The 115,343-nt window shown below is 56.0% G+C and carries 95 protein-coding genes; 90 read left to right on the top strand and 5 right to left on the bottom strand.

The window, feature by feature from the left end; genetic code table 11:
- Positions 1 to 40: 40 nt before the first annotated feature.
- The 49 genes from RB620_RS07185 (at position 41) to pduL (ending at position 55,517) form a co-directional block, all read left to right on the top strand.
- The gene (locus RB620_RS07185; protein WP_308093070.1) at positions 41 to 811 is read left to right on the top strand and encodes an undecaprenyl pyrophosphate synthase; all 771 of its coding nucleotides are present in this window, start codon (positions 41 to 43) and stop codon (positions 809 to 811) included.
- 27 nt (positions 812 to 838) lie between these two features.
- Positions 839 to 1,633, top strand: a complete 795-nt coding sequence (locus RB620_RS07180; protein WP_308093069.1) for a phosphatidate cytidylyltransferase — start codon at positions 839 to 841, stop codon at positions 1,631 to 1,633.
- Positions 1,634 to 1,663: 30 nt separating this feature from the next.
- A complete protein-coding gene (locus tag RB620_RS07175) occupies positions 1,664 to 2,803 on the top strand; it encodes a 1-deoxy-D-xylulose-5-phosphate reductoisomerase (RefSeq protein WP_308093068.1) in 1,140 nt (379 codons plus the stop codon).
- Between the two features lie 90 nt (positions 2,804 to 2,893).
- Entirely contained in the window at positions 2,894 to 4,168 is a 1,275-nt protein-coding gene (gene rseP, locus RB620_RS07170) for an RIP metalloprotease RseP (RefSeq protein ID WP_308093067.1), read from the top strand.
- A gap of 10 nt (positions 4,169 to 4,178) precedes the next feature.
- The gene (gene proS / locus RB620_RS07165; RefSeq protein WP_308093066.1) at positions 4,179 to 5,627 is read left to right on the top strand and encodes a proline--tRNA ligase; all 1,449 of its coding nucleotides are present in this window, start codon (positions 4,179 to 4,181) and stop codon (positions 5,625 to 5,627) included.
- Positions 5,628 to 5,847: 220 nt separating this feature from the next.
- Positions 5,848 to 10,152 (top strand): PolC-type DNA polymerase III, encoded by a 4,305-nt coding sequence (locus RB620_RS07160; protein ID WP_308093064.1) that lies wholly within the window; start codon positions 5,848 to 5,850, stop codon positions 10,150 to 10,152.
- 197 nt (positions 10,153 to 10,349) lie between these two features.
- Positions 10,350 to 10,811, top strand: a complete 462-nt coding sequence (rimP, locus tag RB620_RS07155; RefSeq protein WP_308093063.1) for a ribosome maturation factor RimP — start codon at positions 10,350 to 10,352, stop codon at positions 10,809 to 10,811.
- A 43-nt stretch (positions 10,812 to 10,854) separates the two neighbouring features.
- Positions 10,855 to 11,952, top strand: a complete 1,098-nt coding sequence (nusA, locus tag RB620_RS07150) for a transcription termination factor NusA (RefSeq protein ID WP_308093061.1) — start codon at positions 10,855 to 10,857, stop codon at positions 11,950 to 11,952.
- Positions 11,953 to 11,992: 40 nt separating this feature from the next.
- A complete protein-coding gene (gene rnpM, locus RB620_RS07145) occupies positions 11,993 to 12,310 on the top strand; it encodes an RNase P modulator RnpM (protein WP_308093059.1) in 318 nt (105 codons plus the stop codon).
- Complete coding sequence (locus tag RB620_RS07140; protein ID WP_308093234.1) at positions 12,300 to 12,653, top strand: L7Ae/L30e/S12e/Gadd45 family ribosomal protein; 354 nt, start codon at positions 12,300 to 12,302, stop codon at positions 12,651 to 12,653. Before rnpM ends, RB620_RS07140 begins: the two co-directional genes overlap by 11 nt.
- Positions 12,622 to 15,393: a translation initiation factor IF-2 gene (infB, locus tag RB620_RS07135; protein WP_308093057.1), complete on the top strand. Its 2,772-nt coding sequence runs from the start codon at positions 12,622 to 12,624 to the stop codon at positions 15,391 to 15,393. Before RB620_RS07140 ends, infB begins: the two co-directional genes overlap by 32 nt.
- Positions 15,394 to 15,400: 7 nt before the next feature.
- The gene (gene rbfA, locus RB620_RS07130) at positions 15,401 to 15,757 is read left to right on the top strand and encodes a 30S ribosome-binding factor RbfA (RefSeq protein WP_308093055.1); all 357 of its coding nucleotides are present in this window, start codon (positions 15,401 to 15,403) and stop codon (positions 15,755 to 15,757) included.
- A 26-nt stretch (positions 15,758 to 15,783) separates the two neighbouring features.
- Positions 15,784 to 16,743, top strand: a complete 960-nt coding sequence (locus RB620_RS07125; RefSeq protein ID WP_308093054.1) for a DHH family phosphoesterase — start codon at positions 15,784 to 15,786, stop codon at positions 16,741 to 16,743.
- 2 nt (positions 16,744 to 16,745) lie between these two features.
- The gene (gene truB / locus RB620_RS07120; protein WP_308093053.1) at positions 16,746 to 17,654 is read left to right on the top strand and encodes a tRNA pseudouridine(55) synthase TruB; all 909 of its coding nucleotides are present in this window, start codon (positions 16,746 to 16,748) and stop codon (positions 17,652 to 17,654) included.
- A gap of 39 nt (positions 17,655 to 17,693) precedes the next feature.
- On the top strand, positions 17,694 to 18,644 hold the full coding sequence (locus tag RB620_RS07115; RefSeq protein ID WP_308093052.1) for a bifunctional riboflavin kinase/FAD synthetase: 951 nt from the start codon (positions 17,694 to 17,696) through the stop codon (positions 18,642 to 18,644).
- 182 nt (positions 18,645 to 18,826) lie between these two features.
- Entirely contained in the window at positions 18,827 to 19,096 is a 270-nt protein-coding gene (gene rpsO / locus RB620_RS07110; RefSeq protein ID WP_042160574.1) for a 30S ribosomal protein S15, read from the top strand.
- 108 nt (positions 19,097 to 19,204) lie between these two features.
- Complete coding sequence (gene pnp, locus RB620_RS07105) at positions 19,205 to 21,310, top strand: polyribonucleotide nucleotidyltransferase (RefSeq protein WP_308093050.1); 2,106 nt, start codon at positions 19,205 to 19,207, stop codon at positions 21,308 to 21,310.
- A 170-nt stretch (positions 21,311 to 21,480) separates the two neighbouring features.
- A complete protein-coding gene (locus RB620_RS07100) occupies positions 21,481 to 22,488 on the top strand; it encodes a polysaccharide deacetylase family protein (RefSeq protein ID WP_308093048.1) in 1,008 nt (335 codons plus the stop codon).
- 75 nt (positions 22,489 to 22,563) lie between these two features.
- Positions 22,564 to 23,829: a M16 family metallopeptidase gene (locus RB620_RS07095; RefSeq protein WP_308093046.1), complete on the top strand. Its 1,266-nt coding sequence runs from the start codon at positions 22,564 to 22,566 to the stop codon at positions 23,827 to 23,829.
- Complete coding sequence (dut, locus tag RB620_RS07090; RefSeq protein WP_308093045.1) at positions 23,810 to 24,256, top strand: dUTP diphosphatase; 447 nt, start codon at positions 23,810 to 23,812, stop codon at positions 24,254 to 24,256. The genes RB620_RS07095 and dut overlap by 20 nt, the downstream gene beginning before the upstream one ends.
- A gap of 142 nt (positions 24,257 to 24,398) precedes the next feature.
- Positions 24,399 to 25,298 (top strand): dipicolinate synthase subunit DpsA, encoded by a 900-nt coding sequence (gene dpsA / locus RB620_RS07085; RefSeq protein ID WP_308093044.1) that lies wholly within the window; start codon positions 24,399 to 24,401, stop codon positions 25,296 to 25,298.
- On the top strand, positions 25,295 to 25,885 hold the full coding sequence (locus RB620_RS07080) for a dipicolinate synthase subunit B (RefSeq protein ID WP_308093043.1): 591 nt from the start codon (positions 25,295 to 25,297) through the stop codon (positions 25,883 to 25,885). The genes dpsA and RB620_RS07080 overlap by 4 nt, the downstream gene beginning before the upstream one ends.
- A 30-nt stretch (positions 25,886 to 25,915) precedes the next feature.
- Positions 25,916 to 26,950, top strand: coding sequence for an aspartate-semialdehyde dehydrogenase (locus RB620_RS07075; RefSeq protein ID WP_308093042.1), 1,035 nt, complete (start codon positions 25,916 to 25,918; stop codon positions 26,948 to 26,950).
- Positions 26,951 to 27,015: 65 nt separating this feature from the next.
- Positions 27,016 to 28,230: an aspartate kinase gene (gene dapG, locus RB620_RS07070; RefSeq protein WP_308093040.1), complete on the top strand. Its 1,215-nt coding sequence runs from the start codon at positions 27,016 to 27,018 to the stop codon at positions 28,228 to 28,230.
- Between the two features lie 43 nt (positions 28,231 to 28,273).
- Complete coding sequence (dapA, locus tag RB620_RS07065) at positions 28,274 to 29,149, top strand: 4-hydroxy-tetrahydrodipicolinate synthase (protein WP_308093038.1); 876 nt, start codon at positions 28,274 to 28,276, stop codon at positions 29,147 to 29,149.
- Positions 29,150 to 29,403: 254 nt separating this feature from the next.
- A complete protein-coding gene (locus RB620_RS07060) occupies positions 29,404 to 31,086 on the top strand; it encodes a ribonuclease J (RefSeq protein ID WP_308093037.1) in 1,683 nt (560 codons plus the stop codon).
- Between the two features lie 187 nt (positions 31,087 to 31,273).
- On the top strand, positions 31,274 to 32,095 hold the full coding sequence (locus RB620_RS07055) for a ClpP family protease (RefSeq protein ID WP_308093035.1): 822 nt from the start codon (positions 31,274 to 31,276) through the stop codon (positions 32,093 to 32,095).
- The gene (locus tag RB620_RS07050; RefSeq protein WP_308093033.1) at positions 32,092 to 32,310 is read left to right on the top strand and encodes a YlzJ-like family protein; all 219 of its coding nucleotides are present in this window, start codon (positions 32,092 to 32,094) and stop codon (positions 32,308 to 32,310) included. Before RB620_RS07055 ends, RB620_RS07050 begins: the two co-directional genes overlap by 4 nt.
- A 65-nt stretch (positions 32,311 to 32,375) precedes the next feature.
- Positions 32,376 to 35,123, top strand: a complete 2,748-nt coding sequence (locus tag RB620_RS07045; protein WP_308093032.1) for an FtsK/SpoIIIE family DNA translocase — start codon at positions 32,376 to 32,378, stop codon at positions 35,121 to 35,123.
- 109 nt (positions 35,124 to 35,232) lie between these two features.
- Entirely contained in the window at positions 35,233 to 36,027 is a 795-nt protein-coding gene (gene sleB / locus RB620_RS07040) for a spore cortex-lytic enzyme (protein WP_308093031.1), read from the top strand.
- A 174-nt stretch (positions 36,028 to 36,201) separates the two neighbouring features.
- Positions 36,202 to 37,476 (top strand): EF-P 5-aminopentanol modification-associated protein YfmF, encoded by a 1,275-nt coding sequence (gene yfmF / locus RB620_RS07035; protein ID WP_308093030.1) that lies wholly within the window; start codon positions 36,202 to 36,204, stop codon positions 37,474 to 37,476.
- A 4-nt stretch (positions 37,477 to 37,480) separates the two neighbouring features.
- The gene (gene yfmH, locus RB620_RS07030) at positions 37,481 to 38,767 is read left to right on the top strand and encodes an EF-P 5-aminopentanol modification-associated protein YfmH (RefSeq protein ID WP_308093029.1); all 1,287 of its coding nucleotides are present in this window, start codon (positions 37,481 to 37,483) and stop codon (positions 38,765 to 38,767) included.
- Positions 38,764 to 39,510 (top strand): elongation factor P 5-aminopentanone reductase, encoded by a 747-nt coding sequence (ymfI, locus tag RB620_RS07025; RefSeq protein ID WP_308093028.1) that lies wholly within the window; start codon positions 38,764 to 38,766, stop codon positions 39,508 to 39,510. Before yfmH ends, ymfI begins: the two co-directional genes overlap by 4 nt.
- A gap of 102 nt (positions 39,511 to 39,612) precedes the next feature.
- Positions 39,613 to 39,864 (top strand): DUF3243 domain-containing protein, encoded by a 252-nt coding sequence (locus tag RB620_RS07020; RefSeq protein ID WP_308093026.1) that lies wholly within the window; start codon positions 39,613 to 39,615, stop codon positions 39,862 to 39,864.
- A gap of 217 nt (positions 39,865 to 40,081) precedes the next feature.
- On the top strand, positions 40,082 to 40,849 hold the full coding sequence (locus RB620_RS07015; protein WP_308093233.1) for a DUF3388 domain-containing protein: 768 nt from the start codon (positions 40,082 to 40,084) through the stop codon (positions 40,847 to 40,849).
- Positions 40,850 to 40,921: 72 nt separating this feature from the next.
- Positions 40,922 to 41,857 (top strand): helix-turn-helix domain-containing protein, encoded by a 936-nt coding sequence (locus RB620_RS07010; RefSeq protein ID WP_308093024.1) that lies wholly within the window; start codon positions 40,922 to 40,924, stop codon positions 41,855 to 41,857.
- A gap of 60 nt (positions 41,858 to 41,917) precedes the next feature.
- Positions 41,918 to 42,409, top strand: a complete 492-nt coding sequence (locus tag RB620_RS07005; RefSeq protein WP_308093022.1) for a YajQ family cyclic di-GMP-binding protein — start codon at positions 41,918 to 41,920, stop codon at positions 42,407 to 42,409.
- Between the two features lie 26 nt (positions 42,410 to 42,435).
- Positions 42,436 to 43,761: a 30S ribosomal protein S12 methylthiotransferase RimO gene (gene rimO, locus RB620_RS07000; RefSeq protein ID WP_308093021.1), complete on the top strand. Its 1,326-nt coding sequence runs from the start codon at positions 42,436 to 42,438 to the stop codon at positions 43,759 to 43,761.
- Positions 43,761 to 44,336, top strand: a complete 576-nt coding sequence (gene pgsA, locus RB620_RS06995) for a CDP-diacylglycerol--glycerol-3-phosphate 3-phosphatidyltransferase (RefSeq protein ID WP_308093019.1) — start codon at positions 43,761 to 43,763, stop codon at positions 44,334 to 44,336. The genes rimO and pgsA overlap by 1 nt, the downstream gene beginning before the upstream one ends.
- A gap of 130 nt (positions 44,337 to 44,466) precedes the next feature.
- Positions 44,467 to 45,714, top strand: coding sequence for a competence/damage-inducible protein A (locus RB620_RS06990; protein ID WP_308093231.1), 1,248 nt, complete (start codon positions 44,467 to 44,469; stop codon positions 45,712 to 45,714).
- 290 nt (positions 45,715 to 46,004) lie between these two features.
- Complete coding sequence (gene recA / locus RB620_RS06985) at positions 46,005 to 47,060, top strand: recombinase RecA (RefSeq protein WP_308093018.1); 1,056 nt, start codon at positions 46,005 to 46,007, stop codon at positions 47,058 to 47,060.
- A gap of 87 nt (positions 47,061 to 47,147) precedes the next feature.
- On the top strand, positions 47,148 to 47,843 hold the full coding sequence (locus RB620_RS06980) for a RecX family transcriptional regulator (protein WP_308093016.1): 696 nt from the start codon (positions 47,148 to 47,150) through the stop codon (positions 47,841 to 47,843).
- A 181-nt stretch (positions 47,844 to 48,024) separates the two neighbouring features.
- Positions 48,025 to 49,569 (top strand): ribonuclease Y, encoded by a 1,545-nt coding sequence (gene rny, locus RB620_RS06975; protein ID WP_308093014.1) that lies wholly within the window; start codon positions 48,025 to 48,027, stop codon positions 49,567 to 49,569.
- 257 nt (positions 49,570 to 49,826) lie between these two features.
- Entirely contained in the window at positions 49,827 to 50,621 is a 795-nt protein-coding gene (locus RB620_RS06970) for a TIGR00282 family metallophosphoesterase (protein ID WP_308093013.1), read from the top strand.
- 142 nt (positions 50,622 to 50,763) lie between these two features.
- Positions 50,764 to 51,024: a stage V sporulation protein S gene (locus RB620_RS06965; RefSeq protein WP_006036664.1), complete on the top strand. Its 261-nt coding sequence runs from the start codon at positions 50,764 to 50,766 to the stop codon at positions 51,022 to 51,024.
- A 117-nt stretch (positions 51,025 to 51,141) separates the two neighbouring features.
- The gene (locus tag RB620_RS06960) at positions 51,142 to 52,077 is read left to right on the top strand and encodes a dipeptidase (RefSeq protein ID WP_308093005.1); all 936 of its coding nucleotides are present in this window, start codon (positions 51,142 to 51,144) and stop codon (positions 52,075 to 52,077) included.
- Between the two features lie 186 nt (positions 52,078 to 52,263).
- On the top strand, positions 52,264 to 54,012 hold the full coding sequence (locus RB620_RS06955; protein ID WP_308093003.1) for a 2-oxoacid:acceptor oxidoreductase subunit alpha: 1,749 nt from the start codon (positions 52,264 to 52,266) through the stop codon (positions 54,010 to 54,012).
- Positions 53,999 to 54,865, top strand: coding sequence for a 2-oxoacid:ferredoxin oxidoreductase subunit beta (locus RB620_RS06950; protein ID WP_308093002.1), 867 nt, complete (start codon positions 53,999 to 54,001; stop codon positions 54,863 to 54,865). The genes RB620_RS06955 and RB620_RS06950 overlap by 14 nt, the downstream gene beginning before the upstream one ends.
- Positions 54,866 to 54,944: 79 nt before the next feature.
- Positions 54,945 to 55,517 (top strand): phosphate propanoyltransferase, encoded by a 573-nt coding sequence (gene pduL / locus RB620_RS06945; RefSeq protein ID WP_308093000.1) that lies wholly within the window; start codon positions 54,945 to 54,947, stop codon positions 55,515 to 55,517.
- Positions 55,518 to 55,608: 91 nt separating this feature from the next.
- Here pduL and RB620_RS06940 read toward each other — a convergent pair whose 3' ends face one another.
- On the bottom strand, positions 55,609 to 57,096 hold the full coding sequence (locus tag RB620_RS06940) for an MDR family MFS transporter (protein WP_308092999.1): 1,488 nt from the start codon (positions 57,094 to 57,096) through the stop codon (positions 55,609 to 55,611).
- Between the two features lie 180 nt (positions 57,097 to 57,276).
- Between RB620_RS06940 and RB620_RS06935 the strand changes: the two genes are divergently transcribed.
- From RB620_RS06935 to RB620_RS06925, 3 genes are all read left to right on the top strand, one after another.
- Positions 57,277 to 57,891, top strand: a complete 615-nt coding sequence (locus RB620_RS06935; RefSeq protein WP_308092997.1) for a TetR/AcrR family transcriptional regulator — start codon at positions 57,277 to 57,279, stop codon at positions 57,889 to 57,891.
- A 114-nt stretch (positions 57,892 to 58,005) separates the two neighbouring features.
- On the top strand, positions 58,006 to 59,556 hold the full coding sequence (gene miaB, locus RB620_RS06930; RefSeq protein ID WP_308092995.1) for a tRNA (N6-isopentenyl adenosine(37)-C2)-methylthiotransferase MiaB: 1,551 nt from the start codon (positions 58,006 to 58,008) through the stop codon (positions 59,554 to 59,556).
- A 22-nt stretch (positions 59,557 to 59,578) separates the two neighbouring features.
- Positions 59,579 to 60,082 carry a YlbF/YmcA family competence regulator gene (locus tag RB620_RS06925; protein WP_308092994.1) on the top strand — a complete coding sequence of 168 codons (504 nt, stop codon included), beginning with the start codon at positions 59,579 to 59,581 and terminating at the stop codon, positions 60,080 to 60,082.
- 81 nt (positions 60,083 to 60,163) lie between these two features.
- On the opposite strand, the gene RB620_RS06920 is transcribed toward RB620_RS06925, so the two are convergent.
- A complete protein-coding gene (locus RB620_RS06920) occupies positions 60,164 to 60,787 on the bottom strand; it encodes a biotin transporter BioY (RefSeq protein WP_308092992.1) in 624 nt (207 codons plus the stop codon).
- Between the two features lie 137 nt (positions 60,788 to 60,924).
- On the opposite strand from RB620_RS06920, the gene RB620_RS06915 reads away from it, so the two are divergent.
- A complete protein-coding gene (locus tag RB620_RS06915; RefSeq protein ID WP_308092991.1) occupies positions 60,925 to 61,755 on the top strand; it encodes an ABC transporter ATP-binding protein in 831 nt (276 codons plus the stop codon).
- Positions 61,752 to 63,347, top strand: a complete 1,596-nt coding sequence (locus tag RB620_RS06910) for an ATP-binding cassette domain-containing protein (protein WP_308092990.1) — start codon at positions 61,752 to 61,754, stop codon at positions 63,345 to 63,347. Before RB620_RS06915 ends, RB620_RS06910 begins: the two co-directional genes overlap by 4 nt.
- Positions 63,348 to 63,397: 50 nt before the next feature.
- Here RB620_RS06910 and RB620_RS06905 read toward each other — a convergent pair whose 3' ends face one another.
- A complete protein-coding gene (locus RB620_RS06905; RefSeq protein ID WP_308092989.1) occupies positions 63,398 to 64,063 on the bottom strand; it encodes an HAD family hydrolase in 666 nt (221 codons plus the stop codon).
- Between the two features lie 111 nt (positions 64,064 to 64,174).
- A complete protein-coding gene (locus RB620_RS06900) occupies positions 64,175 to 65,383 on the bottom strand; it encodes an MFS transporter (RefSeq protein ID WP_308092987.1) in 1,209 nt (402 codons plus the stop codon).
- A 111-nt stretch (positions 65,384 to 65,494) separates the two neighbouring features.
- On the opposite strand from RB620_RS06900, the gene RB620_RS06895 reads away from it, so the two are divergent.
- The 21 genes from RB620_RS06895 (at position 65,495) to add (ending at position 96,718) form a co-directional block, all read left to right on the top strand.
- Positions 65,495 to 67,063 carry a response regulator transcription factor gene (locus RB620_RS06895; protein WP_308092986.1) on the top strand — a complete coding sequence of 523 codons (1,569 nt, stop codon included), beginning with the start codon at positions 65,495 to 65,497 and terminating at the stop codon, positions 67,061 to 67,063.
- 20 nt (positions 67,064 to 67,083) lie between these two features.
- Entirely contained in the window at positions 67,084 to 68,892 is a 1,809-nt protein-coding gene (locus RB620_RS06890; protein WP_308092984.1) for a sensor histidine kinase, read from the top strand.
- A 99-nt stretch (positions 68,893 to 68,991) separates the two neighbouring features.
- Positions 68,992 to 70,698: an extracellular solute-binding protein gene (locus RB620_RS06885; protein ID WP_308092982.1), complete on the top strand. Its 1,707-nt coding sequence runs from the start codon at positions 68,992 to 68,994 to the stop codon at positions 70,696 to 70,698.
- A 112-nt stretch (positions 70,699 to 70,810) separates the two neighbouring features.
- Positions 70,811 to 71,779, top strand: a complete 969-nt coding sequence (locus RB620_RS06880; RefSeq protein ID WP_308092981.1) for an ABC transporter permease — start codon at positions 70,811 to 70,813, stop codon at positions 71,777 to 71,779.
- A gap of 63 nt (positions 71,780 to 71,842) precedes the next feature.
- Positions 71,843 to 72,733 (top strand): carbohydrate ABC transporter permease, encoded by an 891-nt coding sequence (locus tag RB620_RS06875; RefSeq protein ID WP_308093229.1) that lies wholly within the window; start codon positions 71,843 to 71,845, stop codon positions 72,731 to 72,733.
- A gap of 57 nt (positions 72,734 to 72,790) precedes the next feature.
- Positions 72,791 to 73,951, top strand: a complete 1,161-nt coding sequence (locus RB620_RS06870; RefSeq protein WP_308092980.1) for a family 8 glycosyl hydrolase — start codon at positions 72,791 to 72,793, stop codon at positions 73,949 to 73,951.
- Positions 73,952 to 74,204: 253 nt separating this feature from the next.
- The gene (locus RB620_RS06865) at positions 74,205 to 75,686 is read left to right on the top strand and encodes a HAMP domain-containing sensor histidine kinase (RefSeq protein ID WP_308092979.1); all 1,482 of its coding nucleotides are present in this window, start codon (positions 74,205 to 74,207) and stop codon (positions 75,684 to 75,686) included.
- Positions 75,683 to 76,372 (top strand): response regulator transcription factor, encoded by a 690-nt coding sequence (locus RB620_RS06860; protein WP_308092978.1) that lies wholly within the window; start codon positions 75,683 to 75,685, stop codon positions 76,370 to 76,372. The genes RB620_RS06865 and RB620_RS06860 overlap by 4 nt, the downstream gene beginning before the upstream one ends.
- Before the next feature lie 24 nt (positions 76,373 to 76,396).
- Complete coding sequence (locus tag RB620_RS06855) at positions 76,397 to 79,432, top strand: efflux RND transporter permease subunit (protein WP_308092976.1); 3,036 nt, start codon at positions 76,397 to 76,399, stop codon at positions 79,430 to 79,432.
- A 157-nt stretch (positions 79,433 to 79,589) separates the two neighbouring features.
- Positions 79,590 to 80,474, top strand: a complete 885-nt coding sequence (locus tag RB620_RS06850; RefSeq protein ID WP_308092975.1) for an NAD(P)-dependent oxidoreductase — start codon at positions 79,590 to 79,592, stop codon at positions 80,472 to 80,474.
- Positions 80,475 to 80,560: 86 nt separating this feature from the next.
- Complete coding sequence (locus tag RB620_RS06845; RefSeq protein WP_308092973.1) at positions 80,561 to 80,908, top strand: DUF3889 domain-containing protein; 348 nt, start codon at positions 80,561 to 80,563, stop codon at positions 80,906 to 80,908.
- Between the two features lie 224 nt (positions 80,909 to 81,132).
- On the top strand, positions 81,133 to 83,532 hold the full coding sequence (locus RB620_RS06840; protein ID WP_308092971.1) for a DUF7408 domain-containing protein: 2,400 nt from the start codon (positions 81,133 to 81,135) through the stop codon (positions 83,530 to 83,532).
- A gap of 80 nt (positions 83,533 to 83,612) precedes the next feature.
- Positions 83,613 to 84,545 carry an ABC transporter ATP-binding protein gene (locus RB620_RS06835; protein ID WP_308093227.1) on the top strand — a complete coding sequence of 311 codons (933 nt, stop codon included), beginning with the start codon at positions 83,613 to 83,615 and terminating at the stop codon, positions 84,543 to 84,545.
- Positions 84,538 to 85,470, top strand: coding sequence for an ABC transporter permease (locus RB620_RS06830; protein WP_308092970.1), 933 nt, complete (start codon positions 84,538 to 84,540; stop codon positions 85,468 to 85,470). Before RB620_RS06835 ends, RB620_RS06830 begins: the two co-directional genes overlap by 8 nt.
- A gap of 30 nt (positions 85,471 to 85,500) precedes the next feature.
- A complete protein-coding gene (locus RB620_RS06825; protein WP_308092968.1) occupies positions 85,501 to 87,276 on the top strand; it encodes a hypothetical protein in 1,776 nt (591 codons plus the stop codon).
- A gap of 25 nt (positions 87,277 to 87,301) precedes the next feature.
- Entirely contained in the window at positions 87,302 to 88,291 is a 990-nt protein-coding gene (locus RB620_RS06820; protein ID WP_308092967.1) for an AAA family ATPase, read from the top strand.
- Positions 88,288 to 89,271, top strand: a complete 984-nt coding sequence (locus RB620_RS06815; protein WP_308092966.1) for a DUF58 domain-containing protein — start codon at positions 88,288 to 88,290, stop codon at positions 89,269 to 89,271. Before RB620_RS06820 ends, RB620_RS06815 begins: the two co-directional genes overlap by 4 nt.
- Positions 89,272 to 89,309: 38 nt before the next feature.
- Positions 89,310 to 91,298 carry a vWA domain-containing protein gene (locus tag RB620_RS06810; RefSeq protein WP_308092964.1) on the top strand — a complete coding sequence of 663 codons (1,989 nt, stop codon included), beginning with the start codon at positions 89,310 to 89,312 and terminating at the stop codon, positions 91,296 to 91,298.
- Complete coding sequence (locus RB620_RS06805) at positions 91,282 to 94,371, top strand: VWA domain-containing protein (RefSeq protein WP_308092963.1); 3,090 nt, start codon at positions 91,282 to 91,284, stop codon at positions 94,369 to 94,371. Before RB620_RS06810 ends, RB620_RS06805 begins: the two co-directional genes overlap by 17 nt.
- Positions 94,372 to 94,522: 151 nt before the next feature.
- Entirely contained in the window at positions 94,523 to 94,834 is a 312-nt protein-coding gene (locus tag RB620_RS06800; protein WP_308092961.1) for a rhodanese-like domain-containing protein, read from the top strand.
- 837 nt (positions 94,835 to 95,671) lie between these two features.
- Positions 95,672 to 96,718 (top strand): adenosine deaminase, encoded by a 1,047-nt coding sequence (add, locus tag RB620_RS06795; RefSeq protein WP_308092959.1) that lies wholly within the window; start codon positions 95,672 to 95,674, stop codon positions 96,716 to 96,718.
- Here the strand turns inward: add and RB620_RS06790 are convergent.
- On the bottom strand, positions 96,711 to 98,357 hold the full coding sequence (locus RB620_RS06790; protein ID WP_308092958.1) for a PucR family transcriptional regulator: 1,647 nt from the start codon (positions 98,355 to 98,357) through the stop codon (positions 96,711 to 96,713). The genes add and RB620_RS06790 overlap by 8 nt on opposite strands.
- A 244-nt stretch (positions 98,358 to 98,601) precedes the next feature.
- On the opposite strand from RB620_RS06790, the gene RB620_RS06785 reads away from it, so the two are divergent.
- From RB620_RS06785 to RB620_RS06715, 15 genes are all read left to right on the top strand, one after another.
- Entirely contained in the window at positions 98,602 to 99,744 is a 1,143-nt protein-coding gene (locus RB620_RS06785) for an aminotransferase class V-fold PLP-dependent enzyme (protein WP_308092956.1), read from the top strand.
- A gap of 23 nt (positions 99,745 to 99,767) precedes the next feature.
- Entirely contained in the window at positions 99,768 to 100,274 is a 507-nt protein-coding gene (gene uraD / locus RB620_RS06780) for a 2-oxo-4-hydroxy-4-carboxy-5-ureidoimidazoline decarboxylase (RefSeq protein ID WP_308092955.1), read from the top strand.
- 108 nt (positions 100,275 to 100,382) lie between these two features.
- Positions 100,383 to 100,757 carry a hydroxyisourate hydrolase gene (uraH, locus tag RB620_RS06775; protein ID WP_308092953.1) on the top strand — a complete coding sequence of 125 codons (375 nt, stop codon included), beginning with the start codon at positions 100,383 to 100,385 and terminating at the stop codon, positions 100,755 to 100,757.
- 29 nt (positions 100,758 to 100,786) lie between these two features.
- Positions 100,787 to 102,112, top strand: coding sequence for a 5'-deoxyadenosine deaminase (locus tag RB620_RS06770; RefSeq protein WP_308092951.1), 1,326 nt, complete (start codon positions 100,787 to 100,789; stop codon positions 102,110 to 102,112).
- 17 nt (positions 102,113 to 102,129) lie between these two features.
- Positions 102,130 to 103,143 carry an XdhC family protein gene (locus RB620_RS06765; protein ID WP_308092950.1) on the top strand — a complete coding sequence of 338 codons (1,014 nt, stop codon included), beginning with the start codon at positions 102,130 to 102,132 and terminating at the stop codon, positions 103,141 to 103,143.
- A complete protein-coding gene (locus RB620_RS06760) occupies positions 103,058 to 103,735 on the top strand; it encodes a nucleotidyltransferase family protein (protein WP_308092949.1) in 678 nt (225 codons plus the stop codon). The genes RB620_RS06765 and RB620_RS06760 overlap by 86 nt, the downstream gene beginning before the upstream one ends.
- Positions 103,732 to 105,264: an ABC transporter ATP-binding protein gene (locus RB620_RS06755; protein ID WP_308092948.1), complete on the top strand. Its 1,533-nt coding sequence runs from the start codon at positions 103,732 to 103,734 to the stop codon at positions 105,262 to 105,264. Before RB620_RS06760 ends, RB620_RS06755 begins: the two co-directional genes overlap by 4 nt.
- A complete protein-coding gene (locus RB620_RS06750) occupies positions 105,261 to 106,424 on the top strand; it encodes an ABC transporter permease (RefSeq protein ID WP_308092946.1) in 1,164 nt (387 codons plus the stop codon). Before RB620_RS06755 ends, RB620_RS06750 begins: the two co-directional genes overlap by 4 nt.
- A gap of 1 nt (position 106,425) precedes the next feature.
- Positions 106,426 to 107,355, top strand: coding sequence for an ABC transporter permease (locus RB620_RS06745; RefSeq protein WP_308092944.1), 930 nt, complete (start codon positions 106,426 to 106,428; stop codon positions 107,353 to 107,355).
- A 27-nt stretch (positions 107,356 to 107,382) separates the two neighbouring features.
- Positions 107,383 to 108,279, top strand: coding sequence for an FAD binding domain-containing protein (locus RB620_RS06740; protein WP_308092943.1), 897 nt, complete (start codon positions 107,383 to 107,385; stop codon positions 108,277 to 108,279).
- A gap of 30 nt (positions 108,280 to 108,309) precedes the next feature.
- On the top strand, positions 108,310 to 110,607 hold the full coding sequence (gene pucD, locus RB620_RS06735; RefSeq protein WP_308092942.1) for a xanthine dehydrogenase subunit D: 2,298 nt from the start codon (positions 108,310 to 108,312) through the stop codon (positions 110,605 to 110,607).
- On the top strand, positions 110,604 to 111,065 hold the full coding sequence (locus RB620_RS06730; RefSeq protein WP_308092940.1) for a (2Fe-2S)-binding protein: 462 nt from the start codon (positions 110,604 to 110,606) through the stop codon (positions 111,063 to 111,065). The genes pucD and RB620_RS06730 overlap by 4 nt, the downstream gene beginning before the upstream one ends.
- A gap of 243 nt (positions 111,066 to 111,308) precedes the next feature.
- The gene (locus RB620_RS06725) at positions 111,309 to 112,475 is read left to right on the top strand and encodes a BMP family ABC transporter substrate-binding protein (RefSeq protein ID WP_308092939.1); all 1,167 of its coding nucleotides are present in this window, start codon (positions 111,309 to 111,311) and stop codon (positions 112,473 to 112,475) included.
- Positions 112,476 to 112,520: 45 nt separating this feature from the next.
- Positions 112,521 to 113,501, top strand: a complete 981-nt coding sequence (locus RB620_RS06720; RefSeq protein WP_308092937.1) for an aromatic ring-hydroxylating dioxygenase subunit alpha — start codon at positions 112,521 to 112,523, stop codon at positions 113,499 to 113,501.
- A 114-nt stretch (positions 113,502 to 113,615) separates the two neighbouring features.
- Positions 113,616 to 114,935 carry a deoxyguanosinetriphosphate triphosphohydrolase family protein gene (locus tag RB620_RS06715; protein WP_308092936.1) on the top strand — a complete coding sequence of 440 codons (1,320 nt, stop codon included), beginning with the start codon at positions 113,616 to 113,618 and terminating at the stop codon, positions 114,933 to 114,935.
- Positions 114,936 to 115,343: the final 408 nt, after the last annotated feature.

Below are 115,343 nucleotides of genomic sequence, written 5' to 3'. Positions count from 1 at the left end.
GTTTCTTCTTGTTTCTCATTTCTGGTTGGGAGGAAGTCAGATGATCAAGCGGCTTTGGGCAAATCGAAGCAAAGCGAAAACGTCCTTACCGCAATCCGAAGGGATTCCGCCCGAAAATGTGCCCCAGCATGTGGCGATCATAATGGACGGGAATGGCCGGTGGGCCAAACGCCGCGGTTTGCCGAGAATGGCGGGCCATCACTCCGGGATGAAAACCGTAAAGCGAATTACGATCGAAGCCAATCGACTCGGCGTCAAATATTTGACGCTCTACGCGTTCTCGACGGAAAACTGGAAGCGGCCGAAAGCGGAAGTTGATTTCTTGATGAAGCTGCCCCAGCAATTTCTCGAGATCGAACTGGACGATCTGATCGCCAATAACGTGCAGGTCAAAATGATGGGGCACCGCGAGGACTTGCCTTCTCATACGCTCAGCGCGGTCGAGGAAGCAATCACGAAGACGGCCGGCAACACGGGGTTGGTCTTAAACTTCGCGCTGAACTACGGCAGCCGCAAGGAAATGCTGGAAGCCGTACAAGGGATTGCGGCTGACATTAAAGACGGCAGGCTCGATCCGGAGGACATCGACGATCAAGAGATGGCTCGGCGGTTATTGTCGAAAGATTTGCCCGATCCGGATTTGTTGATCCGCACGAGCGGAGAGCTGCGGCTCAGCAATTTCATGTTATGGCAGCTTGCTTATAGTGAGCTCTGGTTTACCGATGTATACTGGCCGGAGTTTACGGAAAAGCATTTTAATGAAGCCATTCAAGAGTACGGACGCCGCGCCCGCCGTTACGGCGGCGTGTAGCGACACAAGACGGAGTGTGACCTTCCTTTGAAACAGCGATTGATTACGGGCATACTCGCCGGCGCATTGTTCGTGGCGCTCACGATTGTAGGCGGTGCTTACTACACCGGATTGCTCATACTGCTTGCCCTTATCGGTTTTACTGAATATGTCAGAATGAACGGAATCAAACCGACGCATCCGTCCGCTTTGATCGGATACGCCGGCGTTTTGTTATTCGTGCTGCCTTGGTCCTCTTGGGATATCGAGATCCCTTCCATGATTACGATCATATGGATGCTTTCGTTTTTGCTTTTGGCGGTGACGGTAATAGGGAAAAATCAGTTCACCATAGACGGATCGGCGCTCATGCTGCTTGGCGTGATCTACGTCGGCTATGGCTTTTCGGCCATGATCGACGTACGGGCCATCGAGTCGCACGGCCTGTTCTGGTCGTTCCTTTCTTTCGGCTGCATCTGGGCTTCGGATGTAGGCGCGTACTTCGTCGGGAAAGCGATCGGTAAGCGCAAGCTGTGGCCTACAATTAGCCCGAATAAAACCGTGGAAGGCGCCCTCGGAGGCGTCGCGCTCGCGTTAATCGTCGCCATATGTTTCGCCCTGGCTTCGCCGGAGGTCGTTTTCGTTTCGAAGGCGTTGGTCATCGGCCTCGTCGCCGCCGTCGCCGGTCAATTCGGCGATTTAATCCAATCCGCCTACAAACGAGTCAGATCGATCAAAGACACTGGGAATCTGCTGCCGGGCCACGGCGGCGTGCTCGACCGCTGCGACAGCTGGATCATCGTTTTCCCGCTGCTGCTGCTGACCGAGCTCATTCCCATATAAACGAAGTTCAAAAGGCTGACGGAGGAACGCATGAAAAAAATCGCATTGTTAGGCTCAACGGGGTCCATAGGCACCCAAACGCTCGATATCGTCCGGCATCATCCCGATCGGTTTGCAATAACCGCATTGTCAGCGGGCTCGAACGCCGATTTGGTCATTGCGCAAGCGAAGGAGTTTAGGCCGTCTCTAGTCAGCGTGGCGACCAAAGAGCTTGCTGCTGCGGTAGCTACGCATGTGCCGGAAGGCACTCGAGTCGTATACGGCGACGAAGGATTGATCGAAGCGGCGGCAGGTACGGACGCGGATACGGTCGTCACGGCGATCATGGGCAGCAGAGGCTTGCCCGCGACGTTAGCGGCGATCGAAGAAGGCAAGGCGATCGGCCTTGCGAACAAAGAGACGCTTGTGACGGCGGGGCATATCGTCATGGCTAGGGCAAGGGAGCGTGGCGTGCCGATCATTCCGATCGACAGCGAGCATTCCGCGATTTTCCAATGCTTGAACGGTGAACCGCGCGGAGGCGTCCATGGTATAACGCTGACGGCATCCGGCGGATCGTTCCGCGACCGTACGCGGGCAGAGCTTGAAGGCGTAACGGTGGCCGAGGCGCTCAGCCATCCCAATTGGTCGATGGGCGCGAAGATCACCATCGATTCCGCCACGATGGTCAACAAAGGTCTTGAAGTGATTGAAGCCAGATGGCTGTTCGATCTTACATACGACCAGATTCATGTCCTCATCCATCCCGAAAGCATCATCCATTCCTACGTCGAATTCGTGGACCGAGGCATCGTCGCACAGCTTGGCATGCCGGATATGCGCGTACCGATCCAATACGCGCTAACGTATCCGGAACGTTATCCGACGCCGACCGAGCCGCTTAACTTGGCGGCCATCGGGAAGCTTCATTTTCGCGAGATGGATTTCGAACGTTATCCTTGCCTGCGCATGGCGTTCGAATGCGGCCGGATGGGACAATCGGCGCCTGCCGTCTATAACGCGGCCAACGAAATTGCGGTAGACCGATTCCTGAAGGGCGAGATTAGCTTCCTGGATATCGAACGGGTGCTGGAGACCGTCGTGGAACGGCATGAAGTTTGCGAAATCAACGATCTTCAGAGCATCGCGGAAGTGGACGCATGGGCGCGCCGACTGGCGGCAACGGTCTGACTGTCATCCTAGAAAGTGGTTCTCTTGTTTCGCACGGGAGAATAATGATAATCTATGTACAGGCCGTAACGAACAGGAGGCAAGGCTTCTATGGAAACAATTCAGGTCGTGTTTATGACCGTGCTCGTGTTTTTCGTCATTGTGACAATCCATGAATGGGGCCACTACTTCTTCGCCAAGAGGGCTGGTATACTCGTTAGAGAGTTCGCGATAGGCTTCGGTCCGAAGCTATTCTCCGTGAAACGGGGAGAAACAAGATACACGTTAAGGCTGATCCCGGCGGGCGGATTCGTTCGCATGGCGGGCGAAGACCCCGAAATCGTCGAGGTGCAGCCTGGACAGACGGTTGCGGTGCGCGTCAAAGACGATAAGGTCACGCGCATCTATCTGGATCGGCTCGACGAGCGAAGCGGGACGGTTCGCGGCGAGGTTGAGAATGTTGATCTGGAGCGCCAGCTTGCGATCAGGCTGAATGTGGAAGGCGATACGGAATCGTATGCCGTTCACCCGCAAGCGCTCGTTATTGCCAGGGGCAAGGATACGCAGATCGCGCCGATCGACAGGCATTTCGGCAGCAAGCCGCTGCGTCAACGGGCGATGGCGATTTTCGCCGGCCCGTTAATGAACTTCATCTTGGCGTTTTTCCTCTTCGCGGCTTATATCCAAATGGTTGGAGTACCGGTCGAGAATCCGGAATACATGTCGATTACGAAAATCGAAGATGGAATGCCGGCTTCGGAAGCCGGGTTGATGAAAGGCGATATCGTCAGCTCCATTAACGGCGAGAAGATCGGAACCGATCTCGACAAGATGATCGACATGATCGGCAAGTCGCCGAATACGTCCCTCACGATCGACGTCGTTCGCGACGGTACGCCGATGAGCGTGAAGGTAACGCCGAGGCCCAATGACGACGGTATCGGCAAGGTAGGGATCAGCGCCGCGCCGCCGACCCGTTCGGCTACGTTCGCCGAGACGGTTACGCGATCCGCCACGCTTATGAAGGATATGACCGTTTACATTTTCGAAAGCTTCAAAATGCTCATTACCGGTCAATTCAAGCTCGATGATCTTGGCGGTCCCGTGAGGACGGCGGAAATGACGAGCCAAATCGCCAAACAAGGGATCGTGCAGTTGACGTCGTGGACGGCTCTGCTAAGCCTTTATCTGGGCATTTTCAACTTGCTGCCCGTTCCCGCGCTGGATGGAAGCAGGCTGCTGTTTCTCGGACTCGAAGCCGTCAGAAGACGGCCCCTTGATCCGAACAAAGAAAGCATGGTCCACTTCATCGGTTTCGCGATGCTGATGCTGCTGATGCTGGTTGTGACCTATAACGATATATTACGATTAGTACGAGGGGAGTAGTCTGTCGCTCATGTCGAAGGAAAAAGGATTCGTAACGGAAATTACGCCGCAAAGCGAAGATTTCTCGAGATGGTATATCGATGTCATTAAGAAAGCGGAATTGATGGATTATTCGCCGGTCCGCGGCTGTATCGTGTTCCGTCCGGAAGGGTATGAGCTGTGGGAAAACATGCAGCGCGAGCTGGACGCAAAATTCAAGGAAACGGGTCATCGCAACGCTTATTTCCCGTTGTTCATTCCGGAGAGCTTCTTCCAGAAGGAGAAGGAGCATGTAGAAGGGTTTAATCCCGAGCTGCCGTGGGTAACCGAGGCGGCGGGCGAGAAGCTCGAGGAACGCCTTGCAATCCGACCGACTTCCGAGACGATGATCGGCCACATGTACGCGAAGTGGATTCAGTCGTATCGCGATCTTCCTGTGCTGATCAACCAGTGGGCGAACGTCGTACGCTGGGAGAAGCGGACATTGCCGTTCCTGCGGACTAGCGAATTCCTGTGGCAAGAAGGCCATACCGCTCACGAGAACGAAGAGGAAGCGCGCCAGGAAACGATGCAAATGCTTGACGTGTATACGAACTTCGTCGAGAACTTCCTTGCGATTCCGGTCATCAAAGGCGAGAAGACGCCTTCGGAGCGGTTCGCCGGAGCGGTCGACACGTATTCCATCGAAGCGATGATGAAGGACGGTCGCGCGGTGCAAGCCGGCACTTCCCATTATCTCGGCACGAAGTTCGCCGTTGCGTTCGATATCAAATATTTGGACCGCGAGAATACGCTGCAATTCTGCCATACAACTTCGTGGGGTGTCAGCACGCGTCTGATCGGCGCGCTGATTATGGTCCATGGCGACGACCGTGGGCTGGCTCTGCCTCCTAAAGTAGCTCCGACTCAGGTCATCATGATTCCGATCGGGCCGGCGAAGACCCGCGACCAAGTGGTCGGAAGAGTGGACGAGCTGTATGCAGAGCTGAAGAAAGCCGGCGTTCGCGTTCGCGTCGACGACCGCAGCGACGTCAGCCCGGGCTGGAAGTTTAACGAATACGAGATGCGCGGCGTGCCGCTTCGTCTCGAGCTTGGACCTCGCGACATGGAGAACGGCGTCGTCGTACTCGTATCGCGGATTACCGGCGAGAAGCGGATCGTGCAGCAGGACAACCTGCTCGAGGAAGTGCAGCGCATGCTGGACGAAACGCAGACGGAGATGTACGAGCGGGCGAAGTCGTTCCGCGAGAGCAACTCGCGCACCGTCGAAACGCTAGACGAGATGAAGAGCTTCCTGGAAGAGCAGCGCGGTTTCGTGGAAGCGGGCTGGTGCGGTTCCGAGGCCTGCGAGAAACAAGTAAAAGAAGAGACAGGAGCGACGAGTAGGAACATTCCGTTCGCGCCGTCGGCACAGAAATCCACATGTCTGGTATGCGGCGACGCAGCCAAACATACTGTCGTATTTGCACGCGCTTATTGAGAACTTAAGTGCGTGTTCAAAAAGTCCGCTTTTCAGACCGAGAAGGTTGGATGAAGCTAGAAAATGAGGAGCGGAGCGTAGTGTAAGCTACGTGAGCACCGGAAGTTTCGGCTGAATTCAAGATTCGATGTCGAATATGCTACCTGGTATACATCGTGATCAAAAGTGGACTTTTTGAACTTCCTATCTAAGTTCGAATCGACAGGAGTGAATCGATAAAATGACGAACGACAAGCGTCAGCGCTTCGAGCTGCTTCTGCAGCAAGCGGAGCTGCCGCAGGAGCTTATTCATAATTATTTTCAAGATGGGTATATCGATCAAGTCATCGTCAGCAAGTCCAACCGTGAATGGACGTTTTGCATCCGCAAAACGTCCATGGTTCCTTTACAGGCCTATAACGGCTTATGCCAGGCGGTTCGTTTGAAATTTCACCATATCGCGGACGTGTCGTTCGTGTTCCAATATGAATCCGTCGTCGAGACGGAAAATATCGTCATGCAATATTGGCCGCTGTTCATGGAATGGGCCCAGCGGGAAATCGCGTCGGTTAACGGTTGGCTGCAGAAGGCTTCTCTTGAAGCGCAAGGCGATTCCATAACGTTGACGCTCACGGATTCGACCGGATTGGAGCTTGCCAGGAAGAAGCGGGTTGACGAAGCGGTCGCGTCGTTCTATCAGACGTACTTCGACCGCGTCTGCAAGGTGAAGCTGGCCGTTGGAGAAGCGAGCCAAGAGGTCTACGACCAATTCATGATGAAGATCGAGCAAGAGGAGCGCGAAGCCGTCCAGCAGCTGATGGCGGAGGCGCAGATCGACTCGGGCGACGACGATGGCGAGGAGGCCGTGCGGTTGGCCGTCGGCTACGACATTCGCGAAGAGCCGGTCCCGCTGATGAACATCCAGGACGAGGAGAAAAAAATAACGGTGCAGGGCGCCGTATTCGGTCTCGACGTGAAGGAGCTTCGCAACGGGAGCACGCTGTTCACCTTCAATGTCACCGACTTCTCCGACTCGATCGCGATGAAGATGTTCGCGAAGACCAAGGACGACGTGAAAATTTTGTCCCAGCTCGAGAACGGCAAATGGGTGAAAGCGCGCGGCCGGATCGAATACGACCGGTTCATGCAGGAGCCGGAGCTCGTCATGATGCCGAACGATCTTCATGAGATCGGATCGCCTCCGGAACGCAAGGACCACGCCGAAGAGAAGCGCGTCGAATTCCATCTCCACACGACGATGAGCACGATGGACGCCGTCACTTCGATCGGCGATTACGTGAAAACGGCGGCGAAGTGGGGGCATAAAGTGATCGCGGTGACGGATCACAGCAATGTGCAATGTTATCCCGACGCGGTGAAGGCCGCGAAGAAACACGGCATCCAGGTGCTGTTCGGACTGGAAGCGAACGTTGTGAACGATGCCGTCCCGATGGTGCTGAACTCCCGTCCGGAACCGCTTGCCACGGCGACTTACGTCGTATTCGACATCGAGACGACGGGCCTGTCCGTCGTCAACAACAAAATCATCGAGCTTGCGGGCGTCCGAATGCGGGAAGGGAAGGAAGTCGACCGGTTCTCGACGTTCATTAATCCTCACGAGAAGATTCCTTACCATATCCAGCAGCTCACGAATATCAACGACGAGATGGTGAAGGACGCACCGGAGCTGGAGCCGAAGCTGCGCGAATTCGTCGATTTTATCGGCGACGATATACTGGTCGCGCATAACGCCAGATTCGATATCGGGTTCATTCAGGCGAACTGCAAGTCGCTTGGCATGCCCGAAGTGACAAATCCGGTGCTGGATACGCTCGAGCTGGCGAGATTTCTGCACCCGACGATGAAGAACCATCGGCTGAACACGTTGTCCGACAAATACAAGGTCAGCTTGGACAACCATCACCGGGCCATCGACGACTCCATCGCGCTTGGCGGGGTATTGTTTGGACTGATCGGGGACGCAGCGGAGCGCAACGTGCGCGACTTGCACCAATTGAACGATTACGTCGGTCTGGACTTGTCCAACCAGCGTCCGTTCCATTGCAATATCTATGCGTTGAACGCGGCGGGCAAAAAAAATCTGTTTAAGCTCATTTCGCTTTCGCATACCGAGTATTTCAAGCGCGTGGCCACGATTCCGAAGAGCAAGCTAGTCGAGCTTCGCGAAGGTTTGCTCGTCATTTCCGGCTGCGAGAAAGGCGAATTTTTCGAAACGGTGCTGAACAAGTCGCATGAGGAAGCGATGGACGTTGCCGAATTCTACGACGTGCTCGAGATCCAGCCGATCGACTTCTACATGCATCTCGTGGAGAAAGGGCTCGTTGGAAGCCGCGCCGAAATCGAAGGCGCGATGCGCCGCATCTGCCAAATCGGAGATTCGCTCGGCAAGCCGGTTATCGCAACGGGCAACGTGCATTATTTGAACCCCAGGGACAAGATGTACCGCGACATTACGATTCACGGGATTACCGGCTTCAGCCCTCTGAAGGGAATGCGTAAGCCCAACGCACATCTACGCACGACGGAAGAAATGCTGGAGGAATTCGCGTTCCTCGGCGATGCGCGCGCAAGGGAAGTCGTCGTGACGAATACGAACGCCTTGGCGGACCGGTTCGAAGCTTACGACATGTTCCCGAGGGAGCTATTCACGCCGAATATTGAAGGCGCCGACGAAGAAATTCGGAGCACCTGTTACGACACGGCGAAGTCCATGTACGGCGAGGAGCTGCCGCAGGTCGTCATCGACCGGCTCGAGAAGGAACTTGTTCCGATTATCAAGTACCGGTTCTCCGCCAACTATCTCATCTCCGAGAAGCTGGTGAAAAAGTCCAACCGAGATGGGTACCTGGTCGGTTCAAGGGGTTCCGTCGGATCGTCCGTCGTGGCCACCTTCCTCGGCATTTCCGAGGTAAATCCGTTGCCCGCGCACTACTTGTGCCTGAATCCGGAGTGCAAGCATAGCGAATGGTTCCTCGACGGAAGCGTGCCAAGCGGCTTCGACTTGCCGTCCAAGTCTTGCCCGGATTGCGGCAAGCCGATGAAAGGCGAAGGGCAGGACATTCCGTTCGAAACGTTCCTCGGTTTCAAGGGCGACAAGGTTCCCGATATCGACTTGAACTTCTCGGGCGAATACCAACCGATAGCCCACAACTTTACGAAAGAGATGTTCGGCGAGAAATGCGTATACCGTGCGGGCACGATCGGCACGGTCGCGGAGAAGACGGCCTACGGCTTCGCTAAAAAATACGAGGAAGAACATCAGAAGAAGTGGCGCGGCGCCGAGCTCGCCCGGCTCGCGAGCGGCTGCACGGGCGTGAAACGAAGCACGGGCCAGCATCCGGGCGGAATCGTCGTCGTGCCGGATTACATCGAAGTCGAGGACGTCACGCCGGTTCAATATCCGGCCGACGACGTGAACGCGGAATGGAAGACGACCCACTTCGACTATCACGCTTTCGACGAGAACTTGCTGAAGCTCGATATCCTCGGCCATGACGACCCGACGATGATGCGGATGCTGCAAGACTTGACCGGCGTCGATCCGACGACGATCCCGATGAACGATCCGAAAGTGATGAGCATGTTCAACTCGGCCGCCGCGCTTGGCGTGTCGCCGGAGCAGATCCGCTCCTCCGTCGCGACTTACGGCGTGCCGGAGATGGGAACGAAGTTTGTCCGCCAGATGCTGCAGGAAACGCAGCCTTCGTCGTTCGCGGACTTGCTCCAAATCTCGGGACTTTCCCACGGCACGGGCGTTTGGCTCGGCAACGCGCAGGAGCTGATCAAGAACGGTACCTGCAACATCAAGACGGTGATCGGCTGCCGTGACGATATTATGTTGTATCTGATCTACAAGGCGGGCATGGATGCGGGACTAGCCTTCAAAATTACGGAAAGCGTGCGGAAGGGCAAAGGCCTTACGCCGGAGTGGATCGACGAGATGAAGCGCTGCAAAGTGCCGCAGTGGTACATCGATTCCTGCTTGCGGATCGAGTATATGTTCCCGAAGGCGCATGCGGCGGCATACGTCATCTCCGCGGTTCGCACCGCCTTCTTCAAACTGTATTATCCGATTCATTATTATGCTACCTACTTCACCGTCCGCGCCGACGACTTCGACCTCGAGCTGCTGTGCCAAGGGTACGATGCCATTCTGCGCAAGCTGATCGAGATCGAGGCCAAAGGATTTAACGCCACGCCGAAAGAGAAAAACATGGTGTCGCAGCTGGAGATGTCGCTCGAGATGACGGCAAGGGGTTTCTCCTTCAAGCCGATCGACCTGTACCGCTCGGATGCGATCAAGTTCCAGGTCGACGGGGAATCGCTGATTCCGCCGTTCGCGGCCATCGCCGGCATCGGCGACAACGCGGCGCGCAATATCGCTGCCGCGCGCAATGACGGCGAGTTCCTGTCGATCGAGGACTTCCAGATGAAGTCGAAGGCGACAAAAACGATCATTGAGGTGCTGGGCGGCATGGGCTGCTTCCGGGGACTTCCGGAGTCGAACCAGCTGTCGCTGTTCTAACGGACGGCTCTAGAAATCATTTCTTGTCACCTTTTTGCGATTATGTTATAATTTTTGTGGCAATGATGAGGATAGAATCTTTGATGCAGAAGAGTGGGGAAACCCACTCTTTACGTTTTGTATTCGGGCATTCTCGTTACTCACCTGCGGGCCGATGTCGTCCGCCCCACGCAACCATTACAGGAGGTTTACCCAATTTGAGCACATCCACTATCAAATCCGCGATTGAGGCTATGGTTACGCCCTATCTCAATGAACATGGTTTTGAGCTGGTCGATATCGAATACATCAAAGAAGGCAGCAACTGGTTTCTAAGGATCTTCGTCGACAAGGACGGAGGGATCGACATCGATGAATGCGGACGGATCAGCGAATTCGTCAGCGAGCAATTGGATCAGAACGACCCGATTACCGGCGCATACTTTCTGGAGGTGTCGTCTCCGGGCGCGGAACGCCCGCTGAAGAAGCCCGAAGACGTGGTGAAGGCGATAGGCAAACATGTGTTCATGACTACATATGAGCCTATCGACGGCTCCAAGGAATTCGAAGGTTTGCTCGTTTCGTTCGATGGCGAGCAAGCCGTCGTTCGTGTAGGCAAAAAACAGCATACGCTGCCTTACGGCAAGGTCGCGAGCGCTAGATTGGCAATCGTTTTTTAGAGGCTAAACACGCTGATATTACGAAAGGAGGAACAACGTTCCAATGAGCATGGATTTTATTGAGGCGTTGCAAGAGATTGAAAGAGACAAGGGGATTGCCAAGGATATACTGCTGGAAGCCATCGAGGCTGCGCTTATTTCCAGCTACAAGCGCAATTTCAATACCGCCCAGAACGTGAGGGTCGACATTAACCGCCATACGGGCGTCATCAAGGTTTATGCGCGCAAGACGGTCGTCGACGAGGTGCTTGATCCGCGGCTGGAAATTTCCGTGGAGGCCTCCCGCGAAATTAACCCGCATTACCAGTTGGACGATGTGGCGGAGATCGAAGTGACGCCGCGGGACTTCGGCCGAATCGCGGCCCAGACGGCCAAGCAGGTTGTAACGCAGCGCATTCGCGAGGCAGAGCGCGGATTGATCTATAATGCTTTTATCGATAAAGAAGAAGACATCGTCAATGGCATCGTGCAGCGCCAAGACGTTCGCAACCTGTTTGTGGATCTCGGCAAAGTTGAAGCGGTGCTGCCATTGACCGAGCTGATGCCGACGGATAAATTCAAGCACGGCGATCGCGTGAAGTCGTTCATTACGAAAGTCGAGAATACAACCAAAGGGCCTCAGATCATTTTATCCCGTACGCATCCAGGACTCCTTAAACGACTGTTCGAGCTTGAAGTGCCCGAAATTTACGACGGCGTGGTCGAGATCCGTTCCGTCGCGCGCGAAGCCGGCTTCCGCTCCAAAATCGCGGTTCATTCGCGCAACGACGAGGTGGATCCGGTTGGCTCGTGCGTAGGCCAGAAGGGGATGCGCGTCCAGACGATCGTGAACGAGCTGAAGGGCGAGAAGATCGATATCGTCCGCTGGTCGGAGAACGTGGAAGAGTATGTCGCGAACGCGCTCAGCCCGTCGAAGGTGCTTGAGGTTATCGTGTTCGAGCAGGAGAAAATGGCTCGCGTAATCGTTCCCGATTACCAGCTGTCGCTGGCGATCGGCATCAAGGGGCAGAACGCGCGTCTTGCGGCCAAGCTGACGGGCTGGAAGATCGATATCAAAAGCGAGACGCAGGCGGAGCAGGAATACGGCCGTCCGAAGTCCCCGATGGGTACGATGCACCAGGATTCCGTCTCGATCGACTAGATTGGCAGCGTAAGCAAGCCGTTAAGAAGGAGGGTGTGCGTTGAGACCGAGAAAAGTACCGCTTCGCAAATGCGTCGCCTGCCAGGAAATGATGCCGAAGAAGGAGCTCATTCGGATTGTTCGGACACCGTCCGGCGAAGTCGCGATCGACCTGACCGGCAAGAAGGCCGGGCGCGGCGCGTATCTATGCGGCAAGGTGAGCTGCTTCAAGCTCGCGAAGAAGACGAAAGCGCTGGACCGGGCGCTGAAGCAGCCAGTCGGCGATGATATATATGACGCGCTTGAGAAGGAATTTATCGCGGTGGAAGACCAGTTCATCGCCGCCAAGGAGCTGGAATCCGATGACGATGAAGCCTGACAAGGCGTTGTCCGCGCTTGGCATGGCCATGCGCGCCGGCAAGCTGATAACGGGCGACGAGATCGTGCTGAAGGCGGTCAGAGGGGGCAAGGCCCATCTGGTCATTCTAGCCGGGGACGCATCTCCGAACACCAAAAAAAAATTTCAAGACAAATGCGGCACCTACGGTATACAACTCGCCGAAGCATACGACAGGGAACAGCTAGGAAAGGCGATTGGAAAGGCCGAACGCGTCGTTCTTGCCGTTACCGATATGCAATTCGGAAAAATGATCGGAAATCATCTGAGCCAAAATACGGAGGTGGATCCTATTGAGCAACAAACAGGACAGCAAGGACAATAAAGACAAGCTTCGCGTCTATGAATACGCGAAGTCGCTAAATATGAGCAGCAAAGAAATTATTACGATTCTTAAGCGGCTGAATTTGCCCGTCAACAACCATATGAGCGTCATGGAAAACGAGATGGTTCATAAGGTGGAAGGATTCTTCCGCGACATCAAGGCTAACGCCGCTGCCAAGCGCGCGCAAGAAAGCGGCGGCGCGGCCGTATCGGCGCCGGCGCGACCGCAAGCCGCGCAGCAGCAAGGCAATCGCGGCAACACAACTCAAGACAGACAGGGGACAATGAACTCTATTAATACGAAAACGCAACCTTCAGAGCAACAACAGCAACCAAGAGACCAGCAGCAACGCGAACAAAGACCGCAACAGAACAACCGCCCATCCGGCCAAGGCCAAAGCGGCCAAGGTCAAGGCGGAGGCAACCGTCAAGGCGGTCAGTCCAGCCAAGGCGGAGGTCGGCCTTATAGCGGCGGCCAAGGTCAAGGCCAGGGCCAAAGCGGAGGAAATCGTCCTTCCGGCGGTCAAGGCGGATTCCAACGTCAGGGCGGCCAAGGAGGACAAGGCGGCCAGGGCGGCAATCGTCCTAGCTACGGTCAGGGAGGATCAGGCGGTCAAGGCGGCAATCGTCCTAGCTACGGTCAAGGCGGTTCCGGCGGCCAAGGCGGCAACCGTCCGCAAGGCGCTGGCGGCGGTAACGCTAATCGCAGCGGCGGTTTCGGTGGCGGCCAAGGGGCGAATCGCCCTAGCTCGGCTCCTCAAGGCCAAAGCCGCAGCTTCGATTCGCGTCCTGCTCCGGCGCGTACCGGCGGCGGATCGGACGATCGCTTCAACAAAGGCGGCGGCGACCGCTTCAACAAAGCGGGCGGCGGAAATACGAAGCGCTTCGAGGACGGACGTTCCGGCGGATTCAACAAAGGGAACAACCGCGGCGGCAAAGGTCGCGGAAGAGGGCATCAACAGCAGCCTCCGCGCGAGAAGATCGACAACACGCCGAAGAAAATCATCGTTCGGGGCACGCTCACGGTAGGCGACCTGGCCAAGCTGCTTCATAAGGACGCTTCCGAAGTGATCAAAAAGCTTCTCTTCCTCGGGGTCATGGTAACGATCAACCAAGAGATCGACATGGACGCGATCATGCTGATCGCGGGCGAATACGGCGTTGAAGTCGAAGTGAAAATTCCTGTGGAGGAAGATTCCTTCGAAACGGTCGAGGAAACGGATGAGGAAGAGGATCTGCTCGTTCGTCCGCCTGTCGTCACGATCATGGGTCACGTCGACCACGGCAAAACGACGTTGCTCGACGCCATCCGCAAAACGAACGTAACCGGCGGCGAAGCAGGCGGCATCACGCAGCATATCGGCGCATATCAAGTCGAGATCAACAACAAAAAGATCACGTTCCTGGATACGCCTGGCCACGAAGCGTTCACGCTCATGCGGGCGCGAGGCGCGCAGGTAACCGACATTACGATCATCGTGGTCGCGGCCGACGACGGCATCATGCCGCAAACGGTCGAAGCGATCAACCATGCCAAGGCGGCAGGCGTTCCGATCATCGTCGCGGTCAACAAAATCGATAAACCGGAAGCGAATCCGGATAAAATCAAGCAAGAAATGACGGAATACGAGCTTGTGCCGGAAGAGTGGGGCGGAGATACGATCTTCGTGGAAGTATCCGCGAAGCAGCGCATCGGTCTCGAAGGTTTGCTGGAGATGATTCTGCTTGTTGCGGAAGTCAACGAATTTAAGGCGAATCCGAACAAACGCGCCAGAGCTACCGTAATCGAAGCTGAGCTGGACAAAGGCAAAGGTCCCGTTGCGCGGATCCTCGTGCAACACGGCACGCTTCGCATCGGCGATGCTTTCGTAGCGGGCAACTGCTTCGGACGAGTACGCGCCATGGTGAACGACCGCGGCCGTCGCCTCAAGGAAGCGGGACCTTCCACGCCGATCGAAATTACGGGCTTGACGGAAGTGCCTCTTGCAGGCGATCCGTTCATGGTATTCGAAGACGAGCGCAAAGCGCGCGCGATCGCCGATCGTCGCGCCATCAAACACCGCCAATCCGAGATGGGCGCCAATACGCGCGTTACGCTGGACGATCTGTTCAGCCACATTAAGGACGGCGAGATCAAGGATCTGAACGTCATCATCAAAGCCGACGTTCAAGGTTCGTCCGAGGCGCTTAAGGGCTCGCTCGCGAAGATCGACATCGAGGGCGTTCGCGTCAAAATCATTCATAGCGGCGTAGGCGCCATTACGGAATCCGACGTTATTTTGGCGGCAGCTTCAAATGCCATCGTCATCGGCTTTAACGTTCGTCCGGATCCGCAAGCGGAAGCGACGATCGCGCAAGAAAAAGTCGACGTGCGCATGCACCGCGTTATCTACAACGTAATCGACGAAATCGAGCAAGCGATGAAAGGCATGCTGGATCCGATCTTCAAAGAGGTCGTCATCGGCCATGCCGAAGTCCGCAACGTGTTCAAAGTGACGAAGGTCGGCGCGATTGCCGGCTGCATGATCACGGACGGCAAAGTGACCCGTTCGGCGGAAGCCCGCGTCATCCGCGGCGGCATCGTCGTGTATACAGGCAAGATCGATACCCTCAAGCGTTTCAAGGACGACGCCAAAGAAGTCGCCCAAGGCTACGAGTGCGGTATAACGCTCGAACGCTTTAGCGATATTAAAGAAGGTGACACGATCGAAGCCTTCGTCATGGAGTCGGTAGAGAGGTGATTAACGAATGGCAAAAGTACGAGTTGGCCGCGTAAGCGAGCAAATCAAGAAAGAGCTTAGCCAAATCATTCAAATGGAGCTGAAGGATCCGAGAATCGGGTTCATTACCGTCACGGGCGTAGAGACGACCAGCGACTTGTCGCAGGCGCGGATCTATCTTAGCGTACTCGGCAGCGACGAGCAGAAGGAAGCGACGCTCAAAGCGCTTGCGAGCGCAACCGGATTCCTTCGCTCCGAGCTCGGCAAACGGATGAAGCTTCGCCACACGCCTGAGCTGCTGTTCAAATTCGACAGCAGCATCGAATACGGCAGCCGGATCGAATCGTTGCTGGACGAAATCAACAAAGGGAACAGCACGAAGTGACCCCGGGCGAAAACAAAGTTGCGTCGTTGAAAGAAGCATTGGCCTTCATTGAAGGCCATGTTTCCTTTCTTGTGGTTTCTCATGTTCAGCCGGACGGTGACGCAATCAGTTCCACAGCCGTCGTTGCATGGCTGTTGAACAAACTAGGCAAAACCGCCGTTCTTGCGAATGAAAGTTTGCTGCCTTCACGGCTCTCGTTCCTTCACCGTTTCGACGAAATCCAGTCGCTCAAACAGACGAAGATCGAGGGAACCTATGATGCGGTAATCGCGGTCGACTGCGCGGATTTCCGCAGAATCGGCGAGTTATCGGCGTTATTCGCGCCGAACGCCGCGTTGTTGAACATCGACCATCATCCGACGAACGACGGTTTCGGTACGGTAAACGTCATACAGCCGGAAGCGGCGGCTACCGTCGAGATTTTATACGATTTGATCGAACAGGCCGGTATCGCATTGGATTTGGATTGCGCGACCGCGATTTATACCGGTCTTTTAACGGATACCGGCGGATTCCGTTATTCGAATACAAGTCCGCGCGTCATGGAGATTGCAGCAAGCTTGCTTGCGGTCGGCGTCTCGGGAAGCGAGCTCGCGGATCATTTGCTCGAGAAGATGACGATCGGCAAGCTGAAGCTTTTGCAGACGGCGCTCAGCCGGCTTACGTTCTCGGATAACCTAGAGATCGGGTGGCTGTATATGACGAAGGACGATCTCCGCGAGTGCGGCGCGGTTCCGGAGGATCTGGAAGGCATCGTCAATTACGCCTTGAACGTGGACGGCGTCGAAGTCGGCATTCTGTTCAAGGAGACGGAAGCAGGAGCGGTGAAAGCCAGCCTGCGGTCGGCCGGGAAGGCGGACGTCGCGGCCATCGCCCAATCCTTCGGCGGCGGCGGACATGTACGCGCTTCGGGCTGCACGCTCGAAGGACCGATTTCGTCGGCAACGGCATTGCTGGTCGAAGCAGTCAGAAAGGCGTTGGTATAAGGATGGACGGCATATTAGCGGTATGGAAGCCGGCAGGCTGGACGTCGCATGACGTCGTTGCGAAGGTAAGGCGGATGCTGAAGATGAAGCGGATCGGACATGCGGGCACTCTCGATCCGATGGTTACAGGCGTGCTGCCGCTATGCCTCGGACGTTCGACGCGAGTCGTCGAATACGTGCAGGACCGTCCCAAAGCTTATGAAGCCGTTCTGAAGCTTGGCATCGCGACGGATACCGAAGATATGACGGGCGAAGTTTTGAACTCGGAGACCGTTAGGCGTTTGTCGAAGGAGGAGCTCATGAGCGTCCTGGAGCGATTCTTAGGCGAGATCGAGCAGGTTCCGCCCATGTTTTCTGCGGTGAAGGTCGACGGCAAGCGGCTTTACGAGCTTGCCAGGGAAGGCAAGACGGTGGAGCGAAAGTCTAGGAAGGTTCGCATTTACCGAATCGAGCTGGGATCATGCGAGCTGGAGATGGAACAGCCGGAAATTACGTTTGCCGTCGAGTGCTCCAAGGGAACGTACATCCGTACGCTTTGCGTCGACATAGGCAAGGCGCTTGGCGTGCCGGCCGCGATGAAGAGCCTGACGAGAACGATGTCGGGGGGAATTACCTCCGAGCAATGCCTGACGCTGGAGCAGATCGAAGCCATGCAGGCCAGCGGCGAGCTTGAGGATCGCCTCATAGCGCCGGAACAGGCGATATCGCATATTCCCGCAGCGGTCGTGACCGAGGAAGCCGCGGCGAAGGCGCTTCGCGGACAGAAACTTTCGCTGAAGTCTGCGTCTGTCGATCGTGCTTGGAACCAAGGGGAATTGTTTCGCGTCATGGACGAGAGCGGACAGTTCATCGGCATTTTCGAATGCGATATGGACATATACGGCTTGCGGCCGGTGAAAGTATTCTCGTAAATTAATACTACGTTTAACGGAAATGCAGGTGTAATCGCGGTGGATATCATACCTATCAGTTATCCTTTTACGAATATGGCAGAGCCGTCGCAAGTTAAGCCGGTCTCGATCGCAATCGGACACTTCGACGGCGTACATCGGGGACATCAAAACGTGATCAAACAGGCGGTTGCCGTCGCTCGCGGGCAGGGCATGCTCGCAGCGGTCATGACGTTCTCCCCGCACCCGAAGGAAGTGCTCGGCCACGGGGATCATTACTTTAGCTGCTTAACTCCTCTCCAGAAGAAGAAGGAGTTGTTCGAGCGGCTAGGCGTCGACGTGGTGTACGTCATGCGCTTCGACTTGGCTTTCGCGGCCGTGTCGCCCGGCGAATTCGTCAGCGGCGTCCTTCGTCCGCTCGGCGTGAAACATGCGGTCGTCGGTTTCGACTTCACTTTCGGCAGCAAAGGCGCAGGCAACGCAACGACGTTGATGGAGCTTAGCCGGCCGGATATCGACGTCAGCATCGTGGAGCCGCTATACGAGAACGGCGTGAAGGTAAGCAGCACGTATACGCGCGAATCGCTCGAGGAAGGCAATCTAGCGCTTGTTAGCACGCTGCTCGGCAGGGATTACGAAGTGACTGGAACCGTAGTCCATGGCGACGGAAGAGGCCGAACGATCGGCTTCCCTACGGCCAATCTCGAGCTGAGTGACGCTTACGTCTCGCCGCGCCTCGGCGTCTATGCGATAACCGCCCACATCGGAGGCGAAATCCATAGCGGCGTATTGAATTTCGGCATGAAGCCGACATTTAATACTGGCGAGATCAAACCGGTTATGGAAGCTCATTTGTTCGGTTTCGACCAGGATATTTACGGCATAGAGATTTCAGTGCAATTCCGGGCGTTCATCAGGCCGGAGCAACGGTTCGGTTCCATTCAGGAGTTGATCGCTCAGATCGGCGCGGATTCCCGTAAGGCTCAAGAACTGCTGGAGCGGTTGACTTAGGTTTCCCGCCGAATCATTGCCTCGACAATGACTATCATGTATGCTATACTATTCAAAGTTGTGACTGGACAGGAGCCGAAAGGCTTCCAGCATGAGCTCGCAACCGAACCTTAGCTTGGTTGTCCGCTCTCACCGGCGGCAGCGAGGCTAACGGCGATTATGATAAGAGGAGGTGAACAAGGATGGCAATTACTCAAGAACGTAAACAAGAGCTGATCGAGACTCACAAGACGCACGCAAGCGACACGGGGTCCCCTGAAGTTCAAGTCGCTATCCTTACGGAAAACATCGTGAACTTGACGCAGCACTTGCGGGAGCACAAGAAAGATCATCATTCCCGCCGCGGTCTGCTCAAGATGGTCGGTCAACGCCGTAAGCTGCTGGCTTACCTGAAAAACAAAGACGTTAGACGCTACAGCGCATTGATTGAAAAACTCGGCCTTCGCCGTTAAACATGCGTAACAAAAAGCAACCTGATTGTCCTGCAGCTTAGGGATACGGGTTGCTTTTTGTAAACTCATAAGATTTTTCTAAAGTTAGATAAGAATGGAGGCTCGTGAATGATACATAAAGTTGAAATGACGCTTGGCGGCAGACCGCTGAGCATGGAGACGGGCCGTCTGGCGAAACAGGCGAACGCGGCTGTCACGATTCGTTACGGAGAGACGGTCATTCTTTGTACCGTTACCGCTTCATCGGAGCCGAAGGATCTGGATTTTTTCCCGCTGACGGTGAACTATGAAGAGAGACTATACGCAGTAGGCAAAATTCCCGGCGGCTTCATCAAACGCGAAGGCAGACCGAGCGAAAAAGCGATTCTGTCCAGCCGTTTGACGGACAGGCCGATTCGTCCGTTGTTCCCAGAAGGCTTCCGCAACGACGTCCAAATCGCGAACATCGTCATGAGCGTCGATCAAGACTGCTCGCCTGAGATTGCGGCAATGATCGGCACTTCAGCGGCGTTGTCGATTTCCGACGTCCCGTTTAACGGCCCGATCGGCGGCGTGATCGTCGGCCGCGTCGAAGGAAAGTTCATCGTCAATCCGACGGTGGAGCAAGAGCAAGCTACGGATATTTTCGTCGTCGTCGCGGGTACGAAGGACGCCATCATGATGGTGGAAGCGGAAGCGAACGAAGTGTCCGAAGAAGTGATGCTGGAAGCGATCATGTTCGGTCACGATGCGATCAAAGAAATCGTGGCGAAGATCGAAGAGCTGACGGCTGTCGCGGGCAAGGAAAAAATGGCTGTAAAGCTGCATACGGTTAATGCGGAAGTGAACGCCGCGGTACGCGCATTCGCATCCGAACGGCTTGTCGAGGCGATCAAAATCGCGGAGAAACACGCGCGCCAAGAGGCGATTGATGCCGTAAACGGCGACGCCGTTGCTCATTTCCAAGAAGTTTACGCGGAAACGCCCGAGCTTCTGTCCGATGTGAAGGAAGTGCTGTACGACATCGTGAAGGAAGAGGTTCGCCGCCTGATCACGCATGACAAGGTACGTCCCGACGGACGTTCGCTGGATGAGATTCGTCCGATCGAATGCGACGTTGCGCTGCTGCCGCGCACACACGGCTCCGGATTGTTCACGCGTGGCCAAACGCAGGCGCTTAGCATCTGTACGCTTGGCGCGATGGGCGACGTTCAAATCTTGGACGGCATCTCGCCGGAAGAGACGAAACGGTTCATGCATCATTACAACTTCCCTCCGTTCAGCGTAGGCGAAGCCCGTCCGCTCCGTCCTCCGGGACGCAGGGAGATCGGACACGGCGCACTCGGCGAACGCGCATTGTCGAAGGTCATTCCTTCGGAAGCGGATTTCCCTTACACGATCCGCCTCGTTTCCGAGGTGCTCGAATCGAACGGCTCTACCTCGCAGGCTAGCATTTGCGCAAGCACGCTGGCCATGATGGACGCGGGCGTGCCGATCAAGGCGCCAGTAGCTGGCATCGCGATGGGTCTGATCAAAGACGGCGACCATTTCTCGATTCTGTCCGATATTCAAGGCATGGAAGATCATTTGGGCGATATGGACTTCAAAGTGGCAGGTACGGCAGAAGGCGTAACGGCGATCCAGATGGACATTAAGATCGACGGCATCGATCGTGCGATTTTGCAGCAATCGCTTGAGCAAGCCCGCCAAGGCCGCATGCACATCCTCGGCAAGATGCTGGAAGTGATGAGCGCGCCTCGCACAAGCTTGTCCAAGTACGCGCCGAAAATCTTGACCCTCCGCATCAATCCGGACAAGATCCGCGACGTCATCGGCGCAGGCGGCAAAATCATCAACAAGATTATCGAAGAAACCGGCGTAAAAATCGATATCGAGCAAGACGGCATGGTCTTTATCGCTTCCTCGAACGAAGAGATGAACCAGAAAGCCAAATCGATTATCGAAGGCATCGTCAAGGAAGTCGTCATTGGAGAGATTTACCTCGGCACCGTGAAACGGATCGAAAAATTCGGCGTATTCGTCGAAATTCTTCCGAACAAAGACGGTCTCGTGCATATTTCCCAGCTGTCCACGGAGCGCGTAGCGAAATGCGAGGACGTGGTGAAGATCGGCGATCAAATTACGGTGAAAGTAACGGAGATCGACCAGCAAGGCAGAATCAACTTGTCGCGCAAAGTGCTCCTTACGCCTGAAGTGCCTACGGAATCCAAGTAATCCAACGGACAACCGAATATAAGCTTAAACTTAAGAGTCAGAGTCAATCTGCCTCTTTTTGTTTTTGTACGAGCTGCATAATCTTGTCCGCGCGCTCATAGGATTGTTCATAAACGCATATTGGCGCATAGGGCGCCATTATGGGACTGGATATGCTGGGAGTGGGAGATATGGCGCTGCGCAAAGCGACTGCGATTGCCGCAAGTATATTGATGGTTCTCGTATTTATTCGGCTCAACGGCGATATTCACGCATTCATCCATGCGGTCAAGGCAGGTGAAGACGCCACGTTCGCATTCGGTCCGCCATCCTTGTCGGAGGAGGAGAAGCGCGAGCTATATAACCGAATCGTTGCGGAGGCCGAGACCCGGTACATCGAACCGATCGACGCGCGAATCGACCGGGTATGGCGCGCCATTCCCGGCTATAACGGTCTTGCCGTCGATATTGAACGGACGTACGAAGAGGCGCTGAAGGCGCCAAGGATCGAACCTATTCCGTTCCGGTACAAGGAGATTGAGCCGCAGATCGGGCTTAAGGATTTGGGAGCGCAGCCGATCTACCGGGGCAATCCGAACAAACGGATGGTTTCGTTCATGATCAACGTCGCATGGGGCAACGAGTATTTGGATCCGATTCTGGAAACGCTCGCGCGCGAGAACGTGAAAGCGACCTTTTTCCTAGACGGTTCTTGGCTGAAGAAAAACGTCGACATGGCGAAGAAGATCGTCGATGCGGGACATGAGCTGTCCAACCACGCTTATTCCCATCCGGACATGAAAAACTTGAGCCGAAGCGACCAATATACGCAAATCGCGCGAACGGAGCAGCTGCTGAAGGAACAGCTTGGCATCGAGAATCGTTGGTTTGCACCGCCTTCGGGTTCCTATAACGGAGCTACCGTTCAAATCGCGAAGGAGCAAGGACTGCAGACGGTATTGTGGACGATCGATACGGTCGATTGGATGAAACCTTCGGCGGAGTCCATCGTCCGTAAGATCGATGCGAAGCTGGAGCCGGGCGCGCTTATCCTGATGCATCCAACGGCTTCCTCGCGCGATGCGCTCGCCGGCATGATCGCCAGCGCCAAGGCGAAGGGCTACTTCATCGGAACGGTCAGAGAGACTCTGTCTTCGGAACGCACGCCGGCCGTTGTTGAGGGCGGGGATGGATTCTGATATAGTGATATCATTCATGTTAGACGAATGTTTCGACCACATTTTGTTACATAACAATATTTAGGGGGACGCTTGGTGAACAAATACGAGCTTAGCAACGGTCTGCGCGTTATGGTGGAGAATATATCTACCGTTCGTTCCGTTTCATTCGGCATTTGGGTGAAGACGGGCTCGCGCAACGAGACGAAGGAAAATAACGGGATTTCGCATTTTATCGAACATATGCTGTTCAAGGGAACGGAGAAACGTTCGGCGAAAGATATCGCGGACCTTTTCGACGGAATCGGCGGCAACGTGAACGCATTCACGGCAAAGGAATACACCTGTTATTTCGCGAAAGTGCTGGATGAGCATCTTCCGCTCGCCGTGGACGCGTTATCGGATATGTTCTTCCATTCGCAGTTCGACGAGCAGGAGCTAGCCAAAGAAAAAAACGTGATTCTCGAAGAAATCGCGATGTACGAGGATACGCCTGACGACAAGGTCCACGACGAAGCCTCGCGTGCCGCGTTCGGCGACCATCCGCTTGCGTATTCCATCCTTGGGCTGAAGGATCGGCTGGAAGCGATGGGACCGGATACGCTTCGCGGATATATGAATGAACGCTACACAATCGAGAACACGGTCATCAGCGTTGCCGGAAACGTCGAAGAAGCGAAGCTGCTTGCGATGCTGGAACAATACTTCGGAGCTTTCTCGCGACGTTCGCAGCCCGTCGTCCATACGGCGCCTAGCTTCCATGGAGATTATATTTTCTATAAGAAAAAGACGGAGCAGAATCATCTCTGCATCTCGTTCCCGGGCTGCTCGAACGCCGACCCGCTGCTTTATCCGATGGTGCTGCTTAACAATGCGCTCGGCGGCGGCATGAGCTCCCGCCTGTTCCAGGAAATCAGGGAGAAGCGCGGACTTGCTTATTCGGTTTATTCCTATCATACGGGTTATGCCGATTCCGGCGTATTTACCGTTTATGCGGGAACGGCTCCGAAACAAACGAAGGACGTGCTGGAGCTGACGATGGAGCAGCTGCATGAGCTTTCCGTGAAGGGGCTTGGCGAGGACGAACTTCACCGGGGCAAGGAGCAGCTGAAGGGTTCGCTTATTTTGAGTCTCGAGAGCACGAGCAGCCGAATGAACCGGATTGGCAAGAACGAGCTCATGCTTGGCCGCCATTACACGCTCGACGAGCTGCTTGCGCGCATCGACAACGTGTCGATGGACCATATCCGCGAAGTAACCAAGCGGATGCTTGCGGTTCCTTTCGCGGTGGCGACGGTCGGCACGACGGACAAGGAAATCGCCGGACTGAGGAGGGATCAGCTTGTACCAGGTGCTGTTTAAGAGGCTTGAAGGCAACGAAGACATCGCGATCCCCCGCAAAATGTCCGAATGGGCGGCCGGCTTCGATTTGCAAGCCGCCGTCGGCGAGCCTGTCGTGCTTCAGCCGGGAGAGCGCAAGCTGATCCCGACGGGCTTCGCGATGGCGATGCCGAGCGAGCTCGAAGCGCAGATCCGCCCGCGCAGCGGGCTGGCATACAAACACGGCATCACTTGCCTGAACTCGCCGGGCACGATTGACGCGGACTATCGCGGAGAAGTGAAGGTGCTGCTCGTGAATCTCGGGCAGGAACCGTTCGCCATCACGCGAGGCGAGCGAATCGCGCAGATGGTGTTTCAGGTTGTTCCCCAAGTGGCGATCGAGGAAGCGGCGGAGCTGCCCGATACGGTCCGAGGAGCCGGCGGCTTCGGTCATACCGGCGTTAAGTAATAAGCTGCATACTAATGTAGGGATAAGCAGACCGAGCGGCGAAAGCCGCTCGGTTTTTTTTGTTGCCCGCAACCTTTCACCCCGCTTTGGGCGATGGCATAAGATGGTTTATACCTATTTGCTTAGAAAGGAGTGAAGCCTGATGCTTACAGGCGTTCAAGTGCTTATGCTCGGCGGCGATGCTAGGCAGCTCGAAGTCATACGCAAGCTGAGCGAGCTGGACGCTTCCGTAACGGTATGCGGCTTCGACGGCCTTCATTCGTCATTGGACGGCGCGGTTCACGCGGAGTTTGAAGAGGCGTTGTTCGAGGACGCGGATGCGCTGCTGCTGCCTGCCGTCGGCACCGACGACCATGGCCTGATTCATGCGGTATTCAGCGATCGGGAGATCGTGCTGACCGAACAGCATATGGCAAAACTGCCTCCGCACTGCGCGGTATATACCGGCATGGCGAAACCTTATTTGAAACAATTGTGCCAGCAATTCGGGCTTAAGCTTGTCGAATTGTTCGACCGGGACGACGTTGCGATCTACAACTCCATTCCGACGGCGGAAGGAGCTCTGATGATGGCAATCCAGCATACGGACATTACGATTCACGGCTCCCATTGCATGGTTCTCGGCTTCGGAAGGACCGGCTTTACGATGGCTCGCGCTTTACAGGGATTAGGGGCTAAAGTCAAGGTTGGCGTCAGGCGCTCTGAGCACTTTGCGAGGGCGTCGGAGATGGGTTTCGAGCCGTTCTACACGGGAGCTTTGCTGCAAAACGCGGGCAATATTGACTTGCTTTTTAATACAATTCCGACTATGATAGTCACAGCGCAAATTATCGCAAATCTACCATCGCGAGCGGTCATCATCGACCTCGCATCAAAGCCTGGCGGAACGGATTTCCGCTTCGCGGAGAAGCGCGGAATCAAGGCATTGCTCGCGCCCGGACTCCCCGGAATCGTCGCACCCAAAACAGCTGGACGTATCATAGCGGATTGCTTGGCACAGTTGATCATGGATGATACGAATAAGCGGGGGAATGGGAAATGAACTGGAATGGAATCACGGTAGGGTATGCGTTGTCCGGGTCTCATTGCACGTTTGCTGAAGTGATGCCGGAGATTAAGCGATTTGTCGATGCAGGCGCGAACGTGGTGCCGATCGTGTCGAATACGCTCATAACGACGGACACGAGATTCGGTACGGCCAAAGAATGGCAGGAGCAATTAAGAGGCATCACGGGCAACGAAATCATATCGACGATCGTACAGGCGGAGCCGCTCGGACCATCCAAGCTGCTCGACGTTCTTGCCATTGCACCCTGCACGGGCAACACAACGAGCCGTCTGGCGAACGCGATTACCGATAGCGCAGTGTTGATGGCGGCGAAGGCGCAGATGCGTAACGGAAGGCCGATCGTGCTGGCGATATCGACGAATGACGGTTTAGGGTTGAATGCCGCGAACATAGCGAAGCTATTGGTGGCTAAAAATATTTATTTCGTTCCGTTCGGCCAGGATAATCCTGTTCAGAAGCCCAATTCCTTGGTCGCAAGAATGGACCTGGTCATGGAAGCATGCGAAGCTGCGCTGCAAGGCAAGCAACTTCAGCCTTTGCTCGTAGAACGACATCTATGAATTGACTGAAGCGAAGGGAGTCGACAATACATGTCGAACCAGAAATTGTTTCATGTCGCCGTAGTCGGGGCGACGGGCGCAGTAGGAGAACAAATACTGAACTTACTGGATTCGAGAAACTTCCCTATCCAAGAGCTTAAGCTATTATCATCCGCTCGTTCAGCAGGCACCAAGATAACGTTCAAAGGCCGGGAGCTAACCGTCGAGGAAGCGACTCCGGATAGCTTCAAGGGAATTGATATTGCTTTGTTCAGTGCGGGCGGCGACGTCAGCAAGGCGCTTGCTCCGCATGCCGTCCGGCACGGAGCGGTATGCATCGACAACACAAACGCTTACCGCATGGACGAAAACACGCCGTTGGTCGTCCCGGAAGTGAACATCGGGAAGGTAGCCGAACATAAAGGCATTATCGCGAATCCGAATTGTTCCACGATCCAGATGGTAGCGGCTCTTAAGCCGCTCCAAGAACGATATGGCATTTCCCGCATTATCGTATCGACCTACCAAGCGGTATCGGGCGCGGGCAGCCGCGCGATCGACGAAATGCTTCGCCAGACGAAGGCAGCGCTGAACGGGGAAGTCGTGAATCCGGACATTCTTCCGGTCGGCTCGCTGCCCGTGAAACATCAGATCGCGTTTAACGCCATTCCGCAGATCGATAAGTTTCAAGAAAACGGATATACGCTCGAAGAGATGAAGATGGTCCGCGAGACCAAAAAAATATTGGGCGACGATTCCATCCAGGTTACGGCGACTTGCGTTCGCATTCCCGTCGTATACGGCCATTCGGAATCGTTGTATGTGGAACTGAAAAACGACTACGAGCTGGATGATGTCAAGCAGCTGCTGAAGGATGCTCCGGGCGTGACGCTCGTGGACGATCCGGCCAATCAGCAATACCCGCTTGCGACGGAGGCGGCAGGCAAGCCTGACGTTTTCGTTGGCCGCTTAAGACGCGATCTCGGACACGAGCGCGGTCTGAATATGTGGATTGTCTCCGACAACCTGCTCAAAGGCGCAGCATGGAACGCCGTACAAATCGCAGAACACATCGCAAAGGGTTAAGGACTTCATAAGCAACGGGTAACGCGCTGCTTCTCTTCATCGGCTGACGATAGGAGGCTAACGGCTTGCGAATCCTCGTACAGAAATTCGGAGGAACCTCGGTATCCAGCCAAGAAGCTAGAGAACGTGTTATTCAACATATTAAGAGAGAACGCGAGAACGGATATGCGATCGTTGTCGTGGTGTCCGCCATGGGTCGCAAAGGAGATCCTTACGCGACCGATACTTTGCTCGGGCTTGTCCGGGCAGGCGGCGATTATTTGCCCGCCAGAGAAAGAGATATGCTGCTTGGCTGCGGAGAGATTATATCCGCAGCCGTATTGTGCGGTATGCTGATTGCCAGCGGCATACCCTCTGTCGCGTTAACGGGAGGAAGCGCCGGAATCTTAACCGATGAAGGCTTCGGGGCCGCGCGGATTAAGCGTGTCCAGCCGGAGCAGCTGCTTCGCCACTTGGAGAGCGGCTCCGTAGCGGTCGTCGCTGGTTTCCAAGGCATATCTTCGCAGGGAGACTTGACGACGCTCGGACGCGGCGGAAGCGATACGACTGCCACCGCGCTAGGCGCGGCTCTGCGCGCGGAGATGGTCGATATCTATACCGATGTTAACGGCATTCTGACGGCGGATCCCAGATTCGTATCCGAAGCGAAGCCGCTTCCGGTCGTTAGCTACGCGGAGATATGCAATATGGCACGGCAAGGGGCGAAGGTCATCCATCCTCGCGCGGTCGAGATTGCGATGCAAGCGAAAGTCCCGTTAAGGGTCCGTTCCACCTTTTCGGAGGAGACGGGGACGCTTGTTACGGACGATCTATCGGCGGCGAATGCCCATTATGTCCGAGACAGGCATGTGACGGGAATCGCTCATGTATCCGGCATAACGCAAATCTCGGTTAAAGCGATCGAAGGCAGGAACGACATGCAGCTGCAAGTGTTCCAGACGATGGCGAGACATCATATCAGCGTTGATTTTATAAACGTTACGCCTAGCGGCGCATTATACACGGTATACGATCATGACGCCGAAATCGCGGAGATGCTGCTAAAGGAAGCAGGTTTTAGCCCGCAATTGAAACATGGCTGCGCCAAGATTTCCGTCATCGGAGGCGGCATGAACGGACAGCCGGGCGTGATGGCGCGAATTGTGGAGGCGCTCACCGAGCAAGGGATTTCGATCATGCAGTCGGCGGATTCCAATACCACGATTTGGGTGCTGGTTCGCGATTTCGATATGGCGGTCGCCCTGCGGGCGCTGCACGCGAAGTTCGATTTGCATTTATGACACAATAGACGGAATAATTGAATTATTTCTAGGAGGAGTCTCTATGGATTTCGGAAGATTGATTACCGCGATGGTGACCCCCTTCGACGCAGAAGGGCAAATCGATTGGCAAACTGCCGGTACACTAATCGACTATTTAATTGACGAACAAGGCAGCGACAGCTTGGTTGTTTCCGGCACGACAGGCGAGTCGCCTACCTTGACGGAAGAAGAGAAGCTGAAGCTGTTCGCATTCGCCGTCGAACGCGCGGCAGGGCGCTGCAAGATCATCGCCGGTACGGGCAGCAACGATACGGCCCATACCATCCATCTAACCAAATCCGCCGAGCAATGCGGCGTGGACGGCATTCTGCTGGTTGCGCCATACTATAACAAACCTTCGCAGGAAGGCTTGTACCGGCATTTCAAGGCGGTTGCCGAAACGACGACGCTGCCAATCATTTTGTACAACGTGGAAGGCCGTACGGGAGTGAACATTTCGGTCGATACGACGCTTCGCCTTGCCCAGCTCGACAACGTAGTCGCAACGAAGGATTGCGCTTCTTTGGAGCAGCTGATTCAAATTGTTAGCGCCGCTCCTGAGGGCTTCAACGTATACAGCGGGGATGACGGGATGACGCTTCCGGCGCTGGCCGTTGGCGCATACGGAATCGTTAGCGTAGCCAGCCATATCGTCGGACTCGGCATGAAAGATCTGATCAACGCTTACGTTGCGGGGAACGTAGAGGAAGCAGCGAGGCTGAACGGGAAGCTTTTCCCTGTATTCAAAGGGCTATTCCATTGCCCGCATCCGGTACCGAACCCCGTTGCTGTGAAGTACGCGCTCTCCTTGAAAGGTTTGCCGGTAGGCGGTGTGAGGCTGCCGCTAGTCGAAGCGAACGAAGCCGAACAGGCTTTCCTGCGCAATTTGATCCAATAACCGCATATTCCGACAAGCAAAGGGCCGATGCGTTCAGCATCGGTTTTTTATTTTGGGAAATCCTAATCCGTACACGAATAATGGGTTGCACTTGTATTCCAGCTTTTTCTTCATGTATAATGATCACAAGTGATTGGGTGCGGCAAATAGAATCATTTCAGTTCTTACCGTCAGAGCGGCATCTGGCGTTAACTGTAATACGAATAAACGGATAGATCATGAAGAATTACACTTTGTAGGAGGTATAGATACACTTGTCAAAGAAAAACAACAACCAAGATAAGCTGCTTATTTTTGCGCTAGGCGGAGTAGGCGAGATCGGTAAAAATATGTACGTTATCCAATACAACAACGATATCGTTGTGGTGGATTCGGGATTGAAGTTCCCGGAAGAGGACATGCTCGGCATTGATATTGTCATTCCGGATATTTCCTATCTGACGGAGAATCGCGACAAGGTTCGCGCCATTCTCATCACGCACGGACACGAAGACCATATCGGCGGTTTGCCATATGTGCTGAGGCATCTGAACGTTCCGGTGTACGGAACGAAGCTGACGCTCGGATTAATCGAAGGCAAACTGAAGGAAGCCGGCTTGCTGGGCGAGACGAAGCGCATTCTGATCAACGCGGATTCGGAAATCCAGCTGGGTTCGATCCGCGCGACATTCTTCAAAACAAATCACAGCATCCCGGATTCCGTCGGTGTCTGCCTGGACACCCCGGAAGGCATCGTCGTTCATACGGGCGACTTCAAATTCGACCATACGCCGGTGAACGATCAGTTCGCCGACTTGCAGCGGATTGCCGAAATCGGCAGCCGAGGCGTACTGGCGCTTCTGTCCGATAGCACGAACGCCGAACGTCCCGGATATACGCCGTCGGAGAGCAAGGTAGGGGACGAGCTGGAAGACATCTTCCGCAAATCCACGCAGCGCGTTGTCGTTGCGACCTTCGCTTCCAACGTACACCGGATTCAACAGATTATCAACGCTTCGATTGCAACTCGCCGCAAGATTGCAGTCGTAGGCCGCAGCATGGTGAACGTCGTAGGCATCGCATCCGAGCTCGGATATTTGAATATTCCGGAAGGCATGATCATCGAACCGGAAGAAGTAAATAAGCTGGCTGCCGATCGCGTCGTCATCCTGTGCACGGGCAGCCAAGGCGAGCCGATGTCGGCGCTTACGCGCATGGCGCGCTCAACGCACCGTAAGGTTGACATTCTTCCTGGCGACACGGTTATTATTGCCGCTACGCCGATTCCGGGCAACGAACGTTACGTAGGCCGCACAGTGGACGAGCTGTTCAGACTTGGCGCCAACGTCATCTACGGTCCGGGTTCCGTCTCGGGCGTCCACGTATCGGGTCATGGCAGCCAAGAAGAACTAAAACTGATGCTTAATCTGATCAAGCCCAAATACTTCATTCCGATCCACGGCGAATACCGCATGTTGCGCCTGCATGGCAGGCTTGGCGAAGCGATCGGCATGGAGAAGGAAAACATTTTTATCGTCGATAACGGCGATACGGTCGAATTCCAAGGCGGCGTAGCGCGCAAGGGATCCAAGGTTCAGGCGGGTAACGTCCTGATCGACGGGCTTGGCGTAGGCGACGTAGGCAATATCGTATTGCGCGACCGCAAGCTGCTGTCACAAGACGGCATCCTTGTCGTCGTCGTAACGCTTAGCAAGCAAGACGGCACGATTCTGTCCGGCCCGGACATCATTTCGCGCGGTTTCGTCTATGTACGCGAATCGGAAGGGCTTTTGGACGAAGCGAACCGCATCGTTACATCGACCTTGAACAAACTGATGAACGACAAAGTAAACGAGTGGGCATCGCTCAAGACGAACGTGAAAGACGCGCTTGGACGTTTCCTCTACGAACAAACACGCCGCCGCCCTATGATATTGCCGATCATCATGGAGGTATAGTCGGATATAACCCATCACGATTCGAGCATCGCTTCCCTTACCGGATTACCGGACGGGAAGCGATTTTTTTTTGCGTTGAAACGTTAGCTTTGGCCTCCGAAGGACGCGGCACCGTTTGCGTTTGAATATTTTCCTGTAGGCACTCCATACTATGACAAGCTGTAGAACTTATTAGGGGGACTAACAGATGCCATACGAGCTATATGAGAACAAAGGAAACCAATCCGATCCGCAGGAGACGCAGCCTGATGAGAAGAAAAAATCGGCGGCAATCGAAAGCATTCAGCAGCTCGGCACCGTTGCTCCGCCCGTGCCGGCGGAATCGAATATATTTTGCATGACGATTATCGGGCAAGTGGAAGGACATCTCATTCTTCCGCCGCAAAACAAAACTACAAAATACGAGCATATCATCCCCCAGCTGGTCGCGGCGGAACAAAATCCAAAGATCGAAGGCGTGTTGATCGTGCTGAATACCGTAGGCGGAGATGTGGAAGCCGGCCTGGCCATCGCCGAGATGATCGCTTCCTTGTCGAAGCCGGCGGTTACATTGGTGCTGGGTGGCGGCCATTCCATCGGGGTGCCGATCGCGGTATCCGGCGATCGCTCCTTCATCGCGGAGACGGCGACAATGACGATTCATCCTATACGTCTCAACGGTCTCGTCATTGGCGTACCTCAGACGTTCGAATATTTGGACAAAATGCAGGAGCGCGTCGTCCGGTTTGTCACATCCCATTCGAATATTACGGAAGCAACCTTCAAAGAGCTTATGTTCAAAACAGGGGAGCTGACTCGGGATATCGGAACGACCGTTATCGGCGCGGACGCCGTGAAACATGGATTGATCGACGAAATCGGCGGCCTTGGGGAAGCGCTTAAGGAGCTGAATCGTCTGATCGACGGAAAACGTTCAATGGCTTCGGCAATGCCTGTGTCAGCGGCTGTTGCCGCGGGCACGATGTCGGCGACGGAATCGGCCGGTTTGGAAGCAGGTGCCCCGCAATGACGCTCCATACGATTATGCCGTTAGAACTTGTCCTGCAGGGATATGACGAAGAGATGGAACCGACGCTCGACGTATGGACCAGAGGCGTAAAAATGCAGGTCGCGCCTGTTGCCCCGGGCTATGGCAGGATTGTACGACTGCTCGAGTGTACGCTCTACGATTATTTGAATCCCGCGCTCGCTCCAGGAAGCTTGATCCGATTCGACTTCGAATAGACGTTCGCAAGACAAATAGTCCGTCACCCGGAACTGTGCTATAATGGAAATCCGAGGTGACGGAATTGGCAAAGAAAAAGGGACGAAAAAAATCAATTGGTGCGCAATTAAAATATGAAGTATACGGCATCCTTATCATTACGGTATCGATAATCGCTCTGTCGGGCGAGGCGACCGTCGGCCGTGCTTTATCGAAGCTGTTCGGTTTGTTTTTGGGCAAGTTTTATTTCGTGCTGGCGCTAGTCGGCATCTACATAGGTCTTACAGTCATGGTCAAGCGGGCCTGGCCGCGAGGTTGGACGAATCGCAGGACAGGCTTGCTTATTCTTGTTCTCGCTTTTACTCTGAGCAGCTCCATCTCCGATATAAACGCAAGATTCCAAGGCGTTGAGCGGGAGACCTTGTCCGGCGGGGTCATTTTGGGCACGCTCAGCCAAGGCTTGCAGGATCAGCTGCTGTCATCTTCGTCGGAAGGCGTCGACGAGGTTTCGATTCAGGATAAGCCGATAAGCGGCGGTTACGTTGGGGCGTTGCTGTTCGCAATGTTGTTCTCATTGTTTGGCTACTATGGCGCGATTATTATCGATTTTGTCATGTTTGCGATTTCGCTTATGCTCATCACCGGCAAATCGTACGTCGAGCTTATGCGCTTGGCGCGCGCGAGGTTCGTTCGTATGGTGAAGCTGCTGAACGCGAAACGAAGCAGTCGCAAAGCGAAGCGGGAAGCGGCCGCGGGCGCGGCCGCAGCTGCGGTTCAGCCGGGCGGATTCGATGACGATGGAACGATCGAGGACGACGATCAGTATGCGAAGGTACAGCCGAAGAAACGGAAATCGCTCTTTTTCTCTTGGCGTCATGACGATGACGAAACGAAGGATGGCGACCAAGACGAGGACGAATGGGAATTGTCACGGAGGGAAGAGGAACGATCGAGCCAGCCGCAAAATTCGGCGTGGGAGAGCGGAATGGACCATCAGCCTTGGGAGAAGACGGGAGAAGCCTACACGCAAACGATCGGCAATTCCCCAACCGACAGCGATGACGATTTGCCGCCATGGGCGCAGCATGACGATCGCAACGACGATGCAATAGACGCAAACATGCAGGGGCAACGATCGTCGATGGAAAACAGCGAACTGCCAGAGCAAGGATGGGGAGACCCGGATTGGGTTGCCCCGCATGGCAACGACATCCATGATGATCGATCGGTAAGCGAACTGCCGATGGATCTGGACCCGACGGCAGGCGGCGAGGACGAATTCGAGGACGAATCCCGCCTCGCTTCCCTCAGGCCCGAAGATGGATCTTCGGATCAATCCGAAGCGCAAGCAGCGCCGCGCAGGCCGATCGGGGAAGATTCGGCGGCAAGCGGAGCAGTTCCGGCTCCAAAGCCATACCGGTTGCCGCCGTTTACGCTGCTTCAGAAGCCGGTTGGCCTCAGCAGAGGTTCAGACGCGACGGATATGTACGATTCTCGGCGTAAGTTGGAAGCGACGCTGGAGAGCTTCGGCGTACGGGCCAAGGTACTGGATGTCGTGAGAGGACCGGCCGTAACGCGTTACGAAGTGCAGCCGGCAACGGGAGTTAAAGTAAGCCGTATCGTAGGCTTGACCGACGATATCGCGCTGGCGCTCGCGGCCAAAGACGTTCGGATGGAAGCTCCAATTCCAGGCAAATCGGCGATCGGCATCGAGGTGCCGAACATGGAGGTATCCGTCGTCACCATGCGCGAAGTCATGGAGACGCCGGCGTTCCAGAGCTCGGCCTCTAAGCTGTCCATTGCGTTCGGGCGCGATATTTCCGGGCAGACGATCGTGGGCAATTTGGCCAGAATGCCCCACTTGCTTGTAGCCGGCGCTACCGGTTCGGGCAAATCCGTCTGCATCAACGGGATCATAACAAGCATCCTGTACAAAGCCAAGCCCGATGAAGTGAAGTTTCTGATGATCGACCCGAAGATGGTCGAGCTGAACGTCTACAACGGCATTCCGCATTTGCTCGCGCCGGTCGTGACCGATCCACGCAGGGCATCGCTGGCATTGAAGAAGATCGTCGTGGAGATGGAGAAGCGATACGAGCTGTTCTCCAAGTCGTCCACGCGCAACATTGAAGGCTACAACACGCTTATGGCCGACAACCTGGCTGCCGTATTGCCTTACATCGTCGTCATCGTAGACGAGCTTGCGGATCTCATGATGGTCGCGGCGAACGACGTCGAGGATTCCATTGCAAGGCTGGCGCAGATGGCGCGGGCGGCGGGCATCCATCTGATCATCGCGACGCAGCGCCCTTCCGTGGATGTCATTACGGGTGTCATCAAAGCGAATATTCCTTCTCGGATCGCGTTCGGCGTGTCGTCGCAAGTCGATTCGAGGACGATCCTCGATATGGCCGGCGCGGAGAAGCTGCTCGGACGGGGAGACATGTTGTTCTTGCCGGTCGGCATGTCCAAGCCGATTCGCGTGCAGGGCGCGTTCTTGTCCGACCAGGAAGTCGAGGCTTTGGTTGGTTATGCGCGTGATCAGGGCGTAGCGGAATACAAGGAAGATTTGGTGCCAGAGATCGATACGGAAGCCGAAGGCGAAGACATGATGCTGGACGAGCTGTTCGATCAAGCCGTGCAGATCGTCGTGGAAGCAAAGCAGGCATCCGTTTCCCTGCTGCAGCGCAGAATGCGCGTCGGCTATACGCGCGCGGCTAGGCTGATCGATCAAATGGAAGCGCGTTCGATCGTAGGTCCTTACGAAGGCAGTAAACCGCGCGAGGTGCTCATGTCACTCGAACAGTTCCAGGCGAGCCGGATTAGCTCGTAAGCCGTCTCATTTGCGAATAATTGCATAGAAGGGAATCATCTTTCTCATACTAGTTGCAGGTAACGCTATCCGTAGCGAACTAACTTGCAAGAGAAAGGCAGATCCCTACATGAGAATTCGTTTGATAGTGGTGACTTCGATTATCGTGCTGCTGGTATTCGGTTCCTTCTCCGCGCTGAAGGGTCCGTTCGGCCGTTCGGCGGAGACGTTCAGCAATGCGACGCTGAAAGTTGGTTCAAGCGGCTCGGACGTGCAAGAGCTGCAAGGAAGGCTGACCGCGCTCGGCTATTATAACGGCAAAATCGATGGGGTATTTGGCTCCAAGACCAAAGGAGCCGTCACTTGGTTCCAGTGGAAATTCGGGTTGAAATCCGACGGTGTAGTCGGTGCCGAGACGAAGCTTAAGCTGTACAACGCAACAAAGAACTGGAAACCGGGCTCGACGCCGTCCGGCGGCACTAATGCGGGCGCCGGCACGGCAGCGGGAGGCGGAGGCGGCGGCTCAGGAAATACGGGCAGCAATCTAGCCCAGTCGAATCGGCTAGGTTTGTCGGAGAATGACCTCAAAATCATGGCCAACGCAGTATATGGCGAAGCCAGAGGCGAGCCCTACGAAGGACAAGTGGCGGTTGCCGCGGTCATTCTGAATCGGGTGCGGTCCGAGAGCTTCCCGAATACGGTTTACGGCGTCATCTTCCAGCCGAGAGCGTTCACCGCTGTCGCTGACGGCCAAATCTATTTGACCCCGAACAAGAAAGCCAGGGATGCAGTAGAGGATGCATTGAACGGCTGGGATCCAACCGGCGGCTGTCTGTATTACTTTAATCCGGACACGGCCACGTCGGCGTGGATCTGGACAAGAACGCAAATCAAGACGATCGGCAAACATATTTTCTGCATGTAGCCGGTTTAGCCATAAGCCGGATTAGCCTTGAAGCAGCCGCTTCTGCACGCAAGCAGCAGTGGTTGCTTCTTCCATTTCTGATCGGTTAAAATGGTAAAAACGGCATCGCCAAAAGGTGCATGTTCAAAAAGTTCGCTTGACTTTTTGAACAACCTCTGAAAGGAGCAAAATCGCGTGACATCATTCCAACGAGGGCAGCTGGAGCGCATTCGGCTGCATGTGCTGCCAACCAATCGGTTCAAAACGTTTGCGATTTCGTTGTTCGCCGGCCTACCTCTCCAAGAGGATACGGTTACGCCGGTTGCTCTAATCCCGTTCGTGCTCCGCAGAGGGACGGCGTCCACGCCGGAGACGATCAAGTTCCGCGAGAAGCTCGACGATATGTACGGCGCAGGTTTCGGTTTTGACGTGTACAAAAGGGGAGATGCCCAGATCGTGCAGTTCCGGATGGACGTCATCAACGACAGGTTCGTTTCCTCCGAACAATCGCTTCTGGCTTCCTCGCTTCGATTCCTGGGCGATGTCGTCACGAATCCGCTAATCGAAAATAACGGTTTCCGTGCCAAATACGTGGAAGCCGAGAAAGAGACGCTGCGCAAACGTCTCGAGGCGATCGTTAACGATAAAATCCGCTACGCGGCGGAACGCTGCATCGAGGAGATGTGCGCCGATGACCCTTACCGCCTTCACCCGCTGGGCCAAATAAGTGAGATCCAATCCATTACGCCTGAATCGTTGCGCAGTCAATACGAACGTTGGCTGAACGACGCTGCCCTCGATTTGTACGTCGTCGGGGATACGACCCTGGAAGAAGTGACCAGCTTAGTTGGCGACGCCTTCCGCTTGAGGAGCGGGACGCCTTCGGCTTATGAACGCCCAGTCACCAAACATGACGTGAAGGAAGTGAAACACGTCGTCGACAGAATGGAAGTCAGTCAAGGCAAGCTCAACATGGGGCTTCGGACGGGCGTCGGCTACGACGATGCCCTCTATCCGGCGGCGCTGATGTATAACGGCATCCTTGGCGGTTATCCGCATTCCAAGCTATTCCTGAACGTGCGGGAGAAGGAAAGCCTCGCCTATTATGCGGCAAGCCGGCTTGACGGCCACAAAGGCATTTGCACGATTCAATCCGGCATTGAATTCGCGAACTACGAGAAAGCGGTAGCGATTATCAAGGAGCAGCTGGAGAGTATGAGGCAAGGAAATTTGTCCGATCTGGAGATGAATCAGACGAAAGCGATGATTTCGAATCATTTGCGCGAAATGCAGGATTCGGCTTACGAGATGTTGTCCTACGACTTCAACAGCGTGCTTACGGGCAAGCAACGCACGGCCGAAGAGTTGTTGAAGCAAGTACAGGACGTGACGGCGGAAGATATCGTGTCGGTTGCGAAGCAAGTTCAGCTGGATACGGTCTATTTCCTGCGCGACCGGAAGGAGGCTTGAGCGGATGCAAACTTTAAATTATCCGCATGTCCAGGAAACCTTGTATCGGGAAGTTCTAGATAATGGTCTCGAAGTTATCGTGCTCCCCAAGGAAGGGTTTCATAAGACGTACGCGACTTTCGCCACCAAGTACGGATCGGTCGATAATCGATTCTCCGTAGGCGATCAGGAGCCGATCAAAGTGCCCGACGGCATCGCGCATTTCCTCGAGCACAAAATGTTCGAAGAGCCCGAAGGCGACATCTTCGCCGTATTCGCGGCGCAAGGCGCATCGGCTAATGCCTTCACGACGTTTGATCGCACCGTCTACTTGTTCTCGGCAACGGAACAAATTCATGAAAATTTAACGACGTTAATTAATTTCGTGCAAAATCCTTACTTTACCGACGCGAACGTCGAGAAAGAAAAGGGCATTATCGAGCAAGAGATCAACATGTACCGCGATAATGCGGACTGGCGTGTTTATTTCGGTCTCATTGACGCGCTGTACCATACCCATCCCGTCCATATCGACATCGCGGGGACGGTTGAATCCATTCGCCAGATCGACAAGGAAACGTTATACCGCTGCTACGAAACGTTTTACCATCCGTCCAATATGCTGTTATTCGTCGTTGGCGGTGTCGACGCGGAGGAGGTGTTCCGTCTTGTTCGCGACAACCAATCGGCTAAGACGTTCAAGCCGCAAGGCGAGATTAAGAGGTTCTTCGACCAAGAACCGACGGAAGTGAAAATTCCTCGCAAAGTATCGAAGCTGCCTGTATCCTTGCCGAAATGCATGCTTGGCTTCAAGGAGAAGTCGGTTGGCCTTGTTGGCGATGCCTTGCTCAAGCGGGAGGTAACGACGAAGCTGATGCTTGAAGCGCTGATCGGCCCGAGCTCGCCGCTGTTTCAGTCGCTGTACGAACAAAATTTGATTTCCGATTCGTTCGGACACGAATACAACTCCAGCACCGATTATGCTTTTTCCGTCATCGGCGGCGATACGCCCAATCCGAACGCGCTGATCGAAGGCATCAAGTCAGCCGTAACGGAAGCCGTTGGCGGCGGCCTTAACCAGGAGGCATTCGAACGAGCGAAACGCAAAAAAATCGGCGGTTATTTGCGAATGCTCAATTCCCCCGAGTCCATCGCCGGCGAATTTACCCGTTACCGGTTCCGGGACAGCGACATGTTCGATGTCATTTCCTTCTACGAGCAGTGTACGCTGGATGAAGCGAATGCGCGGCTTCGCGAGCATTTCGACTTCGGCCAGCTTGCCGTATCCATCGTGGAACAACCTTCCGAATGAAGATGCTGCAGGAAACGACGGTATTGATCACCGGGGGAAGCCGCGGCATCGGCGCTGCCATCGCGCAGCGCTTTGCCGCGGAGGGCATCAATATCGTCATCCACTACTTAGAGTCACACGAAAGCGCGAACGAAACTGCAAGAAGATGCATGGCGCTCGGCGCGAACGTCATGACCATCTCGGCCGATCTCAGATCCAGGGATCAGCTGGCCCGCATGCGCGACAAACTGTTCAGCCACGGGATCCGTCCCGATATACTGGTCAACAATGGCGGAATCGCGCATTACGGCATGCTGGCTGACGTAACCGAGGACGAATGGGACGACGTCATGTCCGTTAACTTGAAAGGGATGTTCCTCAGCACGCAATTGTTTATGCCCCATATGATTGGTCAGCGATACGGGCGAATCATTAATGTTTCCTCTGTCTGGGGAATGTCCGGGGCATCCTGCGAAGTGTTGTATTCCACGACCAAAGGCGGCGTCAATGCCTTCACGAAGGCGCTGGCCAAAGAGCTCGCCCCGTCCGGCGTAACGGTCAATGCCGTTGCTCCGGGCGTTGTGGATACGTATATGATGGAAGGGTTCAACCCGGAGGAAAAAGCCGCCCTTCAGCAAGAAATACCCGCTGGACGGTTCGGTTCCGCGGAAGAAATCGCTTCGCTCGTTTATTTTTTGTCGCTTCCGGAATCATCGTATATTACCGGCCAAATCATTAGCCCTAACGGCGGCTGGCATACATAGCTATTGACTACTTTCTCCTCGCTCGGTATAAGAAAAGCTCGAAAGGCACACAATAATGACTGTTGATGATTCTTTTCCAAACCAATGAGGAGGCGAAGAGCCATGTCAACTGTCCTTTCGAATTTCGATACCTGGAAGCATTTCTTGTCCGACCGCGTTACCCAAGCGAAAAAGATGGGGCTCACGGAGGACACCATCGCCAATCTGGCGTACGAGATCGGCTCCTTCCTGGACGAGAAGGTCGATCCGAAGAACGACGAGGAAAGTGTTCTGAAGCAGCTATGGGATGTGGGCGACGAATCGGAGCGGAAGGCCATTGCAAGCTGCATGGTCAAGATGGTCGAGAAATCGTAGCACTCATACAGTATGCAGAAAGCCTCCAAAACGGAGGCTTTTCTGCAATGTTTTATTTTTATTTGCAGGAATGTGACGAAATTTGTAGAATAGAGAATTAGGGTTGCAACTTATATTTTTACGAGAAACAAGGGTGACCTTGGACAAGAACGACGAGTCGTTTCTTCTTGGCCCTTATTACATATCATTTTACGCTTCCAGGGACGGTGAGGACGAATTGGAAACAAAGCAGTGGTACATGGAGTACAAGATACATAAGAACAGGCCTGGCCTGCTCGGCGATATCGCATCCCTGCTCGGCATGCTTGAGGTCAATATCATGACCATCAACGGCGTCGAGGATCGTACGAGAGGCATGCTGCTTCAAACGAACGACGACGAGAAAATTGAACTGCTTGGCAAGATGCTTCAAAAGGTCGACAACATTACGGTTAACAAACTTCGAACGCCGACGATCGTCGACATCTTGGCCGTACGCCACGGGCGGTATATCGAGCGCGACTCCGACGACCGCAAGACGTTCCGTTTCGTGCGGGACGAACTTGGCATTCTTGTCGATTTCCTCGGCGAAGTATTCAAGCGCGACGGCAATCATGTCATCGGCTTGCGCGGCATGCCTCGCGTCGGCAAGACCGAATCGATTATCGCGGGCAGCGTATGCTCCAACAAGCGATGGACGTTCGTTTCCTCGACGCTTCTTCGCCAGACGGTACGCAGCCAGCTGTCCGAGGAAGAGATGCAGCCGAACAATATCTTTATTATTGACGGCATCGTCAGCACGATTCGCTCCAACGAGAAGCATTACGCGCTGCTGCAGGAGATCATGGCGATGCCGTCGACCAAAGTCATCGAGCATCCGGACATTTTCGTCAAAGAATCCCACTACGATTACAGCCACTTCGATATCATTATCGAATTGCGCAATACGCCGGACGAAGAGATTACATACGAATCCTTCACCGCGAACTATACCGACGAGTTCTGAGACTGATTCGAACGAGGCGTAGCCCTGTAATAAGATTGGAAGGATTGATGGATTTGAAAGGAGGATGTCCACATGTCAGAGCTCGGAGCGTTGCTTCGGAGGGCAAGAGAGGAACGCGGCTTATCGCTGGATGACATTCAAGAATTGACGAAGATCCGGAAACGTTACCTGGAGGCGATCGAATCGGGGGATTACAGCGTTCTCCCGGGCACATTCTACGTGCGCGCTTTCGTTAAAAACTATTCCGAAGCGGTAGGCTTGGAGCCCGACGAAGTTTTGCGACTATACCAACACGAGATTCCCGCCTCGCCAGTCGAGCAAACCGTAGAGCCGATCCCTGCCAGAAAACCGCGACGCGTCAAATCGCAAACTTCGGAACGGTTTGGCAAGATCGGCTTCAATCTGGTAATGTGGTGCTTCCTCATTTTAATCGTGGTTGTGGTATGGTATTATGCGTTTAACAAGGATTCCGGAGGGGCGGATTCGGTTGACGAGTCGCCGATTACGGAAAATTCGGAACCGCCTAAGGAAACGTCCGCCGGTTCGGCGACGGAGTCGCCGGTCGCATCGCCCACACCTCCGCCTCCGACGCAAGCGCCTACGACGGTCACGTTCAACAGCAAGGTCGGCAGAGCGGATCAATACGATATCGGGCCTGCCGGCGTTCCGCATAAAGTGGAAATTAAGATTAGCGGCGGACGCAACTGGATCGAGGTGCGCGAGGGCGGCGCGACAGGGAAGAAGCTATTTTATGCCAATGCAGAGGACGGAGCCGTTCAGAATTATGAATTAACGGGCACCCTCTATATCACGGTCGGCCGTTCCGACCTGGCGGAAATCAAAGTCGACGGCGTTCTTGTGCCTGACAGCGACCGCGCCAATGCAAAGCGGCTTCTTCTGAAACCGTTGGCCGAAGGAGCAAGGGGCGAATCAAACACGTCGAATGTAGGCGAAGGCGCTGGTACAGGTACGAATACGACCGGCGAAGATTCGATGACGAGCGAATAAGGATCGATCGTCAGGCGCCAGCCGTTGCTGGCGCCTATACATACGGAGAGGAGAAAACGCATGAGTTCAGAAAGTTCGTTCGATATTGTATCTAAGGTAGACTTGCAAGAACTGGCGAACGCGATTACGCAAGCGGAGCGCGAGATCGAGACGAGGTTCGATTTCAAAGGAAGCAAAAGCAGCATCGCGCTGGAGAAGGAAGAGCTCGTTGTCGGCTCCGACGACGATTATAAGCTGAAGAGCGTTATCGATATTTTGCAATCCAAGATGGTCAAGCGCGGCGTGCCGATCAAGAACATGGATTTCGGCAAGATCGAAGGCGCTTCCGGCGGCACGGTGAAGCAGCGGATCAAGCTAAGACAAGGTATCGAGCAAGATATTTCCAAAAAAATCAACATCTTGATTCGAGACTCCAAGCTGAAAGTGAAAAGCCAGATTCAAGGCGACCAGATTCGCGTCACCGGCAAGAGCAGGGATGATCTTCAAGCGGTCATGGCCCTTCTGCGCGGCGCCGATCTGCCTATTGAGCTTCAATTTACAAACTATCGTTAAGATAGAAGGGATTTGAACGCTTACCCATGACTGAACGAGTGAAGGTTGTAACGTTGGGCTGCGAAAAAAACTTGGTCGATTCCGAGATTATGTCGGGTCTCATTCACGAACGAGGCTACCGCTTGGTCGATCAGGCGGATGAAGCGACGGTCATCATCGTGAACACTTGCGGATTCATCGACGCGGCGAAGGAAGAGTCGGTAAATACGATACTGGAGATGGCGGATTACAAGGAAACGGGACGTTTGAAAGCGTTAATCGTATCCGGTTGCCTGACACAGCGATATAAGCAGCAGCTGATGGAGGAAATGCCGGAAATCGACGGAATCGTCGGCACCGGCGACTTTCATCATATTAACGACATCGTGGACGAAGCGCTGCGCGGGAAGAAGCCGATGAAGGTCGGCAATCCAATTTTCAACTATGAGCAGCCCATGCCTCGTTTGGTCACCACTCCCCGCTATACGGCTTACGTAAAAATCGCGGAGGGCTGCGACAATGCGTGTACGTTCTGCAGCATCCCGATGATGCGGGGGGCGTTCCGATCCCGTTCGGTAGAGTCGATTCTGGCTGAGGTGCGCGGTCTGGCCGCGCAAGGCGTGAAGGAGATTAGCTTGATCGCGCAGGATTCCACCAATTACGGCACCGATCTATATGACCGGTTTATGCTGCCCGAGCTGCTGAACCGAGTCAGCGAGGTGCCCGGCATCGCGTGGGTACGGCTTCATTACGCGTATCCGGGTTTTTTCTCCGACGAGCTGATCGCTGCGATAGCCGGCAACACGAAGATATGCAAATATATCGATATGCCGCTCCAGCACAGCGAAGACACGATTCTGAAGCGGATGCGCAGACCGGGCCGCCAGCGCGACACCCGCGAGCTCGTGGCGAAGATTCGCGCCGCCATCCCGGATGTGGCTCTTCGCACGAGCTTGATTGTGGGCTTCCCCGGAGAGACGGAGGAAGACTTCGAGCGGCTATGCGAGTTCGTGAAAGAAATGAAATTCGATCGTCTAGGCGTATTCGCGTATTCAAGCGAAGAGGATACGCCTGCTGTCCGGCTGCCTAACCATGTGCCGGACGAGGTCAAGGAATGGCGCGTAAACACGTTGATGGAGATCCAGAGGATCGTGTCGCGCGACAATAGCAGCAAATATATCGGCAAGGAAATTGATGTATTGGTCGAACGTTATGACGGTAGAAGCGATATTTATGTCGGTCGTTCCATGTATGACGCCCCCGAGATCGACGGTGAGGTGTTCATCTCGAATTGCAGCGCGGAGATTGGTTCCATCCAGAAGGTTCGCGTAACGCATGCCTATGAGTTTGACCTCTCTGGGGAGGGAATTTAGTGAATTTAGCCAACAAGATTACGCTGGCACGCATTTTCCTAGTGCCGGTCATTATGTTTTTCCTACTAATAAAAGTGAATTTGGGTTCGGTCAGCGTCTCCGATTTTACAATTTCGTACAATCAAATCGTGGCCGCGCTGATCTTTATCGTGGCAGCGAGCACGGACGGGCTCGACGGCTACATCGCCCGCAAAAACAAAATCGTGACGAATCTGGGCAAGCTGCTCGACCCGCTTGCTGATAAGTTGCTGGTTGCGGCCGTGCTCATCTCCCTGGTCGAGATGGACAAGCTTAACGCGCTGATCGCCATTATTATCATAAGCCGCGAATTCGCGGTGACGGGGCTTCGTCAGATCGCGCTTCTCGAAGGTTCCGTCATGGCGGCAAGCACATGGGGCAAGTGGAAAACCGCGATACAAATTACGATGATTATCGCGCTCTTGATCAATAATTTTCCGTTCGCGCTCATTCACTTCCCGTTCGACGTCATCGCGAGCTGGATTGCCGCAGCGATAACGGTATATTCCGGCATCGATTATTTCGTGAAGAACAAACATTTAATACCGGTCGAGTAAGAACGAGAGCACTTCCCGTAAGAGGGAAGTGCTCTTGTCTTCCAATCGCGTATCCGAAAGCCTGTCGCCGGTCCGCCAAGCAAGAGGTATTGGCAAACCGAACCATGAACAGCCGAAGGGAGCATACAGGATGAAAGCGGAAATCATTGCAGTCGGCACGGAATTGTTGCTAGGCCAAATCGTCAATACGAACGCGCAGGCGATTTCGCAGAAGCTTGCGGAGCTGGGCATCGACGTCTATTTTCAAACGGTAGTGGGGGACAACGCAGCTCGCTTGCGGGAGGCGATCGAGATCGGACGAGGCCGAGCAGATTTACTCGTATTCTCGGGAGGGCTCGGACCGACGCAGGATGACCTGACGAAGGATGTGCTCGCCGATTATTTGAATCGTCAGCTCGTTATCCACGAACCGGCGATGAAGGCGATCGAGGAGCTTTTCTCCTCGCGCGGGATGCATATGGTGGAAAGCAACAAGCGCCAAGCGCATTTGATCGAAGGCAGCGATCCGCTCGAGAACGCGACGGGTCTCGCCGTCGGCAACGGCGTGGAGGCTGACGGCACGCTCTATTTGCTGCTGCCGGGTCCGCCCAAAGAAATGAAACCGATGCTGGACGGGCCGGGTAAGGCTTGGCTTCGGAATAAGCTAGGCGAGGAGCGTCCGCTATATTCCAGACTGCTCAAATTCGTTGGCATAGGGGAATCCAATCTTGAAGCGGCGTTGATCGACTTGATCGATAGCCAGATCGATCCGACGATCGCCCCGTACGCGAAGGAAGGCGAAGTGGCGCTGCGGGTGTCGACCAAAGCGCGTTCACAAGCGGAAGCGGACGGCAAAATAAACGCTTCGGTTGCCGCCATCGCTCAGCGCGTCGGAGAGCATCTCTACGCGGACGAAGATATCCCCATCGAAGAAGTAATCGTCCGTATGCTTAGGACGGCTAATAAACGGCTTGCAAGCGCCGAGAGCTTAAGCGGAGGCCTGCTCGCGGAGCTGGTGACGAGCGTGCCGGGCAGCAGCGGGGAATTCGTCGGAGGCGTCGTGACGTACACGAACCTGATGAAGCATAAGCTGCTCGGCATCCCGATGGCCCAGCTCGAGGGCGAAGGAGCGCCCGGCGCGATCAGCGAATCGACCGCCAGGCTGATGGCGGAGAACGTGATGAACCTGTCGGGAGCGGATTTCGGCGTGTCGCTCACCGGCGTTGCGGGTCCCGCGGAATCCGAGGGCAAGCCAGTAGGTCTGGTTTATTTTGCGATTGCAGAGAAGGGGAAGGAGACGACCGTGTATACGTCCCACTTCAAGGGCGGCCGCGAAATGATCCGGCTCCGCGCGGTGAAGTCGGCCTTGTACCGGTTATGGCAGGCGCTTAAGAACTAAGCCGGTTCGCTGGTGCAAAAATCTTCAAATTCGATTGCCATCTGTCGAATCGTGCGCTATAATGAGGACTAGTTACCGGAAGAACCGTGGCGAAGATTACTTTGCTGCGGTTTTTTATTTTTCCGACAAGAACGGCGCAGCAGAGGGAAGAGGAGGGGAATTCGAGCTTTCATCATCAGGGAAGAGGACGGCTCTAACGTAAAATTACGAATGTGTGTTCGAAAAAACTATTGGCAACCCGTCCGAAATAAGGTATTATACAATTATTAATCATGAAGGATGTGAGTGAGTTGGCGGATCGTCGCGCAGCTTTGGATAACGCTCTTCGTCAGATCGAGAAGCAATTTGGCAAAGGCTCCATTATGAAATTAGGGGAATCGACTCATATGCAAGTAGAGACCGTGCCTAGCGGCTCGCTTGCTTTAGATATCGCGCTCGGAATCGGCGGTTTGCCGCGCGGCCGGGTCATCGAAGTATACGGACCTGAATCGTCCGGTAAGACGACGGTAGCGCTTCATGCGATCGCCGAAGTGCAGCGCATCGGCGGACAAGCCGCGTTCATCGACGCGGAGCACGCGTTGGATCCGCTTTATGCAAGCAAGCTTGGCGTTAACATCGACGAGTTGCTGCTCTCGCAGCCGGATACAGGCGAGCAGGCTCTCGAAATCGCGGAAGCGCTCGTACGAAGCGGCGCCGTCGACATCATCGTCGTGGACTCCGTTGCCGCGCTCGTGCCGAAGGCCGAGATCGAAGGAGACATGGGCGACTCCCACGTTGGTTTGCAGGCTCGTTTGATGTCGCAGGCTCTTCGCAAGCTGTCCGGGGCCATCTCGAAGTCGAAGACGATCGCCATCTTCATTAACCAACTTCGCGAGAAGGTCGGCGTTATGTTCGGCAACCCGGAGACAACGCCGGGCGGACGCGCGCTCAAGTTCTATTCCAGCGTTAGGCTGGACGTGCGCCGCATCGAGACGCTGAAGCAAGGCAACGACATGGTCGGTAACCGTACGCGCATCAAGGTAGTGAAGAACAAAGTAGCCCCTCCGTTCAAACAAGCGGAAATCGACATCATGTACGGCGAAGGCATCTCCAAGGAAGGCAGCCTTATCGACATCGGCGTCGAGATGGACATCGTTCAGAAGAGCGGCGCCTGGTTCTCCTACAGCGGCGAACGTCTTGGCCAAGGACGCGAGAACGCAAAACAATTCCTGAAGGAAAAAACCGAGCTCGCGAATGAGATCGAGAAGCAGATTCGCGCGGCAAGCAACTTGTCGGCAACGGCTTCTCCGGCTAACTTCTCTGGGGACGATGAAGACGAGGACGAGTTCGACGATCTGGACGCATAGACGACTAATAGCTTCGCCGCTCTCTCGTGGGAGCGGCGAATGTTGTTTTATGGCCTTTAAGGGCGAGAAAAAGCAGGATGGTGAATCATGGACGTCGGAGATGTTGAAGTATACCGGATAGACGCCGTGCGGCGGGATAAGAAAGAGAAAAGGCGTTACCACTTGCACGCTGGCAGCGAAGAGCCCTTCTTGTCCGTACACGAGGATATACTGATTCGGTACAGACTGATGAAAGACGGCGAAGTGACTCGCGACATGGCTCGGCACATTCAAGATGAAGATCATCGTTACCGTGCCTATGTGCTCGCCGTTGCGTATTTGGGCGCGAAGCCGAGGACAAGCAAACAAATTCATCAATATTTGACAAGGAAGGAGCTTGAAGATTCGCATATCGATTACGCGATCGAACGTTTAGAATCGGAGAAGCTTGTAGATGATGAACAGTATGCGCGACAATTCGCGGAAGGCAGACTTCGGACCGGCCACAAAGGGAGACTTATGATCCGGCAGGAGCTGCAGCAGCGAGGCGTTTCCAAGCAGGCGGCGTCGGAGGCGCTTTCGGCACTTGACCGAGACAGCGAGCTTGCTTTCGCGACGGCGCTCGCGCAGAAGAAAGCGAAGTCGTTAACCGGCGAACCGGCAAAACGCCGCTCGAAGCTGATGGGTTTTTTATTGCGGCGAGGATTCCCCGGCGATATCGTCAGAGAAGCGATGAGGTCGGTCGACTTATCATCCGGCGACGGATGGGAAGAGGAAGATGATGGCGTTTTGCTTGACAACTGAAATTGCGAACAGATAAAATGAGTGTGTATTCCTTCACATTTGAATCGATTTTTCTTCCAAAAGTTGATTCAAATCGCTTATTTTCGTCAAAATGGTACATGATGAAACGGTATGGAAACCGGTTAAAACCTAATAACATCCCAAGCAGTGCCTTGGTGTATGCAGCAAGGAGGTGAACAAGATGGGAGATGTCATCATCTGGATCTTGGTTTCTATCCTTGTTGGCGCAATTTTCTTTGGGATTGGTTATTTTTATCGCAAGTCGATCGCCGAAGCCAAAATTTCGAGCGCTGAGCAGGCCGCTGCCCAAATCATAGAGAATGCGAAGAAGGACGCGGAGGCGCAAAAGAAAGAAACGGTGTTGGAGGCGAAAGACGAAGTCCACAGACTACGTGCAGAAGCTGAAAGAGACATCCGCGAGCGGCGCAATGAGGTGCAACGTCTGGAAAGACGGCTGCTCCAGAAGGAAGAGTCGCTGGATAAGAAGTTAGAAGCGCTAGAACGCAAAGAAGAGACCGTAGCCAACAAGGAGAAAAGAATCGAAGAAACGCAAGAGCAGATCGACTCCATTTACAAGCAGCAGCTTAGCGAGCTAGAACGTATATCCAGCTTGACGATGGAAGACGCCAAGTCGATAATCCTGACGAATGTCGAGCAGGAAGTACGTCACGAAACGGCTCAAATGATCAAAGAGATCGAGCAGCAAGCGAAGGAAGAGGCCGACAAGAAAGCGCGTGACATTATTTCGCTGGCAATTCAACGTTGCGCAGCCGATCATGTGGCAGAGACGACGGTATCCGTTGTAACCTTGCCGAATGAAGAGATGAAAGGCCGCATTATCGGACGTGAAGGCCGCAATATCCGTGCTTTGGAAACATTGACCGGTATCGATCTCATAATCGACGATACGCCGGAAGCGGTCATTTTGTCGGGCTTTGATCCAATCAGACGCGAAATTGCCCGTACTTCTCTTGAGAAGTTGGTTGCGGACGGCCGTATCCATCCGGCCCGCATCGAAGAAATGGTCGAGAAATCCCGCAAGGAAATCGACGAGCGCGTTCGCGAATACGGCGAACAAGCTACGTTCGAGGTTGGCGTGCACGGATTGCATCCGGATCTGATCAAAATTCTTGGAAGGCTCAAGTACCGGACAAGCTATGGTCAGAACGTGCTGAAGCATTCGATGGAGGTTGCCTATCTGACAGGTCTCATGGCCGCGGAGCTCGGCGAAGATATTACGCTGGCGAAGCGAGCAGGCCTGTTGCATGATATCGGCAAGGCGCTTGACCACGAGGTGGAAGGCTCACATGTCGAGATCGGTGTAGAGCTTGCGAAAAAGTACAAGGAGCACCCGGTTGTCATCAACAGTATCGCATCCCATCACGGGGATACGGAAGCGACTTCCGTTATCGCGATGTTGGTCGGTGCCGCGGATGCCTTGTCTGCCGCCCGTCCTGGCGCTCGCCGCGAGACGCTCGAGACGTATATCAAGCGTCTGGAGAAACTCGAGGCGATTACGGAATCGTTCGACGGCGTTGAGAAGTCGTACGCGATCCAAGCCGGACGCGAGGTTCGCGTTATGGTTCAGCCAGAGAAGATCGATGATACGGAAGCGTTCCGTCTTGCTCGCGACATTACGAAGAAGATCGAGAGCGAACTCGATTATCCGGGACATATTAAAGTTACGGTCATTCGTGAAACACGAGCAGTGGAATACGCCAAATAAGCAAAATGGGGAAAAGTGGCTGCTTGTCAGCCACTTTTCTGCATGAAATACGAGTTCAAAAAGACCAGTTTTCAGCACCGAGAAGGTTGGATGAAGCTAGGAACTGAGGAGCGGAGCGTAGTGGAAGCTACGTGAGCACCGGAAGTTCCGGCTGAATTCAAGATTCGATGTCGAATAGGCTCAATAAGATGCTTCGTGATCAAAATTGGGCTTTTTGAACAACCTCTTGAATGGCTACATAAAGGAAGGTATGGATTATGAAAGTATTATTTATCGGGGATATCGTCGGCAATGTCGGGAGAAGCGCGCTCAAGCAAGTGCTGCCTGCGCTTAGGACAAAACATAATCCCCATCTCATCGTCGTGAACGGAGAGAACGCCGCCGCGGGCAGAGGCATTACGAAAGCGATCGCCAAGGAGTTTTTTGACTCCGGCGTCAACGGCATCACAATGGGCAACCATACATGGGATAACAAGGACATCTTCGAGTGGATCGACGATGAGCCGCGTATCGTGCGTCCCGCGAACTTCTCTCCGGAAGCGCCGGGTCAAGGCATGGCGATCATCCAGTCCGGAAGCAAGAAGCTCGCCATCATCAATTTGCAGGGACGCGCATTCCTCCCGCCGAATGATTGTCCGTTCCGCAAGGCAGACGAGCTGATCGAAGAGGCGAGCAAGCATACAAATGCCATTTTGGTCGATTTCCATGCGGAGGCCACTTCGGAGAAAATCGCGATGGGCTGGTATTTGGACGGAAGGGCATCGATCGTCCTGGGCACGCATACGCATGTGCAAACAAATGACGATTGCGTTTTACCAGGCGGCACGGGGTATTTAACGGATGTTGGAATGGTAGGCTCCAAGGAAGGCGTGCTCGGAATGGAACGAGATGCCGTTCTTCATCGCTTCCTGACGGGACTCCCGGCAAGATTCGTCGTGGACGAAGGCAAGTGGCATTTGCACGGGCTTGTCATCACGATCGACGAAACAAACGGCCACGCAACGAAGCTGGAAAAAATTCGAATGACGGAAGAAGATTGGCTTCTCATGTAGAGAAGTCTTTTTTTGTGGTCAATAGTCCGACAATTCAGAATCGTTTGTGAAGTTAGTCCATGAAAAGCAGGAATCTTTCGCCGTCTCTCGAATACTATTTTAGAAGTGGAATCCATCCAACATTCTAGGGGAGGTACTATTCATGGACGTATTAAAGGTATCAGCCAAGTCCAATCCAAATTCCGTCGCAGGCGCTTTGGCGGGTGTTCTACGCGAACGGGGTGGCGCTGAGCTTCAAGCCATTGGTGCCGGCGCGCTTAATCAAGCGATCAAAGCGGTTGCGATTGCCCGTGGATTTGTTGCCCCGAGCGGGGTGGATCTCATCTGCATACCGGCATTCACGGATATTGTCATCGATGGGGAAGACAGAACGGCCATTAAGCTGATCGTAGAGCCGCGATAACCAGAGGCTCGCGCCATTGTTGTCGCCGAATTCGCCTGTTTACGTCGTAGACAGGTTTTTTGCTTTGCGCTTCGATTGGGTGCGATTACGAAAGATGTATGGGAGGTTAGTCATGCCATGATCGATTTTCATTGCGATGTGCTCTGCAAGCTGTTGCTGGACAAGAAGATCCGATTCCGTAACGGAAAAACCGGGGATTTAGATGTCACTTACGAACGGCTAAGGGAATCGGGCACTTTGCTGCAGACGTTCGCCGTGTACCTTCCGCCAGACAAGGCAGGAACCATCGATCCAATCTTGGAGAGTGTCGATCTGTTCTACGAGCAAATCTTAACCTGCGAAGGAATGATGCTCGTGACAAGCGTTGCCGATTTGGAAGCGTGCCTGATGAGCGGGCAGACCGGCGCACTTCTCTCATTGGAGGGCGTGAGCGGGCTGCAGGGCCGATTATCCATGCTCCGATTGTTGTACCGGCTTGGCGTCAGAGCGGCGGGTCTCACATGGAACCATGCGAATTGGGCGGCCGACGGCGTCATGGAGCCGCGCGGTGCCGGCCTTACATCGGAAGGACAAGCGTTCGTGTCGGCTTGCAACGAGCTCGGAATCATCGTCGATGTGTCCCACTTGTCGGAGAAGGCGTTCTGGGATGTTGCCGCGTTGTCGACGAGGCCAATCATCGCCTCGCATTCCAACGCGCGCGCGGAATGCGATCATCCGCGCAACCTCGACGATCGGCAGGTGAAAGCATTAATTCAAGGCAACGGACGGATTGGGTTGACTTACGTGCCTTGGTTCGTGACGACAAGGCCGCAGGCGGCGATTTCCGATCTGCTGATGCATGTCGATCATGTGTGCGCCTTAGGCGGCGAGAAACATATTATGCTGGGATCGGACTTTGACGGCATCGACCGCTATATGACGGATCTGACACATCCAGGCGAAGTCATCCATCTGAAGGAAGCACTTCTGAAACGGTATTCGGCAACGCAGGTCGCTGGTTTTCTGCAAGACAACGCACTCGCGTTCCTAAGGGACAATCTTCCCGTTACATGACGAATCGTGCCATCTCGGAACGGTATCGTTTTGATCGAAACATGTTATGTTTTTATTAAACGTTTACATATTGCAATTTGGCATTTTCCAACATAAAATTGTTGTGACGATATGCCTTCTATTATATAATGGCTCCAGTTATCGAAAATCATGGGCCTTTTTTACGAAGCAGAGGAGATGGACATTTTGATTAGTCAATTGTCTTGGAAGATCGGGGGACAGCAGGGGGAAGGGGTAGAAAGTACCGACCGTATCTTCTCCACGGCGCTCAATCGATTGGGATATTACTTATATGGTTACCGTCATTTCTCGTCTCGAATCAAGGGCGGTCATACGAATAATAAAATCAGGATCAGCACGAATCCGATTCGTGCCATTTCCGACGATCTTGACATTCTGGTCGCGTTCGACCAGGAGAGCATCGATCTGAACGCGCATGAGCTTCGTCCCGGCGGGGTCGTTGTAGCGGATGCGAAGTTCGATCCGACCATTCCGGATGGCGTGGACGCCAAATTGTTTGCCGTTCCGATTACGAAAATCGCGGAGGAGCTAGGCACTTCGCTGATGAAAAACATGGTCGCGTCCGGGGCTTCTTGGGCGCTTCTTGGTCTGCCGTTAGAGGTGTTCAATAAAGCGGTAGAGGAAGAATTCGGCCGCAAAGGCGCGGCAATCGTAGCGAAAAACATCGAAGCGGTCAAAAACGGCGCGGAATTCGTGCTGGAGCAAGCCGGCGGTCCGCTCGACGAGTTCAAGCTCGAAGAAGCCGACGGCAAACAGAAGCTGTTCATGATCGGCAACGAAGCGATCGGTCTCGGTTCGGTGGCGGCGGGCTGCCGGCTCATGTCGGCTTATCCGATTACGCCGGCGTCCGAGATCATGGAGTACCTGATCAAGAAGCTGCCGAAGTTCGGCGGCACGGTCGTTCAGACGGAGGACGAAATCGCAGCGGTTACGATGGCGATCGGCGCGAACTACGCCGGCGTCCGCACGATGACGGCATCGGCAGGCCCCGGCTTGTCGCTGATGATGGAGGCGATCGGCTTGTCCGGCATGACCGAGACGCCGCTAGTCATCGTGAACACGCAGCGCGGCGGTCCGTCTACGGGGTTGCCGACGAAGCAAGAGCAATCCGACTTGAACGCGATGATATACGGAACGCACGGGGAAATTCCGAAGATCGTCATCGCACCGGCATCGATCGAAGATTGTTTCTACGACATGGTCGAAGCGTTCAACCTATCCGAGCATTATCAAGTGCCGGTCATCGTCATGACCGATCTTCAGCTGTCGCTGGGCAAACAATCCTGCGAACCGCTCGACTTCTCCAAAGTGGAGATCAAACGCGGCAAGCTGGTCATCGAAACGCCGCCGCTCGAAGGGCATGACCTGTTCAAGCGGTACGAGCTGACGGAAGACGGCATTTCGCCTCGCGTGCTGCCGGGCGTCAAAGGCGGCCTCCACCATGTGACGGGCGTCGAGCACGACGAAGTCGGCCGTCCGTCGGAGAACGCGGTGAACCGCCGCAACATGATGGATAAACGACTGGGCAAGCTGAATGGACTTCATGTTCGCGACGCGATTCGCGTGGACGCGCCGAACGCGAACCCGGACCTGCTCGTGATCGGCATGGGCTCTACGGGCGGAACAATCGACGCGGCTCGGGCGCGGCTGGAAGAAGACGGTATAACGACGAATCATATCACGATTCGCCAGATCCATCCGTTCCCGACGGAAGCGCTAATGCCTTATCTGAAGGCTGCGAAACAAGTTGTCGTCATCGAGAACAACGCCACGGCTCAGCTCGCGGCTCAAATTAAAATGAACGCCGGCTTCGGCGACAAAATCAAAAGTTTGTTGAAATACGACGGTAATCCGTTCCTGCCGCTCGAAGTCTATCAAGCTTGTAAGGAGATGAGCGAAGATGGCAACATTTAAGGAGTTTCGTAACAACGTCAAGCCGAACTGGTGTCCCGGCTGCGGCGACTTCTCCATCCAGGCTGCGATCCAGCGCGCTGCCGCTAACGTCGGCCTCGAGCCGGAGGAGCTGGCGGTCATCTCGGGTATCGGCTGCTCGGGCAGGATTTCCGGTTATATCAACGCGTACGGCTTGCATGGCATTCATGGACGCGCGCTGCCAATCGCGCAAGGCGTGAAGCTGGCTAACCGCGATCTAACTGTTATCGCGTCCGGCGGCGACGGGGACGGTTTCGCGATCGGCATGGGACATACGGTTCATGCGATCCGCCGTAACTTGAACATTACTTATATCGTCATGGATAACCAGATCTACGGTTTGACCAAAGGCCAGACGTCGCCTCGAAGCGCGGAAGGTTTCAAGACGAAGTCGACGCCGGAAGGCTCCATCGAATCGACGTTATCGCCGCTTGAAATCGCGATGTCCGCGGGCGCGACGTTCGTGGCGCAGTCGTTCTCGAGCGATTTGAAAGGTTTGACCAGCTTGATCGAGCAGGGCATCAAACATGAAGGATTCTCGCTTATCAACGTGTTCAGCCCTTGCGTCACCTTCAATAAAATCAATACGTACGATTGGTTCAAGGAAAACATCGTCAGCCTGGAGCAGTTTCCGGAATACGACCCGACGAACCGGGTGGCGGCCATGAACAAAATCATGGAGACGAACGGCATGTTAACGGGTTTGATCTATCAGAACACGTCCCGCAAGTCGTACGAGGACATGATTGCAGGCTTCAAGCCGGAAGGCCTGGCGAAGCAGGATCTTCACATCACGGAAGAGCAATTCAACCAGCTTGTCTCGGAATTTAAATAAGTGGTATGATGGGCATACGGCCTTTACGGCCGTATGCTTTATTTTTTCAATAGTCATCAAAAGTAACGGAGTGTGCAGCATGAAAAAAGAAGTACCTGTAGGCGTATCGGCAAGACATATCCATCTCTCGCAGGAGCATGTGGAAATATTATTTGGCGCGGGATATGCCCTGACGGAGATGAAGCCTTTGTCCCAGCCCGGACAATACGCGGCGAACGAAACGGTAGCGGTCATCGGGCCCAAAGGTTCGTTCCCGAAAGTTCGTATTCTCGGCCCTGCCCGCAAGGCGACGCAGCTCGAGGTATCCCGTACGGATGCGTTCGCGCTTGGCGTAAAGCCGCCGGTACGCGAATCAGGCAACATCGCTGGCTCCGCGGGCATTACGATACAAGGCCCTGCAGGAGAAGTGACAATTGACGAAGGCGTTATTGTGGCAGCGCGCCACATTCATTTCCATACGAGCGATGCGGAGCGGTTCGGTATCGCGGACAAAGCCAAGCTCCGCGTGCGCGTCGGAGGCGACAGAGGCGTCGTGTTCGAGCACGTGGTGGCCCGCGTATCGCCTGACTTCGCGCTCGACATGCATATCGACACGGACGAAGCGAACGCGGCAGGCGTCAACAACGGCGATTTGGCCGAAATTATCGATTAAATGAACGCAAAGCAGAAGAGGCTGCGCGCCAGGAATTTTTGAATTCCGGCGCGCAGCCTCTTTGTGTAGGTCCGCATTTATGCTTTCGTGATTAATGCCCCATCATCATCGTGACTTCCGGAGCGTCGCCTTCGGCGGCTGTGTTATCCTGCGTTGCGGGTTTGCGAAGCAGAAGGGCAACGAGCAATCCGAAAACCCCGATGCAAGCAAGCAGGAAGAATGCATCGCCAAAGGACAAGTATGGGATCTCCGGACCCGGATTCGCAGCCGCGTAATGTTTGGTCCGATCGGCCAAATACGTGGATAAACCTGCGATCGCGAAAGAACTCATTACTTGCTGGGCGGCGGCCGTCAGCGAAGTGACGCGCCCAACTAAATGTTTTGGCGCTGATAAGATAATATGCGTATTCAGCGGCATCATGGAGAAGCCCATACCGGCGCCGAGCAAGACGAGCGGCACCATGATCTCAGGGATCGTCGTGGATGCAGAGATGCCGGACAAGAGGAACGACCCGATCGAGATGAGCAGGAGCCCGAACAATACGACCGGACGCGCGCCGAGCTTATCGAACAGCTTGCCGCCGATTGGCATGAAGACTGCCGCGGCCAATGCTTGCGGGAGCAAAATCAAACCTGTCTCAAAAGCGGTATATCCTTTCGCTTGGATCAAGAACACCGGGAACAGGAACAGCGTTCCGAACAAAGCGATCTGCACGATCCACTGAAGGACGATGCCGCGCGTGAAGTCGCTGGAACGGAAGACGCGCAGCTCCAGCAGCGGCTGAGCGCGGCGCAGTTCCACGAAAATGAAGGCAATCAGCGCAACACCGCCGACGATCAGACCGATAAGCGTCTCGGGAGCGGTCCAACCGTTGCCGCCGCCATGCTCGCCGCCCGCGGAGCTAATCCCGTAAGCGAGAGCCGCGAATGCCAAGGGCGCGAAGATCATGCCTAAAAGATCGAGAGCCGGGACGTTCTGCCGCTCCAAGTTCGGCAGCGTGCGAAGGCCGACGATAACGGCGATAATGCCAATCGGCAAGTTAATAAGGAAGATCCAGTGCCAAGTTACGTAATCGACGAGCCAACCGGCCACGACGGGTCCCAGCGCAGGCGCGAGGAGCATCGGGATGCCGATCATGCCCATGACGGCGCCTTGTTTGCCCGGAGGGCTAAGCCGGTAAGTAAAGGCCATGGCGATCGGAGCGACCATGCCGCCGCCCAAGCCTTGAATGATTCGGTATGCAATCAGTTGCTCTACGGTTCCGGCAAGGGCGCATAGAGCGGAGCCGAGCGTGAAGAGAACGATGGATAACAGAAATATGCGTTTGGCGCCGAAACGGTCCGATAACCAGCCCGCGAGCGGGATGACGGCCGCTTGAGCCAGGGCGTAACCGGTAACGGTCCATTGCACGAGCGAGAAGCTGCTTCCGAAGTCCTCCATGAATTCGTTAAGCGCGACGTTCATCGCCGTGCCATCCAGGATGACCATAAACATCCCGACGATAATGGCGAGCAGCGGCAGCATGATTCCGCGGATCGACAGCTCGTTCTGCGATGGGCTTGCTTTTGTTGCTGACATCTTGATTCCTCCTATCCCGTCCCCGGGTATTTGTCTCTGTCTAGCATTGACCTGACATGCTGACACGGCTACAATAAATAGTGAGCCGCATGCAGCGGACAATTGTCCGAACTCTAGAATCATAATGATGGGCACGGCAAAAGTCAATGCATTTTTTGCGAAAGCGCAAGGAGTAATGATATGGCTGCAACGGACAATAACCGATCGAAGGAAGAGCTTAGTCAGGCGATCCTGCATACGGCATCGCGTTTGTTCACCGAACATGGAATAGAAGCGGTCAGCATGCACCAGATCGCCAAATGCGCGGGGATCGGACAAGGCACCTTGTACCGGAGATACGCGAACAAGGCGGACTTGTGCATGGAGATGATGCATGATCATTTCGAGCATTTCCGTACCGATATCGAAAGTTATTTAAGCGACTTCAAGCACGAGAACCCCAAGGTCAAAATAAGGTCAGTCGTATCGTTCATCATCCGGTTCCTGGAATTGAAATCGAAGTGGCTGCAAGTGATCCAGTCCCAGCAGTTGAACGAAGGAATGAAGAACGGAGAAGAGTTTTTCCACTCGCTGCCTTATCAATTTCTCCATGGCGTATTTACGAGGCTGCTGAAGGAAGGGGCGCCTGCGACGGCCATCCGCTCGAAGAACGCGGAATTTATTGCCCATTCGTACATTTCCATCTTGTCGCCCTATACGTGCATGCATCTAGCGAACGCCAAAGGGTATACATCCGGCCAAGTGGAAGAAGAGTTCGGCGATTCGTTCGTGGATCCGCTATTCGTCCATGAATAGGCAGGGTTCGTAGATTACGATGGGCGATTATGGTATAATCATGTATTGATGTTTGAGCCCGATCTGATTTGATCGTTTACGGAGACATTCGCGAATGGGGATGTGTGATAGATAGTGACGACAAAAGATTACTCCAAATACTTTGATTTCTCCGACGTTAAGATCATAGGGGAAGAAGACGGCAAGACGACCATACGGGTCAAAGGCCGCAACATTCAGCTGAGTGCCGCGCCTTCGCACAAGGACGAGAAGCAGCGAGGCAAGGAAGACGTTCAAGTCCACTACGACTTCTCCATTCCTGAGGAGCTGCGTACGCTTGGAGCCGGCAAACATTACATCATCCAAACGTACGGCTGCCAGATGAACGAACACGATACCGAGGTCATGCGGGGCATGTTCGAAGCGATGGGATACGCGCCCACGGACGACCGATTGCTGGCCGACGTCATTCTGCTTAATACATGCGCGATCCGCGAAAACGCGGAGGACAAGGTGTTCGGAGAGCTCGGCCACTTGAAGCTTCTGAAGAAAGAAAAACCGGGGCTGGTCCTTGGCGTCTGCGGATGTATGGCGCAGGAGGAATCGGTCGTCGGCCGGCTGCTTCAGAAACATTCGTTCGTCGACCTGATCTTCGGCACGCACAACATCCACCGGCTGCCGCATCTGCTTCAGTCCGCGTACTACAGCAAGGAACTCGTCGTCGAAGTATGGTCCAAGGAAGGCGACATCATCGAGAACATGCCGAAGAAGCGGGAAGGACTTCGGGCATGGGTCAATATCATGTACGGATGCGATAAGTTCTGCACGTATTGCATCGTGCCTTACACGCGCGGGAAGGAACGAAGCCGCAGGCCGGAGGACGTCATCGCCGAGGTTCGCGACCTTGCCCGACAGGGCTACAAGGAGATTACGCTTCTCGGGCAGAACGTCAACGCCTACGGCAAGGATTTCGAGGATATCGATTACCGGTTCGGGCACTTGCTCGACGAGATCAGGCAAATCGACATTCCGCGCATCCGGTTCATGACAAGCCATCCTCGCGACTTCGACGATCATCTCGTCGAGGTGCTCGCGAAGCGGGGCAATCTGGTCGAGCATATCCATTTGCCCGTCCAGTCCGGAAGCACGGACATCTTGAAACGGATGAGCCGCAAATATACGCGGGAGCGGTTCCTCGAGCTCGTCGCCAAAATCAAACGGGCCATTCCGGACGCCGTTCTGACCTCCGATATTATCGTCGGATTCCCGGGCGAGACGGAGGAGCAATTCGAAGAAACGATGTCGCTCGTACGTCAGGTCGGGTTCGAATCGGCTTATACGTTCATCTATTCGCCGCGCGAAGGAACGCCTGCGGCGGAGATGGAAGACAACGTGCCGATGGAGGACAAGAAACGCCGGCTGCAGCGCTTGAACGCATTGATCGCAGAGATCGGCCGCGAGAAACACGAAGCGCTTCGAGGCGAGACGATCGAGGTGCTCGTCGAAGGCGAAAGCAAAAACAACCCGAACGTCCTGTCCGGCCGGACAAGAACGAACAAGCTCGTCCATTTGGAAGGCCCTAAGTCGTGGATCGGCACGTTCGTGCAAGCGCGCGTCGTCGATGCGCAAACCTGGTATATTAAAGCAGAGCCGATCGATGCGGCTTCGGAAGAAGCCGTCAGTTAACGGAACCGAGGAGAGATTATTAATGGCAGAGCAGTCTAGCGCAGCACACGGACATACGCACGAACACGGAGTGGCATGCAGCCACGTTGGCGGCACGACGGACATCCCGTCCTTCCATACACGCGACCTGATCGTGAAAGATGATATCATGGCGAAGACGAAGGAGCTCGCGGAAGTGATTTTTAATTCCGCGGAGGTGCAGCAATACCGTAAGGCGGAGCAGCAAATTAACGACAACGAACGCGTGAAGGCGCTCATTAACCAAATCAAGAAGAAACAAAAAGAAGTCGTCGCCTTCGAAAAAACGTTCAAAAATCCCGAAATGGTCAAAAAAATCGAGGCGGAAATGGAAACGCTGCAAGACGAGCTGGACGGCATTCCGATCGTCTCGCAATTCCAGCAGAGCCAATCCGATATCAACTACTTGCTTCAGCTTGTCGTGACGGTCATCCGCGATACGGTATCCGATCGCATCAACATGGAAGACGCTACTCCGGCTGAGGATCCGGAAACTTGCATCGACTAACGGAATAGATCGAAGCGAGTTCGCCTGAACGCAACAATGCCCATAGGAAGGTCCTATGGGCATTTGTTTTGGGCATTTGGCTTATCGGATAATCATTGCTTCCTGATTCGTCTCGTACGTTGAACGGGCCTTCCCGCGGATGCGAAGTATTTGCGGCGCCAGGCCTAACGCAATCGCGACCCCGATCGCCGACTTGGCGGCATCGCCCGGAATAAACGGGTAGAACCCGGCGGCTAACGCTTTGTCCGTCGGCATCTCCAGCACATACATCATCCATGGGATTCCCGGAATGTAGGCCAGAAGCGAACTCAACAATTCAAATACGATGAACAAGACGATCGCAGACAACGCCTTGTTCCGCATCAGGTTTTCGTTTGCGAAGATCCGCCCTACCGCCATGCTTATGAACATCGCGCAGAAAGGGAAGGCGAAGATGAAACCGCCGGTATAGCCGGTTAGAAGAGATAACCCGCCTTTGCCTCCGATTAGCGGCAACCCGGTAGCGGTTAGTGCGATTACGGCGAATATGCTGGCGAACGCGTGTTTGGGCTTCAGGAACAACCCCGCAAGAATGACGGCGAGCGTCTGCAGCGTGATCGGCACGGGCGTAACCGTAATCTTGAGCTGTTGCAAGCTTAAGACGATAAAGAGAGCTGCGAATAAGGCAATGAAAACTAAAGATCGGATCGAGTTGGATTTCTGCATGGATACGTCTCCTTTATGTAGTTGCAATGTGATTGTTAACCTATTATCATGAAATGTGGTTAACGATATGAATTCTAACATAGCGGTTTCTTCATGGGAAGAGGTTGGGGTGAATTTTTTTGAATCGGGAGACGCTTGTGCATACAACGAATTTGGCCGTATCGGCGTTAGCGGCTAACGGGAGAGACCGGGAGACGGTTCTTCATCCCGTACGATTGTCGATCCATCGCGGAGAGTGGGTCTCGCTCCTTGGCGCCAACGGCAGCGGGAAGAGCACGCTGGCAAAAGCGATTGCCGGGATGCCTCTCGACGGTGTGTCCGGTATCGTTGAAAGACGGCTATCGGCAGAGCGTACAGCCGGAGGAGCGACGCCGATCGTGCTTCAAAATCCGGATGCCGGATTGGTCGGGTCTTCGCCTTGGGAGGACGTCGTGCTTATGCTGGAACAATGGGGGAACGCCAATGAAAGCCGAATCGCGTCCGTCGCTGAAGATGCGCTGCATTCGTTACGGCTGGGAGAAAGAATGCATCAGCCGATCGAAACGCTCTCGGGCGGGCAGAAACAATTGACGGCGATAGCCGGCTGCCTCGCCGCCTCGCCGGAATTGCTTATTCTGGACGAGGTGACAGCCATGCTGGATCCGGATATGTCCGATTACGTGTTGCGGGAGGTCCGGCGGCTGCATGCAGCCGGCACAACCGTCGTATGGATCACGCAAAAAATGAACGAGCTGGAAGGCGATGATTCCGTTTGGGTCATGTCAGGCGGAGAGCTGGTTTATGAAGGCGACGGGTACGGGTTTTTCCGCCGAAGCGTTCCAGGCGCGGTTGACAGTCCGGCGGAATCGTATGGCTTCGAAGCGCCGTACGCGGTCCAAGTCGGATGGGAGCTGGAGGCGCAAGGGATCCGGCTGCCGAAAATTCCGCTTCGCGTGGAACAGCTTGCCGAGGCGGTGAACCAATTATGACCGCCAGCTGGACGTTAGAGAACGTGTCCGTTCCGGCGGAGGATCGCTCAAAGCTGTTGCTGCGAAACGTAAACGCCGAATTCCGAACGGGGCAAATCACGTTAATCATCGGGGCGAACGGTGCGGGAAAATCGACGCTGCTTGAGACGATAGCCGGCCTGCGCAGGTTGGAAAGCGGCGGCATTTGGTTAGGCGAGGATTCGCTTTGGCTGCCGAAACGGACAAAAAGGTTAAACTGCGGCGTTCTGTTGCGGTTTGGCATTGCGATGCAGCAATCGGAGGCGCAATGGTTTGCATCCAGCGCTCGCGAGGAGCTGCAGTATTCGCTCCGGCCTTATGAGCTAAGCGAATCGGAGCGGGAGCGGCGGATTGCCTCGGCGATTGAACAGGCTGGGCTCCAATTGACCGTGCTGGAGCGGGACCCGTGGACGCTAAGCGGCGGTCAGCAGCGGCGGCTGGCACTCGCGTGTCTGCTCGCTTGCGAACCGGAGTGGCTGCTGCTCGACGAACCGACGGCCGGTCTAGACGCCGGCGGCAAGGCCGCTCTATGCGCGATGCTGGAAACGTATAGAGCTTCGGGACGCGGAGCGATAGTTGTGACGCATGATCTGGACGCGCTGCTGCCGCTTGCGGACGCCGTTATGGCGGTAGACAACGGCAACGTTCGCCAGGCGAAGCCGGAGGAAATACGTCGCAGGGAAGAACCCCGCAAGTTAGCCCTTAGGCTGGCTCGGCAATTGAAGGAGCGCCGTCATACAAGCCACGAAAAGCTTCTTTCCTTTGACGACGGAATCGTTCGATCCGCAGAGGAGCGGAGCGAGGAACGGCAAACCGCAGAGTCGCCGCGCAACGCATGGCTTCAGCCGCGAACATTCGACCCTCGCGCGGTGGTGTTGTCCTATTTGCTGCTTTCAACCTGCATACTGGTACAGAACGGCATGCTGAAGCTGGCGTTGTCTTCCGCTTTCGTTACCGCTGCCGTCGCGCCGTTCTGGCCGCTGTTCCGGAGCTGGATGCCGGTCATTCGAGGTTATACCCTTATTGCCGTTATTCTTGTTGCGATCGGAGGCTTATCGCTGCAGCCTCTGTCCGTCGAGTGGGATCAGATGGAGGCGCCTGCGATCCGACTCGGTCAGCTTCTGCTCGTCATGGTGCTTGGTATGCCGATCTTGGGGCTGATGACGCCGCTGCGGCTGCAGAGAGCGCTTGATCAGACCTTCGGATGGCTGGCGAAGCTGTCGGTTCCGGTACAATCCTTTACGCTGCTGGTAACGCTTATTTTCCGGTTTATTCCGCTGCTTATGCGGGAGTGGGGGAGATTTGCGAAGTTGGCTCGCGCAAGAGGGAAAGAGACGGCGCCGAACGGAGCTTTTCCCGCCAAACAAATTAAATTTATGCTCATCCCCTATATGCGCGCCATTCTCCGGTTGGCCGAAGAGATGGCGGACGCGCTGGAAGCGAGAGGATTCGGCGTCCAGCGCCAAGTCCCGGTCTACGGGTTCCGCCTGAAGCCGGGCTGCGCGGACGCTTGGCTGCTCGGCGCGGCGCTGGCAGGCTGCGCCGTCCCTCTGCTAATCGACTGGATCTTCTAAAACGCTTCTCGCCGAACGGAGCCGGATCGCGTCTGAGCGGAAATGACGGTTTAACCGCCGCCAAGGGCGAGCCAGCGGTCAACCGCTTCCGTCCAGCGTCCTTCACCATCGGCCTGCATTACGCTCCAGCCGAGCGTCTCGGCTTGCCGCAGATTTCCCGGCTGATCGTCCACGAACAAGACGGCCGCTTCCGCAGGGAGCAGCGCGGCGGCGCAAGCGAACATTTCCGGTTGCGGTTTACGCCAGCCTGCTTCGCTCGAAACGATGATCTGCTTTAAGAAAGGTTTAAATGGCCTCAGAACAGGCTCGACCCATTCGACAAGATGATTGCTCAAGATATGAATGTCCGCGTAACCGCTCCATTCTGGCAGTCTGTTCAGCGCCGGAAGCGGCAGCAAGCTCTCGGCGAGAAACGATTGTCCTTCTCGGATGCCGACTCCAGGCGCCTGCCTGAGCAGCCACTCCCAAAACTCCGCTTCGGTCACCACGCCGCTCCACAGCTTCTCGCTAATTTCCCGTTTGTACATCCCATAAAGCGACCCGCGGTCGACTCCTGCGGCTTCCGCCGTCAGTTCCCAGAACAGCGGCGTCAGGTTCGTTGCGAGGACGCCCCCGATATCCAGCACGAGCTGCGGGCGAGCCCCGCTCTTCGATCCGCCCGGCGAGGAACGAATCCCACGTTCCGACGCGAACCCATTAGCAGCTTGGTTCTCCATATGACTATACCTCCAATGGCTTTGTGAAAGTGGGGTCTATCGAAACGGGCAAAATAATTGTCGAAAAAAGGAATGGAATCGCTTTGCCTGCTGTTGTATAATCATCCCAGCCTAATCCTTCGGCCGGGAAGGCGCTGACCGAGGACGTTCGCGCCTCCGGTCGCGCGCCGCCCAGCGCCAGACGAGAAGGGAAGCGGCGGCGGCCAGCATGGCCCCGAACAGAAAGCCGCTGTCGAGTCCCCAGCTTTCGTTCAGCCAGCCTGCCAGGAACGGTCCCGAGAACATGCCGATCGCGTACAGCGCCTGATACATGCCCATCGCGGTTGCCCTGGAAGAGCCGTCGACATCGCGAATCGCAAGGCCGAGCAGCAGAGGCAAATGAAGGCCTTGTGCGAGGCCGTTAACCGCTTGCGTGACATAAAGCCATTCCAGCGATGGAGCGGCGGCCATCAGTCCCGTGCAAATGCCGCTAACGACAAAACCGGCGGCAATCGTGGGCCAATAGCCGAACCGCGGCACGAGCCACGCCGCGCTGCCGAACGACGCGATTGCGTGCGGCAGCATGAAAGAAAAAACGAGCAGCGTCAGCTGCGTGCCGTTCGCGCCGAGCTCCGCCGCTTTGAGCGGCGTAAAGCCGAACATCGTAATGAACAAGACGCCGTGAGCAAGAATCGACAGCAGCGAAACGCGCAGCAACGTAGCGTCGCGAACGACGGAGGCGATCTTGGCTACCGACATGCCGGATTGTCCGTTTCGCTCGGAAGGCGTCTCGCGGAGCAAGAGTGCGAGCAGAAGGCCGGCGATGGCCACGGCGGCTCCGAGCAGGAAAGGGGCGTCCGGACTGAACCTGTCCGTCAGCCAGCCGCTCAGCAGCATGCCCAGCATTTGGCCCGATACGGTCATCAGACTAATGTTGCCCATGGCGCGGCCCGTGCCGCCGCTTCCGAAGAAGCCGGCATACATGACGGTAAACGCGACCCAGGTCGAAGCGCACACCCCCGCGATGACGCGCCCCGCAAGCGGCCATATCCAGGAGCCGGGAATAACAAACAGCAGACAGCTCGCAGCGGCTGTCAACATGCCGAGCAATATAAACGGCTTGCGCTTGCCCCATCGGTCGGAGAAGAGGCCAAGCGGGAAGCGGACAAGCATTTGTACGAAACCGTAGCTGCCGAGCACGATGCCGATGAACTGCAGCGAATAGCCGCTGTCCTTCAAGTAAGGAGACAACGTCGGCACATAAATATACATCGAGGTCCAATACAGAATCGTTACGATCGTAAACAAGCCGCGCTGCGCGGCGCTAATGTTTGTCGGCATTTCGGCAGGCTCCTCTCTCTGTTACCAATGTAGCGGAAGGGAGGTGTCGTGTCACGTATTTTTCGGAATTTATTCGATTAAAAGCTGTTATATACCAAGGAGGATGAATCTATGTTTCGTGTACTGCTCGTTGACGACGAGGCTTTCTTCAGACAAGGCTTAAGGGAGCTGATCGGATGGGAAAAATGCGGGTTCGTCGTGTCGGGCGAATCCGATAACGGCGAGGATGCGCTCGAGATGATACTCGTCGATACCCCCGACGTAGTCATAACGGACATCCGGATGCCTGTCCTGGATGGACTGGGTCTGATCCGCAGAGCGGTGCTGGAGCATCATTTGCAAACCAAGTTCATTATTGTAAGCGGTTACGACGAATTCAAATACGCCCAGCAGGCGCTCAAATACGGCGTGTGCGACTTTCTGCTGAAGCCGATCGACGAAACCGTCATGGAAGCAACGCTGCTGGAGCTGAAGGGAAAGCTGGAGAACGAGGCGGCTGAAGCGATGCGTCAGCAGAGCCGTTTGGGAAGCGAAGTGATCGCCGCGCTGATCAAAGGTGAATTCACGAGCGAGCAGGCCGAAGAATGGCAGACCATGATGGAGCTTCCTTCGCGCGGCGATTATTATTATTTGTTCATCGAGCCGAACGAAAACGATCCGCAGCTTATGGAAGCCAGAACGGACGCGCTCCAAGATATGCGGCAGCTCACGCTCGCCGCGATGGAGGCTATCGCGCCTACCATGCGGACTCTCCATACGCACGAGCATAGAGGGAGGCTCGGCGTTCTTGTGGCGGAAGCGGCGCTTCCCGAGCATTGGAGCCTGGAGCGGCTGGCCAAGTCGCTGCAGGGCAAGCTGCAGGCGGCGGCGGGAAGGCCGATCTGCGTTTATGCCGGCGGCGCGGTGAGCCGCCTCGCCGATTTGAAGCTGGCATACGAAAGCGCCAAAGAGGCGATGCAATACAAATACATGGACGAAAGCCGGTCCGTGTTCCTTTATAACGAGCTGCGCGCCATACAGCCGCATTACATGATTATGGACAATTCGTTTTTCCATCGCCTGAACGAATGTATGGAAGAAAACGACGAGCCGGCCATCGCGGAAGCGGTAGACCAAATATTCCTTCAGTTCCGCACCCGCTGCTTCGTGCCCGAAGCTGTACGGACGAGCTTGCACCGATGCGTGTCCGAAGCGCTTGCCACGCTGCACAGGATGGACATCGACACGGAGGCGATGGTCTACAAGAAGCCGATGCTCTCGTGGTACGACCGCAATGTGACGGGGACGGCGCTGAAGGAGCTGTTCGCCCGCTTCGTCATGGAATGCTCGAAGCACGCGGCGCGGCAGCGTAAGGATTTGGCCAAGGGAGGCGTGCAGAAGGTGAAGAGCTACATCGACGCCAACTACGCTTCGAACATTAACTTGAAATCGATAGCTGCACGGTTCTTTATGAATCCCGTTTATTTGGGGCAGCTTTTCAAAAAAACATACGGCACCTATTTCAACGATTATGTGCTGCAGCTGCGCGTGAACGAAGCGAAGCGGCTCCTGCGCCAGACCGATCACCGCATTTACGAGATCGCCGACCGAATCGGCTTTAACAATGTTGAATATTTTGTGTCGCAATTCGAGAAGCTGGAAAACATGACGCCGACCGAGTACCGCAATAGCCTACGCTAAAATAAGGGGGAAAGCCTGCCATGCTACGCAAGATGCTGTCCGGCCGCAAGCTCGGCTTGAACCATATCCGGTTGCGCGACAAAATGATGATCGTTTATTTACTTTGCGTTCTGCTGCCGATCCTGTTGACCAACATTATTTTTTATCAGGTCACGAGCGACAACGTTAAACGCAAAAATATGGAAGATACCACGAGAGCGCTGGAGCAGGTCAAAAATCAGCTGTGGACGGAGCTGGAAGGCGCGATCAACGTTTCCAACGGCTTCTTCACCGACAACAAGCTTTACGAGCTTCTGGAGACCGAATACACGAGACCGGCCGATTATATTGAAGCATACGATTCGTATTTCCGCCGAATTCTGAACAGCTATACCCCGGTCTACGCATCGGTGCAAAACATAAAAATTTATTTGGACAATCCGACCCTGCTCCATTCCGGCGGCATCGGCTTCCTGTCCAGCGACGTCAAACAATCGGAGTGGTACAAGACGCTTGGCGGACCATCGTCGAACGCGACCGTTTTCGTACGTTCGCCGAGAGAGGATTTGCTGGTTTCGAACGCGGCAGGCGGAGCGTCGGAAACTTTCAGCATCGTCAGGCGAATGAATTATTTCGATTCGATGAACAAATGGGAAAAGGTTTTGAAAATCGAGCTGAAAATGTCTACGCTGCACGCGATCGTCTCCAACTTGAACGTGAAGGGCGCGATTTATTTGGTGAACGATCGCGGAGAAGTGGAATATTCGAACCGCTCGGACTTCGAATGGCTTGGCGCCCGTCAGCCGTTCGACGACATCAAGCACCCCTCGAATTCCATACAGTTCCGGACAAGCTACCCTGCGGACAGCATGCTGGACAAGTGGCAGATGATCGCCGTCGTGTCGGAGAAAGAAATTTTCACCGAACTTTATCAGTCGCGGAAATTCGTTTATTGGATTGCGGCCATCAACCTGATCGTGCCGACGTTGATCATAACGTGGATCGCAAGATCGATCACGGCAAGGCTAGGCAATATTCTGAAATACATGAAACGTGTCAAGAACCAGCATTTCGATACGATTCACCAAGAAGAAACGCGGGACGAAATCGGCCAGCTGACCGGCGAATTCAACCGGATGACACTCCAAATCCGCAGCTTGATCAACGACGTGTACGTCGCCGACATCCGGCAGAAGAGCCTGGAGCTGGAGCGCCGCAAGGCGCAGCTCAACGCGCTGCAAAGCCAGATCAATCCCCACTTCCTGTTCAACGCCTTGGAGACGATCCGAATGCGCAGCGTCATCAAAAAAGAAACGGAAACGGCGAAAATCATTCACAATATGGCCAAGCTGTTCCGCAGCTCGCTGACCTGGAAACGCGACATGGTCACGGTGAGGGAAGAGATGGAATTTATTTTGTGTTTCCTCGAAATTCAGCAATACCGATTCGGAGACAGGCTGACTTACGATTTGGCCGTCGATCCCGAGGCGGAGAGCTGCCTGATTCCCAAGTTCGTCTATTTGCCGTTCGTCGAGAACGCTTGTATCCACGGCGTCGAGCAGGTGAAAAAGGGAGGACATATCGACCTGCGCATCGAGGTTCATCCGCAAATGATTTATTTTTCCATACGCGACAACGGAGGCGGCATGGGACAAGAGCAACTGGAGAACATCAGGCTGTACTTGGCGGAGGATGCCGAGCTTGGCGAACGGATCGGCGTTCAGAACGTCATTTACCGGCTGAAGCTTTTATATGGGGAAGGGTTTATTTTCGCGATCGATAGCGAGCCCGGCCAAGGCACGATCGTCAAAATCGGGATCCCGATCGAAGGATCGGCATTAATATCTTAAATTTTTGTAGTAGGGACTAAATTTAGGGGGGTCTGCATCGGTTTGCTCTGCAGTTACAATGAAAGTGCTTTCAAATATTCGTACACAGGGGGCAATTCGATGAAGAAACATTGGTCAATTACGACGGCAAGCGTTCTTCTTGTGTTCTCGCTCGCCGCATCGGCGTGCACGGGCGGCGGCAACAAGGAAGAACCGACGAAAGCGCCGGACAGCAACGCGGGCGGCCAGCAGGCCGAGGAAACCGAGAAGCCGCTCGACAAGGTGACGTTTACGTATTTTAACGGAGCGGGAGCCGCCAAAGACGTCAACACGAACGAAACGACGATCGGCAAATTGCTGGAGGATCAAACGGGCGTCAACTTCAAGATCGAAAATCTGGTCGGCGACTTGAATACCAAAATCGGCACGATGATCGCGTCGAACAAATATCCGGACGTTCTGATTCCGGATGCGGCGATCGACGAAGTATTGGGCGCAGGCGCCTTTATCGACTTGACCGATTTGATCGAAGAACACGGTCCGAACATTAAGCGCGTCTATGGCCCTTATTTCAACCAAATGAAGGCGGAGGACGGCAAAATTTATTTCCTGCCATTCTCGAACGTCGTAGGCGAATACATCCCGGATCCGAACATTAACCAAGGCGCGTTCTGGGTGCAGCGCCGCGTACTTAAGGAAGCGGGTTATCCGCAAATCAAGACGCTGGACGAATACTTTAATCTGGTCCGCGATTATGCGGCCAAACATAAAGAAGAGGATCTGACCGGCTTCGTTTCGCTGACGCACGACTGGAGATTCTTCGCAACGTCGAATCCGCCGATGCATCTGCAAGGTTATCCGAACGACGGCGAAGTGATCGTCGACATGAATACGTTCGAAGCCAAAACGTATTCCTCGTCCGATGCGACGAAAAAATGGCTTTCCGAGCTGAACAAACTGAATGCCGAAGGCCTGTTCGACAAGTCATCCTTCGTGGATAACTACGATCAGTATTTGGCGAAATTATCTTCGGGCAAGGTGCTTGGATTCTTCGACTACGGCTGGCAGATCGGCAACGCGCAAAATGTGCTGAAGGATGCGGCCAAGGCCGATCCAGCCAAGGATGACTTCGTTTACTTCCCGCTGCCGGTCACGTTCGACGGTCAGAAGGATCAATATCTGGATCCTCCGGGCTTCGTCAAGAACCGCGGCATGGGCATTACGGTAAGCGCCAAAGATCCGGTTCGCATCATTCAATACATCGACAACCTGTTGAAAGAAGAAAACCAGATTCTCAAAAGCTGGGGCGTTCAAGGCGAAACGTACGAAGTGGACGCGAACGGCCGCTTCTACCGCACGGCGGAGCAAATCAAAAAAATCGACGAACCTTTCCGCGAGAAATTCGGGTTCAAATATTATGATTGGAACTGGCCGCAATACGGCACGAACTCCACGCTTTCGAACGGCAACGCCTTTGCGCCTGGCCTGCAGCCGGAAGTGTTCCAGATGAGTCTGACCGATGCGGACAAAGAGATTTTGGGCAAATACGGCGTCCAAACGTATGCAGCCATGTTCGCCGCGCCGGATAAGCGTCCTTGGTACCCGGCATGGGGCATTCCGAAGGAGCAAGGCTCGGAGCCGCAAATCTACGAAACGAAAAAGACGGAGCTCGTCAAAAAGTATTTCCCTAAACTCGTGCTTGCGAAGACGGATGAGTTCGAAAGCATCTGGAACGAATATTTGGGCGAATTCGGCAAGCTGGATACGGCCGCTTACGAGCAGTTCGTAACCGCCGAAGTGAAAAAGCTGATCGAAGCGGCCCAATAAGGTTTGACGCATTCATAACGGCGATGCAAGGAGAGGCCGACCCTGACGCCTGCCGCGCAGGCTCGGCCTTTCGCTCGTCCGAATATAAAGCAAGCCGGAAGGAGAGAAACAGATGGAGAATCGTACAGCGGACCTGGCATCCGGCATCAAACCAGGCAAGCCGCGGTCTGGCATCGCCGCTTTTTTCAAAACGCTCGGCCGGCAGCATGCGCTTGTTATTATGTCCGTTCCGTTTCTGATCTGGTTGTTTATTTTTAAATACGTTCCGCTGTGGGGCTGGACCATCGCATTTCAGAAATTCAAGCCCGCGCTCGGATTCAGTGACCAGGAATGGGTCGGCTTCGAGCATTTTCGTTTCTTGTTCGAGGATGAACGGTTCTTGCGGGTGCTGCGCAACACGGTTGCGATGAGCGGCATCAATCTGGTGCTTGGCTTCGTCACCGCCATTACGCTGGCGCTGCTGCTGAACGAGCTGAGGCAGGTCGTTTTCAAACGAATCGTGCAAACGGTCAGCTATTTGCCGCATTTTATATCGTGGGTGGTCGCCGCCGGCATCATTCAGACGACATTGTCGACGGACGGCATTATAAACGAATTGCTAATGAAGGCTGGACTTATTAAAGAAGAAATATTGTTCCTCGGCATCCCTGAACAGTTTTGGACCATTTTCGGAGCGAGTACGGTATGGAAAGATGTCGGCTGGAATACGATCGTTTATTTGGCCGCAATGACGATGATCGACCCCGCCCAATACGAGGCGGCAGAGATCGACGGCGCCGGTCGATTCAAGCGGATGTGGCACATCACGCTGCCCGGCATTAAGCCGGTCATTATCGTGTTGCTCATTATGAATATCGGTTATCTGATGGAATCCGGGTTCGAGCCCCAATACTTGCTCGGCAACCCAATGAACGTTGACTATTCGGAAAATCTTGACATATTCGTTTTGAAATACGGGATTGCGCAGAGTAACTTCTCGCTGTCGACCGCGGCGGGCATGTTCAAGACGATCGTCAGCTTTATGCTTCTGTTCGCGGCCAACCACATCGCCAAACGATTAGGCGAATCCAGATTGTATTAAAAGGAGGAGAGCAGAGTGGCGGGACTCGCGATCAAGAGAAAATCGAAGAGGAGCAGGCGGCCGATGTCCATGGGCGACCGGTTGTTCGAATACGGCAACTTTCTGTTCCTCACGCTGCTAATGGTGGTTACGCTGTATCCGTTTCTCAATACGCTTGCCGTTTCGTTCAACAACGCAAGCGACTCCATACGCGGAGGCATCTACTTGATGCCTCGCATATGGACGCTGGAGAACTACAAATACGTGCTGGCGGAGGCGACGATCTTCCACGCAACGATGATTTCGGTGCTGCGCACCGTCATCGGCACCGCGGTCACCGTATTTTGTTCGGCGATGGTGGCGTATACGATCAGCAGGGAAGAATATGTATTGCGGAAATTCGTTACGATTGCGTTTATATTGACGATGTACATCAACGGCGGACTTATTCCGAACTTTTTGCTCATACGCGACCTGGGCTTGATCGACAGCTTCTGGGTGTACATCTTCCCGGGGCTGATCGGCGTATTCAATCTGATTATCATTCGTTCCTTTATCGAAGGGCTGCCGGAGAGCATTCTGGAGTCGGCGCGCATGGACGGAGCGGGAGAGTACCGCAATTTCTTCAGCATCGTGCTGCCGCTCAGCACGCCGGTGCTTGCCACCGTCGCGCTCTTCAGCGGCGTCTATCAATGGAATCAATGGTTTGACGTATTCCTCTACAATTCGTCGAATGTCGATCTCAGCACGCTGCAATACGAATTGCAGAAAATATTGCAAAACTCGAACGCTTCGATGACGTCGAAATCGGCAAGCGACGCATTCGCCAACGCGGGGCAACAGGGATCGGGCGTTACGCCGTTCGCCATTCGTGCGACGATGACGATCGTGGCATCACTTCCCATTATTATGGTATACCCGTTCTTGCAAAAGTACTTCGTGAAAGGCATGATGGTCGGCGGCGTAAAAGGCTGATTCCCGAATGATGGGAAACTTCCAAGAGTCGATATGCGAATTCGGAGGGAAAAGGCTATGAGAGAGAGACAGGGAGCATTTGTAACGGGTAAATACCGGAATATGTTCGCGGAATGCGGATACGATCCGGTTGCGATCGAAACAAGGTTGAACGAAACATGGGAAGCGCTGTTCGGGGATAATGAAACGACGCGCATCTATTATCCCATGGGCGACGACAAAGGTTATTTGCTCGATACCGGCAATCTCGACGTCCGTTCGGAGGGCATGTCGTACGGCATGATGATGGCGGTTCAATTCGGCCGGAAGGATCTGTTCGATCGAATATGGAATTGGGCTTATACCTATATGTACATGACGGAAGGCAAACACAAGGGGTACTTTGCTTGGTCCTGTCTGCCTGACGGAACAAGAAATTCGAACGGTCCCGCGCCGGATGGCGAGGAATATTTCGCAATGGCGCTCTTGTTCGCCTCGCACCGGTGGGGAGACGGCAAATACCCTTACGATTACGGCAAGCAGGCGCGGGATCTATTGCGCACCTGCCTCCATCAAGGCGAAGACGGAAACGGATATCCGATGTGGAATCCGGATAATAAGTTGATCAAGTTCGTTCCCGAAGTTGAATATTCCGATCCGTCCTATCATTTGCCGCATTTTTACGAGTTGTTCGCGTTATGGGCTTATCCGGAGGATCGCCGGTTCTGGGAGGAGGCAGCAGCCGCAAGCCGCGATTATATCGTGTCGTCCTGCCATCCGGAGACGGGGCTCTCGCCGGAATATGCCTTCTACGACGGCAAGCCGAACGACGAAAGGGGTTACGGCCATTTCTTCAGCGATGCGTATCGCGTGGCCGCCAACATCGGTCTCGATTACGAATGGTTCGGCAAGGACGGACGCCAACGGTCCGTGGCCGATCGCATTCTAGCTTTCTTCGCCGACAAGTCGCCGCGGGATTACCGTCGTTATCGAATCGACGGGGAGCCGTTCGAGGAGGCGTCTCTGCATCCCGTCGGGCTGCTCGCAACGAACGCCGCCGCTTCGCTGGCCGCGGACGGCCCGAATGCGAGGTCGTCCGTCCAACTGCTGTGGGATACGCCCGTCCGAACGGGCAACCGAAGGTATTACGACAACTGTTTGTACATGTTCGCCTTTATGGCGCTTAGCGGACGTTTTCGGATTTGGATGCCGGACGGTTCGCTTGTTGATTGCGAATAAAATAGAAATTCACCTGGGCAAGCCGGAATGCGCTATTTGCGTGTTCCGGCTTGCCTATTCGCATTGCTGGGGCATGCTTCGCCAGCATCTAGGAAACTTTCACCAATTGTGCCCGTATAACTTTTAGGCCCAAGGAAGCAACCCTTAGGCGATAACGTAATAATTTTGTAAGAATTGATTACCTATTCGTTTAGAATTACCTCTTATGATAAACGATAGATGAAACAAAATCTGACGGAACGGGGCGTGATGCATGTCCATTCGCTTAAAACTTTATATGTCCTACTTGGCGATGGCAATCGTCCCTTTCATCCTGTTAATCCTCTTCATCATGCTGATCGTCCTGGGAAGCGGGGAACAGGATATCCGCGAGCTCACCAAAGCAAAGCAGAACGAGAACTTTAACCAGGCGCTCGTCTACGGCGAGCTGACCTACGTGCTGAGGGAAGACGCAGGTCAGATGCAAAATCCGGCTTTCTTGTCCGACCTTCAAGAACGGTTAAGCAAGCAGTGGGCGGGACTGATCATCTCCAAAGACGGAACCGTATCGGAAGTGTCGCCATTCCTGAGTTCGCTTGCGCCGGACGAGAATTGGCAGCTGCTGACGGAGTTTCCGAGGGAAAAGCTGTATTTCCAATCCTACCGGTTCACGACGCATCAGCTCCGCTTCCAATATCCGGACGGCGGCGAAGGCACGGTCCTTTTGCTGTACCGAACGGAGCAGATTCCGTTCTTCTGGCATCCGCTCACGATGATCTTAAGTTTGCTGTCGATTCTGCTGACGAGCTTGCTGCTCACGTACTTCGTTTCCCGCAGCATCATTAAGCCGCTTCAATCGCTACGGACGGCCGCCTTGCAGATCAAGGAGGGCGATCTTAGCCAGCCGATGGCGCTTCAGAAGAAGTACTGCAAGCCGAAGCTTGGACGTTCGAATGAAGTCGTTCAGCTCGGCGCCGCCTTCGAGGAAATGCGGGTGAGGCTGAAGCATTCCATCGATCAGAGCCTTCAGTACGAAGAGAACCGCAAGCTGCTGCTGTCGCATATTTCGCATGACCTGAAGACGCCGATCTCGGCGATCAAAGGTTATGTGGAAGGCATTATGGACGGCATCGCCAATACGGACGAGAAACGCGACCGTTACATGGGCACGATCTACCGGAAGGCTTCGGAAATGGATCACTTGATCGACGAGCTGTTCCTGTTCTCCAAGCTGGACTTGCAGAAGGTCGCTTACGACTTCAAGGTCGTCGATATCGTGCGATACGTAGACGATTATATGGAGGAGCAGCGGTTCGATCTGGAGAAATCAGGCATTAAGCTAGTGGTGAAGAATGAAGAGGAAGCTGCGGGCATCCAAGTCGCGGCCGATCCGGACAAGCTGAACCGGGTATTCGCGAACATTCTGTCGAATGGGATTAAATACATGAATCAGGAGCCCGAACAAAGCGACAACCGGATTACCGTCACGGTATCCGGGGTGGGCGGCGACGCGATCATCTGCTTCGAGGATACGGGTCCCGGCATTGACGAAGCCGATCTGCCCCATATTTTCGACGGGTTCTACCGGGCGGAGCAATCCCGCAATTCCGAGACCGGCGGCAGCGGGCTCGGCCTCGCCATCGTGAAGCAGATCGTCGAAGGACACGGTGGCTCCGTGTGGGCGGAGAACGCGCAAGAAGGCGGAGCGAGATTTTGCCTGAGGCTGCAAGCAATCAAGGCGGTGAACGAAACATGAAGAACATCCTGATTATCGAAGACGAGAAGTCCATTGCCGAGCTTGAGAGAGATTATTTGGAAAGCCATGGCTACACGGTTCAGATCGAAAGCCGCGGCGATGTCGGATTGCAGAAGGCGATGGAAGGCGTACATGATCTTGTTATTCTCGACGTCATGCTGCCGAAGATCGACGGGTTCGAAATCTGTCGGCAAATAAGGAGCAAACATAATATGCCGATTCTCATGGTGACTTCCAAGAAAGAAGATATCGATAAGATCAGGGGACTTGGCCTCGGAGCGGACGACTACATCACGAAGCCGTTCAGTCCGAGCGAGCTGGTCGCCCGTGTCAAAGCGCATCTCGCCAGGTTCGAGAGGCTTACGGCAGATAAGCCGGGTCTGCAGAACATCATTCAGATTAGGGGGCTGATCATCGACAAAACGGCTCGCAGGGTGACGATCCACGAGAAGGAAGCCATGCTTACTTCGAAGGAATATGAGCTGCTCTTGCTGCTGGCTTCTTATCCGAACCGCGTGTTCGAAAAGGAGGAGCTGTTCGAGCGGATCTGGGGCCTCGATTCCAACGGTGATGCAGCCACGGTGACCGTCCATATCCGAAGGCTTCGCGAGAAGATCGAACATGATCCTTCCAACCCCCAATATATCGAAACGATATGGGGCGTAGGATATAGATTCAAAATTTGACCATAGATAGAGGAGTGGGAGACGTTGAAAAGCATTATCCAATTTTCGTTGAACAACAAATTCGCTTTATGGATCATCACGCTCATCGTGCTGGTCGCCGGCTTGCAAGCGGGCACCAGCATGAAGATGGAGACGATTCCGGACATTACAATTCCGATCGTCAGCGTAACGACGGTCTATCCCGGAGCCGCTCCAGAAGAAGTGATGGAGAAGGTGACGAAGCCGATCGAGCAGCGCACGCGTAATCTGGTCGGCGTGAACAGCGTATCGTCGACGTCGTTCGAGAACGCGTCGTCCGTCGTCATCGAATATGATTACGAGACGAACATGGACGAGGCGGAGCAAGAGGTCAAGACCCTGCTGAACGAACTCGGTTTCCCGGAAGGCGTGCAGGAGCCCGACGTATCCAGGATCAGCCTAAACGCCTTCCCGGTTCTGTCGCTCAGCATCTCCAACGAATCGCTCAACCTCGAGCAGCTGACCAAGCTAGTGAACGAAAACGTGCTTCCGAAGCTGGAGGGACTTGACGGCGTTGCCGATGTCCAAATTTCCGGGCAGAACGTGCTGGAAGGACAGCTGGCATTTAAGCCAGGTGCGCTGGAAGAAATCGGCATGACCGAAGAAATGGTGAAAGGCATTATTCAAGCTTCCGCCATGTCGGTGCCGCTCGGTATATTCGAATTCGGCTCATCGGAGAAATCCGTACTGGTCGACGGCAACATCGTAACGGAAGAGGATTTGCGCAATCTCGTTCTTGTGCCTGGCGTCAAGCTTAGCGACGTGGCGGATGTGACGATCGAAGGCAAAGCGGAATCCGTTTCCCGAACGAACGGCAAGGACTCGATCGGCGTGAACATCGTCAAATCGGCAGACGCGAATACAGTGGACGTCGTTAATTTGGCGAAGGAAAAAATAGAAGAGATTAAGGCTGACCAAGAAGGCGTGACGGTCGAACTGACGCTCGACCAAGGCGAGCCGATTGAAGAGTCCGTGAACACGATGCTTAGCAAGGCGGTCATCGGTGCGCTCGCAGCAGTCGTCATTATATTGCTCTTCCTGCGCAACATCCGTTCCACGATCATCTCCGTCGTTTCGATTCCGCTTTCGATTCTGATGGCGGTGCTCGTCCTGAAGCAGATGGACATTACGCTCAACATTATGACGCTTGGCGCAATAACGGTCGCGATCGGACGCGTGATCGACGATTCCATCGTCGTTATCGAAAATATTTACCGGCGCATGTCGCTCACCGGCGAGAAGCTAAGCGGCAAAGAACTGATCGTCTCCGCGACTCGCGAAATGTTCGTGCCGATCATGGCATCGACAATCGTAACCGTTGCCGTGTTCCTGCCGCTCGGCTTCGTCTCCGGCATGGTCGGCGAAGTGTTCATGCCGTTCGCGCTGACGGTCGTGTTCGCCTTAGCAGCATCGCTCATCGTGGCGATTACGGTCGTGCCGATGATGGCGCACATGATGTTCCGCAAGGGGCTCAAAGCCGGTCACACGCATGAAGATAAGCCGGGACGATTGGCGTTATGGTATAAGAAAGTGCTGAACTGGACGCTGAACCACAAGCTGGTTACATTCGGACTTGCGGTCCTGCTGCTGCTCGGCAGCTTTACCCTCGTGCCGGTCATCGGGGTCAGCTTCTTGCCCGCGGACGAACAGAAGTCGATAATCGTCACGTACAACCCGGCACCGGGCGAAACGAGAGAGCAAGTCGAAGAAATGGCTTTGGGCGCAGAGAAAATATTGATGGAACACGAAGGGCTGACGATCGTGCAATACGCGGTTGGCGGACAAAATCCGATGAGCCCCGGCGCTTCCAAGCAAGCGTTGTTTAACCTCAGCTACGAGAAGGAGTTCAAAGACTTCGCGGCGGAGAAAGAAAAAATCGTACCGCTTCTGCAAGAACTTGGCGGAGCGGGCGAGTGGAAGGAACAGAACTTCGGAGGTGGCGGCGGCCTAGGCGGCTCCACGGTAACGATGCAGGTATTCGGACCGGACATGAAGGCGCTGCAGCCGGTCGTCGACGAGCTGGTCGGGAAGCTGAAAGAAAACGGCGATCTGGAGAAGGTCGATTCCAGCTTGGCCGAGACGTACGAGCAATACCGTTTGGTCGCGGACCGCGACAAGCTCAGCCAATATGGACTGACGGCAGGCCAGGTCGCGATGGCGCTTAGCCCCGTTCGCAGCAATCCTGTTCTGACGACCATCGAGAAGGATGGCGAAGATGTGAACGTGTACGTAAAAGTGGAAGAGAAAACGTACAATGACTTGTCCGATCTCGAGAATGTGTCGATCATGACGCCGATGGGCACTGCCGTTGCGTTGAAGGATGTCGTCACGATCGAGGAAGGCGAGTCGCCGAACACGATCACGAGACTGAATGATCGCGTGTATACGGAAGTATCGGCCGACGTGAAGTCTTCCGACGTAGGCGCCGTGTCGTCGGACATCCAGAATACAATCGACGAGATGGAGCTTCCGGACAACATCGAGATCAAAATGGGCGGCGTAACGGAGCAAATCAACGAAACGTTCACCCAGCTGGGCCTTGCGATGCTGGCGGCGGTAGCCGTTGTTTATCTGGTGCTCGTGCTGACGTTCGGAGGCGGTTTGACTCCACTGACGATACTGTTCTCCCTGCCGTTCACGATTATCGGCGGCTTGGTCGGCTTGCTGATCGCAGGCGAAACCTTAAGCGCAACGGCAATGATCGGCGCGCTCATGCTGATCGGCATCGTCGTCACGAACGCCATCGTCCTGATCGACCGCGTCATCCACAAGGAGAAGGAAGGGCTGTCCGTCCGCGAAGCGTTGCTTGAAGCGGGCGTCACTCGCCTTCGTCCGATCCTGATGACCGCGATTGCGACAGTCGGCGCGCTGCTTCCGCTCGCATTCGGCTTCGAATCCGGCGGTTTGATCTCGAAAGGGATGGCGGTAACGGTCATCGGCGGCTTAACGAGCTCGACGCTGCTGACACTCATTATCGTGCCGATCGTGTACGAGTTCCTGAACCGCAAAAAAGCGAAAAAAGGAACGGCGATCGCAGAATAAGCAAGTTCGGTCAGACGCTTTACCTGCAGTCCCGCGGATCCGTTCCGCGGGACTGTTTTGCTGCCAGGGTCTCGTTAACGGCTCAAGGACATGGCTTTGGCCCGGGTTTTTGCCTATAATCAAAACAATGAATCGAACGAGAGGGAGCGTGAACGGCTTGACACAGCAAGCAAAACCGACGATAGGATTTATCGGCACCGGCGTAATGGGCTCGAGCATGGCCCGCCATTTGAAAAACGCAGGGTACGAAGTCCATATTTACACGCGCACGAGGTCGAAGGCGCAAAGCTTGATCGATGAAGGGCTAGTCTGGCACGACACGCCTGCGGAGCTCGCGCGCGAGTGCGCAGTCATCCTGACGATCGTCGGATATCCGAAGGATGTCGAGGAGATTTATCTAGGCGAAGGCGGCCTCGTGGCAACGGCGAAATCAGGCACTTATTTGATCGATATGACGACTTCGAGCCCGGAGCTAGCGCGCCGAATTCATGCGGCGGCGACGGAGAGAGGACAATATGCCTTGGACGCCCCCGTTTCGGGAGGAGACGTAGGCGCCCGCAATGCTGCTTTATCGATCATGGTTGGCGGGGAGAAGGATGCATTCGACGAAATGCTTCCGATCTTCGGCTGCATGGGCAAAGGCATCGTATGGCAAGGAGGCCCCGGAGCCGGCCAGCATACAAAGATGGCGAATCAGATCGCGATCGCGTCCAACATGATCGGCGTCTGCGAAGCGCTTATCTATGCGAAGAACGCCGGTCTGGACCCGGAAGCCGTCCTGAAGAGCATCGGCTCCGGCGCCGCAGGCAGCTGGTCGCTGTCTAACCTCGCGCCGCGCATGATCGCGGGCGATTTCGAGCCCGGCTTTTACGTGAAACATTTTATTAAAGATATGGGAATCGCGCTTCAAGCCGCGGAGGAAATGAACCTAAAGCTGCCGGGCTTGACGCTGGCCAAGGAGCTGTACGAGAAGGTGGCGGCTGCCGGACTCGCGGACAAAGGGACGCATGCGCTTTATCTGGCATGGGCGGACGGCGAATAAGAGGGCTGGCGCGGAATAAATCGACAGCTTGCTGGGCATGCTAACCATCGTCCGTAAGCTTCGGGCAGAATGCGAGGTGGTTCGGTGTGCTAGGGAACGTGGTGGTGAAAGCCATCATCCTCCTGATGAGTTTGACCCATGGCGAGGCCGCCGCCGCCGCAGCGAACGATATTGCCATCGTGCAGACCGCAGTCCCCGGTTACGCGAAGTGGGGAAGGCTTGCGATGGAGGAGACGGCCAAGGCTTATAGTGGAGCCTCAATCATTGACTATAAATACGAAGGCAGAAGCGAGCGCGGGCAAGGCATGGCGGAAGAGAAATTCAGGCTATGGCTTAGGGAAAGCGACAGGGAGTTCGGCGTACGCGTGACGATTACGGTGGAGATTGCGACGGATACGTCGCGCGGCGTGAGGTTCGAGGAGCTGACCCATTAAGTTGAGCCAATGTGGATATGGAAATGACAGGAATTGACGAAACAGCGGAAACCTCCTAAGGATAGGATCTGAACGATCGCGATCCGAGGACGGGATTCGCTGTTTTTTGGCGTTATTTACATGAAAGATTGGAAGAAAAAGCAACTTTTCGGCCGCATTTGCCGTTACAATAGAAGGATGAATCATAGAATCGTCTTGGATGGATGCGGAAAAGGGGTAGAAGCGTGAAAGAAGAACGTACATATCGGCAGTACAAATTCGTAAAAGTCGTCATCGCATTAATAGGAATTATGATGGCTTGGCCGGCTCTCGCGGCGCAAGCAGAGCCGGAGAAAGCCGTCATCGACCTGCAATCGGCGGTTGGTTTCCAGGGCAATCACAAGGAAGGGCGCTGGTATCCGGCCAGAGTGACCCTGACGAACGAATCGGACGAGGCCCTTAAAGGGGAATTGGTCTTATCCTACATCAACGGGGATAACGGCACGACGGATGCGGTTGTCCCGCTGGAGCTCCCGCCGGGTTCGCCTGTGCAGGTTACGCTTGGCATTCCGGGCGTCGTCCTGAACAAGGACACGAATCGGGTCGCATTCTATGAAGGTACCTACCAATCTCGCAATAGCGAATCGGTGAAGGTCAGCGGCAGAGGATACTTGGATTCACGGAGTTCGTTAAGCTATATGATCGGAGTCGTCTCCCGAGATCCGGATACGTTTAACTTCATGCCGACCTTGAATCAGAAAGGGTATGACATCGCGGTGTATCCGATGCAGCCGGACGATCTTCCGGAAGAAAGCCATTTGCTGGATTCCCTCGACGTTATCGTCATTAACGATACGGCAACGGGCGATTGGAGCGAGGGTCGGATTCGCGCGATCAAGGAATGGGTGACAAGAGGAGGCACGCTTGTTCTGTCTGGCGGGGCGGGATACGCCAAAACGTCGGAAGCGTTCGCGGAGCTGTCCCCGATCGAGGCAACGGGTACGGCGCAGGTAGAGAGCTCGGCAGCGCTGGCGGCAGCGGGCGGCGAGGCGCTTTCTTTGCCGCTTGGCTTGACCGTCTCGACGGGCAAGCCCGTTCGCGGTACGGCGACGATCGTCGAAGGAGACGTGCCTCTCGCCGTGACGGCGGAGCATGGCTTCGGGCATGTCGTTTATGCCGCCTTCGATCCTTCGCTTGAGCCGCTTTCCTCTTGGGCGGGAAGCGCGATGCTGTGGGCGAAGCTGCTGAGCCCGTCCATGGCGCCGCTTCAGCAAATCAACGGCGGCAACGTATTCGGCGGTTACATGAACGAATATTGGCAGATGAAAAACGTCATCGACCAGTTCCCGTCTATCAAACAACCGGAGCTATTTCTTCTGATCGCGATGCTCGGCCTTTATATTTTGGTCATCGCGCCGCTGCTGTATATCGTACTGGCAAAGGTCGATCGCAGGGAGTGGGCGTGGTGGTTAATCCCCGTATTGTCCGTTGCGATGGGCGTAACGGTGTTCCTGATCGGATCGGGAGACAAACGCAACATCACGACCCATACGGTCGAAATCATCGAGCTGTCGAACGACGGGCATGCGGTCGTGTCCGGCGGAACCGGCATCTTCACGCCCGCCGGCGGAACGATCTCGGCCAAATTCGACGAGCGCCTTCCGCTCCGGATGTACGGCGACAGCGGAATGATGGGCGGACTGAACGCAAACGGGCAATACCAGCTGCAGTCCGGCGGCTCGGATGAAACTTTGACGGTGTGGCGTTCGGTTCCCTATTGGTCCACACGCAAGCTATGGATGGACCGCAGAGCGGCAGATGCGGCCGAGATCGGCGCGCTCGGCATCGCCTACAATCAAGAGAACGGCACGACCCGGATAACCGTCACGAACGATACGCCGGACGATCTGACCGACGTTTATCTCCTCATGAACGGCGCCGCGCTCAAGATAGGCGATTTGAAGCAAGGAGAGAGCGGTTCGGTAGCGAAGCCCGCTTCGGCCGTTTCCACTCAAACGTATTACAACTATGGGGGAACGGTCTTCCCGTATCCGGCAAACGGCATGCGCGCCGACGAAGACCGAAGAGAACGGGAGCTGCTAGACTTGTATTTCAACAAGTACAACGGAACGATGTTTCCTTTGAAACCTTTAATCGTCGGATTCAGCACGGATCAGGAAAGCAAGTATCTTGTGAACGGCGGCAAAGTCAAATCCGACAATTTGAAAATGTGGCTGAAAGAGCTTGATCCCCTGGAGCATACCGGCAGCCGGATGACCGTGCCGGCAGGCTCGATCTCTCCGATCGTCCTGACCAATACGCTCCAAAAGTACGAGCTTTATGGTGATGGGAACATTCATGTAGGCGCAGGCGAGCTGGAGCTCGAATACATCGTGCCGAACAGCTATGGCGTCGCTTATGACAAGCTGGAAGTCCATTTCCCGAACGGGGGCAAAAATGCGAGCATGACCTGGAGCATTTGGAATGAGAAGAAGGGACAATGGACGGAACTGACCGATCCGCTCGAACCTCCGCCCAGCTACCTGACGGCGGCCCAGTCGATTCGAATCAAGATGACAAGCGCGGTCGAAGGCAATATTACGTTGCCGCAAGTGGCGTTGGAAGGAGAGGTGCTGCAGCCATGAACGAAGAAACGGTGACGTTTGTATTCGAACAAGACAATGAGCCCTCCCCCGGCGGCTCGCTTGCTGAGGGGCAGACGCCGATGATTGAAATTCGCGGACTCGCCAAGTCGTTCGGCAGTTTCCATGCGCTGAAGGGAATCGACTTGACAATCCAAAGAGGTACGGTATTCGGCTTCGTAGGGCCGAACGGCGCCGGCAAATCGACGACGATGTCGATTCTCGCTACGCTGCTCGCGCCAAGCGCGGGCGTCGCAAAGGTGGACGGCTTCGACGTGACGAAACATCCGCACGAAGTGCGCAAGCGGATCGGCTACATGCCGGATTTCTTCGGCGTATACGACCAGTTCAAGGCCGTCGAATATTTGCATTTTTACGGCGCGAGCTATGGCATTCCGAAGGCGGAACGCGAGGCGCTCATCCCTCAGCTGCTGGAGCTCGTGAACCTGACCGACAAGCGGGACGCTTACGTAGACAGCTTGTCGCGAGGCATGAAACAGCGATTATGTCTTGCGAGATGCCTCGTGCATGATCCGGATCTGCTGATCCTGGACGAACCGGCCTCCGGTCTCGATCCGCGCGCGCGAATCGAGATGCGCGAAATTTTGAAAGAGCTGAAGTCGATGGGCAAGACGATCATCATTTCATCGCATATCCTGCCTGAGCTTGCAGAGATGGTCGACGAGATCGGGGTCATTGAACACGGCCAGATGGTAGCCGTAGGCAACGTAGCGGATATTCAAAACCGGCTGCGGGTCAAGCGGTTTCTCCATATTCGGCTGCTCGACCGCCTGGAAGAGGCGGAAGCGTATTTGGGCGACCAGCCGTTCGTGAACCGTCTCTTGCGCGACGATCGGGGCATTCAAGTGCATTACGGCGGCGACGACGCGGAGCAGGCAAAGCTTCTTGAAGGTATGATGGCAGCAGGATTCCGAGTCGTCTCCTTCAGCGAAGCGCAGACGAACTTGGAAGATGTGTTCCTCGAAATTACGAAAGGAGGCCCTGCCGATGAATGAGCAAGCTGCGGCTAGAACCGGTAAGGCCGCTTGGCGCAATCGCCTGATTAACCCGGTGCTCGATAAGGAATTCCGACTGCGGATGCGGACTCCCAGGTCGATGTGGACGTTGTTTTTCTACTTGTTCGCGCTTGGCCTGATGTCGCTCAGCGCCATTTATTTGACGCAAGGCATGTCGGGCAGGGGCGCGGCGTTTAATCCCGAGCAAAGCAAAATATTGTTTTATTTCCTCAGCATGGCGCAGCTAGGCTTGATCGCGTTTATGGCGCCGGGGCTGACGGCGGGAGTCATTAGCGGCGAGAGGGAGAAACAAACGCTGAATTTGCTGCTGACGACGCAACAAAGCTCGGCTACGATTATTTTGAGCAAGCTGGTTTCGTCGCTCAGTTTCATGATTCTGATCGTATTCAGCACCGTTCCCGTCTACAGCATGATGTTCCTGTTCGGCGGAGTGTCTCCGAAGCAGCTTGTGCTGGTGTTCGCGTTCTACCTGTTCATCATGTTCGTGCTCGGATCGTTCGGCGTGTTGTTCTCGACGCTGCTCAAGCGGACGATGATCTCGGTTATCGTGACCTACGGCGTGACGTTGTTTATATTCGCGGGCACCGCGATTCTGTTTTTCGTCATGCAGGGCATTGTCGAACAGGCCCGCATGAACGGGACGATCGCCGTAACGAGCGGCTTCACGTGGGTCGGCCATATTATCGCGCTTAATCCGGTAGGCGCGCTGTACAGCATTTTGGATCCCCAAATTTCCGACCAAGCGTTTTCCTTGAATTACTTTAGCGGCGGCGGTCAGTCGAAAGGCGCGCCGATGGCGCTTTGGCAGGAATTTATGATCGTCTACGGCGTTATCGCGATTTTCGCGAACTGGCTGTCGATTCGGAAGCTGCGTCCGCGCCTCGGCGTTCGGAACCGACGTTAACAAAGGATTGCGAGGGAGGGGGCGATACGGATGAATAAGGAGCCTTTGCTGGTGTATTTGGGGAAAGTCCGAATCCGTTTGTCCGTATTCGGGCTTTTACGAACTACGTTGTTCGGATTGTTAGGCGGAAGCTTTGCGGGCGCGCTTATCCTGGCGGCGAGCCGGTTATGGCCGCTGCTCCATTCCCGATTGTTGTTCGTTGCGTTCGTGATCGTCGGTCTCGCCGCGGGCATCGGCATCGGCTTATGGAGAAGGGCGAGTATGAAGGACGCGGCAAGGCAAATGGACCGCGGCGAGCCTCAGGATGCGATCATGACGGCGCTGGACGGCCTCCTTCGCGAAACCACGGCTGACGAAGGGGCTGCGAGGCCGGTCATCGTGCGTCTGCAGCGACAGGAAGCCGTGGAAGCCGCAATACGGTATACGTCGGATTTGAGCCGCTCCTTGCCATGGCCGTCATGGCATCGGTGGCGTTCGCTTGTGTATGGTACTACCGCAGTTTGGGTTCTGATCGTTGTCCTGCTGCTTGTGCCTAACCCGCTTGATGAACGCGCGGCGGCGCTTGCGGAGTCGAAGGAGGCAATTGAGCAGCTCGAGCAGGAGCGGGACGCTCTGGAAGAGAAGCTGGAGGCGATGAAGCTCCCGGAAGCGGAGAAGCAAGAGCTGCTGACGCCGCTGGACGAGCTGCGCGAAGCGCTGGAAGCGCCGAGCGTCGATTCGGCGAAAGCGCTGAACGAGCTCGAAGCCGCGATGAAGCAGCTTGAGCTCGCCGCGGAGGAAGCGCAAGCGGCTGCGGAACGGCTCGAGGCGGCGGCGGATGCGATGACGGAGCAGCCGGAGCTGAAGCCGCTCGGCGAAGCGGTGCAAGCCCGCGACGCCGAAGCGCTCGAAGGCTCCATCGACGAGCTCCGCTCGCGCCTTCGGGAGTTGACGCCAGCGGAGCGCGAAGCGCTGGCGCAAGCGCTTGAGCGGCTGGCGGAGCAGCAGCCGCAGGATGGAGCCGCCGGCGAGCTATCGGCGGCGTTGGAGCAGGCGGCGCAGCAGGCGCGCGCCGCCGGTGACCCGGCGGCCGAGTCCGGCGCCGCCGAAGTCGGCAGCGACGGCGATGGCCTCGCCGCGCTGGAGGAAGCGCTCGCCCGCGGGCTGACGCAGGGCGAGCTGGAGGCGCTGGCCCGGTCGGCGGCGGGCCAGCTCGGAGCGAGCGGCCGGCAGCTGGCGGAGCAGCTGGCCGCGCAAGGCGGAGCGGTGCCGCCGGCGTGGGCGGCCGGCGGCGGCAGCGAAGCCGGCCAAGGCAGCGGCAGCGGAGCCGGCCAGGGCAGCGGCAGCGAAGCCGGCCAGGGCAGCGGCGGCGAAGCCGGCCAGGGCAGCGGCGGCGAAGCTGGCCAGGGCGGCGGCGGCGAAGCTGGCCAGGGCGGCGGCGGCGGAGCCGGCCAAGGCAGCGGCAGCGGAGCCGGCCAAGGCAGCGGCAGCGGAGCCGGCCAGGGCAGCGGCAGCGGAGCCGGCCAGGGCAGCGGGAGCGGTGCCGGCGGATCGGGTGCGGGAACCGGCGCTGGCGGTCGCCATTTGGTGACGACACCGAGGAGCATGCAGGGGACCGGTCCGGTCGAGAACGACGGCGGTCCGTCGACCGGCGGCAAGACGCAAACCGGCGGACAATCGCCGATGATCGACGGAACGACTCGGCCGTACGAGGAAGTATACAGCGAATACGCGGCGGAGGCGAAGAAGTCGTTAGGCCGGTCGCAGCTGCCTGCCAGCATGCAGGAGAAGGTAAAACAATATTTTGACCAGATACAGCCGGATTAACGTTGGAAGAGAGGAGAACCGAACCATGATCGAGTCGAAAGAACAGCTAGAGGCGGCGGCAAGCCGCATCGCGGCATTGAGAGAAGAAGTAGGGCGGGTCATCGTGGGGCAAAAAACGGTCGTCGACCAGCTTTTATGGTGCTTGATCGCGGGCGGACACGCGCTGCTGGAGGGCATTCCGGGCCTCGGCAAAACGATGCTGGTCCGAACCGTGGCGGATGCGGTCGCGCTCCGCTTTTCCCGTATTCAATTCACGCCGGACCTGATGCCGTCGGATATAACGGGCACCTCCCTGATCGACTTCGGCGCTCAAGGAGCTGCCGCCCAGCGATTCCAAGCGGGGCCGATCTTCGGCAACCTCGTTCTCGCGGATGAAATTAACCGCGCGACGCCCAAGACGCAGAGTGCCTTGCTCGAAGCGATGCAGGAAGGGACGGTGACTGCGGGCGGCGAGACACATCCGTTGCCGCGTCCCTTTTTCGTCCTTGCGACGCAGAACCCGATCGAGCAGGAAGGCACGTACCCGCTTCCCGAAGCGCAATTGGACCGTTTCCTGCTTAAGATCGGCGTCGATTATCCGACGAGAGATGAGCTGAAAGAAATCGTGAAGCGCACGACAACGCTTGCGCAGCCGCGTGCCCAATACGTCATCGACGGCAAAGAATTGCTGGAGCTCCAGTCGGCGGCCAAGGAGCTGCTTATCGCCGAGGACGTGCTCGACGTTGCCGTCAAACTTGTCATGATGACGCATCCCGCCGAGCCGGACGCTCCGGACGAGATCAAGCGGTACGTTAGATTCGGCGCCGGCCCGCGCGCGCTTCAGGCGCTGGTGTCGGTAGCCAAGGTCAGGGCGCTGTCCAGCAGAAGGCTGCACGTCTCCTGGCAGGATATCCGAGAAGTCGCATTGCCCGTGCTAAGACATCGGATCGTGCTCAGCTACGAAGCGCAGGCGCTCGGCATGGACTCGGACGTCATGACGCATTCGATTCTCAGGAGTATCGAGGCTAGCCGATGACAACCTTCCAAAAGCCGGGATACGGCAGCGGGAATGGCGACGCGTCCTTTACGTTTTTATTTCCCGACCCCGGTCTACTCGCGAAGTTGGAGCGGATGAGCGTGGCGGGCGGAAGCCGCATCACGGGGACGCTGGCCGGCAAACGCCGATCGACATCGCTTGGCGGCTCGCAGGAGTTCGCGGACTACCGGCCGTATGCGCCGGGCGATGACGTCAGACGAATCGACTGGAACGTATACGGCCGTACGGGGAAACCTTTCCTCCGCCAATTTTGGGACGAGCAGGAACTTCATGTGCATCTTTATATCGATGCTTCCGAATCGATGTCCGGCTTCGGCGGCGAACGGTTCAATAAGCTGACCTACGCGCTAAGGCTGGCCGCTTCGGTCGGTTACGCGGCGCTTTGCGGCGGCGATCGGTTATCGGTAAAACGGTTTACCGCGGATTGGATGGATGACGGGCTCCGAATGGCGACCGGACGGGCATCGGCCTTGCAGCTTTTTCGATATCTGGCCAAAGATCGCGTCGCTTCGGGCGCAGCGGAATCAACAAGCATTAGCGGCAATGATTTCTCCGATCTATCGAAACCGTTCCGCGGGTCCGGGAGTTTGCCGAGACGCGCGGGCGCCAGCTGGCTCATCACGGATGCGTGGTACGAGAGAGGTATCGAGGAGACGCTGCTCGCGCTGAAGTCCGCGGGCCAGCATGTCGTGCTCGTCCAAGTGTTGTCGCCGGAGGAACTGGATCCGAAGCTGGACGGCGAGCTTCGCCTCATTGACGCGGAGCTTGGCACGAGCAAGGAAGTCGCATTATCTGCGGGCAGCCTCCGGAATTACCGGGATGCGCTAAGGGCGTATCAGGAGGAATTGAGGCGGATCTGCGCGAACAAAGGTATCCCTTTTGTATCCGTCGATACGTCACAGCCGCTTTCGGATACGATAGCCAGACTCGCGACCATCCCGAATACGTTAAAGTTATAACCCGCATCCACGATCGTCTTGAGGGAAGGAGGGATTAGATGCAGTTCCTGTCGGCGGCATCCGTTTGGTTCGCGGCTGCCCTGCCCGTTATTTTGCTAATGTACATTTTGAAAAAAAAATACAAAGATACGGCCGTACCCAGCCATCTGCTCTGGAACCGGCTGCTGCGGGAGCAGGAAGCGAACAGGCCATGGCAGAAGCTGCGAGGAAGATGGCTGCTTTTCCTGCAGCTACTCGCCGCCCTCCTCTTGGTGATTGCGCTGATGGACCCCGTCAGGACGGGGGGCGCCGGTCCGGAAGGACATGCCGTGCTGCTCATCGATCGATCCGGCAGCATGAGCACGGAGGCTTCTGCTCAAGGACAACCGGCGACAACCCGTCTGCGGCAATCGATCGACCGCGCGGTCGAATGGCTTGAGGGGCAGCAGGGCAGCCGACCGGTGTCGATCGTCGTTACAGGCGCCGAACCGGAAGTTCTGGTTACACGGGAACGTGATCGTCGGGCGTTGCGAGAGAAGCTGAACGAGATCGTCCCGTTCTACGGAAGATCCGATAACGCGGCTGCATTGTCATTCGCGGATTCCCTCCATGGCGGCGAGAAGGATGGCGAGACGCTGATCTTCACCGACGGCGAATGGGCGGATTCGGATGAAGCGGCATCCTTGAAGCTTTCTGTTCCGGCCACACAACGGAGCGCGAATCCGGACGTCGCGGATAGCGTCCCATTCGAGAACGGTTCCATTCTCAGCTTCGGCCTGCGCGAGGAGCCTCGTTCGCCCGGCCATCAGTTCGCAACCGTGACGGTGCGCAACGACAGCGAACGGGCGCGAACGTACAAGATTGATTTGTACGCGTTCAAGCCGAACGGCGAGCAATCGCATCGCGCGGACATGACCGTCAAGGTGGAGGCGGGCGCATGGCAAAGCGTGGATTCGAAGCTGCTGCCTCCGGCCGATTATTACAAAGCCGTTTTGCATGGCGAGGCGGATCGAATCGCCGTGGACAACGCGGCGTTTCAATTTCCGGAAGGTGCCAGAACGGGCAGAGCGCTGCTCGTCACGGACGGCAATCTGTTTCTGGAGAAAGCGCTGGCGCTGGCCGGCGTACAGACCGTGAAGGTCAGTTCGGAGCAGCCCGTGCCGGAAGGCGAGCTCGCCCGCGAGCTGGATTGGATCGTCCTTGACGGCGCATTCGACCGGCTGAAGGCTGAGCCCGGCTGGTCGGAATGGCTGCAGACCAAGCCGCTTTGGGTCATCGACCATCCCGAAGAGGGGGATCCGGGTTCACGAATTCCGAAGAGCACGGAGGTTGTCAGGGAGGAACATGCCGTAGCATCTTACATCACCTTGGAGGATACGCATATCGGTCGGCTTTACGTACCGGACGCGGACGAAATCGCATGGGGAGAGCCGATTCTGAGCTACGGCTCCATTCCCGCCATCTATGCGGGAACTTCTCAAGGCCGGCCGCAGCTGCGGTTTACGTTTAATCTTCAAGATACAGATCTTCCGCTGCGGCCGGAATTTCCAATCTTGATCGTTCAAGCGGCGGAGTGGATGAACGGCAGCGCGTTGCCGCATCTCGGATCGGCCGTCGCGAGCTCGCGGACGCCGGTCGCGCTTCAAGCGGACACCGAACGGGCGGAGTGGATCGCAGTCGATTCGTCGGATCTGCCCGCTCGCGAACGCGAGATCATGGAAGCTTCCCGCCTGCTTGATCTGCAAGAAGATTCGGCGGAAGCGCCCGCGATCCCGGGCCTTTACAAGCTCGAAGAGCGTAACGGGGCGGGAGATTTGACCGCGTCGCGCTTGTTGGCCGTTACGCCGGACATGGCGGAATTGGAAGCCCGAAAAGGCGACCAGGAACGTCTTAGGCTAGGCGGAGGCCAAGAAACGGAGCAGCTTGGCGAAGGCGGCCAATCGGACGCCGGTATCATCGAACATTCGATGATCGCGTGGGCGGCGGCGCTTCTGCTCGCGCTCTTGGCGGCGGAATGGGAGGTGTACCGGCGTGGGCATATCGGTTGAGCATGCTTTTGCGCTATTGCTTCTGCTGCCTTGGGCAGCTTTCACGTTTTGGATGATCCGCACCGCCGCTAGATTGACCGGCGCCCGGAGAACGGCAGCAATCGCGATTCGATCCGTCATTCTGTTGATCGTCGTTCTCATTCTGGCGCAAATTCAGCCGTATCGAACGATCGAGCAGCGCAATGTCGTCTTTTTGGCCGACCGATCGGCCAGCATGAAGGACGATGAACGAGTCGGACAATGGATCGCGGAAGCTTGGAGAACCAAGGCAGAGGATGATTCCGGCGGCATCGTATCGTTCGGACAGCATGCCGTCGTCGATCGCGGCTTGTCGAAAGCGCTTTTGCCTGAGGGGGAAACGTTCCGTTTCCGTACCGGATTAAAGGATGGATATACCGATTTGGCCAAAGGGCTGCAGCTTGGAGCGGCGATGCTGCGCGATCATGGGGGCGGTCGAATCGTTTTGCTCTCCGACGGCTCGCAAAATAGCGGAGACGCCCTTCGCGCGGCCCGCATGCTGAAGGATAGCGGTATCCGCGTCGATGTCGTGAATTTGGCTTTGGAGCTGGCGCGCGATGCCGCACTTGACGAGTTGAAGGTGCCTGCCGCGCTTAAGCAAGGCGAGACCTTCAGCTTCGAGATCGCGATCCAGAGCACCTTTGCGGGCGCAGCCGAGCTTCGAATCTACCAGAACGATCAGCAGCTCAGTGCGAGCGATGTACGGCTTGAGCACGGCGAGAACCGTTTTGTTCTGCAAAGCACGGCGCTCGAGCCCGGTTTTCACCGGTTCCGTGCCGAGGTGTACGCGGGAGAAGACGGCAGGCCGGCGAACAATAGCGCTTACGCGTTCAGCCGCGTCAGCGGACCGCCTAACGTGTTGATCGTGGAGGGCGTACCCGGTTCTTCGGCCAACCTCGAATCCGCGCTCGCGTCCTCCGTGATCGGATTCGACACGATCGGTCCCGAACAGCTCTCGATGGAGCTTGCGGAATACGCGGCTTACGACAGCATTATTTTGAATAACGTACCCGCCACCCGAATTGCTGAGAAACCAATGGAATGGCTTGGCAAATCGGTATCCGATTATGGCGTCGGCCTCATGATGATGGGCGGCGAGGAGGCGTTCGGGCTTGGCGGCTACTTCCAAACGCCGGTCGAGGACGCGCTACCGGTCTACATGGACTTGAAAGGAAGGAAAAAGCTGCCGTCGCTCGGGCTCGTGCTCGTTATCGACCGGTCCGGAAGCATGATGGACGGCAAGCTTGAATTGGCGAAGGAAGCGGCGATGCGCACCGTAGAGCTGATGAGGGAGGAAGACACCGTCGGCGTCGTCGCGTTCGATTCGTTGCCATGGTGGGTCGTGGAGCCGACGAAGCTGTCGGATCGGGAAGCAGTCCTGGAGAAGATCCAAGGCATCCAGGCCGAAGGCGGCACGGAAATCTATTCGGCGCTGGACGAAGGTTACCGCGGTCTGCTGGAGATTGAAGCCGAACGCAAACATATGATTTTGCTAACGGACGGCCAATCTTCCACTTCAAACAATTATGCCGTCATTACGGATGCCATGAACGAACGCATGATGACCTTATCGACGGTCGCCGTCGGAGAAGGCTCGGATCAAGCGCTTCTCAAGCGACTCGCGGACAACGCGAAAGGCAGGTATTATTTCACGAAGGATCAGAGCACGCTTCCCGCGATCTTCAGCCGCGAGACCGTCCTGATGTCGAGAACCTACGTCGTGGACGGCGAGTTCGTGCCAGCGATCGGAGATGCAGGAGACTGGTCGTCGTTATGGAAAGACGGAGTACCTCCGCTTCAAGCGTATATCGCGACTACCCAAAAGGAATTGGCGGAAGTCGCGCTTTGGTCGCCGGAGGGAGATCCGATTCTGGCCAGGTGGAATTACGGCTCCGGTCGTACGGTCGCCTGGACGAGCGACGCAAACGGCAAGTGGTCTTCCGATTGGGTGAAATGGCCATCGTTCCCGAAAGTATTTACCGAATGGGTGAAGTGGACGTTTCCCGGATTCGACGGTTCGCCTTATCGCGTGGAGGCTTCCATGGCAGGCGGTGAAGGCATGCTGACGGTCGAGACGGACGGGGAGTCCGTCGCTGGCGGCAAGCATGGGCTAGGGGCGAAGCTCGAGCAGCAGAGCGCGGAGTATGGATCCGAGCCGATTCGGCTTATGCCCGTCGCGCCAGGCAGATACGAAGCGGCGATCGGGGAGCTTGAGCCCGGCGCATACCTAGCGCGCATCGGCGAGCTGGCGGATGCGGAAGGAACGGGGCTTACAGGCGGCCAGGCGGCGGGATTCGTCATCCCTTATTCGCCGGAATATCGTATCGGGGGCGGCGAAGGGGCGCAGACGCTTGCGAAAATCGCGGCCATTACCGGCGGGCGGGAGCTAAGGCCGGAGGATGCGCTGCTCAGCTTCCGCGGCGAGAAAACCATACTGCGCGAACCCTATGATTGGACGCGGGAGATGCTCATTCTCGCCTTGCTGTTATGGCTGCTCGACATTGCCGTGCGCCGATTGTCCATTCCTTGGCGCGCGCTATCGGATAGGATTTTGGGTCGCATCAGATCAAACCGCTTGAGTGGCGCAGTCGGTTCTCCCGCACCGGAAACGGCTTCCGTCCTTGCTCAGTTGAAGAAAAGAGCGAATGCCAGCAAACGGTTTTACGGAGGAGACGACGCAGGAAGAGCGCATAACGTTCCGCCGAATGCAAAGTCCGAAGCGCAGGATGCAGGGGGCTATTCCGGCCGGCACACAGCGGCTTCGTCTCCGATCGCCGGAGAATCCACTCGATCAACGATGGTTCCGAACGGAGTGCCGAGTAAACCCGGTCCAATCCCGCCTTCATCGCATGGCGCAGCCGACGCGGCCGGTCCCTCAACAGTGGTCTCGCGAGGTTCGGGCGGTAACGTCAAACCGAAATCCGCCAAACCTCCCGTCTCGCCGCAAGTCGATTCCTCGAAAGCTTCGCCGCCCAGCGCGCCTGGTTCAGTAGGCGGCGAAGGGACGATGAATCGCCTCCTTGCGGCCAAAAACCGCTCGAACAAAAGGGGTTAACCGGATTTGGAAAACGGATACGGGCATTCGAAGGACATGTCGGCCGTAGGCCTCGAAGTACTTCGATAGTAGTTTTTTAATTGGACATCAATCGCTTGGAGCGTTACAATGCATTCGAACGGTTATTACTTAAGCGAAAGGTGATGGGCAGATGTACCGCGAAATAACGGCCGGAGAGCTGCATGAACGGCTCAGCCAAGGCGTAACTTTAAATTTGATCGACGTACGCGAACCGGATGAATGGGAAGAAGGACATATTAAAGAAGCGCGCAGCATTCCTCTATCCCAATTCCAATCGCGCGCGCATGAAGTGCATGACGTGGAAGGTGAAGTCGTCTTCATCTGCCGCAGCGGCGGGAGAAGCGGGAGGGTTTGCGAATTCCTTACGCTGCAAGGGTTCGACGTCGTTAACGTAGCGGGCGGCATGCTGGCTTGGCCGGGCGAGGTCATCGAAGGCGAATAAACCTGGCTGGCCCTGACTGGCTCTGACTAGTAAAGAACTAAACTAAAGGTGAAATCGCGGCAATCATGCCGCAAAAACCGATCATGACTGCCCCGCGAACTGTTTTTTCGTTCGTTCGGGGCAGTTTTTTTGCAACTGGCCATTGACCATTCGCGTGCCGACTGCCATCAAATTGCGGCTGTTTGATTCGTTTGATTCGATGGCACGCCCATCAATCGTCGGGCCTTCTCGAATGAAATAGATATGTCTCGCGAACCTAAATCCGTCGAATGGGTTCTCCGGAGAGAATAGGAACGCCTCGCGAACCCAAATCCGCCGAGTGGGCGCTCCACGCCTCGCGAACCAAATATGCCCACGGTTAGTTAAAGGACAGTCGTGATAGGAGAGGCAGAATTTCGAAGTAATGAAGCTTTTCCCTCATAGTAGAATGGCTCTGTGGCATGACTCGAAAGTTGTAATTCGTACAGCAATTAATGTATGGTTTCTCCGTGATTAACTGATTCCTGCATTTGATGCATGATTTCGGATGGCGTCATGATTCATGGTCGGAAAAGTACGGGGAATTGCTGTAGTGAATACAGGATTTTAGGAATATTAAGCCTTTTCGATTGGAAAAAGCTGCACCAAATACAGGAACCTTAGCTCGTCCGCCTACGAAGCGACCTAGAGTGGTACTGGATGGGGTTATCGCAACCGATTCATAGTATGATCTAAACAACCGGCTTCGTTAGCAGCGTACGAACGATGCACGGAAACCGCATTTACAATGGGGGCATCGTAGTATATAGTATTGTCTAATTCAATGAGCACGAGCATATAACGAAAGGGGAGTCAGGGATGAATAAGCCGCAAAACAGATTAAAGAAGCTGCCCAAAGTCGATCTGCATCTGCACTTGGACGGCAGCGTGCTTCCGGAAACGCTGATCGAGCTGGCGAAGCACAGCGGTTCCGAGCTGCCGGCCTGGGAGCCGGAGAAGCTGCTGCCATATATGCGGGTGGAGGGGGATTGCGACAGTCTTGCGCAATATCTGGAGAAGTTCGATTTCGTCTGCGCCTTCCTGCAGTCCGCCCATGCGCTCGAACGTGTCGCCTACGAACTGGTGAAGCAATGCGCGGAACAAAATTGCCGATATATTGAGGTGCGCTACGCGCCCCAATTGCATCGGGAGCAAGGTTTAACCGTCGAGCAAACGATCGAAAGCGTCCTTCGCGGCCTCGCGGCGGGCGAAAGCGAGTTCGGCACGGTCGCGCGATGCATTGCCATCTGCTTACGAGGACATTCACGCGAGCAGAACTTAGAGGTCATTCATGGCGCTTCGGCCTATTTAGGCCGCGGTATTGTAGCCGTCGACCTTGCCGGAGCCGAAGCCGCTTACCCGCCCGAGCTGTACACGGCAGAATTCGCTTTGGCCGGAAAGTTGGGACTGCCGGTGACGATTCATGCGGGGGAAGCAGCCGGAGCCGAGAGCGTCGAGACGGCCGTCCTAAAGCTTGGCGCGTCGAGAATCGGCCATGGCGTCCGCATGAAAGGCGACGCGGAAGTAACGGAACTCATCCGGAGTCGCGGCATCCCGCTGGAAATGTGTCCGATCAGCAACCTTCAGACGAAAGCGTCTCCCGATTGGGACAGCTATCCGCTTCGTGGTTACTTCGACGCCGGCATACGCGTGACCGTCAATACCGACAACCTTACGGTGTCGGGCACGACGATCACAAAGGAATACGAGGCGCTTCGCGACCATCTTGCATTCACGGACGCTGAGCTGTGCGCCATCGTCATGAACGGGGCGGAGGCGGCTTTCCTCTTCGGCGAGGAGAAGCGTTCCTTGTGCGCGAAGCTGGCCGAAGAGCTGAACGATTGGCTGACGGAAACCGTCAGCTGATCAGTTCTTTGATCATGAGCGCCATGCGGATCCGGAGGCTGTCAGCGGAATTTCTCACATGGGCTCCGGTCAGCTGCTCGATCCGATTGAGGCGGTACAGGACGGTGTTGCGGTGGATGTAAAGCTGCTTCGCCGTCTCGCCGATATGGCAATGCGTATCGTAAAATACTTTCAGCGTCCGGTGCCATTCCCGCTGCTCGCCTTCATCGATTCCGCTCCATGCCTCGAACGTATCCGCTACGAATTCCTTTAAATCATCCGACGGAATCAGCTTGAGCAGGTCCATGAGCTCTTTCGTATGGTAATACTGCACGAATTTTTGTTTGTTATGGCTTCTTCCGAGCCGGTACGCGTCCAGCGCCTGCTTGTAAGCGGATGGGATATCCGCAAGCTTCGTGATCGGGCTGCTGATCCCGAAAGATAAAGTATGCTCCTGCGATGCTGTCAGCTTGTCGGCGATCGCGAGAAGCTGCTGGCCCAGCTTCAGCTTCCCTTCCGCGGCGGATCCGAACAGCTCCTTCGACGGGATCAATGCGATAAATTTATCCTTCAGCGTAAACAGAACCGATTCCGGACTAAGCTTGGCGTAATGTTTGGCCAGCCCGTGATACAGGTTGTCGATCTCCCTGGCTTTGCGCTCGACCGCGCCATGGTCCTTGGCCGGTTCTTGCTCCGTCTCGTCCGAATCTCTCCCGCATATGACGCAGATCATCTGATCCGCCGGGTACAATCCATGCTGCTTGCCGCGGTGGATGATCTCTTGTTCGGTCGCGATCTCTCCTTGCACCAGCTCCGTGAAAAACTCGATTTTGAACCTTCTCGCGCGATCCTTGACCGCTTGCGACTTCAGCAGTTCAAACCCCATCACATTCGCCGCTTGTTCCAGCGCTAGCGAATACAGCTTGTTCTCTTCTTTCTCTTTGACGAACGCAATAATGTAGCCTTGCCTTTGATAAGTCGGGATCGGCTGGATCATCGCGTATTGCGTGCCGCCAGCTGCCGTTCCGATCGGATATACGCCGGCTTCGACCGGCTGTGCGAACGATTGCCATTGCGCGATGAATTGATTCAGCAACGGAATAGGAGGCTTCTGGGCGGACGATAGGCTAATCAGCTCCGCCCTCGAACTTAGAATGACGACCGGGGAAGCGATAAGCTCCGCCAATTTGTCAACGATTTCCGAGATGCCCTCTCCGTTCAGGATCAGGTTAAAAAACGTATGATGCGTATCCAGCGCATAACTGAGCTCGCCGGTACGGTTCTCCAGAATGCGGCTTAACGTGCCGTTCAGCACTTCCCCCAGCGAATAGTCCAGTGAGAGCTCCAGGATGGGGAACTCCAGGCGGTTCGCTTCTTCGATGACGGATTCCGGAATCTCTTCGAGAAAACGTTTGGTTTTGATGGCGAGTCCTGCGCAGCCGGATTCGGCCATATGTGCGACCAGCTTATCCAGCGACTCCGGCTGATCCTTCATCGCGTAGGCGGTCGTAAGCAGAAGTTCGTCCGGCTTCAAATAGTGAATGATATCGGGTGCATCCATCATGTTCACGGTGCTTACTCTGCGGTTAAGGCCTTCTTGGCCGGCCGCAACCCGGGCGTTTTTTAACGAGGGAATATGAAGCAAATCTTTCAGCAGCATCGGCAATCGCTCCCTACTATGTGAGGTTATATAACATAATCATACTGCAACTTTCCCCTTCGCGGAAGAGGGTTAGGAAATTTTGTTAGCTATCATGCATCAGAAAGTCAATTAAATCTATATATTATGTACAATGACAAAACAAACGTCGCATCATATGATAGTTTCAATTCCATTAAAATTGTTAGATTATCTTACATCGAAATAGAGATACACGCTGATCGATTGGGAAGGAGGAGTGCGGATGAGCGTACAGGATCTTACGCCTAGAGGCCAAATCGTTCGATCGCCTTATCCTGACGAAGCGGCTTCAACAATGAATAGGTCGCCCCGGGGAACGGGAGGAAGACGGCAAGCCCGGCCGGATATGACGGAGGAAGAAACATCGGATGCGCTGCGGCGCCTATGGCGTACCGAACATGCCGTCGTTTATCCCGATCTCGATCCGGGAATCGATGCCGTCCAGTGGGTGCTGGAGCGGCTGCTGCGCCATAGCGAGTCGGTATTCGTCCCGATCTATGGAGAAGCCGGAGAGAAACTCGCCGAAATCTGCGAAAGGCTGGGCTCGGATGTAATAACCGCCGAGCAAGAACGCGGGGCGGTATTCGAGCAAGAAGATCTGATCGCTGAGCTGCGCAGGCGAAAGCCTTCCATGCTCATCGTCGCCCACGGCGATCCGTCGACCGGTCAGCTGCAGCCGCTGGACGAACTCGGACGTGTTTGCCGGGAGCTTGATATTTTGTTCCTGGTCGACGTGAGCGCGACGGCAGGAGACGTTCCGATCCGCGCCGACGCTTGGCATATCGACGCCATTCTTACCGGCCATGGCCATCGCCTGCATCTTCCGCTAGACCTGCAGCCGATCGCGTATAACGAGCAGATCGAGGTTAGACTTCGCGGGAGAAGGCTGGATGTGGAGAGCGGATCGGGCAAACTGCGGCAGAGACCGAACGGATTCCCTGCGAAAGAGGCAAACGGAATTCATGGATCTAGTGTCGCGGCGGATGTTGAGATCGCAAACCGAATCGAAGGAAGGAGTCGACATGCCGAGGCGCTGCTCAGCGGCTTGGTAGCCCTGGGACTTCGCCTCTTCGGCAGCTCTGCCAGCCGCCTTCCGACCATGGTTTGCGTCGTGGTTCCGGAAGGAATTGACGGCGAATCGGTGCGCAGCCGCTTATCTGCTGAGCATGGCATCGAGATCGGCGGTAAACCGCCGTCGCTCGGGACCGATATTTGGCGATTGGAAGTTTTGGACGGCATTGCGAATCGGGAGGCTGTCGCGCGGATGCTGCAATCGTTCGAGGCGGCTTTGGCGGCGGAAGGTTTCCTTTGCGCCTTCGGCTCAGGCGCCCTTGCCGCTTCACGCTATTACGAACAGCTTGCATGAATCGACATAGAGGAGGAATAACGATGGATCCATTGATCGAAACATCCAATCAAGACGAAAGAGCGGCGTTCGCGGCCAAATTCGGATCGATATTCGAACATTCGCCGTGGATCGCCGAGGAGGCTTGGGCTTATCGACCGTTCGGGTCGAGGGAGGATCTGCTCGAGCGAATGTCGGGCATCGTCATGGACGCGGATGACGACAGACAGCTCGCCTTGCTGCGGGCGCATCCGGAGCTTGGCGCGAAGATCAGGATGACGGAGGAATCCGTCCTCGAGCAGCGCGGTGCCGGGCTTGATCGGCTAGAGCGGGACGAAGCGTATATTTTCGGGCAGCTGAACGCGAAGTACCGGGAACGGTTCGGCTTCCCTTTTATCATCGCCGTTCGGGGGCTGACGCCGGATATGATTGCCGACTCGATGCAGAAGCGGATGATGAATTCGGCAACGGAAGAGAAGTACCGGGCACTGCAGGAAGTGTGCAAGATCGCGGCCTTCCGTCTGGAGCACATGGAACTGGACGCGGGTTGACCGCACGGAGACTCGGATCAATAGATCGTAAACAGATAGATAGAGAAAAGCGATATGGATAAGGGCTTGGGAGCGGAAACGGATGTATGGCAACAAGGAGGAGTCAGCATGGCGGAAGCAGGCAAAAAAACGGGTCGCATCACGACTCACGTATTGGATACGACGTTAGGCGAACCCGCGCGGGGCATGGGACTTGCGCTGTACCGCGTATGCGGGGAAGCGGCCGAGCTCGTCACACTCTCGGTCACGAACGCCGACGGACGGGTCGATTCGCCGCTGCTGGAGGGCGACGCGCTTACGGCGGGCGTGTACGAAATCCGGTTCAAGGCCGGGGAATACATGGTTCGCCAAGGCCGGTACAGCGCGACGCAGACGATCTGGGATCTGATTCCGATCCGGTTTAAGGTGGTCGATCCGAACAAGCATTATCATGTGCCGCTTCTCTTGTCTCCGGGCGGTTACAGCACGTACAGGGGCAGCTGAGAACGAGCAAGCGGAAGGTAGGGGAACGCATGGAGACGACACTCATTAAAGGCGCGCAAATCATAGCCATGGATGAAAAGGGGACGGTGCTCGTCGGCGACGTGCTCGTGTCGGGCAGCCGAATCGTCCGCATCGCGGAACGAATCGACGATCCGGCCGACACAATCATCGAAGCGCGGGGCAAGGTGCTGCTGCCGGGCTTCGTACAGACGCACATCCATCTATGCCAGACGTTGTTCCGCGGCAGGGCGGATGATCTCGAGCTGCTCGATTGGCTGAAGGAGCGGGTATGGCCGCTCGAAGCCGCGCATGACGAGGAGTCGGTCTATTATTCCGCGATGCTCGGCATCGGCGAGTTGATCCGAAGCGGGACGACGACGATTCTGGACATGGAGACGGTGCATCACACCGAATCCGCGTTCCGCGCCATCGAGGCGAGCGGCATTCGCGCGTTATCGGGCAAGGTGATGATGGATCACGGCAGCGAGGTGCCATTGGCGCTGCAAGAGAAGACCGAACGTTCGCTGCAAGACAGCGTGGACCTGCTGGAGAAGTGGCACGGCAAGGCGGATGGCCGGATCGGATACGCCTTCTGCCCGCGATTCGTCGTCTCCTGCACGGAGGAATTACTAGTTGGGGTAAGGGACTTGTCCCGCCAGTACGGGGTGAAGGTGCATACGCACGCTTCCGAGAACCGTGGGGAGATCGCGCTTGTCGAATGGGAGCGGGGCATGCGCAACGTCGTTTATTTGGATCATATCGGCCTCGCGTCTCCCGATCTGATCCTGGCACATTGCGTCTGGTTGGACGAGGAGGAGAAGAGGATCATCCGGGATCGGGGCGTAAAGGTGACCCATTGCCCGGGCTCCAACCTGAAGTTGTCGTCGGGCATCGCCGAAGTGCCGGATCTACTTGGCCGGCATATCCATGTCGGCATCGGCTCCGACGGGGCGCCGTGCAACAATACGCTCGATATGTTCTCCGAAATGCGGATGACCGCGCTCATCCAGAAGACGCAGCACGGACCGACCGCCATGGACGCGAAGTCGGTGCTGCGCATGGCGACGATGGGTGGAGCGGAGGTGCTGGGCCTCGAACGCGAGATCGGCAGCATCGAGCCGGGGAAACGGGCCGACCTGATCCTCCTCGAGCTGGACGAATTCCACGCTTATCCGTCCTTCGACGTCGATCCGTACTCCCGAATCGTCTATTCGGCCGGTTATAGTGATGTCGATACGGTGTTCATCGACGGGAAAATGGTCATGAAGAACAAAACGTTGCTTACGGTCGACAAGGGCATCGTGCTGAAGGAAGCGGACCGCTCGATCGAACGGCTGCTAAAGCGGCTCGGCTAATCCGAAGGAGGGATCGCATGGAAGCGGCGGATTTGATCAAGAAGGCGTTAAGCCTGGCAGGGAAAGCCGTTCTGACGACGATCGTGCGCGTCGAGGGCCATGCTTACCGCAAAGCCGGCGCTTCCATGCTCCTTGAAGCCGGAGGCGGTACCAGCGGCTCGGTCAGCCCGGGATGTCTCGAGGCGGATTTGAAGCATTACGCCGATCCCGTTCTTAAAGCGGGAACGCCGCAGTGGATCGAATACGACATGCGAGCGGAAGACGATCTGTCCTGGGGTGAAGGAATCGGCTGCGGCGGTCTCGTCCGGATCTTGTTGGAGCCGGTCGCGGGAGGTCTGTTGATCGCCCTGGCCGAAGCGGATCGGCTGCTGGATCGCGGCATAACCGTCCGGCTCGTTCGGGAATACGGCGATTCCATGCTGCCCTCCGCTTATTCCGTTCAGGCCGCGCCTAACGGGCTCGAAGAGCCGCAAGAAGCTGGCGGACGATTCGTCCAGCGGCTGGAGCCGAAACCGAGAGTCGTGTTGTTCGGCGGCGGAGACGACGCCGTCCCGGTCGCCAGGCTTGTTCAGTTGGCGGGATTCCGCCTCGCGGTCGCCGACTTCCGCGAGGCGGTCTGCAAGCCGGAGCGGTTCCCGGGGGCCGAGCTCCACTTCGGATTCCCTTCGGAAATCATGGCTTCGCTTGCGCTTTCGAAAGGCGACTACGTGCTGATCATGAGCCATCAATTCCAGCGCGACAACGAGTTTTTGAAGCTGGCGCTGAACTTCGGGCCGCATTACATCGGCGTGATGGGTTCGACCTCGCGGACGCGCCGGATGTTTCCTTCGGAGGACATTCCGCCGTCGGTTCATTATCCCGTAGGCCTTCCGATTGGCGCCGACGGGCCGGAGGAGATCGCCATCAGCATCGTCGCCGAGCTTGTCGGCATAAGGAGGAAAGGGCATGCCGCAGAAGGCGCCGCGTATCGCGGGGGTCTATTTGGCAGCCGGCTCGAGCCTGCGAATGGGCAAGCCGAAGCTGTCGATTAGGACGGGGATAGGGGAGCGGCCTCTCGGAACGATCGCGCTGCAAGCGGCCGTCCGATCGAGGCTTGACGACTTGACGATCGTGACGAGAGAGCGGCATTCGACTATATGGGCGGCGCTCGACGAGCATGTTCGGGGCGAAAGCGGCCGCATTCGGTTCGCGGACGTGGATGCCGGGGAAGCGGCGAAGGGGTTGTCCCGTTCGATCCAAGCGGGGCTTGCAGCGGCGACTTCGCGGAAGACGGCCGATGCGGTCGTCATCCTCTTGGCGGACCAGCCGCTCGTGACGGCCGGCATGATCGACAAGCTGATCGAAGCGTTCGCTTCGGATCCGTCGCTCCAATACGCCGCTTACTTTAACGGCGAGGCGCTATCGCCCCCTTTGCTAATCTCCTCACGACTCTTCGGTTCTTTGCTAGGGCTGGAAGGGGATAAAGGTGCGCGCGAGCTGCTTCGGCAGCCGGGACTTCGAGGAATCGCTATACTTCCGGAGAAGCCGGAGCTGCTGCTCGACATCGATACGGAACAAGATTTGCGCAAGCTGGACGATTATTGGATCAATCACGGCAAGGAAGGAGAGGACGAAGCAACATGACGAAATTGGCGGTTCAAATGACCGGCATCGTAAAAAAATTCGGAGAGGTCGTCGCGAACGACCATGTCGACTTCGCCGTCCGCGCGGGCGAAATTCACGCGCTGCTTGGCGAGAACGGAGCGGGCAAGAGCACGGTCATGAGCCTGCTGTCGGGCTTGTACCGGGCTGACGCAGGAGGGATCGCCGTCCATGGGACGTCGTCATCGATCGCTTCTCCGAAGGATGCGATGAAGCTCGGAATCGGCATGGTGCACCAGAACTTCCGCCTCGTGCCCACCTTGACGGCGCTCGAAAACATCATACTCGGCGAACGGGGAGAGCCTTGGAGAGGAAACGCTTGGAAGAAACGTAAGCTGGCGCAGGTCGATGGCATATGCGAGAGGTACGGCCTCCGGATCCCGCTGGGGCAGCCGGTATGGGCGTTATCCGTCGGCGAGCAGCAGCGCGTTGAGATCGTAAAGACGCTGTACCGCGGAGCGGACATCATTTTGCTGGACGAACCGACTTCGGTCCTCACTCCCGGCGAAGCGGAAGCGCTGTTCCAGACGATGCGCGAGCTGAAGGATACCGGGAAAACGATGATCATCACGACCCATAAGCTCAAGGAAGTGATGGCCGTCGCGGACCGAATCTCCGTCATGCGCAAAGGACGGATGATCGCGTCAATGGATGCAGGAGAGACGGACGCGCGTAATTTGGCGGAGCTGATGGTCGGAAGGGAAATTCGGGAGCGCGAGGCGGCGGAGTCCGGCCACGCCGGCGAAACCATTCTTGAAGTGTCCGGGATGACGGTTCGTTCCGATCACGGGCACGACGCGCTCGCGAATGTCGCCTTTCGCATCCGCGAAGGCGAGATCGTCGGCGTGGCGGGCGTTGCCGGCAACGGGCAGAAGGAGCTCGCGGAAGCGTTAACCGGTCTTCGCGGATGGACGAAAGGCAGCATGCTGCTGCAAGGCGAGCGCATGGAGAACGCGGGCGTCAGGCGACTCATCGACCGCGGCGTCGCGCATATTCCGGAAGATCGGATGAAGAGCGGCCTCGCAGGAAGCTTGGGCGTTGTGGACAACCTGATGCTGAAGACGTACCGGACCGGCAAACACTTTCGTTTCGGCCTGCTACGAAACCGCGCGAACGTCGCTTGGGGGAAGGGGCTCGCCGAACGGTTCGACGTCCGGTACGCGGAGCTGGGCAGCCCCGCTCGGCAGATGTCGGGCGGCAACCAGCAGAAGCTGCTGCTCGCCAGGGAGATCGACCAGCAGCCGAAGCTGATGGTCGCGGTTCATCCTACGCAAGGGCTCGACGTGGGGGCGGCGGAATCGGTGCATCAGATGCTGCTCGGGCTTCGCGACGCGTCGGCGGGCGTGCTGCTAATCTCGGAGGATCTCGACGAGGTGCTGCTCTTGTCCGACCGCGTCTTCGTCTTGTACGGCGGCCGAATTATCGGCGAGCTGCCAAAGGCGGAGGCGGATAAGGAGAGGATCGGCCGCATGATGGCGGGTCTCGAGGATGCGGAGGTGGCCGCTCAATGAATCAAGAATCGGTTGCGGAAGGGATAAGCGGCAGCAGCGCGGCCAAATCCGCGCGGGACCGATGGGCGGCGCCCCGCTTGCCTTTCGCGCTTCAATACGATCCGCTGAAGAAAGGCGGCGCCTGGTGGGTGCCGATCGCTTCCGTCGCGGCCGCACTGCTCCTGTGCGCGCTGTTCATCTGGATGAATGGCATGAACCCTTGGACCGTGTATGCGAAGATGGCGCAAGGCGCGTTCGGCTCATCGTTCGGGTTAAGCGAGACGTTCGTCAAGGCGATTCCGCTCCTGCTTTGCGGACTTGGGGTTGCCGTCGCTTACCGGATATCGGTCTGGAATATCGGCGCCGAAGGGCAGCTCGTTGTCGGCGCGATCGCCGCGACAGCCGTCACGATTTATTTGCCGGGGTTGCCGGGCGCGCTGTACATTCCGGTCATGGTGGCTGCCGGCATGGCGGCCGGAGCGATCTGGGGATTGCTGACCGCGGTGCCGCGCACGTACTTCGGCGTGAACGAACTCATCACCTCGCTCATGCTGAACTACGTGGCGCTGCTCTTGCTCGATTATCTCGTGTTCGGACCTTGGCGGGATCCGGAGGGCTTTAACTTCCCCGGCACGCGCGTGTTTTCTTTGGAGCAACAATTGATGACGTTCCAAGGCTCCCGCCTCCATTACGGCTTGTTATTCGCGCTTGTAGCGGTCGTTCTGTTCGCGTTCGTGTTCAACAAGACGAGATGGGGCTACGAAATGAAGGTGCTCGGAGCGAACCCTCATGTCGCGAAGTACGGCGGCATTCGGATCAATACCCATATCCTGCTCGTCATGATGATAAGCGGCGGCCTAGCCGGACTTGCCGGGATGAGCGAAGTGTCAGGCGTCTCGCATAGGCTCATGTACGGCATTTCGCCGGGCTACGGCTATACGGCGATCATCGTCGCGTGGCTGGCGAAGCTGAATCCGTGGGGCATGCTCGTCACGTCGGTATTCGTCGGCGGACTGATCGTCGGCGGCTTCAGCGTCCAGACGATCGGACTTCCTTCATCCATGTCGATGATGCTGCAGGGCGCGATTCTGATCTGCCTCATCGGCGGGGAGATGCTGAGCCGATATCGGCTGGTGCGCAAGGCTCCGCGGCGGAGCGGTTCGAAGGGAGAGAGAAGCTGACATGGAGTTTTATACGAATCTGATCATCGCGGCCATCTCGTCGGGCACGCCTCTGTTGTTCGCGGTGTTAGGCGGCATCCTGAGCGAGCGCTCGGGTGTCATCTTCCTTGGCACGGAAGGGACGATGCTGATTGGCGCCGTCGTGTCCTGCTTGACCTTCCTGCAGACGGGAAGCATGGCCGCGGCTGTCTTGGCCTCTCTCGCCGCGGCAGGCGGCATCGGTCTCCTGCACGCGTTCCTCACCGTCACGCTGAAAGCGAATCAGATCGTGTGCGGACTGGCTCTGACGCTGTTTGGAACGGGGCTCAGCGCCTATCTGGGCAAGTCGGCCGCGGGAGCCGCACTCCCCGTCACGGTACCGAGATGGGATCTCGGTTTCCTGGAAGCCGTGCCGTTCGTCGGCCGGATCTTCTCCAATCTGGACGCTTTCGTCTGGTTCAGCTTTGCGCTCGCGGCGGCGATGTACCTTTACATGTACAAAACGTCCTGGGGGCTGCACCTGCGCGCGGTCGGCGACAACCCGGCCACTTCCGACGCGATGGGCTTGTCGGTGACGGCATCCCGTTACGGACATGTGATCGCCGGATCCATGCTCATGGGTCTGGCCGGCTGTTACCTGATCATGGTGTATTCGCCGAACTGGATCGAGGGCATGACGGCCGGCAGAGGCTGGATCGCCGTCGCGCTGATCATCCTAGCCGGATGGAATCCGCTCCTTGCGCTCGCCGGTGCTTATTTGTTCGGCGGGCTCGACGCCCTCGGATTCCGGATGCAGCTGATGGGCATCGGCATCCCTTCCTACTTCCTGAAGATGACGCCGTACGTCGTGACGATTCTCGTATTAATGGCGGCAGGCTGGCGGAATCGCCATAAGCCGTCGGCAGAGCCGAAGGCGCTTGGCATCCCGTACGTGCGTGAGCAGCGATTCTAACATTCGACGAATCGGAGGTGTTCGCTAATGGCAATGGAGCAAAGGCAATACGGCGCGCAGCCCGAAGTGTGGGAGCCACTTGCGCCGGAAGAAGCCTGGGGCTTAAAAAGAAAGTTCGGGGAAACGGCGATTTACGTGTCGGGAGGCACGCTCTTGAGGACGCAATGGGAAAACGAGACGCGGCCGCTGCCGGACCATATGATCAGCTTGGCCGACATCGCGGAGATGAAAGGGATCGTGGTAACGGACGGATTCGCTAGCATCGGCGCCGTCGAAACGTTAAATGATTGCCGCGGCAGCGATGTTCTACGCAGCCGTTGTCCACTCCTGGCGAAAGCGATCGGCTATATCGCTGCTCCCGCGGTGCGCCATCTCGCCACGCTCGGCGGCAATATCGGCAGCCTGATCGGGGATGCCGTGCCGGCGCTCTTGGCTCTCGACGCGCAGCTGCTGCTGTACCAGGACCACGCTCGCCGGCGAATGTCGCTTCGGCAGTGGCTGGAAGGGGCCGGCGGCGCGAGGCAGCCAGACGATCTGCTGCTCCGGGTACTGATTCCGATCCATGAGCAAGACGGCGGCGACGTAGCGGACGGCGGTTTCGCATTCTACGAGAAGGTCGGACGCAGGGAGAGCTTTACGCCTTCGCTTGCGACGGTTGCCGGAACGGGCCATGTCGATGATAGCGGCTTGTTGTTCGATGTGCGGCTGACGGCTGGCGGAGGGACGGCGATTCCCCACCGGCTGACCGAGGCGGAAGCGGCTCTGAACGGAACGGCGCTTAGCGAAGGGACGTTGTCCATCGTACATGAGATTATCAAGCGGCAATACGCGGCGGCCGGCGGTTTGTTCGCCGGCTCCGACTATCGGAAGGAAGCGTCGGCGAATCTCATTACCGCGCAATTCTGGAAGCTGCTGAAGAAATAGCGGCGCACACGAGGAAAGGAGGCGCGAAACTTGCTGATGAACAGATTATCGGCCGGCGGCCGCTGGCGGCTCAGGCCCGACGGTCCGGACAAAGTATCGGGGAAGCTGCGTTACCTGACGGATCTCGCGCTTCCGGGCATGTTGTACGGAAAGGTGCTTCGCAGCCGGGAGCCTCATGCTTTCATTCTCGATATCCGCACGGAACGGGCGCTGCTGGTACCCGGCGTCAAAGCGGTCGTCACCCACAAGGACGTTCCCGGGCTCAACGCGTTCGGTATCGTGAATCCGGATCAGCCTGTCTTTTGCGGCGACCGGGTGCGGTACGTCGGCGACGCGATCGCCGCGGTCGCCGCCGAGTCGAAGGATGCCGCGGAACGGGCGCTGTCGCTCATCGAGGTCGACTACGAGCCGATCCCTGTCGTGGATGACCCCGAGAAGGCGATGCTGCCGGGGGCGCCGCTGCTGCATCCCGGCGGGAACGTGCTTCATCGGACCGCATACAGGAGAGGCGACCCGGACGAGGCATTCGCCGGCTGCGCCCACATAGTCGAGGAGACGTATTACACGCCTCGGCAGATGCACGCGTACATGGAAACGGAAGGCGGGTTGTTCATCCCGGAGGCGGACGGGCGATTATCCGTGTTCGTTGCTACCCAACACGGCTTCAAGGACCGGATGCAGCTCTCCCGCATCTTGGCCATGCCAGAGTCCGCGATCCGCATCGTGTCGAGCCCGATCGGCGGTTCGTTCGGTGGGAAGGACGAACTCAACGTCCAGCCTTACGGCGCACTACTCGCGCTCAAAACGGGGAGACCCGTCAAGCTGCATAATTCGAGGCGCGAGTCGATCCGGGCCGGGCTGAAGCGGCATCCCATGAAGTTGACGATGAAAACGGGGATCGACCAGAACGGCAAGCTGCTCGCGCATCAGGTGCGGATCGTGGCCGACACGGGGGCGTACAGCACGCTCGGCGCGCCGGTGCTGAATTTCGCGACCGAACATGCGATGGGTCCCTACCGGATACCGAACATCGCGGTCGAAGGCGTATCCGCGTTCACGAACAACGGCGTATCCGGCGAGTTCCGCGGGTTCGGCGGGAACCAGACGATCTTCGCGGTCGAGAGCCAGATGGACCGCCTCGCGGAGGCGGCGGGCATGGACCCGTGGTTGTTCCGGCGCCTTAATCTGAGGGAGCCGGACGATCCCGGCCCGTTCGGGCATCGCATTCTGCCAACGGAGGGCGTCGGCCGCGTCTGGCAATCCGTAGCTTCCTCCGAGCTATGGAGGCGCAGGGGGACGATATCCCGGTCCGAAGCCGAGCCTTGGCTTCGCCGTGGCATCGGAAGCGCGATCGCGATGCATGGCTCCGGCCTCGGGTACGGCATTCCGGATCCTGGCGGGGGACGGCTTGGATTAAGCGCCGATGGCAAGCTGGAGGCGGCGTTCAGCTTCGAGGAGTTCGGCCAAGGCATCACGGCGACGCTCGATATCCTGCTAACGGAGCATATTGGCTGCGCGAGCGACGATCTGCGCATCGTGATCGGCGACACGGACAGAACGCCTCATACCGGCTCCAGTACGGCGTCGCGTTCCACCACGATCGCGTATATGGCGCTCCGGAAGCTGGTTCCCATGCTGATGGAGAAGCTGCTGCCGCTCGCGGAAGCCGCGACGGGATTGCCTCGGTCGGCGCTGGCCGCCGGTCCGGGAGGCATGTGGACGACCGGAGAGGAAGGGAACGGTCCGAAACGGCTCGCGGCGACTTACCTCGCATTGGCCGAGCAGGCGGGCAATGAGATCCGCTGCGAGACGTCCTTCGACTTCCCGACGACGCCCGACGAAGTGGTCGGCGGGCATTATCTGTACACGGGAGTAGCGGTTGCCGTCGAGGTGGAAGTGAACGTCCTGACGGGGGCCGTGCGCATCGTCGATCAATACCACGCGATCGCGGCGGGTCCGGCCGTCAACCCGATGGGCTATATCGGCCAGATCGAGGGTGGCAGCGTCATGGCGCAAGGCTTCACTTTGTTCGAGGATGCGATCATGGCCGAAGGGCTGTACAAGACGGAGAACCTCGATACGTACATCATCCCGACGATCCGGGATGCCGCGGGCGGCTTCGCGGTGCATGCCATCGAGGAGCTGCCGCCGGATGACCCTTACGGTCCCCGCGGCATCGGCGAAGTAGGAACTGTTGTCCTCGCACCAGCCGTTACGGCGGCCGTGCATCATGCCATAGGTAAAAGAATACAAGCTTTGCCGATTCGCAGGGAAGAGCTGATCGCCGGCTTCGACGGCTTATTCGCGGAGGGAGTGAAGACATCATGAGCGGCTACGCGTGGGAAGTCGTTGTGAACGGAATCGAGGCCAAGGTGATCACCCATCCTACGGCAAGACTGCTCCACCTGCTGCGGGACGATCTTGGGCTGACTGGCACGAAGGTGTCCTGCGAGCTGGGGCGGTGCGGGGCATGCATCGTCTTAATGGACGGGAAAGCGGTGAATTCCTGTCTTGTGATGGCTTACCAGTGCAACGGGAAAACCATCACGACCATCGAAGGGCTGGCGGAGAATGAGCAGCATCCGATTCAGAAGGCGTTTCAAGAAGAAGGGGGGTTCCAATGCGGCTACTGCACGCCGGGAATGATCATGTCCGTCAAAGCTTTGCTGGACGAAACGCCTAATCCGACAACCGAACAGATAACAGAAGGGCTGTCGGGCAATTTGTGCCGATGCACGGGATACGGAGGTATACTGCGCGCGGTCCAAAAATGCTGCAAGACATAAAAATGTGTGTTCAAAAAGCCCGGTTTTCAGCACCGAGAATATTGAAAGAAGCTAGGAAATGAGGAGCGGAACGTAGTGATAGCTACGTGAGCACCTGCAATGTTTCCCGGAGGAAACATACTTCGAAAGCATTCGCTTAGTTCCGGCTGAATTCAAGATTCGATGTCGATTAAGCTTCCTGGAATACTTCGTGATCAAAAGTGGGCTTTTTGAACGACATCTAAAAATGGGAGGAGAAACCATATGACCTTTTCACGTTCCAGGAAAATGATTGCCGCTGCACTCGTACTACTGTTAGCATTCGTAACCGCCTGTTCCCAAGCTTCTTCCACCAAAGAAAGCCCCTCTCCCTCGCCGTCCGCAAGTCCATCTCCCGAGGCGTCCGCGGCAGCGGAAGAAAGCCCGGCGGCAACCGGGGAGCTGCCGAAGGTCGCATTCGTCTACATCGGCGTGCCGGGAGACGGCGGCTGGACGTTCGAGCATGACAAGGGCCGCCAGATGGTCGAAAAGAAATTCGGCATCAAGGCGACGGTTGTCGAGAACGTGCCGGAAGGCCCCGACGCGGAGCGCGTGTTCGAGGAGCTTGCGCAGGATCATGACATCATCTTCGGAACCAGCTTCGGATACATGGATCCGATGTTCAATGTGGCGGCCAAATATCCGGACGTGAAATTCATGCACGCGACAGGCTACAAAACGGCGCCGAACCTGGCGACCTACCAGGGCAAAGGCTACCAGCCGGGTTACCTGGCCGGCATCGCGGCCGGCAAGCTGACGAAAAACAACAAGATCGGCTACGTCGGCGCGTTCCCGATTCCGGAGGTCATCTACACGATCAACGCCTTCACCCTCGGCGCCCAAAGCGTGAATCCGGACATCGAAGTATCCGTCGTCTGGAGCAACACCTGGTTCGACCCGGCGACTGAACGCCAAGCGGCGATCAGCTTGCTCGACCAAGGCGTGGACGTGCTGGCGAATTACCAGGACTCCCCTGCGGGCATTCAAGCGGCGCAAGAGAAAGGCGTATGGGGCATGGGCAACGATTCCGATATGAACCGCTACGCGCCGGAAACATACGTCACGAACCCCGTCCTGAACTGGGGACCGTATTACGTCGACGTCGTGCAGAGCTTAATCGACGGCACTTGGGAAACGCATCAATACTACGGCGGCCTGAAGGAGCAGATGGTGGACCTGGCTCCGTTCGGCAAGAACGTGCCGCAAGACGTACAAGATCTCGTAAACGCCAAGAAAACGGAAATCCACGACGAGACGTTCGAGGTATTCACCGGTCCGATCTTCGATCAATCCGGCGCCCAGAAGCTGGCGGAAGGCGAGAAGCTGAAGCTGGAGGATATTCTTGTCATGAACTATTTCGTCAAAGGTGTCAAAGGCACGATTCCGCAATAAGATTCGATTGAAGATTGATTGCTCCTTAGAAAGGATGATCCGAAAATGCCGGTACTGGATCCCGTATTAGTAAACGAATGGCACCCCGTGATGTTCTCGTCCCGCTTGGAGGATCGTCCGCTGCAGGTCGAGCTGCTCGGCGAACGGGTTGTCGTCTTCCGTACATCGCGTGGCGTGCACGCCCTAAAAGATCTATGCATTCATAGGGGCGTGCCCCTGTCGCTCGGCAAGGTAAGAGGAGACGAGATCGTATGCGCCTATCATGGCTGGACCTACGACGCGTGCGGCACGTGCACGCTGATCCCTTCCTTGCCGAGAGGGACGGCCATCCCTTCGAAGGCGAAAACTTCATCCTATCGCTGCCAAGAAGCCCATGGACTGGTGTGGGTTAGCTTGGGCGAGCCCGACAAAGACGTGCCGGCCATCGGCACGCGCGGCCTGCTCGCCGACTACGCCCAAGTGTTCATGGGACCTTACGAGGTTGCCGCCGCGGGACCGCGCGTGGTCGAAAACTTCCTCGACGTGTCCCATCTCATGTACGTGCATGAAGGGATGCTTGGCGACAGCGAGTTTTCGGAGATCAACGACTACCGCGTCCACGAGACGGACGGGGCGCTGCGAACCGACGAGATCGAGGTGTATCAGCCCGATCCCGACGGGCGAGGCGTAGGCGTCAATACCTTTTATACGTACGAGATTTATCATCCGATGAGCGTCTCCTTGACGAAGCGGATCGAAGGGTCGGACGATGTATTCCATCTGTACCTGTTCGTCACGCCCCAGAACGAGGAAAAAAGCATCGCGTTTATGATCATGGAACGCAACTACGCGTTCGACGAGCCGGATGAAACGTTTGTCTCGTTCCAGGATATCTTGCTGGAGCAGGATCGGCTCATCGTCGAGAACCAGAAGCCGGAGCTGCTGCCGCTTGACCTGCAAGCGGAGCTCCACTTGAAGTGCGACAGGCTCAGCATCGCCTATCGCAAGCTGTTGTCCCGCGCCGGCGTATCGTTCGGCACGGCTTAACGGGGAGGGAAAGCGTCGTGAGGCCTGGGAGTGGAGGCTCGCGGCGCTTTTTTTTGCCAAAGAGGGGGAAGTTATGCCAAAATCATCATAGACAATCGGAAAAGGTGATGACAGATGAATATCCGCAAGCTGAGGCTGCATGACATAGGCAATACGCTATCGAGCGAGGATCGCGACGAATACGAGAAGGATTACGCGCGGCTCATCCAATCCCCGGCGTTCCGCCGGCTGCAAGGCAAGTCGCAGGTGTTCGGGGCGGGCTCCGGCGACTATTACCGCACGAGGCTTACGCATTCGCTCGAAGTGTCCCAAATCGCGCGGGAGGTGGCGCGCAGGCTGGGCAAGACGTATCCGTTCCTCGCAAAAGACGAACATCCCGGCCTCATGCTGCTACCCGAAGTGGTTGAGTGCGCGGCGCTCGCGCACGATCTCGGCCATCCGCCGTTCGGTCATAAGGGAGAGGAAGTGCTGAACACTATCCTTAGAGCGCGTTACGGCATTCCGTATGAAGGCAATGCGCAAAACTTCCGCATTCTCATGTTCCTGGAGAAGCGCGCGGGCAGCGAACGCGGGTCGGACTTGACGGCCGCCGTCCTGCTCGCAATCAACAAATATCCGTTCTGCCTCGACGATCCGTCGCGGATGAAAGGCGTCTATCCGATGGAATGGGCGGGCATCGATTATTTGCGCGGGCTGTGGGGCATGCCGGCCGGAGTCAGCACGCTCGAGGCGCAGCTCATGGATCTGTGCGACGACATCGCTTATTCCACGCACGACATCGAAGACGGCATTCGCGCGGGCAAGATCCTGTTGTCGGAAGATTTTTTCGAGGATGACCGCCTTGTGAAACGCGTCGTGCAGGAAGTAATGGACGATCCCGCCAGCATGGAAGCGGTGCAGTGGGAGAAGGCGGATCTGAAGGACATGGTGAAGCGCGTGCTGGACAGCTACTACCGGCAATGGAAGGAAGTGTACGTCCAATACGGCCGTGAAGCTTCCCGGACGAGGCGCGAGATGAAGGCGCGCTGGGTGAGTAAATTCGCGAACAGCGTCGGCATCATCGACGATCCGAAGACGGGCTGGAAACGGATCACGTTCGTGAAGGACGGCGCGGAGGATCTGGAGCTGCTGCGGACGATGGAAATTTTGAAAAAGCTTGCTTGGGTGACGCTCATCAAAGATTTCCGCGTGCAGCGCCTGCAGAAGCGCAGCGAGAACATGCTGAAGCGGCTGTGGGACAGCTTGGAGGATTACGATACCGGCCGGCTCATCCTGCCCCCGGATTGGGTCGAGAGCTACGATCGCCAGAAGGGCGCCTGGCCGTGGGAGCGGCTCGTCGCCGACTATATCGCGGGCATGACGGACGCCTACGCCGAGAAGGTGTACACGGAGCTGTTCGCGAGCAGATCCGGCTCGATTTACGAGCGGGATTAGGTTTTAGAATAAACCGGTTGACTTCTGATGAGGTTGACTGGTTTTTTTGCTGATTACATAACTTTTATTATGTCACGTGTTAGTGTTACCGCCGCAGTAGTGGTTCTTGGACGCTAACGGAAGTGGCCGACGTTATTCGCCTCATTTTGTTCGATTTGCATAGCTAACGGAAGCACGCGACCTTATTTACGTTTCCCAGCTTGAAAAAACACCATTTTCAATCGAATAAGAGCACCAGGTTCCTTTAGAAATCCAAATGGGCTCATATTCGCATCATAAGTGCGCTTGGTTCCGTTGCTATGAACGTTTTAGTCAAGCCCTTGCATTTTGCACCACCAAAACACTAGGCGCGGGAGCAAATAAGCGAGCGACGGTCGGCACGCTGCTATCCGTGGGTTGGTTACCACA

This window comes from Paenibacillus sp. LHD-117, assembly GCF_030929555.1.
Lineage (GTDB): Bacteria > Bacillota > Bacilli > Paenibacillales > Paenibacillaceae > Pristimantibacillus.
This window is presented reverse-complemented; position numbering and strand designations above follow the sequence as displayed.

What these genes read in the sequence shown, in the direction of transcription:
- RB620_RS06980 (WP_308093016.1), top strand. Translation starts at nt 47,148, where the DNA reads ATGGACGTCGGAGATGTTGAAGTATACCGGATAGACGCCGTGCGGCGG.
- RB620_RS06765 (WP_308092950.1), top strand. Translation starts at nt 102,130, where the DNA reads ATGGAAGCGGCGGATTTGATCAAGAAGGCGTTAAGCCTGGCAGGGAAA.
- RB620_RS06935 (WP_308092997.1), top strand. Translation starts at nt 57,277, where the DNA reads ATGGCTGCAACGGACAATAACCGATCGAAGGAAGAGCTTAGTCAGGCG.
- RB620_RS07050 (WP_308093033.1), top strand. Translation starts at nt 32,092, where the DNA reads ATGACGCTCCATACGATTATGCCGTTAGAACTTGTCCTGCAGGGATAT.
- RB620_RS06835 (WP_308093227.1), top strand. Translation starts at nt 83,613, where the DNA reads ATGATTGAAATTCGCGGACTCGCCAAGTCGTTCGGCAGTTTCCATGCG.
- RB620_RS06760 (WP_308092949.1), top strand. Translation starts at nt 103,058, where the DNA reads ATGCCGCAGAAGGCGCCGCGTATCGCGGGGGTCTATTTGGCAGCCGGC.
- RB620_RS06720 (WP_308092937.1), top strand. Translation starts at nt 112,521, where the DNA reads ATGCCGGTACTGGATCCCGTATTAGTAAACGAATGGCACCCCGTGATG.
- RB620_RS06810 (WP_308092964.1), top strand. Translation starts at nt 89,310, where the DNA reads ATGCAGTTCCTGTCGGCGGCATCCGTTTGGTTCGCGGCTGCCCTGCCC.
- RB620_RS06900 (WP_308092987.1), bottom strand. Translation starts at nt 65,383, where the DNA reads ATGCCGACAAACATTAGCGCCGCGCAGCGCGGCTTGTTTACGATCGTA.
- proS (WP_308093066.1), top strand. Translation starts at nt 4,179, where the DNA reads ATGTCGAAGGAAAAAGGATTCGTAACGGAAATTACGCCGCAAAGCGAA.
- RB620_RS06860 (WP_308092978.1), top strand. Translation starts at nt 75,683, where the DNA reads ATGAAGAACATCCTGATTATCGAAGACGAGAAGTCCATTGCCGAGCTT.
- rbfA (WP_308093055.1), top strand. Translation starts at nt 15,401, where the DNA reads ATGGCAAAAGTACGAGTTGGCCGCGTAAGCGAGCAAATCAAGAAAGAG.
- RB620_RS06770 (WP_308092951.1), top strand. Translation starts at nt 100,787, where the DNA reads ATGGAGACGACACTCATTAAAGGCGCGCAAATCATAGCCATGGATGAA.
- RB620_RS06940 (WP_308092999.1), bottom strand. Translation starts at nt 57,096, where the DNA reads ATGTCAGCAACAAAAGCAAGCCCATCGCAGAACGAGCTGTCGATCCGC.
- RB620_RS07160 (WP_308093064.1), top strand. Translation starts at nt 5,848, where the DNA reads ATGACGAACGACAAGCGTCAGCGCTTCGAGCTGCTTCTGCAGCAAGCG.
- RB620_RS07010 (WP_308093024.1), top strand. Translation starts at nt 40,922, where the DNA reads ATGTCAGAGCTCGGAGCGTTGCTTCGGAGGGCAAGAGAGGAACGCGGC.
- RB620_RS06970 (WP_308093013.1), top strand. Translation starts at nt 49,827, where the DNA reads ATGAAAGTATTATTTATCGGGGATATCGTCGGCAATGTCGGGAGAAGC.
- nusA (WP_308093061.1), top strand. Translation starts at nt 10,855, where the DNA reads ATGAGCATGGATTTTATTGAGGCGTTGCAAGAGATTGAAAGAGACAAG.
- pnp (WP_308093050.1), top strand. Translation starts at nt 19,205, where the DNA reads ATGATACATAAAGTTGAAATGACGCTTGGCGGCAGACCGCTGAGCATG.
- RB620_RS06875 (WP_308093229.1), top strand. Translation starts at nt 71,843, where the DNA reads ATGTCCATGGGCGACCGGTTGTTCGAATACGGCAACTTTCTGTTCCTC.
- RB620_RS07140 (WP_308093234.1), top strand. Translation starts at nt 12,300, where the DNA reads ATGAAGCCTGACAAGGCGTTGTCCGCGCTTGGCATGGCCATGCGCGCC.
- ymfI (WP_308093028.1), top strand. Translation starts at nt 38,764, where the DNA reads ATGAAGATGCTGCAGGAAACGACGGTATTGATCACCGGGGGAAGCCGC.
- sleB (WP_308093031.1), top strand. Translation starts at nt 35,233, where the DNA reads ATGAGAATTCGTTTGATAGTGGTGACTTCGATTATCGTGCTGCTGGTA.
- RB620_RS06965 (WP_006036664.1), top strand. Translation starts at nt 50,764, where the DNA reads ATGGACGTATTAAAGGTATCAGCCAAGTCCAATCCAAATTCCGTCGCA.
- dapA (WP_308093038.1), top strand. Translation starts at nt 28,274, where the DNA reads ATGGATTTCGGAAGATTGATTACCGCGATGGTGACCCCCTTCGACGCA.
- RB620_RS06750 (WP_308092946.1), top strand. Translation starts at nt 105,261, where the DNA reads ATGAATCAAGAATCGGTTGCGGAAGGGATAAGCGGCAGCAGCGCGGCC.
- RB620_RS06890 (WP_308092984.1), top strand. Translation starts at nt 67,084, where the DNA reads ATGCTACGCAAGATGCTGTCCGGCCGCAAGCTCGGCTTGAACCATATC.
- RB620_RS06790 (WP_308092958.1), bottom strand. Translation starts at nt 98,357, where the DNA reads ATGCTGCTGAAAGATTTGCTTCATATTCCCTCGTTAAAAAACGCCCGG.
- RB620_RS06910 (WP_308092990.1), top strand. Translation starts at nt 61,752, where the DNA reads ATGACCGCCAGCTGGACGTTAGAGAACGTGTCCGTTCCGGCGGAGGAT.
- RB620_RS07185 (WP_308093070.1), top strand. Translation starts at nt 41, where the DNA reads ATGATCAAGCGGCTTTGGGCAAATCGAAGCAAAGCGAAAACGTCCTTA.
- RB620_RS07080 (WP_308093043.1), top strand. Translation starts at nt 25,295, where the DNA reads ATGAACTGGAATGGAATCACGGTAGGGTATGCGTTGTCCGGGTCTCAT.
- RB620_RS06830 (WP_308092970.1), top strand. Translation starts at nt 84,538, where the DNA reads ATGAATGAGCAAGCTGCGGCTAGAACCGGTAAGGCCGCTTGGCGCAAT.
- RB620_RS06715 (WP_308092936.1), top strand. Translation starts at nt 113,616, where the DNA reads ATGAATATCCGCAAGCTGAGGCTGCATGACATAGGCAATACGCTATCG.
- RB620_RS06950 (WP_308093002.1), top strand. Translation starts at nt 53,999, where the DNA reads ATGGCAACATTTAAGGAGTTTCGTAACAACGTCAAGCCGAACTGGTGT.
- rimO (WP_308093021.1), top strand. Translation starts at nt 42,436, where the DNA reads ATGACTGAACGAGTGAAGGTTGTAACGTTGGGCTGCGAAAAAAACTTG.
- RB620_RS06785 (WP_308092956.1), top strand. Translation starts at nt 98,602, where the DNA reads ATGAGCGTACAGGATCTTACGCCTAGAGGCCAAATCGTTCGATCGCCT.
- RB620_RS06895 (WP_308092986.1), top strand. Translation starts at nt 65,495, where the DNA reads ATGTTTCGTGTACTGCTCGTTGACGACGAGGCTTTCTTCAGACAAGGC.
- pduL (WP_308093000.1), top strand. Translation starts at nt 54,945, where the DNA reads ATGAAAAAAGAAGTACCTGTAGGCGTATCGGCAAGACATATCCATCTC.
- RB620_RS06730 (WP_308092940.1), top strand. Translation starts at nt 110,604, where the DNA reads ATGAGCGGCTACGCGTGGGAAGTCGTTGTGAACGGAATCGAGGCCAAG.
- rny (WP_308093014.1), top strand. Translation starts at nt 48,025, where the DNA reads ATGGGAGATGTCATCATCTGGATCTTGGTTTCTATCCTTGTTGGCGCA.
- truB (WP_308093053.1), top strand. Translation starts at nt 16,746, where the DNA reads ATGGACGGCATATTAGCGGTATGGAAGCCGGCAGGCTGGACGTCGCAT.
- add (WP_308092959.1), top strand. Translation starts at nt 95,672, where the DNA reads ATGAATAAGCCGCAAAACAGATTAAAGAAGCTGCCCAAAGTCGATCTG.
- RB620_RS07005 (WP_308093022.1), top strand. Translation starts at nt 41,918, where the DNA reads ATGAGTTCAGAAAGTTCGTTCGATATTGTATCTAAGGTAGACTTGCAA.
- RB620_RS06885 (WP_308092982.1), top strand. Translation starts at nt 68,992, where the DNA reads ATGAAGAAACATTGGTCAATTACGACGGCAAGCGTTCTTCTTGTGTTC.
- RB620_RS06880 (WP_308092981.1), top strand. Translation starts at nt 70,811, where the DNA reads ATGGAGAATCGTACAGCGGACCTGGCATCCGGCATCAAACCAGGCAAG.
- RB620_RS06920 (WP_308092992.1), bottom strand. Translation starts at nt 60,787, where the DNA reads ATGCAGAAATCCAACTCGATCCGATCTTTAGTTTTCATTGCCTTATTC.
- RB620_RS06865 (WP_308092979.1), top strand. Translation starts at nt 74,205, where the DNA reads ATGTCCATTCGCTTAAAACTTTATATGTCCTACTTGGCGATGGCAATC.
- RB620_RS06800 (WP_308092961.1), top strand. Translation starts at nt 94,523, where the DNA reads ATGTACCGCGAAATAACGGCCGGAGAGCTGCATGAACGGCTCAGCCAA.
- dpsA (WP_308093044.1), top strand. Translation starts at nt 24,399, where the DNA reads ATGCTTACAGGCGTTCAAGTGCTTATGCTCGGCGGCGATGCTAGGCAG.
- RB620_RS06755 (WP_308092948.1), top strand. Translation starts at nt 103,732, where the DNA reads ATGACGAAATTGGCGGTTCAAATGACCGGCATCGTAAAAAAATTCGGA.
- RB620_RS07175 (WP_308093068.1), top strand. Translation starts at nt 1,664, where the DNA reads ATGAAAAAAATCGCATTGTTAGGCTCAACGGGGTCCATAGGCACCCAA.
- RB620_RS07100 (WP_308093048.1), top strand. Translation starts at nt 21,481, where the DNA reads ATGGCGCTGCGCAAAGCGACTGCGATTGCCGCAAGTATATTGATGGTT.
- RB620_RS06960 (WP_308093005.1), top strand. Translation starts at nt 51,142, where the DNA reads ATGATCGATTTTCATTGCGATGTGCTCTGCAAGCTGTTGCTGGACAAG.
- RB620_RS07075 (WP_308093042.1), top strand. Translation starts at nt 25,916, where the DNA reads ATGTCGAACCAGAAATTGTTTCATGTCGCCGTAGTCGGGGCGACGGGC.
- RB620_RS06870 (WP_308092980.1), top strand. Translation starts at nt 72,791, where the DNA reads ATGAGAGAGAGACAGGGAGCATTTGTAACGGGTAAATACCGGAATATG.
- yfmH (WP_308093029.1), top strand. Translation starts at nt 37,481, where the DNA reads ATGCAAACTTTAAATTATCCGCATGTCCAGGAAACCTTGTATCGGGAA.
- RB620_RS06925 (WP_308092994.1), top strand. Translation starts at nt 59,579, where the DNA reads ATGGCAGAGCAGTCTAGCGCAGCACACGGACATACGCACGAACACGGA.
- RB620_RS07055 (WP_308093035.1), top strand. Translation starts at nt 31,274, where the DNA reads ATGCCATACGAGCTATATGAGAACAAAGGAAACCAATCCGATCCGCAG.
- RB620_RS06905 (WP_308092989.1), bottom strand. Translation starts at nt 64,063, where the DNA reads ATGGAGAACCAAGCTGCTAATGGGTTCGCGTCGGAACGTGGGATTCGT.
- RB620_RS06825 (WP_308092968.1), top strand. Translation starts at nt 85,501, where the DNA reads ATGAATAAGGAGCCTTTGCTGGTGTATTTGGGGAAAGTCCGAATCCGT.
- RB620_RS06990 (WP_308093231.1), top strand. Translation starts at nt 44,467, where the DNA reads ATGAAAGCGGAAATCATTGCAGTCGGCACGGAATTGTTGCTAGGCCAA.
- rpsO (WP_042160574.1), top strand. Translation starts at nt 18,827, where the DNA reads ATGGCAATTACTCAAGAACGTAAACAAGAGCTGATCGAGACTCACAAG.
- RB620_RS06820 (WP_308092967.1), top strand. Translation starts at nt 87,302, where the DNA reads ATGATCGAGTCGAAAGAACAGCTAGAGGCGGCGGCAAGCCGCATCGCG.
- uraD (WP_308092955.1), top strand. Translation starts at nt 99,768, where the DNA reads ATGGATCCATTGATCGAAACATCCAATCAAGACGAAAGAGCGGCGTTC.
- RB620_RS06740 (WP_308092943.1), top strand. Translation starts at nt 107,383, where the DNA reads ATGGCAATGGAGCAAAGGCAATACGGCGCGCAGCCCGAAGTGTGGGAG.
- RB620_RS07020 (WP_308093026.1), top strand. Translation starts at nt 39,613, where the DNA reads ATGTCAACTGTCCTTTCGAATTTCGATACCTGGAAGCATTTCTTGTCC.
- RB620_RS06745 (WP_308092944.1), top strand. Translation starts at nt 106,426, where the DNA reads ATGGAGTTTTATACGAATCTGATCATCGCGGCCATCTCGTCGGGCACG.
- RB620_RS06815 (WP_308092966.1), top strand. Translation starts at nt 88,288, where the DNA reads ATGACAACCTTCCAAAAGCCGGGATACGGCAGCGGGAATGGCGACGCG.
- RB620_RS06725 (WP_308092939.1), top strand. Translation starts at nt 111,309, where the DNA reads ATGACCTTTTCACGTTCCAGGAAAATGATTGCCGCTGCACTCGTACTA.
- rseP (WP_308093067.1), top strand. Translation starts at nt 2,894, where the DNA reads ATGGAAACAATTCAGGTCGTGTTTATGACCGTGCTCGTGTTTTTCGTC.
- uraH (WP_308092953.1), top strand. Translation starts at nt 100,383, where the DNA reads ATGGCGGAAGCAGGCAAAAAAACGGGTCGCATCACGACTCACGTATTG.